Origin of the sequence: Christiangramia portivictoriae DSM 23547 (assembly GCF_000423045.1) — a bacterium.
Taxonomy (GTDB): domain Bacteria; phylum Bacteroidota; class Bacteroidia; order Flavobacteriales; family Flavobacteriaceae; genus Christiangramia; species Christiangramia portivictoriae.
Map to the genome: position 1 here is coordinate 173,014 of NZ_AUHF01000008.1, position 100,790 is coordinate 273,803.

A 100,790-nucleotide genomic window follows, 5' to 3' on the forward strand; every position below is an offset into this window, starting at 1 on the left:
TTGGAGTTACGATATCATCCCTTATGATAACTTGTTCAAATAAAGTGAGTAACTTGAAATGATAATATCCCCTAAGGAAATAGGCTTCTCCTAAAATTTGTTCCTTTTCACTATCGGAGATTTGATCTTCGGTCATTTCAGAAACATTTTTTATAACCTGATTCGAAAAGTTAATTCCTTTATAATTGGTACTCCAAAGTACATCCAGGAAAATATGTCCATTAGTATAATTGAAATTATAAATCGACATCCAGTGCGAATAATTCGTAGCATCAGGGCCAGGTAAAACATAATCTGAACGAAAATATTCCACCACAGAACGACCTTCTTGCCAGCCATCCCAGAAATTACTTCTGGCTTCTAATTCTGAATAAGCTGCCGTTAAACCAGATCTTGCATCTTCGGCATTACGCCAAAAATTTTCCGAAGTAAGCTGATCCGGGGGTTGCTTATCTAGATATTCATCATCAGAACATCCTATAGTCAGTAAAATACTTAATAGAAAAACGGATTTTATTATATATTTTTTCATTTTAATACTTCTTTAGAAACTAAGTTGAACTCCAGTTATTAGTGATTTATATTTTGGGTAAAGGTTTACATCGATCCCTCTGGAAAGTACACTTCCACCAACTTCTGGATCAAGGCCTGAATAATTCGTTACCGTAAAGAGGTTCTGACCTGTTATAAATATTCTTGCACGATCTACAAATGTCTTTTTGATCACATCTGGAGAAAAAGTATATCCTAGTTGTAAAGTTCTCAACCTTAGGTAATCTCCATCCTCTAGAAATCTAGTGGAAGCACGGTTATTGCGATTTGGATCATTTAAAACTGCTCGAGGCACCTCTGTATTAGTATTAGCCGGTGTCCATGCATCAAGGGCAGCTGTTCGATAATTTCTTCCGGTATCCAAACTTAAAAGCCTGAAATCATTTCCATTATAAATTTTATTTCCTCCTACACCCTGGAAGAATATGGTAAGATCAAAATTCTTGTATTCTCCAGTCAGGTTTAGACTATATTCATACTTTGGTATTGCGGTTCCTGCATATACTTCATCATCTTCATTTATCACCCCATCACCATTTTGATCTTTAAACCTTATATCGCCGGGCTCTGCGTTGGGTTGAATAAGATTTCCATTCACACTATGAGACTGTACTTCTTGCTCATTCTGGAAAATTCCATCTGCAACAGGGAGAAAAAAGGCTCCCGGTTCATAGCCAATCTTTGTCTGATTTACAAAATGGTCAGATCCGAATAATAAACCGATACCATACAATACCTGGTCTTCATTACTTAATTTAGTGACTTCACTATTAATAGTCGTAAAAGTTCCTCCGACAGAATATTTAAAATCATTATCCCTGTTGCGATAATTAGCTTCAAATTCAAATCCTTTATTTTCGAATGCGCCAACATTTACAATAGGATTGTTAATTCCTGCAGAAGGGGACACTTCTCTTGTTATTAATAAATCTTCGGTTTTACTATTATAATAGTTTATTGAACCTTGGAGTTTATTATCAAATATTCCAAAATCCAATCCGAAGTTAGCGGAAGTATTGGTTTCCCATTGTAAATCATCATTTTGGAGGTCGCGCGCTATACTACCTAAATATGAGTTCTGCGGATTACCATAAACGTAGCCCCCATCATTTTGACTTTTACCTTGTGATATCAATGCAACATAATCATAATAACCTAAGGCACTATCATTTCCCGCCTGTCCCCAACTATATCGAAATTTTAGAAAATTGAGCACTTCCTGATTTTCCATGAAGTTTTCTTCGGTAATTTTCCACCCTAAAGCAAAAGAGGGAAAAACACCATACTGGTTATTTTTTCCAAATTTGGAACTCCCATCACGTCTTAAACTAGCCTGAACGAGGTATTTCTCATCAAAAGCATAATTTATTCTTCCAAACTGGGAAACTAAAGCATATTCAGCGTTCGTTCCACTAGCTGAATAGGTGCCATCGCTAAACGCATCCAGCGTATCGAAATCGGGATCTAATATAGTAGCTGGCACCTTATTCCCGTCATCATCGATCTTATAACCCTCAGCCTGAGCATAGGTACTTTTAAATGGTTCCCTAATTCTTTGGTATCCTGCCAATAGTCCCACACTATGTTTACTTAAATCAAAGTTATACCTTAGTGTATATTCTTCATTTAATCTTCTGAATTCTGAATGGTATTCAGATAAAAAAGAAAATTCACGTTCAGCAATATCTTGCACATCTCTTACTCGAAATGGCTGGTGAAAATTGTATGTATAATTTTGGCGGTCAGCAAGGCTAAAACCTGCTCCAATATGGAAATTCTCAAATGCTTCAAAATCAAAATTTACATTACCAAAAAAATATTTCTGTTTAGTATAGGATTCTAAAAAATGATCTTCTCCTACTGGATTTCTGTGATCTGGAAGATCCCCTGATCTATATCCAAATCCTGATTCACGGTCTTCATCTAAAACCGGTATTAAAGGCGAAATAAAATAGGTCTCCCTGATAGAAAATTTATGTTCTTCCCTATAGGTTTCACTATAATTTAAATTCGTGGAAACATTTAATTTCCCTTTTTCTAAATTAATCTGAGAATTAACACCTTTCTTAGTGAATCCGGAACCAATTAATAAGCCCGTTTCCTCAGCGTAATTACCTCCAACACTATAATTTATATTTTTACTACCGCCACTAATTCTAATATTATGATTAGAAAGATATCCTGTCCTGTGGGTTTCATCAATCCAGTCTGTATCATATGTGGATGGATTTACCACATATTGTGGAAGTTCTGCGCCTGCATTCTCATACATTTGACGGTGAACGGCAATATATTCTTGAGCATTTAATAGCTCCATTTCTTCCCTAGGTGTATTTATACTTAAAGAAGATTCAATATCAATTCTAGGTTTTCCTTCCTCTCCTTTTTTGGTCGTAATGATTACAACCCCATTTGCTGCCCTGGTTCCATAAATTGCCCCAGAGGCTGCATCTTTAAGAATTTCGATACTTTCAATATTGTTGGTATTGATAAAATAAGGATCGGCCTGAACTCCGTCCACAATATAAAGAGGCTCATTGTTTCCGAAAGTTCCAATTCCACGAATCGAAATCTCAGGTGCAGATCCCGGACTTCCGGTTGAATTTGTAACTGTAACTCCCGAAACTCTACCTTGTAAAGCATCAAGTGGATTTGTAGTTATAACTTTATTAAGTTCTTCACTTTTAACTGAGCTAATCGCTCCAGTTACATCACTCCTTTTTTGAGTACCATACCCTACGACAACTACTTCATTTAGACTTTCAAGGTCATCTTCTAAAGTAACGTCAATTATTTGCTGATTCCCTACTTCAATAGTTTTCGTTTTAAATCCTATATATTGAAAGCTTAATTCTTCACCTTGGGAAACCTCAATGGAATATTTTCCATCAAAATCGGTTTGAGTTCCTCTATTTGTTCCCTTCACAGAAATATTTACTGATAGTAAAGGCATTCCTTTGGAATCTGTAACTGTTCCTGTTATTGTTGATTGTTCCGAAATCGTTTGCGTACCCGTATCATAAAAAATTTCTTTTTCTTTTAATAGAATTACATGTTCTTCTGTGAACTCATAGGTATAATCTACTAAGGATAGACAGCGATTTAATAAATCTTCTGCTGAAATAATACCAGCATTCAATCTAAGACTAGGCGCTTCATTGAAAAGGTTACTTGGGTAAATAAAAGTGTAATCTGTCTGCTCTTTAATTAGTTGAAAAGCATCTTCGACACTAATATTGGCAGACTTATCAATTTTTATTTTAGCATTCTGGGAAAACAGCTTATCAGAGTTAAATCCAAAGCTGCTAATGCAAAAGAATAAGATAAAGACTCTCATAATAAAGATTAATATTCCCTTCGGCAAAGGCAATAGTTTACCATTCAATTTAGTTTTCATAAATTTGTAGTTAGTTAATTACTTAATTAATTGGAATGAGGGTTTAGATTGTCCAGATATAAACCCCATTCCTTTTCATTCTTGGTATTGCATTACTTTGATTTTATTTCCATTTAATTCAAATCGTGCTCGTTTAGTATTTTCAATAATGTTCAGGATACTTTCAAGATTTTGGTCTTTCCTGAACCTGCCATTAAACTTCATTTCTTCTAATTCCTTTTCCTGAAAATCTGCACTTATATCATACCACCTTGATAAAACCGCAAAAATTCCTTTTAAAGATTCATCTTTAAATAAAAACATTCCGTCCTTCCAGGCTATATAATCATACACATCTACTTCCTTTATACCTTCTAAAGAATGGTCTTCAATAATCGATTGCTGGCCAGGGTTTAATGTGACAGTATTTTTACCATATAAAAGATTTACTTCCCCTTCAACCAACGTAGTCACAACTTTACCTTCATTATAATTCTCAATATTAAAGGAAGTACCTATTACCTCGATATTCTGATTCAAGTTTTTAACAACGAATTTCTTACCATTATTTTCTAGAGCTGGTGTGACCTGAAAATAGGCTTCACCATATACCAAAATTACTTCCCGCTTATCGCTTTGTTCAAAACTGGTAGGAAATTCAAGTTTGGATTTTGCATTTAATGTAACTTTAGTACCGTCACTCAATTCAACAGTAAATTGCTTTCCTGTAGGAACATTAATGGTATTAGTGCCATGGGCTTCCTGGGTTTTATTGATTTTAAGTTGATCTTTATTCGCCTGGTAATACTTGCCTGAAACAAAGGAATCTTTATTTCCAAAAGTTATTGAGTTCCCGTTCTGATCTTTAAAAATTATATCGTCTGATTTTTTTTCCTTCTTCTGAATTTCCACTACCTGATTTTCCTGGTCAAACGGACTACTCAGAAAAAAATAAAGTGGAAAACTCAACAAGCCAATAACCAGGATCGCTGCAACAGTATATTTCCAATAAGGAGTATTGCTTTTTACAATTTTGGATTCAAGCTTTTTCCAAGCAAAAGAAGTATTTACCTTAATCGCGGTATTTTTATGATTATAGTTGTTTAGTTTAAAATAATACTGACGATGCTCCTCTGAAGAAGAATACCAATCCTGAAATTGTTTTTCTTCCTCTGGAGTTAATCCCCTTTTAATTCTTTTTATTAATAAACTATACTCCATTATAAATTAGGTATGATGCCCCCTTTATATTAGAGACAAATTATTTTATGATTTGGGTGACAATTTTTAGATTTTTTTCTAAATCAGTTAAAAAAACAGAATATAGAAACGACTATGAGAGCTGATTCAATTTTAAATTTAGCACGTTTTAACTGGGTTTTTACGGTATTTACGGAGATCCCCATTTCTTCCGAAATTTCATTATAACTTAAGCCATACATTACTTTTAGCTTTAAGATTTCCTGCATTTTCGTTGGTAAATTTTCCAGGATCCCTTCAGCCTTCTTAACTAGTTCCAACATTTCTTTCTCATTAAAAACCTCTATTTGAAGTTCTTCTGTTAGGGATATTGAGATATCTATAAAATAATCTGAATCGGAGACCTTAATTTTTTTTAGATGATTTAAACTACGGTTCCTTACCATAGTAAATAAATACGCCTGAAGGGACTTTTCAATATTCAGGTTAGAGATATTTTCCCATAAGTAAATAAAGGATTCCTGAACCAAGTCTTCACTGGCCACCTGATCGAGTGTGAATTTATAAGAGTAAGATACTAAACGAGCATAGAAAGCCTCAAAAACTTTTTGAAAAGCTTTCCTATCCTTTTTCTTTAATCTCTCCAGAATAAGATTTAATTCCACTCGTTAGTAAGGTTTAAACAAAACAAGATATTTTAACCGAGCTACACAATATTTTGAATTGAAGTTTTAACATTTTGTTAATCTTATTTCATTTAAACACTGATTTATCAAATCTTGAAAAATTTTAAGCTATTTATTTGGCATTTACTAATTTTTTGTAATTTGCATGCGTCCACACATTCTCATTTTTCAAAACAAGATTTTATTTCCATTTAATTCATTTCTATTTAAGTAACCTTTTCTGAGTTTTTCAGATTAAAGCTTTTATAAAAATGAATAGATATCTATTGCTATGCTTTTACCTCTTTATTAGCACTTTTTTTATGGTTGCTCAAAAAAACCATAATCGTTCGGCTAAAAAAGAAATTTATAACTTATTAGACTACAGAGGAACCCCAGATTCTCCAGAAGATAAATCTTTTCTCATCTTCTCAGATAAAGGTTCGTGGTTTGGATTTTCTACACCTAGTGCTATTAATCAAGATGGCTTTTCAGGTCCTTTTATCATGTCACAGAATAATGGTACTTGGTTAAGTCCTTCATTAGTTAATATTCGTATAAAAAGTTTAATGGAAGCCAACCAGAAAACTTTAATTAGAAACTCATACGAAGGAAGACTTTCTGGATTAAATTTTAAGAAAGAAACTAAAAACTGGCAGATATCACATTCGATGTTTTTTGTTTCAGCAAAAACTGCTGTATTTAAATTTCAAATTAAAAATTTTGATGATAAACCAATTTCTATCCAGCCCGTTATAGAAGGGAAGATATTTGAAGCCGGTTTTAGTCTAGAACAAGAAAAAAAGCTAATTAAAGTAAAAAGTAAAACCAATAATTTTTACGGATTGCTTAACCTACCCACAGAAGTTAAGCTGTCTTCTATTGTTATTTCTGACACATCTTACTCTGCCGATCTAAATCCAATTGAAGTTGCCTCGGGAGCAACCCACGAATTCATTTATTCTTTCTCATTTGCGACTGAATTTGATAAAAATGAACTTGACTTAATAAATACTATCCAAGGCCATTTTTACCAGGAACACAAAAAAATCCAACAAGAAAAGCTTGCCTTAATAGGATCCATCCAAAACCTAATGCAAGATCAATGGAAGGATTCTACTTATTACCAATTAGCACAAAAATCCTTGCTTACCCTTCAAAACAATTGGCGAGCAGCCTCTGGCGGATTAAAATATGATGGATTTTTTCCTAGTTATCATTATAAATGGTTTTATGGCTTTTGGGCTTGGGATAGCTGGAAGCATGCAGTGGCGGTAGCCTATTACGATCCAGATCTAGCCAAATCTCAAGTGCTGGCAATGTATGATTACCAAACCGAAAACGGTTTTATACCAGATTGTGTATACCGTGATAATGTAATTGAAGAAAACAATTACCGTAACACTAAACCTCCACTTTCTGCCTGGGCCGCTTGGACCATTTTCAAACAGGATGGCGATAGAGATTTCATTAAAAAAATTTACCCGAAAATTAAAAAACAACATGAATGGTGGTATCTGTATCGTGATCATGATAAGGATGGAATTTGCGAATATGGATCTACAGATGGAACTTTAATCGCAGCAAAATGGGAGAGTGGTATGGACAATGCGGTGCGATTTGACGATACCAAACTATTGCCAAACTCCAAAAATGCCTTCTCTATGGATCAGGAAAGTGTGGACCTAAACTCTTTCTTGTATGCGGAAAAGCTTTATTTAAAGAAACTGGCAAAAATCCTGAAAATTAAAAAGGATGAAGACCTTTTTGAAAAACAGGCGGATATCTTAAGAGAACAAATTAACCACCAATTCTATAACGAGGAGGATGGCTGGTACTATGATACGTCCCTGGATGGTAATTCATTTATTAAAATAAAGGGTAGCGAAGGATGGATTCCACTTTGGGCAGGCATTGCTTCTAAATCTAAAGCCAATAATCTTTTGAAAATAATGATGGATAGCACACAATTCAATACATCCGTTCCTTTACAAACCTTGAATGCCAGTTCAGAAAAATTCGAGCCGGATGGAGGATATTGGCGCGGACCAACCTGGATAGATCAATCGTATTTCGGAATAAAAGGATTAAAAAAATATGGCTATGAGAGTGAAGCGAATGAATTGACCAGAAAATTAATACACAATGCTGAAGGGGTAACCAAAAATGGAAAGGCTATTCGCGAAAACTATAATCCAATATCCGGCAAAGGCCTTGAGGCCTACAATTTTAGCTGGTCTGCGGCACATTATTTACTTCTACTTTTAAATGAATAATTATGAATAATCTGAAGCTGGACTTTGACCAGGATACCATCAACGAAATTGCAAGAAAGCTTTATAATAAAACTGGAGTTGTGAAATCACTTCCAGGGGAGCTAGACCTTAATTTTTTATTTAAGACAGATTCTAGGGATTATATTCTCAAAATAGCTTCAACAGAAAAATGTGAAATCGAATTCCTGAATTTTCAGAATAATATTCTCAATCATTTAGAAGGTGGTGATCCTACCCTTTTGTTACCCGAAATAATTCTAGGCATCGATGGTAAACAAATAAATGAACTGAAAATCGAAGGAAACAATTACTATGTAAGGTTATTGACCTGGCTTCCCGGTGAACTTTGGAGTGATGTTAAAGTACATACCCCGGGACTCTTGAAGGATCTTGGAAAAAAAGCCGGTTATCTTACAGGCCTTTTAAATAATTTTGAAGATCCATTTCCAATAAAGAGAAAATTCGACTGGGATGTTTCACAAACTTCCTGGACTAAACCGCATCAAAACCTTTTTAAATCACAAAAGAAAATTTATATAGATCACTTTTACAAGGGCTTTAAATCTATTGAATCTCAATTAGCCAATTGTCGTAAAAGTATAGTACATAATGATATTAATGATAACAATATTATAATCCAACCCAACAACGAAAAGGTAATTGGTTTTATAGATTTTGGAGACGCTACTTATACTGCGACTATTAATGATCTTGCAATTTGTGTGACATATGCCATAATGCAAAAAGAGCAGCTGCTTGAAGCCGCTTTAGAAGTAATAAAAGGCTACCACACTTCCTTCCCCTTACAAGAAAATGAGTTAGAATTGCTTTACTGGCTGGTAGGTGCAAGATTGGTCATTAGCCTTACTAAATCTGAAATTAACGCTAAATCTGAACCTGAAAACAAATATCACCAGGTAAGTACTGCAGCTGCTTGGGAATTAATTGAAAATTGGTACCAAATAAAACCCTATCTGGCAGGTGAACTATTTAAAGACGCATGTGGCTATAGGACGAGTAAAAAATATTTACGATTTCAAAAATTCTGTAATTCAACAAATTTGGACCTTTCAGATCTTTTTGAGACTAAAAGAAGTACTTCATTTAAGTACTTGAATATAGATATTTCAACAGATTCAATTAGCAGTCTCCAAGATGCAAAGGATAAAAGAAAAATAGCTAAAAGACTTAAGGAGCACTGGAAAGAAAATGCTGAGAATATAATTTATGGAGGTTATAATGAGGTTCGACTTGAATTGATAAGAGAGGAAAATCGAGTTAAAACCTTAAGAGGTGACTTTTGGTCTAATTTATTACTAGGGGTGCAATTTTGGCACTTTAGAAAATTCAACGTGTGTGCAATAATTCCTGGGAAAATTGTAGAGCTGAATGAAACCAGGAAAATTTGCATAATAGAACATTCCTTTGGTAAGAATGGTAAATTTTATACCATTTACCGGAATCTTATGTTTGAACCTTCCTTAGTTACTCATGGGGAAATTGAGAAGGGAGATATTATTGGAAAGCATAAATCCAAAGAGAAAGAGGCATTTATACTTCAGCTAAGTCTTCATCATCCTAACGAAGTACATCCGATTACACATTGTTTAGACCGGGACAAAAGAGTATTTAATCAAATTTTTCCTGATCCCATGTTATTATTTGAAGAACATAATATACCGGAAAATGGGTTAAACTCGGAAACGCTGATTTCAGAACGTAAAACCTATTTAGGCAAAAGCCTTAGTCTAAGTTATGAAGAACCCTTAAAGATTGTTAGAGGAGATGGAGCCTATCTTATAGATGATAAGGGGCGCAAATATTTGGATATGGTTAATAATGTGGCTCATGTAGGGCACGAGCATCCAGAAATTGTAAAAGCGGGAAAAAAGCAAATGGAAATGCTCAATACTAATTCCCGTTATCTTCATGAGAATATTGTCACTTTTGCGAAAAAGCTTTTAGAAACTTTTCCCAAACAACTTTCGGTAGTTCATTTCGTAAATTCAGGGAGTGAAGCCAATGAGCTGGCCATTAGAATGGCAAAATCTTATACTGCCCAAAAAGATTTTATTGCTGTAGAAGTCGGGTATCATGGAAATACTAATGCCTGTATAGATATTAGCTCATATAAATTTGATGGCAAAGGAGGAAAAGGCGCACCTGAACATACCCAAATAGTTCCATTACCTGATTCATTCAGAGGAAAATACCGTGGGGAGCATACTGGTTCGCAATATGCTGCCCATATTAAAGAAGCTATTGAAAACATCCATGAAAAAAATAGAAAACCCGCAGCATTTATTTGTGAAAGTATCATTAGCTGTGGAGGGCAGATAGAGTTACCGAAAGGTTTTCTAAAATTAGGTTATAAATACACCCGTGATGCTGGAGGTGTATGTATTGCAGATGAAGTACAGGTAGGTTGCGGCAGATTAGGCACACATTTTTGGGGCTTTCAAGAACATAACGTAGTACCCGATATTGTAACCATAGGAAAGCCATTGGGCAACGGCCACCCCCTGGCAGCCGTGGTTTGTACCGCGGAAATCGCTAATGCATTTGCCAATGGAATGGAATATTTTAACACGTTTGGAGGGAATCCCGTTTCATGTGCAATAGGAAAAAAAGTACTTGAGGTAATTGAAAACGAGAACCTACAGCAAAATGCAAGCGAAATGGGAAGTTATCTGAAAGCACAACTGAAAGTACTTCAAAAACAATTCCCAATTATCGGTGATGTTAGGGGTAAAGGATTATTTCTTGGCTTTGAACTTAATGACAAGAAAAAGAATCCCCTACCCCATGCTGCCGACTCACTGGTCAACAGAATGAAGGAAAGAGGAGTATTAATGAGCACAGATGGACCAGATAATAATGTACTGAAATTGAAACCTCCTATAATAATAAACCGAGATCAGATAGACTACTTTCTCCATCATCTTAGTATCGTACTTCAAACAAGTAATTTAAATGCTTCTTAAATTTAATATACCTCCATTAATGAAAAATCAATTATATTTCTTTTTATCCATATTATTAATAGGAACAAACCTATTCGCTCAGGGTAAAAAACCATACGAAGATCATACAGTTTTTCAAATTAACAAACTTGATCCAAGAGCCGACTTTTTCGCCTTCGAAACCGAAGATTTAGCCAAAAAAAATGAAAAGGAACTTTCTAATAGATTTATTTCTCTGAACGGTGAATGGGATTTTAAGTGGGTAAAATCCTTAAATGACCGTCCTGAAAATTATTATAATCCTGAAGTTAATTCAGAAGGATGGGGTAAGATAAAGGTACCGGGGAATTGGGAAACTCAAGGTTACGGACATCCTATTTACCTGGACGAACGATATCCCTTTGATGAAACCTGGCCAGATATTCCTTACGAATATAATCCCGTTGGCACTTATCGAAAAACCATTGAAATTTCAGAAGATTTTATTGAAAACAATAGAGTTATCCTACATTTTGCCGCTGCAAAAGCCATTGAATTGTATTTGAATGGTGAATTCGTGGGGTATTCTGAAGGTTCAAAAACCCCTGCAGAATTTGATGTCACCCATTTTGTGAAAAATGGCAGAAACCTGCTTGCCTTGCAAATGGTTCGGTGGAGTGACGCCAGTTATTTGGAAAGTCAGGATATGCTTAGGATGAGCGGCATAGAACGGGAAGTTTACCTTTATAATACTCCTAAAGTCCATGTTCAGGATTTTGGAATTAAAGCAAATCTGGCAAACAATTTTGAGGATGGTGCTTTTGAGGGCAGCTTTTTCATCAAAAATTCTTCGAAAAAAAACCAAAAAGCAAAACTTTGGATAAAACTCAAAGATCCAAAAGGAGAAATTGTTTATTCAGCTTCGGAAGAAATCCTTGTTAGAAAAAATGATTCTGTAGAGAGAATTTTTTCAGAAGAAATTGAAAATATAGAAAAATGGTCGGCTGAAATTCCAAACCTATATACATTGGAAATTAGATTGCAACCAAACAAAAATGTTTCTCCTTCCTTTATATTAAAAAAGATTGGATTTCGATCCGTGGAAATAAAAGAAAACCAATTATTGGTAAACGGAAAGGCTATTTACATTAAAGGCGTGGACCGTCACGAAACCGATCCCTTCACCGGGCATGTGGTAAGCCGTGAAAGTATGGAAAAGGATATTCGCTTGATGAAACAAAATAACATTAATGCTGTACGGAGCAGCCACTACCCCAACGATCCTTATTGGTATGATCTTACCGATAAATACGGACTCTATGTAATAGATGAAGCCAATATAGAAAGTCATCCGCTGGCGATTGATGAAAAAACACAAATAGGAAACGAGGAAAATTGGATCCCAGCACATTTGGAGAGGACAAAAAGAATGTTCTACAGAGATAGGAACCATCCTTCTATTATCATCTGGTCATTGGGCAACGAGGCTGGCCACGGAAAGGTATTTGAGACAACCTATAAATGGTTGAAAGATCACGATTCCAGACCTGTTCAATATGAACCAGCAAAAACAGCGGATTATACTGACATCTACTGCCCAATGTATCCTTCACCGGAGCATTTGGAAGACTACGCTAAAAACAATCCTCAAAAACCGGCAATAATGATAGAATATGCCCATGCGATGGGAAATTCTGTAGGGAATTTACAGGATTACTGGGACCTCATTGAGAATTATGAAGTTCTACAGGGAGGATTTATCTGGGATTGGGTAGATCAAGCCCTGGAATATAAATATCCTGAAGGTAAACCTTATTTGGCGTACGGTTATGATTATCATCCCGATTTACCTACAGATGGAAATTTTTTAAATAACGGTTTAGTTGATCCTTATCGTAATCCACACCCTCATTTATCTGAAGTAAAAAAGGTTTACCAGCCGGTTGAATTTAAATTTGATAAAGCTTCTACTACAATAAAGGTTTTTAATAAAAATTTCTTTAAAACATTAAATGATGAAAAAATTACATGGAAACTTCTTGAAAATGGAAAAAGTATAGATTCAGGAAAGATTTCTATAAATAACCTTAAGCCTAGAACAAAGCAGGATTTTCAAATAAAATTCGATAAAACCTCTTCAAAAATTGAACTTATATTACAGGTATTCCTAAAAACAAGTTCAGACGAAGAACTATTACCGGCAAATCACCTATTGGCTTTTGAGGAATTTGTAATATCAGCATTTAAAGGATCAGGTTTCAAACTTGTAAACAACGATGGAGTAAATATTATTTCCCAATCAGACAACTTTATAATTAAAGGAAAAAATTTCCAACTGAATTTGGATAAAGTTTCCGGGGAAATCAAGGAATGGAAATATAATAATCAATTGATTACCAATGAGCCCATACAATTAAATTTTTGGCGTGCCCCAACAGATAATGACCTAGGAAACGGAATGGATAAATGGGCTAAAATATGGAAAACGGCTACGTATAATTACACTTCAAAACTAATTAAACAACCAGTGCTTAACGATAAAAGAGTTGCTTTTGAGGTGGCTTATGCGCTTCCTGAAAATATTGCGAAGGTAAATGTAGCTTACGAAGTAAATTCAGATGGTGATCTTAAAATCAACTATAAATTTGAACCGCTCAAAAAAGAGTTACCAAATATTCCAAGAATTGGAATGTATATGATTTTACCAAACGATTTTAAAGATTTAAGTTGGTATGGAAAAGGACCAGAAGAATCTTATTGGGATCGCAAAACGGGTCAACAAACCGGTATTTATTCAGGTAGAATTGAAGATCAATTTCATAGGTACCTAAGACCTCAGGAAACCGGAAACAAAACCGATGTTAGATGGATAAGGCTGGAATCTGAGAACCTTTCTCTTTCAGTATATGCGACGAACTCTTTATTAAATTCAAGTATATGGCCATTTAAAATGGCAGAAATTGATTTAGAAGAAAATGAAAAAGCCGCATCTGCTTCCGGACTAGTACCTGTAACTAAAAAACATGGAGCTGATATAAAATTGGGGGAAACTTTACAATGGAATATAGATTATTTGCAAATGGGTGTGGGAGGTGATACTTCCTGGGGGAGACTAGTTCATCCGGAGTATACTATTAAGCCGAATCCCTATTCATATAGTTTTATTATTCAACCAAACCTGAAATAATAAAAATACTCAATACGCATATTTGATGGGCTACAATTTTATTGATGTTTAGAATTATATTATTCTTTTTAAACTTTAATAGGAATTAGCCTTGCGATATTTAAAACAAAAATTAATTATGGGCCGACCATCGACAAAACCGAAAGATTTAAGGGACGGATATTACATTGAGGTTCGAAATAAAAATAAAAAAAATGGCGTCAAGATTAGAAGAGACACCAAAGAGCAACTCCAGCTGGTCATTGAAGAATATAAAAAAATAAAAGATGTGTTAATTCTAGGGAGATTCAAGAATGGAAAAATGATTGAAATCCCAGATCTCAAGCATCCAAAATAGAACTTTATAATACTTCTATACCGTTTTTATTTTTCCAAGCAGCTAAGAATTTAACTCCTTTCTATTGATTTTAATAGATAGGATGATAAATTAAAAAGCCCGGAAACATAGTGTTTACGGGCTTTTATAAGAATTTAATAAACGCTTATTGGAGAAATAGGATCTATTCTTCTATTACTTTGACATACATTAAGGATATATAATTATCCATATAAATTATAAGAAGTAGCTGAGAAAAAAAATTAAAGAAACAAAGGCGAATGCTCTTTAGCTTTAGATATAATTGACTAATTAAATGCATTATTACCACCATAAATAATTCACAGACGATTGGATTACAACGTTTTTTTGTAAGAAAAACTATCTAGGTTACTATTAAATTCCTTTGAAGGAAAAACTCAGGTTAAGAGCCTAAAAACAACCCGCTGATAACCAATTTATCTAATATAAAATAGTTCTCTCATTTTGAAACTGTGTACGAAATTGCGAAGGGGTGCTGTTTTTAACTTTTTTAAACTGCCGGTTAAAATTAGATAAATTCTGAAATCCTACATCGTAACCAATTTGTTCAATGTTCAAATCTTCCTTTATCAGTAAAACACAGGCATTTTCAATTCGTACCTCATTTAGAAACTGAACATACGTTTTCCCGGTCCTTTCCTTAAAATATCGGCTAAACTGGGATTTACTCAGATTTGCCTTTTCGGCTACATTTTCAACCAAAATATTCGTTGCATAGTTTGAAAAGGTATAATTGATCACTTTATTGAGACGATCATATCCTTTTTCATTCAAGGTTGGTGATAGGCCAGTAGCATTTAAGAATTCGTAATTTTCATCATTAAACTGACTCAATATTTTCAACAATTGAATCACTCTTCCCTCATTTGTTGCTGAGCGCATATCGAGCATCATTTGTTCCAGATTAAATTCAGAATTTCGACGTAGCTTTATTACTCTTTTTGCATTTAGCAATAGGTTTCGTATTTCCCTCAATTCAGGGACTTCAAAAAAAGATTCTCCAAAGCTATTATAACTAAAGAAAATTGAAAGACCTTTTATTCCAGGGGAATCGGATTCATAATATTTTGCTGAACTCTTTATTAAATGTGGTACATCCTGACCTATAAAATATAAATCTCCTTCTTCAAACTTGACAACATTCGTTCCTCCATAAAATAAACCGGTTCCCTTTTCAATAAGTGTAATCTGATATTCCGGGTGGTAATGCAGTTTACCATAAAAATACTTTCCGGCTTCTTCCTGGACACGGATCGCTTTATTCTCAGTTTTTGGTATTTTGAAATAAATAGGCTTCATACCCGAATATCAATCATTATAACCAAAAGGATCTTCTATACTTTTGGCTGGCTCGGTGAACCAAACCGGGCCATTTTCATCAATATAAACATGGTCTTCAAGACGAACGCCAAATTCATTTTCAACACAAATCATTGGCTCTATACTAAAACACATACTTTCTTTGAGCTTAATAGAATTATCTTTTACAATATACGGATGCTCATGGATCTCTATACCAATCCCATGCCCAACTCTATGCGGAAGTCCCGGCAATTGGTATTGCGGCCCTAAATTGTTTTTCTCTAAAAATTTCCTGGTTTGATCATCTATTATTCCACAGGCACTATTTTCCTGTATCGCTGAAAAAGCTGCAAATTGTGCATCTCTCTCTACCTGCCAGATCTTTCGCTGTTTGTCATTCGGTTTCCCAAAAAAATAGGTGCGTGTAATATCTGAAATATAGCCGTTAAATTCACAACCGGTATCCACTAGAACAATATCGTCCATTTCCAGATCCTTGGGATTCTTTACTCCGTGTGGAAAACTGGTATCTTTTCCAAAAAGAACAATGCAAAAGTAAGAGCCATTTTTAGCTCCCATTTTTTTATGTGCTTTATCTATAAAATCCACTACTTCTGCCGTAGAAATGCCAATTCTCAAAATACGGGCGGCAGCTTTTTGCACCTCCATGGTTATATTCATGGCATATTGGATATTCTTGATTTCAGCTTTAGATTTATACATTCGGCATTCCATGAATAGTTGTTCTGCCGAAAACTGTCTGGCATTCTGAATATGCCGGGTAAAACCATCACTTATCCTGAAAGCAGTTGTGTCGTCTATACCCAACCTAAATTCATTTTTTATAGCAATCTTTTCGGAAATTACCTCGAACACATTTTCATGTTCTTCCCAGGCTAAAATTTCACCTTGTACTCCCATAAAATCTTTAATAGTTCCGATCTCAAAATCTGGAACTATATATATCAGGGTTTCATCTGGAAGAAGCAGGGCGCCAACCAGACGTTCAGAAGGAGACCACCTGGTTCCTGTAAAATAATAAAGATTTGGCCCGGCATTAATATAAATCATGTCTACTGATTCTTTTTGCATCAGTTTGCAAAGTTTCTGTAGCCGTTCGTTGAAGCCATCCTGTGCAACAGGATTTGGCGCGCCAGGTATAGGTTTTAACTTATTAAGTTCCTTTTCTATTGTACTTCCGCCAATTCCGTTTTTCAACATATTGATATTTTAAATTTTTCGATCTGGGCTAAAAGGATTGATATCCATTGATAATTTTTTCTCTGAAATGATTTCCGAAACCAATTTGCCTGTGGCTGGCCCCAAACTCCAGCCCATCATGGCGTGTCCGGTAGCAAAAATCAGGTTTTTAACAGCCTTGCTCCTACCAATATAGGGTAAACCATCTGGAGAACATGGTCTCAATCCAGATTTAGCATTGCTTATATCCTCTTCATCAATTTTTAAACCTTTATAATATCCTTCCGCAGCATTTGCGATAGTTTCTACACGATTTTTTGAAATTCTTTCATTAAGTCCCGAAAGTTCCATAGTGCCGGCAAATCTTGTGAAACCGTTCATAGGGGTTACTGCTACCCTAGCCTCTATCAAAATAGTGGGAATACTGATTCCAGTGGATTTCTCTACATTAAAACTATATCCTTTTCCGGCTTCTAGTGAAAGTGGAATCTTTAACTTTTTTGCAAGTTTCGAAGTCCAGGTTCCCGCGGCAATAATTACCTCATCGGCCGGAATTTCTCTAAGACCAGTTTTTACAGTATTAATTCTACCACTATTTATTTTGAAATCCTCCACTTCCTCATTCAATATAAAATTCACCCCTTGCTTTTTTAGAAAAGCTTTCATATCCCTCATAAAATCATTAGGAGTCATATGCGCATCTGAGTCATAAAAATAAGCTCCGTTTACATTAAAATCTACATTCGGCTCCAACAATTTAAGTTCTTCTTTATTTAGGTGCTTCACCTTTAATCCCCGCTTTAAGGCTATTTCAGCTACTTCCCCTTCCTCATCGCCTGTTTCAGCCAGTTTATAACACATTAAAAGCCCCTTTTTATTAAATTCGAAATCAAAATCTGAAGATTCTTTCATTGCCTGATATAAATCCCTGCTCATAAGATTAATTTTCAAAATTGCAGGAATGGATTGATCTACTCTTTTCTGAGTCGCAGACCTTTTAAAAGACCAGGCCCATTTTATAAAATCCATATCCGATCTGGGTTTTACATAAAAAGGACTGTTTTTATTCAGCATCCATTTTAAACCTTTGGTGATTATCCCAGGAGAACTAAGCGGAATAAAATGGCTAGGGGTTATATAGCCGGCATTTATGAAACTGGCCCCCGAAGAAAAGTCATTGCGATCTATAATCGTCACCTCGTGGCCCTCCTTATACAGATAATAAGCGATATTTAGGCCGATTATACCTCCTCCAATAATTAGGCATTGTTTATTCATGATTAATACTTATTTCTTAGATTACCTGAAATCCGAAAGCATATGGATCTTTTTCGTCAATCGTAATAGTATTACGTCCGAAGACCTTTGCCCAACCCTTTATGCTCGGGATAATTGCGGGATGATTCCCTATGCTTGTTTCCTTCTCAATCTTTCCTGTAAATTTTGAACCTATAAAACTTTCATGAATAAAGTCTTCTCCGGCTTTTAATTTACCACGCATATATAATTGCGCCATTCTTGCTGAAGTTCCGGTTCCGCAGGGAGAGCGATCTATAGCTTTATCCCCGTAAAATACCGCGTTTCTACCATGGGATTTAGAGTCTATAACATTTCCCGTCCATAACAGGTGACTTACATTTCGTATGGTGTCATTCTCAGGATGAATAAAATGATCTGGATATTTCTCGTTGATTTTCTGTCTCAGATATTGACTGTAACGCACTATTTCAGAAGCGGAATAGTTCTGAAGTCCGTGATAGTTCTTATGGGGATCTACTATTGCATAGTAATTCCCTCCATAGGCGACGTCAAACTTTAATTCGCCCAATCCGGGGCAATTAATCGTTAGATCTTTAAAAGCTAAATAACTTTTTACATTCGTTAATTTTACCCAATCTACTTTATTCCCTGTTTGCTGATAATCAATCTCTACCAGACCGGCGGGTGCTTCCATCCTGATTTTACCAGGAACCTTTGGGCTAATGAGCCCTTCTTCTATGGCAATAGTAATGGTTCCAATGGTGCCATGCCCACACATGGGAAGACAGCCGCTAGTCTCGATAAAAAGAATGGCAAAATCGTTATCAGAATCATGAGGCGGATAAATCATACTACCACTCATCATATCATGACCGCGTGGTTCGAACATCAAACCTTTTCGAATCCAGTCATATTCCTTTATAAAATGCTGGCGTTTCTCACTCATATTTGATCCTTCTAAAAGAGGAATACCTGATTTTATAAGACGTACAGGATTTCCACAGGTGTGGGCATCTATACATTCAAAACTTTGATAGATCATCTAAATACTTATTTAATGAACTAAGGAAGTAATGCTTCTGGAAAGTCCTGAAAACTTATTGGTCTCAGCCATCTATTGATCGCTGAAATTCCTACGGAAGTAAACCTGCTATCGGTAGAGGCAGGATAAGGCCCACCATGTGTCATTGCCGGTGAAACTTCAACTCCAGTGGGCATACTATTGAAAATTATCCTACCTGCTTTATGCTGAATTAACTGTACCGTCTTTTTAAGATCACTAAATTCTTCTTCCTCAGCGATCAGACTGGCTGTAAGTTGCCCCTGTAAACTTTCTACCGCTTTATTTAATTCTTCCAGATTATCACATGTAACCAACATGGTGAACGGGCCAAATACCTCTTCCTGCAGTCTATTGTTTTCAAAGAAATTTTTAGCATTTATTTTTACGATAATTCCTGCTACCATATTTCCATCCTTATCTCCAGCTTCGCTTAATACAGTAATATTAGAATTAGATATAAAATCATTCTTTACCTTGATAAAAGCCTGTTTAATTCCTTGGTTTAACATACATTGCTCATCGATCTGGGAATTGGCCGACACCAGTTCTTTCTCAAAATCGGCTAGCTTATCATTTTCCACAGTAAAAATTATCCCCGGACTCGTACAAAATTGACCTGCTCCAAGATTAAAAGAGCCGGCAAGTTGCTGTGCAATCTCCTTACCTCTTTTCTCCATCGCTGCTGCACTAACTATTACAGGGTTTACACTACCCATTTCAGCAAATACCGGGATTGGCTCTTCCCTTTTTGCAGCAAGATCATACAAGGCACGTCCCGCTTTCAAACTTCCGGTAAAACCAACCCCTTTAATTTTGGGATGCTTTACCAAAAATGTCCCTACTTCTATGTTATTGCTATTTAAATGTGAAAAAACACCATCTGGCATTCCAGTTTTCTTCGCAGCTTGGATAATTGCTGAAGCTACCAGTTCTCCAGTAGCCGGGTGCGAAGGATGCCCCTTCACCACTACCGGACAACCCGCTGCTAATGCACTGGCTGTATCACCTCCAGCTGTGGAAAAAGCCAGTGGGAAATTGCTGGCACCAAAAACCGCTATTGGGCCAATTGGAATGCTAGTAAGAAGCAAGGCTGGTTTTGGCATTGGAATTCTTTTAGGATCTGCCTTATCTTCAAAACTGTTTTTCCAATTCTCATTTTTAATATAAGAAGCAAATGCGTTTAATTGTCCTATAGTCCTGCCCATTTCTCCTTTTGCCCTTGCTTCGGGTAAACCAGTTTCCCGGCAATAAGTTATAATCAATTCATCACCTAATTCTAAAATCTCGTGACCAATTGCTTCCAAAAATCCGGCTCTTTCTTCTACAGTTTTAGCTGAATATTCTAAGAAAGAAATTTGGGCTTTTTTAACCGCCTGATTTACCTCTTGATTTGTAGCAATATGAAATTTTTCATTTTTTTCTTCAGTTGCCGGATTAATTGATTCAAATACGGAAGTGTTTTCCGCAGAGAGCTCATAGCCCACATAATTTTTTCCTGTTAACATATCTTATAATTTCTATTAAACAGATAAATATTCTTCAACATTTGGCCGAGATGCCATGGCTGTATCTATGATATTCTGAACGTTTTCACGCTCTTTACCATTTAAAGATAAACGCGGTGCTCGCACGTTCTCGGTTCCAATTCCCGTGGCTACTTCAGCCATCTTAATATTCTGAACCAATTTTGCATTGATATCCAGCTCTAAAACTGGCAGAAACCAACGATATATTTTTAATGCTTCTTCAATCCTACCAGCTTTAACGAGATTATAAATAGCGACCGTTTCTTTTGGAAAGGCACATACCAATCCAGCCACCCAACCATCAGCTCCCATCACTAAACTTTCCAAGGCTATAGTATCTACCCCACTTAAAATCTTAAGCCTATCTCCAAATCGATTAATTATCCTGCTGATATTCGAAGTATCTCGTGTAGATTCTTTTACAGCCTGAATATTGTCTTGTTTGAGTAGTTCTTCGAACATATCAAGACTAACCTCGATTTTATAATCTACAGGATTATTGTAAACCATAATTGGAAGAGAGGTACTCTTAGCAGTTTCCTTGTAATATTCTACAGTTTCCCTATCATCTGCTAAATAGCGCATTGGGGGAAGCATCATTAGGCCTGAAGCTCCGTCTTGTTCAGCAGTTTCTGCAGCCTGGATGGCTCCTTTTGTAGATTGTTCAGCAATATTCATAATTACAGGAATGCGATCGCCAACAATTTCTTTTGTAAATCTGGTTAACTCCCGTTTTTCTTCAGCCAGTAGTGTACTTGCCTCGCCTAAGGTTCCACCGAGGATAATTCCATTTACCCCTGCATTCAGCTGGGCGTGAATGTTCTTTTTGAACATATCCAAGTCTAGATTATCATCTGCCGTAAATTTGGTGGTAACAGCGGGCATGACCCCTTTCCATGTAATTTCCATAATTCATTTTTAAGATTATATGCAAATATTCAAGCAATTAGCGGCATTTATCTCTTAAAAATACTTATATAATGGTACTATAATGCTGATAGTTGTTTGGATAAAATACTTTGTTATTCTTCGCCATCTTCTTTTAGTTCTAAAGTTTAAATTCGAGATCATTTCGATAGATACATTAAACCGCAAGAAACAAGTGACAATACTGATGTTTGTTGGATTAGGCTGGAATCCAAAATTATAATACAGCCATTAATACTAAAGTTTACTCTTAAATGCCAGTGTTTGGCCGATTAAAAAACACAAATTGATCCAAAAGAAAATGAAATTTCAGTTTCGGCGTCTGATCTTAGGCCAACTAATACTCGCAATTGAAGAATATAAAGTATCAAAGGAAGTGGTAGTTTTGGGTAAATCTGAAAATGGAAAGATGATAGAAATTCCAGACCTTTAACATTATAAACATTATTGCATGCCAAATGAAATCTCCATCTCCAAAAAACTGAAAGAGCGGGTTAAAGAACTTTCCTGTCTTTACGAGGTATCTTCTGCGATCCGTAAACATTCTGATTCAGTCTCGGAAACCCTAGAAGAAATTTGCAGCATCACAAAAAGGGCGTGGTTATTTCCAGAATATGCCATTGTTCAATTAGAATTTGAAGACTATAATATATTCACTTCTACCATTCCAGTAAATTCAGTTTTTCAACAAAGTAATATTCTACTCTTCAATGAGAGAAAAGGCTTTATAAAAGTTTATTATAACACCGATAAATTAAGCAATGCCCATTTTTTAGAAGAAGAACAGAAACTTTTAAATAAGATTGCAATCGAGATAAGTGAATTCTTTGAGCGTCGAGAAAATGTAAAAAAGGAAGAACTATTAAAAAGAAGTGCGGAACGAAATGACCGTCTATCAATATTAGGCGAAATTACTGCCGGAATAGCTCATGAACTCAATACTCCATTGGGAAATATTCTTGGTTTTGCCGAATTGATAGAATCCAATTCAAAAGAAAATCAAACTCAGAAGGACTCTGAAAAAATTATAAAAGCAGCGATATATTCCAGAGATATTGTAAAAAAACTGATGTTTTTCGCTTGCGAGATGCCTCAACATAAAGAAGTTATTCAAATAAAACCGATCATAGATCAGGCTTTAAAATTATTAACTCCTAATATAGAGAAAGCAAGAATCTCCTATAACTTCAAAATTGACAACCCGGTTCTAGAAGCACAAATAGATACTATCCAACTAACTCAGGTTTTATTCAATATTTTGATCAATGCAATCTATGTTTCACCCGTAGGCAGCATAATAAATATAGAAGTTTCAAGTTATTCCGATCATTTTATTTTAGAAATAAAGGATGAAGGGCCAGGAATCCCGGAAAACTTAAAATCGAAAATATTCCAACCTTTTTTTAGCACTAAACCTGTAGGCGAAGGTTCTGGACTTGGCTTGAGTGTAGTTCACGGAATAATTAAAAGTCATCGAGGGGAAATCATTACTTTTGACAATAAACCTAATGGGACGGTGTTTCAAATAAAACTACCCTTAAAGCTATAACTTATGGCACTAAAAAAAGCGAATATTCTCATTGTAGATGATGATTATGATATGCTAGAATTAGTGCAGCGCCAACTTCATGAGCAGAATTTTCACTCATACCAGGCAGCATCTGTAGTTGAAGCTATAGATATTTTAAAATTTAACGCAGTAGATCTTCTCATTACAGATTTACAAATGCCAGGAATTGGTGGCATGGAACTTATTAAATATGTAGAAGAACATTTTCCCAAGGTACCTAAATTGGTAATAACGGGTTATCCTTCTATAGACGGTGCTTTGAATTCGATTAAATCTGGCGCACTTGATTATTTAGTAAAGCCATTTACTAAAGAAGAACTTCTAAAGGCTGTTGAAAATTCACTTCCTAAGAGATCGCTAAGTTCTGAAAAGAATCCTTTGCCTATTAATAAACTCCATATATATGCTGGGATTGTAGGACAATCTAAAAAAATTGAACAATTAATTGATCTTATAGAACGAGTGAAAAATAACCGTGCTACTGTACTTATACAGGGGGAAAGTGGAACGGGAAAAGAATTGGTGGCTCGAGCTATACATTATAAGGGTTCATTTGCCGCTAATCCATTTATCGCGGTTAATTGTGGAGCTATTCCGGAAGAACTATTAGAATCTGAACTTTTCGGATATAAAAAAGGGGCCTTTACAGGAGCTAATGATAACCGACAAGGATTTTTTCAGGCCGCTGCTGGTGGCACTATCTTTCTAGATGAAATTGGTACCGCTCCCCTTTCGGTACAAACCAGATTATTAAGGGTGCTTCAGGAAAAAGAAGTACGACGTATTGGTGAGCAAAAAGCACAGAAGATTGAAGTCAGAGTTATTGCCGCTACTAACAGCGATCTTAAACAAATGATAAAAAAGGGTACTTTTAGGGAAGATCTCTATTACCGCCTGAATGTAATGCAAATTGAAACGCCTCCATTAAGAGATCATAAAATAGATATTCCTTTGCTTGCAAAAAATTTCCTAAAAAAATACGCTACAGAATATGCCAAACCTGGGACTGAAATTACAGAAAAAGCAATGGAAATACTTGAACGTCATAATTGGCCAGGAAATGTAAGAGAACTAGAAAATGTTATTCAAAGGGCGCTTATAATGAGTGAAAAAAGTATAGATATAAAACAACTTCCTGATTATCTCAAGTATCCTACCCCAAACTTCGAATCTAATTCAAAATCATTGCAGCAGGTTGAAAAAGAGCATATTTTAAAAATTATGGCTAGCGTAGATAACAACAAAACAAAAGCTGCAGAAATTCTTCAAATTGACAGGAAAACTCTCCGAAAAAAACTTAAATAAAGACCATACTCCAAACGGTACTTTTCTCCCCCACCGGGGCGTTTCTCCCCGCTTATAAAATTCGATTCCAAATATAATACACGCGTAACACCCTTACTACCTGGTTATTACAACTAAGGCTTTATTGTTTATTTATTCTGGGCATAGCATTTGACTTTCTGTATATGAGAAAATATAAATCTATGATAGAATGAATTTGACTAACGGAAAAATAAAGGCCAACATTCCACATAAAAAGCACTTAAAAGGATTACCCCAGGATATGCTTAAAGGGCTGTGCTTTAATTGCGACCATCGCAGAACCTGCACCTGGAAAGATAACAGGAAATTATTTTGTGAACACTTTCAATAATATATAATGATAAACACTAAAAAAGCCATTAAACAATCTATGTACGAGACCGTGATGCATCAGTTCAATAAAACGGCCGATATGATAGATTTGAATCCCAACATTAGAAAGATTTTGGGTATTACTAACAATGAAATTATCGTGCATTTTCCAGTAAAAATGGATAATGGAAAAGTAGAAGTTTTTACAGGTTACCGAGTGCAGCATAACAACGCATTAGGGCCCTACAAAGGAGGTTTACGTTACCACGATACCGTGGATATTGATGCCGCCAAGGCACTTGCGATGTGGATGACCTGGAAAACATCATTGGCTGGTCTTCCTTTTGGAGGTGCTAAAGGGGGCATCAAAATAGATCCTCGAAATTATTCAGATTCGGAATTAGAAAGGATCACTAGGCGTTTCACTTATGCATTAGGTGAAAATATTGGCCCAGAGCATGATATTCCGGCTCCAGATGTTAATACCAATCCACAAACCATGGCATGGATCGTAGATACTTATATGTCAACCATATCATCTTCAGAGCGATCGCATAATCAACATGTGGTAACGGGAAAGCCTGTTGGTGCAGGGGGATTAGAAGGTAGAGACCGTGCTACCGGATTTGGGGTTTATCTATCTATAAAATTATTGCTGGCAGCAGAAGAAAAGGATTTAAGTAATAAGAAATTTATAGTCCAGGGATTTGGTAATGTTGGGTATTGGGCTTCTCATTTTTTGACCAAAGATGGTGCTAAATTAATCGCTGTGCAGGATGCACACGCTACACTTTATAATGAAGGTGGAATAGATACACAAGCTCTAGCGCAACATTGTGAACCAAGGAAAGGATCAATAAAAGGGTTTCAAGGTGCAGATGAAATCGAATCTAATGAGTTCTTTGGATTGGACTGTGATATTTTAATTCCTGCAGCATTAGGAAACCAAATCACTGCTGAAAATGCTTTTAAAATAAAAGCTTCTATTCTGGCTGAAGGCGCTAATGGACCTACTGATAAGGAAGGAGAACAAATCTTGATAGAGAAAGGTGTAACCATTATACCAGACATTTTCTGCAATTCAGGCGGAGTAATTGGAAGTTATTTTGAATGGTTACAGAATAGAAATGGGGAGTTGTGGCAATTAGAAGAAGTGATGGCGAAAATTGAGAAAAAACTTACCGAGAATTTCCATAAGATTCATTCAGAAGTAAATAAACGCAATGTTGATTGGAGAACAGCTGCTTTTATTCTGGCCATATCTAGGGTAGAAACCGCTTATAAACAAAGAGGAATATTTCCATAGATAATGTTGAATTAAAGAAAAACTAAAATGAAATACGGAGAATTAATTGTTGATAAGAAAGAATATGAATTTCTAAAACAAATCATGTCCCTTGCCAAATATTATAAGGATAATTCCTATAAGGCTTCAATATATAAATTAAGTGAGGAATTAAAAGATGCGAGGATTATTTCTAATGCCAAAATGCCTATAGATGTGATTCGTCTAAATTCCCTGGTAACTATAGAAACACCTTTCGCAGTTGAGAGAACATACCAAATTGTTACGCCCGAAAAAGGAGACATCAGAAAAGATAAAATATCTGTCCTGGCTCCAATGGGGTTGGCACTATTTGGTTATGCACAAGGCGATAATATCACATGGACATTCCCACTAGGAGAAAGCCATATACATATTAAAAAAGTAAAACAAATTGAACCGGAATTAATGAAAGTGAATTATGGTAAACAGCATTCAGGAACATCATAATGAAGAAGAAATAGAAGTGATAAGACTTCAAAATGAAATTAATCAGTGGAAATCTGAATTAGATTTTATTGCGCAAGAAATTAATTTTTATCTAGAAATTCTTAATTCTTTGATAGTTAAAGAAACAAAAGCTTCTAAAACAGATGCTAATCATCTTTTAAATCAATTCAAAGACTTAAAAGTATCTAGTGGTATAATTAAACAAGCTTGTAAAACATTCCAACCCAAATTGGAAGAAAAAAAGGAATGCGAAGATATTCAATGCGACCACGCATTTTTAAACGAACATGTACTATTGCGTTTAAAAATTGAAAACCATTTAAATAAAGTTCGACGTATCAAACTTTCAGCATTTGAAGATTTAAGAAACACAATTTAAAAATACGTGATAAAAAGTTTGTATTAGTTTATCCAGATGGTTCGAAATAAATACTTCTCACTGATTTTCAAAGGGGTTAAATTTTCAAGCACATTTCGAGCTATCTGGTTTTTAAAGAAATATTATGGAGAATAATGCTTTTAAAAGTTTAGGGTTAGTCTTAATGGTAGTTATTTGTAGATCACTTTATCTCCACCGAGATTTTTATCTAACTATTTGGAATGAAAATAAACTTACAATTTTATTTATAGGATCAATTTTCACATTATTAATAATATTATTAATCCGATTCAACAAGCTTGAAAAAATAAAAGAAGAAAAATAATAATATCTACTAACAAGTGACTTCCCAAATTTTTACCCCAAAATCATTTTATTAGAACTTAAATAAGAAATAAATATAAGTATAGTAACAAATCGGTGTAAGCAGGATAGCTATTAAACGATATTTTTAATGAGTGTGTTTAGCAAAAGAATCCTAATAAGATCTCTATTTATTTGTGCCAATTTTAATGGTTTATTTTCTGAAATCTATAATCTTTTTCAAAGAACAAGAATCAGAACCTTCGTAAAACCAGAAAAGCAGAAAAAAAAATTATTTAATAATAAAACTAAACCTAAGACTCTTTTATGGTTAGACGATCGCCTAAACCCATTGGATAAGAGAATGGACTGGTTATCCTATAGCCCCATCGGGCGTAACGTTGATGCAGTCTGGGTGAAAAATAAATTTGAGTTCAAAAACTGGATACTAAAAAATGGATTACCCGACGCTATATGTTTTGATACCGACCTTGGTGATTCGGTAAACAATGGCTTAGCCTGTGCTAGGTGGCTAGTAACTTACTGCAAGGATCAAGGTTTAAAACCTCCAACCTGGAGTTCTCAGAGTACAGATCCTGATGAAAAGGCAAAAATCAAGAGATTCCTGAAACAAAGTTATCCGTTATCATAGATTTTAAATTAGAAGACATGATTCAAATTCTATATCTATCTGTTTATTATTTTGAATAAATCTTTGATGAATAATTATATTTTTAGCAATTGGTAAATTTATAGTAGTCCAGTTTATAGTAGACTTCACCTCTTTTTTCTTTAGCAAAACTAGCCTGTAAAATCCTGAAGACGGCATAAAGCCACTGCGTTTTATATACGTCTTTATCAGGATTTAACAGGCTTTTTAGTTATGCACGAAAAAAGAAAGGATTGAAGTCTAACTAATTTAAAACTGAATATTATGAATTACCTGAATCCACAAACACCAACATTAACTTCCTTTGAAATAATGATCCAGATAATGGACGATATTGAAAAGGCTGATCCCGAAAAAATTGATAAAGATGAATACCCTACCCTGAAAAAAAGATGTACCCGCGCTATTGAATTATCTATAAAAGAAACGTGTGAAAGGCTTGAATTAGGATTGAAATGTGAGGAAGATTTTGACTTCTCAGAGAGCCTGAAAAATAAATACAAGAAGAAATACGGTATTGTAGATTTTATAATTATTAATCCTAACGGTAGAAAAATTGCAATTGAACTTGACAGCCGAAATAAGCGACTTTCATACGCCAAACTGGAGGAATTAAGTGAGAGAGGCTATGATACCTTCTGGGTTCAACATAGATTTAATATTTTCAGTGCCCCTTACAAATCTTCTTATAAAGATGATAGTTACCTTAACCATTATAGAAAACATGGATATACAAATAAGAATGTATCTATCATCAAGCATATCTTTCACCCAACTACATTTGAAAAATGATGCTATAGATTATAGAAAGGCTTTCCTAGCCAATCATGCTTTTGCTTAAAAAACGATAGGGAAAACCTATTGAGCGAAGCGAAATCAATTAATTTGAGTCATTTAAAAACATTATCAAACGCCATATTGAAATAAAACTATAAACCTATATTACAATAATATAGTATTGCTTTAATGCCTCTTTATTGCTTTATAGTATTCCATTAAAATCACAATATTGTAAAAACATATTATCATTTTAAAGTAAAATCATGAAACAGAAAGAAGTTTATATCGGTCCCAGTCTCAATTTAGAAACTCAAAAGATGGTTGATATGTATTTTGCAATTAAAACCGTTAGTACGATTGAAGGTTTTATTTATTCAGAAGAAGAATTTCTGAATAGGTATAAAAACACCTATTCGTTTAATGAGTTCAGAAATGCAAAATTCTATGCAGTTTATGAAATTAATGATTGTAAAACTTGCCAAAACTCATTTCATATTATTGTTCGCAATAGGGAAGAACTCTACAAATTCCTACAGTCTGGTGATCTGCTATGTAATTGCTGTGAAATCTATCAATCTAATATTGCTAACAACTTTGGAATCAATTTTAGTTAATAATTCTAAGAAAATGTTGAGAAGTCATGCAAATCTTTTATAGAAGCATTGAAATTTTCCTTTAATTTTATGCTTTGCAATCTTTATTTAACAAAAAAATAATCTTATGGGAATTAAGCCAGGTCCAAAAAGGACTGCTAAATCAACCGGTAAACCGGACAGGCGTCAACGTGATAATAAAAAGACCCCGGGTAATACATCTTCTCTTAAACCGCATAAACATAGAAAAGGAGATTAAATATTGTTAAAAAAAAAGTATATCTGTATTCTATTTGTACAATGGAACTTTCGTTTTTCAGGGTCGCTATTTCAATCAGCAATCATAAAAAAGAAAAGAATAAGTTCTGATTTTTTATACCAAAACTCAAATAAACCTTATTGATAGAATTACTTTTTTGACTGTTTTAATACTCTTGACATGTTTCTTTCCAAAGGAATAACTTCCTTTAAAATACTTATTAGATAATGGATACTGGAAATCAAAAAAAAAAGAATTTTAAAATATTATCTATTGATGGTGGAGGAATTAAAGGCCTGTACTCTGCAACCATTCTACGAGAATTTGAATCTAAATTTAATTGTCATATATCGGATCATTTTGATATGATTTGTGGTACATCTACTGGTGGACTAATTGCTTTAGGGCTCTCCTTAAAAATTCCAGCAAGAGATTTAGTTGAATTTTATAAGAAAGAAGGACCAAAAATTTTTCCTGAATCAAAAAATTATAATTTTTTCGGAAAAAAAGTATCTCGTCGTTTTCTAAGTCAAATTATTGGTACAGGAAAATATTCTGACAAACCCCTGCGAAAGGCTCTCGAAAACATTTTTGGAGAACATACTATAGGAGATTCACATAATCTTCTATGCATACCTACTTATACTGTTACGGAAGCTAGGCCTTTTGTCTTTAAATATGACCATCCCGAAGGAGATTTAGATCGGGATAATGAATGTAAGATGGTAGACGTAGCATTGGCTACTTCTGCCGCACCAACATACTTCCCAATGGTCGATATCCCTCTGTACAACAATAAACAATTTGTAGACGGGGGAGTTTGGTCAAACAACCCAACTTTAACAGGTTTATTAGAGGCTCTGGATTATTTTGTAGGAGAAGGATTTGATAAAAAAAATTTACCTAAAAAATATGATTCTGTAAAAATACTATCACTAAGTAGTTTAACCTTAACAGATGGAAAACCTACTCGGATGAAACGAGAAAGATCATTTTATCATTGGGGAAATGACCTATTTGAGACTTCACTCACTGGACAAAGTTTTTTTACTGATTTCTTCATGTCGAAACTTCAGAAATTACCCGATTTAAATATTGAGTATAACAGAATTCCTAGTTTTAAAGTTAGCAGTCAACAAGAAAGCCTGGTACAATTAGATGTAGCCACTCCTGATGCGCTTGATCTCATGGAAGGAAAAGGAAAGGATCAAGCTGACATATATAAGAAAACAGAAGAAATAAAAGCCTATTTCGAAACAGAAAAATCATACAAAACAAAAGTAGATGGCCAATTGTAATAATTTATTTATTGAATTCAACAAAGAAATCCGACTCACCGATAAAAGAAGAAAGAAATTACGAAAACGTCGAAATGACCTGAGGAAACGTATTCAATCGGGTTATAATATCATCAAATCTTCTGGAGAAACCAGGCATGATATTACCTTTCAAAGTCAGGGTTCTTATGTTATGGATACAATTATTAATCCAGAAAATAAGGATTGTGAATATGACTTAGATGATGGACTATACTTTTTCGGACAATTATCAAAACATCAAAGACCTAAAGCTCAGACCTTTCATAATTGGGTAATCCGTGCAATCGAACAAGGAAAGTCCGATCGTAACTATGAAGAAATTAAAGATAAACCTCCTTGCGTTCGTGTACATTTCCGTAGTCCCGGAAATGACTTTAACTATCATGTTGATATTCCAATATATTACGCTCGGGAGATTCATAGACCGGAATTAGCACATCTAAATGAAGAGTGGCCGGAAAGTAATCCTGTAGCATTTATAATCTGGTTCGAAGAAAAAACTGAATCAGGATTTAAACAGGAATTTATTCTTGAGAGAGAAAAATTCTATGGTGAGTATAAAGATTGGTTGAATGATATTCGTAAAAAAGATCACCAATTGCGTCGTATTGTACGTTATCTTAAAGCTTGGGGAGATCATATTGATAATGATATGCCTCCCGGAATTGCTATGACTATTTTAGCAGGCAGAAATTACTGCCCTGCAGATCGAGATGATGAATCAATGACACTCACCCTTGAAGAAATCGCAAGGTTTCTTGAAAATAATGGGTTTCAGTGTCCAAGACCAACATCTCCGGTAGGTGAAGACCTTTTCGCCTCTTATAATCAAGAACAGAAAAACTTTTTTAAGGAACGACTTGATGCCTTTATAGAAAGCGCCAAAGAAGCAATGGCAGCTGAAAACCAAAAGGAAGCTTGTCGAAAGTGGAAAGAACACCTAGGAAAACGCTTCCCTTGCCAGCTGGCAAAAGATAAGATGGAAGGCTCAGATACCCAATCCAATCCGGTAATTATTAACAGTTCAAGAGATAAAAGTGCATGAACAACTACCAGGAAGCCATAGATGCTCTAAAAACAGCACTTAGAGGAATCAGATATCGAGTCCTGGAATCATATCATAAAAACAAATTTGATTTTGAACAGGATCTGGAATTATGGGAGGTAGCTTCCAAAATAATTTTTCCAGATGGTTCTATGAAGCCCGTTAAATTATGGGTGCAGTTTCCCAGTGAATATCCAGTAGTATTTCCAAGAGTCTTTGTTTCCAAGGTAGATTATCCAAAATTTGAATTTGGGCCTCACGTTGAATCTGATGGCAAAATATGTCTTTTTTCAAATCAGGCGCAACCAATTATGACTGAAACTGTTCGAGTGCTTAAAGAAGCCCTGAACAGGGCTCATACTATTTTGGAAGAAGCCCTCGAAGAAATTCCAACGTCAGCTTACGAGGAGGAATTTGAATCTTATTGGTCTCAGACCTACGGAAAAAAAGATCAGGTAGAATATAAATATCTTATTATAGCGGAAAAACCTTTAGGTAAATTTACTCAAGTTCTTTTGCTGGATAAAAACCCAATTAGCCTTAAGAAAGTTATTTATCAGGATGAGGCCCTGATAAAGCCTTTTAAGGAAATGCTTCAACGTCAGAATATCAAATATAATCAGTATCCCGTTTTTGTATTTGGGGAGCTACCTTTCTTCAGGAAGCCGCCTTTCCACTTAACAAATATTCAACTAAAGAAGAATCTAGAAAATTTTGATTCAGCGCTTTATAAAAATTTTATCAATTTTTATAATCAAAATCCAGACTCTCGATTTTTTATTTTTCAAAAGGTGATAAATGAAACTACACGTTACTTCGGCTGGCGTCATCAGCCTTTGCGAAAGGTTACGGGTTTCCAGGCAAAAACTGTAAATGAAAAATTTGAGTTTCTCCTTAAAGTGAAACCTACTCAGCACATTATAAGAATTTATCCACAAGTCTATTCTATCTCCCGATTAATGGACCGATCTGTTGGTCTCCCCATGACCGAGGCTCCATCTTATACTATTGCCGGACTGGGAAGTATAGGCTCACATTTAATTCATTTTTTGGATGGTCCTGGAATCCTATTTCATTTGATTGATACGGATTATTTAAGCCTAGAAAATACTGGTCGCCATCTATTAGGTTTTCAATACATTAATTGGAAAAAGACAGAAGCTTTAAAGGATTATCTCACCCTGCGACACCCCCTGCGATCTATAAAAGTAAAAACAGAATCCGTATTGGAAGTTTTAGAGAAGGATTCGAATTTTATCCAAAGAACTAATGCACTCTTTGTTTGTATTGGAGAATATAATAAGGAACAAACAATAGCCAAGGCACTTCAGTACAAAATTTTTTCAAGACCTACATTTCTCCTATGGGTTGAACCGTATGGCATTGCAGGCCATTGTATTTTTCTCCATCCAGAGAATCCCGATTATCAACGATATCACAATAATGGTAACTTCATTCATAGTTTAATTGAGGACTTGTCCCACGAGGCACTAGCCAAACAGGAAGCAGGATGTCAAAGTATTTATACCCCATATGCACCTAATTCGGTTCAATTCTTTTTAGGGGCTCTTGTACCACATATCACGAAAATTTTAAAAAATCCCGATGCTTATAAAACTCATGTTTTTTCTTGGATTGGAAATCTGGAAATCGCAAAAGAATTAGAAATTACTCTAAAAGCTGAAACAGCGAATTATTATTTTGGAGAAAAGAGAATTATTGAATGACAAAGCAAGTAAAGCTTGGTCCCTATACTCTTATTTTGAATAGAGAGACCTTGGAAATTTTTAAGAAATACCGCCAGCTCAAAAAAAGAGATAAAGAGGCAGGAGGAATTTTAATGGGTCAGGTAAGAGACCAGCATATTTATATAAATCGAGCCTCGCTCCCCTCTTCTTTCGATAAAGCTACACGGCACTCATTTCAGCGAAATAAAAAAATAGCCCAGCTATTAATAAATTATGAGTTCTGGAATAGTGGAAAAACTATCACATACCTAGGAGAATGGCATACTCATCCGGAACCAAAACCTGCACCTTCTCCTACAGATATTAAAATGATCTCTAGTCAGTTAAAAGAAAATGATTTGCAATACCCATATGTAATTCAGTGTATTATCGGTGTTGAACAAGTTTATCTCAAATTATTATCACCAGAAAACCAATACGAAAAAAATGTAAATTTTAATGATACTCCAAATTGTAATGATTAAGATCTATCAACAATCAAAAATCAATTCATAGGAGAAGATAGAATTTAGTTAGATTGCTACCATAAAAAAGCCTTAAATCGTTGTATGAAAGAACAAATTGATAAATTTTTAAAGTACGCATTAACCTTAGATGGTGACGAAAAGGGGGAAGCCCAAGTTTATTGTGATAGGTTTTTTCAAGCATTTGGTCATGACGGTTATAAGGAAGCAGGAGCTACTTTAGAATTTCGTGTGAAATCTAAAAACACCACAAATTTTGCAGATTTGCTTTGGAAAAACAAGGTGTTGATTGAAATGAAAAAAAAGGGTGCTCACTTACCAAGTCATAGAACTCAAATATTTGATTATTGGTGGAAGCTTAGACCTGATCAACCAAAGTATTCAATTCTCTGTAATTTCAAGGAGTTCATTATATACGACTTTTCTTTACAAGATGAACCCCTTGATCGCATTAAGCTTGAAGAACTTCCAGACCGTTATACAGCATTTAATTTTATGCTGCCAAAACCAGCTACACCAATATTTGAGAATAACCTTGAAGAAGCAACTCGGGAAACTGCTGACCTGGTAGCTAAAGTTTTTAATTCCTTATTAGAAAGAGGAGAAGATAGAAATTGTGCTCAACGTTTTATTTTACAATCCATTTTCACAATGTTTGCTGAGGATTATCAGCTTTTACCTAAAGATATATTTACTCAAATTCTCCTTGATTGCAAGAGTGGAAAAGGTAATTCTTATGATCTAATTTACTCATTATTTCAGCAGATGAATACTAAAGAACAGGCACGAGGTGGACGGTTCCGGGATGTGAAATATTTTAACGGAGGTCTGTTTGCCAATCCTGAATCAATGGAACTGACGGATGAAGAATTAGCTATGCTTTTTTCAGCCGCTTCTCAAAAGTGGAACAAAGTAAATCCAGCGATTTTTGGAACTATTTTTCAAAGTAGCATGGGCGAAAAGGCGCGCCATGCATTTTGGAGCACATTTTACAACTGAACTAGATATTCTCAAAATAGTTCACCCTACTATTATTCAACCATGGCGCGAAAAGATAGCGAAAGCTAAAACACTAAAAGATATGAAGCAACTCCGTAGAGAGTTAGCTGAATTTAAGGTTCTTGATCCCGCATGTGGTAGTGGAAATTTTCTATACGTTGCTTTTCGTGAATTGAAACGGATCGAAATGGAATTGCTCAATAGAATACATAAAGATTTTCCGAAAAGTGCAGCTGAAATCGGTACGCAGTCAATTGTTAGAATCAAACAGTTTCATGGTTTAGATTATAACAGGTTTGCTGTTGAATTAGCAAAAGTAACTCTAATGCTCGCTAAAGAAATAGCTATTAGAGAAACGAAAGATTGGGTGGACACAATGCAATTTGGGCTTGGATTTCAAATGGAGGAAACCTTGCCATTAGATAATATGGACGAAAATATAATATTTGCAGATGCACTGTTCATAGATTGGATAGATGCTAATGTAATAATTGGAAATCCGCCATTTCAATCCAATAAAAATATGCAGGATGAGTATGGAGGAGAATATGTAAACAAATTGCGTAGTGCTTATCAGGATATCCCCGGTCGTGCTGATTATTGTGTTTACTGGTTTTACAAAGCACATCATGTACTGAAAGATGGTGGATTTGCGGGATTGATAGGTACGAATACCATAAGACAAAACTATAGTAGGGAAGGTGGATTAGATTATATATGTAAGAACAATGGAGTAATCTTTAATGCTGTTTCTTCCCAGCCCTGGTCAGGTGATGCAGTAGTTTTTGTTTCTATTGCCAACTGGACTAAGGGACATTTTAACGGTAAGAAAAAACTTTACATCGAGGATAAATATGGCGAACAAATTGAACATGAGGTTTCAGAAATAAATAGTAGCCTCTCATTGAATGCTGACGTATCCGGAGCAAAGATTTTGGAGATTAACCGAAAACCAAAAAAGGTTTTTCAAGGACAAACCCATGGTCATGCAGGGTTTCTATTGGCAACTGAGGAGGCTAAAGAAATTTTAAAACAATCTGAAAATAATAATTCTGTTTTGAAACCTATTTTAATTGGAAGAGAACTTGTTTCTTCTAAAGGTAGTCAACCAAAACGATTTGTTATTGATTTTACAGGAATTGATATAATGGAGGCCGCTAGTTATACTGGACCTTTTAATAGAATCCAACAAACGGTTTTACCTGATAGAGAAAAAAAGGCAAATGACCAGGAAGAAAATAATAAGAAATTACTTGAAAAAAATCCAAAGGCTAAGGTTAATAAACATCATATCAATTTTTTGAAAAGCTGGTGGCAACTTTCTTACGGGAGAAAAGACATGAAATCCGAACTTTCTAAAATCAGTAGGTTTATAGCCTGTTCGAGAGTATCATCACGACCAATTTTTGAATTTATTTCTTCTAAAATTAACCCTAATGATTCAATTATGGTTTTTGCATATGAAGATGATTATACATTTGGTATAATTCAATCTTCTATTCATATAGCATGGTACCATGAAAAAGGAGCTACCCTAAAAGGAGACCCTAGTTATACTCCCAACACAATTTGGGACACCTTTCCCTTTCCACAAGATCCAAAACCTAAAGATGTTAAAAGAGTAGCTTTAGCTGGTAGAGAATTGAGAGAAAAGCGAAATGAAATAATGAATAAATATGATTACTCATTACGTGATATTTATCGACTTATTGAACAACCTGGAGCTAGCCCCCTAAAGGATTTGCATAAAAAACTGGACGATTCTGTTTTTGCTGCTTACGGATTTAGCAAACGAAAAACTTTACTTATTCAATTACTTGAACTTAATTTTGAAGTTGCAGATAAAATTAAAAGGGGTGAACATGTGGAAAGTCCAGGTTTACCAAAATGCATTAATAACAAGAAAGAATTTATTAGTCAGGACTGTGTAAAAATATTGGATTAATAAAACCAAAAAGTGAAGAATCATCTTAAAATGGATATATTCCTATTTTTTGGATTAAATCCAATTTTATTACATTTGAAGCATGAAATTATTGCTTCATTTAGCCATTCCCAGAATTTTCAGTTTTCCATTTATTGGTAGTATAACAGCCGGCTTTCCCTCACCTGCAGATGACCATCTGGATAAATCTATAGATCTCAATTCTGAAATAATTAAAGATCGAGATGTTACCTTTTTTGGAAGAGTCGAAGGTGATTCAATGATTGGTGCTGGTATAGAACACGGGGATCTTTTAGTCATAACTAAAGGGTTGGAGCCTAGGAATGGTAAAATAGCCGTATGTTTTATCGATGGGGAATTTACTGTAAAGCGCATCAAAATTGAAAAAGATGTCATCTGGTTAGTTGCTGAGAATCAGAAATACCAACCTATAAAGGTTACGGCAGAAAATGACTTCCTGATCTGGGGAATAGTTACCAACGTAATCAAGTATGTGTAATGTACGCACTGGTAGACTGCAATAATTTTTATGCCTCCTGTGAAAGGGTTTTCAATCCCTCTCTGGAAAATAAACCGGTGGTAGTTCTGTCCAATAATGATGGATGTGTCATTGCTCGAAGTAACGAAGCTAAAGCCTTGGATATACCCATGGGTGCTCCGGCATTTCAGATTGAAAAGCTATTTGAAAAGAATGGAGTATATGTTTTCAGTTCCAATTATGCTCTCTACGGAGATATGAGCAGAAGAGTAATGAATATACTTTCCAGGTTCACTCCAGATATTGAGATTTATTCTATCGACGAAGCATTTCTACTCCTGGAAGGATTTGAAGGACATTTTGATCTCAATTCTTACGGTAAAGAAATGATTAAAGCTGTTCGAAGTAAAACTGGTATTCCGATTAGTATCGGCATTGCACCCACAAAGGCCTTGGCAAAAGTTGCGAATAAGATTGCGAAAAAATTTGCAGATCGTACGGGTGGAGTTCATATCATCAATGACCCAATAAAAACCAGGAAAGCCCTTATGTGGACTAAGATTGGTGAGGTGTGGGGCATTGGGCGACAATACGAAAAGAGACTATTAGCTCTTAATATCAAAAATGCTCAGCAGTTTGTAGAATTACATGATGAATATGTCCGGAAAGAATTTTCAGTTGTCGGCCTGCGACTAAAAAGAGATCTAGCAGGACTAACCACTTTGTCGTTAGAAGCTACTCCGCTTAAAAAGAATATTGCAGTCACCAGGGCTTTTGAAAGTATGTACAGTGATTATGCAGAATTGAAAGAAAGAGTCTCTACATATGCTATAAAGATTGGAGAAAAACTCAGGAGGCAGGATAGCAATTATTCTCTACTACAGATATTCTTATTTACAAATCCATTCAGGAATGATCTTAAGCAGTATCGAGCAAGGATATCAGTATATACTCCTATTCCAACTAACTCAAGCATTACATTAGTCAAAACAGCTTTAACTGGTCTCCAGATGATCTACAAAGAAGGTTACCAGTATAAAAAGGCTGGTATTATTGCTATGAAACTCACTCCGGCAAAACAAAAACAGTTCAAATTATTCTCAGAAGAAAACCCAAAGCACGAACAATTAATGAAAGTGGTAGATCAGTTAAACTTCAGGGAAAATGGTAAAGTGAAATTTGGAGGTCAGGACCTTGGGCGAACCTGGAAGAACAAGCAAGAGAGATTATCTAACAGGTATAGTACAAGAATGCAAGAATTAATAATAATAAAAGTATAAACAAAAAAACACCCAATCCTTTATAGAATTGGGTGTGAATTTGGGTGTCAACTCCATAAGTTACTGATAATCAGTTGACATTGCGGAGAAAGAGGGATTCGAACCCCCGGAGGTGTGACCCTCAACAGTTTTCAAGACTGCCGCATTCGACCACTCTGCCATTTCTCCTGAGTGCCTCATCAGCTATTTGCTGAATGCGGGTGCAAATATAACAAGCTTTTTCAATTTAAAACAACATTTCTTTCAACTTTTTTATACTAATTTTTAGTGCTCTCATTATCAACACTTCCAAAAACAATTTTTTTTTAAACGATACCTGTATATCCAATTTTCTGTTGAAGTTTAAACCTTCCTGGTTCAGCCTAGTCTATTTAATAAGGGACATTCATATCCTTTGCAAGGAAACCGCTATATTGGCGGCATTAACGAAAAACTAATAAACAATATGAAAAAAATTTGGTTTCTGGCCATACCTGCAGTTCTGGCCGCATGTAGCGCTCATAACAAAAAGATCGAAAATGCAGACCCTATGGAATATGCAAACACGATCACTTCTGAAGAGCTCAAAGAACATCTCTACACCTTTGCCAGTGATGAATTTGAAGGTCGGGAGACAGGAGAACCTGGGCAGAAAATGGCTGCAGAATATCTTAAGAACGAATATAAAAGTCTAAACCTGCCTTCTCCAATTGGCGGTGATGACTATTACCAGGAAGTACCAGTAAGCTATTTTAGAAGAGGAAATGTAAAACCTACAGAAAATGTTGTTGCATTTTTAAAAGGTTCTGAAAAACCAGATGAAATCCTCGTCATTTCATCTCATTACGACCACGTTGGAATGGATGATGAAGGGAATATTTATAATGGTGCAGATGATGATGGTTCAGGTACTGTTGGGGTTCTTGAAATTGCTGAAGCTTTTGTAGAAGCCAGCAAAGATGGATTCACTCCAAAACGTTCCATTCTTTTCCTCAATGTAACCGGGGAAGAAAAAGGACTTGTTGGTTCTAAATTTTATACAGACGAACCAATTTTCCCTTTGGCTAATACCGTAGCCAACCTTAATATCGATATGATTGGAAGAATCGATCCAGATCATGAAGGAAAAGAAGACTACGTTTATCTAATTGGAAGCGATAAGCTAAGCACAGATCTTCATGAATTAAGCGAGAATGTGAACTCAAAATTTATGAACATAGATCTTGATTATAAGTATAACGACGAGAACGATCCCAATAGGTTCTATTACCGAAGTGACCACTATAATTTCGCGAAAAACAATATCCCGATCATTTTCTATTTTAACGGGACTCATGCCGATTATCACAAAATGACCGATACTCCAGATAAGATCGAATACGATCTGTTAGCCAAACGTGCGCAGCTGGTATTCCTAACTGCCTGGGAGATCGCAAATCGTGACGAAAGAATTGTGGTTGATAAACCAATCGAAATAGATTCAGAATAATTACTGCTGAAACTAAATGCAAAAAGCTCCTTTACAGGAGCTTTTTTTGTTTTGATCTCAACTCTCGAGATGGTATCTAGTTTTTGTTCTGAAGCAATGGAACAAATCTGAAGTTTCCGTATTCGGTTTTATCGAACTCCTTTGGAGATTTTCTAATGAACAAAGTCATGATCTGGGTATCCTTTCCCACGGGGATGACCAGGCGACCCCCAACTTTTAACTGGCTCAGCAGATCCATTGGAACCTCTGGTGCCCCGGCAGTCACGATGATCTTGTCATAGGGTGCATATTCCGGGATCCCCTTATACCCATCACCAAAACTCAGAAATTTAGGCCTGTATCCTATTTTGGACAAAAAGGTTCTTGTCTTTTTGTATAGTTCTCTTTGTCTTTCAATACTGTACACCTTTGCGCCAAGCAGGCAGAGAACTGCCGTTTGATAGCCGCTTCCCGTTCCTACTTCCAGCACTTTTTCACCTGGTTTTAATTGCAGCAGTTCAGATTGGAATGCTACCGTATAGGGTTGGGAGATCGTTTGATCTGCAGCTATTGGGAACGCTTTGTCCTGGTATGCATGATCTTCAAAACTGCTATCCATGAACAGGTGCCTGGGGATCTTGCCAATGGCCGCCAGCACTTTCTTATCGGTAATTCCTTTTTTCTCTACCGTTCTTACCAGCTGCTGTCTTTTTCCCTGATGTCTGTAAGTGTCTTTCAAGTCTGTTTTGCTTTGATACGGGTATAAAATTAGGCAAAGAAGCCGACTATTCCCAAGTAATTTGCACTCCCAATTTGGGCTGGAATTCTAAAGTATTTAATATCAAAATGCTATTTTTGTGAAAAATGCAAAAAATATGCTGAAAGCAGGGGTTCTGGGTGCTGGTCATCTAGGGAAAATTCATCTTAAATTATTACAGCAGTCAGAAAAATATGAACTTGTAGGCTTCTACGATGCGAATGCTGAAAATGCAAAAAAGATCTCAGAAGAATTTGGCTATACCATGTATGATAACCTGGATAAGCTTATCGCAGATGCCGATGTGATCGATGTGGTCACTCCTACCCTCGCCCATTTTGATGTGGCAAAAAAAGTCATCACTGCGGGCAAACATTTGTTTATTGAAAAGCCCATTACCAACACCTACGAAGAAGCTGAAGAACTGATCAAACTTGCTGATGAACACGGGGTTAAAGGACAGGTTGGTCATGTAGAAAGGTTTAACCCGGCATTTCAGGCAGTTAAAGATCGCATCGAAAATCCAATGTTTATTGAAGCGCATCGTTTGGCTGAATTCAATCCGCGAGGGACAGATGTTCCGGTGGTGCTCGACCTTATGATCCACGATATTGACGCGGTGATGAGCGTGGTAAAATCTGAAGTGGTAAAGATCAACGCCAGCGGAGTTTCAGTAATTAGTGACACACCAGATATCGCAAACGCGCGTATAGAATTCGAAAACGGGTGTGTCGCCAATCTTACCGCCAGCAGGATTTCAATGAAGAATATGAGAAAATCAAGATTTTTTCAGCGTGATGCCTATATTTCTGTGGATTTTCTGGAGAAAAAATGCGAGGTGGTAAAAATGAAAGATGTACCAGAAGATCCAGATGACTTTGCGATGATCCTTCAGAATGCCGAAGGTGTCAAAAAACAGATCTATTTTGATAATCCGGAGGTTTCAGCCAATAACGCCATACTCGAAGAACTGGAAAGTTTTGCTGAAGCGATCCATAACAATACCGAACCGGTAGTGACCATGCAACAGGCGGCAAATGCCCTTAAAGTTGCCAACCAGGTGATCGCCAATTTTAATTTGTAATCTAATGAACCGTTCAGGATATTTCCGAAGAGAAAGAAACCGGAACGTATAAAATCTATATTTCTATGAAAAATATTGCCGTAATAGGAGCAGGAACGATGGGGAACGGGATTGCCCATACTTTTGCTCAAAGCGACTATAAAGTACATTTAATCGATATTTCTGAAGACAGCCTGAAACGAGGAATGGATACTATTTCCAAAAACCTTGATCGTATGGTGTCCAAGGAAAAGATCACCGAGGATGAAAAAAACAAGACCTTATCTAACCTTACTACTTTTACCAGTATTGCTGAAGGAGTTAAAGGTGTGGACCTGGTGGTGGAAGCCGCTACAGAAAACACAGATCTTAAACTGAAGATTTTTAAGGATCTTGATGAAAATACTGATGCCAATACGATCCTGGCAACTAATACAAGTTCTATTTCGATCACGCAGATCGCCGCGGCAGTATCCAACCCGGAAAGAGTGATTGGAATGCATTTTATGAATCCTGTGCCAATCATGAAGCTGGTGGAGATCATTCGTGGATATAATACCAGTGACGAGATCACCCATACGATCATGGAACTTTCTAAGAAACTTCACAAGGTGCCGGTAGAAGTGAATGATTATCCGGGATTCGTAGCAAACAGGATCCTTATGCCCATGATCAACGAGGCGATCGAAACCCTGTACAACGGTGTTGCCGGAGTTTACGAGATCGATACCGTGATGAAGCTTGGAATGGCACACCCAATGGGGCCGTTGCAACTGGCAGACTTTATTGGGCTTGACGTTTGTCACTCTATCCTTGAGGTGATGTACGACGGCTTTAAAAATCCTAAATACGCACCATGCCCGCTGCTTACCAATATGGTTCGTGCTGGTAAGATTGGAGTGAAATCTGGTGAAGGTTTCTATGATTATTCTGAAAGCAGAAAAGCAGAACAAGTTTCGGAACAATTTAGCAGCTAGAACTTCTGATATAGTATGAAGGCTGTATTTCTGGTTTTACTGAAATACTTGCAGCCTGGAAATAGCATTTAGAAATTGACAAAAATACTACCTTTTAAAGCGGTTCGCCCGGCGAGAGAATTTGCCGGGCTTGTCGCATCCCGGTCTTATGAAGATTATGATGAGGAAGAACTGAAGGCTCAGCTGGAATTCAATCCGTATTCATTTCTGCATATCATCAATCCCGGATACAAATTTCAGCATGAAATTGGCGGGGAAAAGCGATTTGGAATGGTCAAGAACCGTTACCTGGAGTTTCGCGAGGACCGTACTTTCATACAGGATGAACTTCCCTCTTATTATATTTATAAGATTCATACCCGTGATGGCGATTGCTGCGGCATTATAGCAGCGGCAAGTGTTGAGGATTATGAGAATAACGTGATCAAAAGGCATGAAGACACCATTGCTCACCGGGAAGAATTATTCAAGGAATACCTTAAGGTGGTTGGCTTTAATACAGAGCCGGTTTTGCTTACTTATCCAGATGATCCTGTGATCAATGCATTGCTGGAAGAAAGGATGAAATCCAGGCCAGAATATGAATTTGCCACGGCCAATAAGGAGATTCACTCACTCTGGCTTATAGACGAGCCTGCCAATATTGAGAGGATCCAGCAACAGTTTGCGGCAATCGAACAATTATACATTGCAGATGGTCACCATCGTAGCGCATCCTCCTGGTTACTGGCCAAGGAAAGCAGGGAGCAAAATCCTGATCATACCGGCCAGGAAGCTTATAACTTCTTTATGAGTTACCTCATTTCTGAAAGTAACCTGAGAATTTTTGAATTCAGCCGACTCATCAAAGACCTGAATGGCCATACCAAAGAAGAATTTCTGATCCTGCTGGACGAATGGTTCAGAATAGAAAATCGCGGAATAGATATTTATAAACCTTCCAAAAAGCATCATTTTAATATGTACCTGGATGGCGAGTTCTATTCCTTATATCTTCGGAAGCATAATGCTGAATTTACAGATTCTTTAAGTGAACTGGATTCGTTTATTCTATACGAAAAGATACTGAAGCCTATTCTGGGAATTGAAGATCTTCGTTACGACAAACGAATCGCCTACATTCACGGTCGCAATGATCTAATCGAATTGAAAACAAGGGTAGACAGTGGTGAATTTGAAGTCGGATTTGGGATGTTACCTGCCGGTATCGAAGAAATCAAGCAAATTGCCGATGAAAATTTGACCATGCCGCCAAAAAGTACTTATATTGAGCCGAAATTGCGAAGTGGTCTTACTATTTATGAATTTTGACCTCAGCGCGATAACCAACCTGCCCTACCAGGGATCAAGTATCCTTAATTAAAGTTTTAGAGGATGAGTGTTTCAGAAAATATAAAAAAATACAGAAGTGAACTTCCTGAGAATGTGAAGCTGGTCGCTATTTCCAAGACCAAGCCTAACGAAGATCTTATGGAAGCTTACGAAGCCGGTCAACGAATCTTTGGAGAGAACAAGATCCAGGAAATGACCGATAAGTGGGAAGAACTTCCCAAAGACATAGAATGGCATATGGTGGGACACGTACAACGCAATAAAGTGAAGTACATGGCTCCGTATGTAGGCCTTATTCACGCTGTGGACAGCCTGAAATTACTAAAGGAGATCAATAAACGCGCTAAGCAAAATGATCGCACGATCAATTGTTTACTACAGATCAAAATTGCGGAGGAAGATTCAAAATTTGGCATTAGCAGGCAGGAAGCTCGTGAGATCCTGGAATCTGATGCTTATGCTGAAATGAAGCATGTGAATATCGTTGGATTGATGGGAATGGCAACCTTTACAGAAGACGAGCAACAGGTTCGGGAGGAATTCAAGCGCCTGCAGTCGGCTTTTGATGACTTTAGCCAGGATTTCCCTGAACTCAGGGAGATTTCCATGGGTATGAGTGGCGACTATAAGATTGCCGTGGAATGTGGCTCTACCATGGTGAGAATTGGCAGCAGTATTTTTGGAGAACGCAACTATAATTAAATTAGAGGAGAGAGTATTTGTACGCTATACTAGACATAGAGACAACCGGTGGGAAATACAATGAAGAAGGGATCACCGAAATTGCAATTTATAAGTTCGATGGCCTGAAGGTCGTAGATCAGTTCATTAGCCTGGTGAATCCGGAACAGCCTATACAGCCGTTTGTAGTTAATCTAACCGGGATCAATAATGAAATGCTTCGGAATGCTCCTAAGTTCTATGAAGTCGCTAAACGAATCGTAGAAATTACCAAAGACTGTATCCTGGTAGCGCATAATGCTAAGTTCGATTACCGGATTTTGAGAACCGAATTTAGACGACTCGGCTTCGAATACGAACGCCAGAGCCTTTGTACCGTGGAACTTTCCCAAAAACTAATTCCCGGTCAGCCTTCCTACAGCCTCGGTAAACTGGTAAGATCTTTAGGAATTCCTCTAAGCGATCGTCACAGGGCTTCAGGCGACGCGCAGGCGACGATCAAATTATTTAAAATGCTACTGGCAAAAGATGTCGAAAAAGACATCATGAAAGAGCTCGTTAGAAAAGAACCAAAGAAAAATCTAGATACCAAGCTAGTATTTATCCTGGAAGAGCTGCCTTCAGAAACCGGTGTTTATTACTTCCATAATGAGAATGGTGATATCATATATGTTGGAAAGTCGAGAAATATTAGAAAAAGAGTAAATCAGCATTTCACCAACGACAATCCAAAGTCACGTGAAATGCAGAAGAAAGTCGCTTCAGTATCCTATGAGCTCACGGGCAACGAGCTTATTGCATTATTGAAAGAGAACCAGGAAATCAAACAGATCAAACCAAAATATAACCGGGCGCTAAAAAGAGATATTTTTAGTCACGGCCTGTATCATACTGTAGACGAAAATGGTTATATCAATTTAAAGATCGCTAAGGCTACCAAATCTGGTAATCGAATCACCACCTTCAGTTCTTTAAGATCTGCCAGGAACTCCCTTACCAAATGGGTGGAAGAATATGAATTATGTGAACGATTGGCTGGTTTGCATGGAGGCGATGGGAATTGCTTCGCTTATACGATCAAAAGCTGTCATGGTGCCTGCGTGCAGGAGGAACACGCAGATGCCTATAATGAGCGTGTGCGTAAACTTATAGATCGCTATTCTTATGAAAATAAGGATATGCTGCTGGTAGGTCGTGGAAGAGAAGTTGACGAAAAAAGCGCTTTGTTGATCGAGGATGGCGAGTTTAAAGGCGTAGGTTACTTCAATCTAAATCACCAGATCAACAATCTCGATATCATCAGGTCCATCATTACACCCATGAATAATAACCGTGATGCTGAACATATTATCCAAAGCTTTTTACGAAAAAAGCATCAATTTAAAATCATCCAATTATCCATTCATGAGTAAATTTTTTACGCTGCTATTTTTATTATGTATCAGCTTATTACCTGCCCAGAATTCCAATTATGCTTCTGAAGAATTTGAAGTTTCAAGAGAAGACCTTTTAGCTAAAAATTACGCCCTGGACAGCACAGCCCATGCCGTTTATATATATGAATCTGGTTTTACTGAATTTGATCCAGATGAAGATTATGATGTGGTGACAGATTATAAGGCGAAGGTCAAGATCCTGGATAAGCAGGGAATTGATTATGCTACCGTTAAGGTAATCCTGGGAAAGAACAGCGATAATGACAAGGTCATGGAGGTAAAAGACCTGAAAGCTCACACCTTCAAATTAGTAAACGGTCGTATCGTAAAGAAAAAAATAGAAACCTTAGCCACCTTCCATAGTGAACACAAATTTTACGATGAGTTTTCCTTCACTTTTCCAGATGTAGAGCCGGGTGATGTGATTCAGTATTCCTATAAGCTTGTTTCGCCGTTTAACTTCAACTTTAAAACCTGGCAGTTTCAGGAGGATATTCCGAAGATGCATTCGCAATTCACGTCGAAGATCCCGGGTAATTATGAATATCACACCACGCTTACAGGAGGCATGAAACTTCTAAAACGCGAAGAGAAAGTGATCGAACATTGCATTAGCTTTGGCCTTACGTCTTCCATGGCTGGCTGCCTGGAAACTTTGTATGTGATGAAGGACATTCCTGCGTTTATCGAGGAAGACTACATGACCAGTGAAGATAATTACATTGCCAAGATCGAGTATGAATTAAAGCAGGTTACCAGAACCGATGGTTTTGAAAGAAAGTATACCTTAACCTGGGATGATGCCGACAAGGAAATTCGCACTTCCAGCAATTGGGGGAAACAGTGGAAAAAGGACAATGCTGTAAAGGATGTTCTGCCTGAGGCTATCCGAAGTATGCCAAATTCACTGGAAAAAGCAAAGAAGATCTATTATTTCGTTCAGGAGAATTACCAGTGGAGCGGTGAGTATGATATTCATGGTGATATGAACATCAAGGATATTATAGACAATCAATCTGGAAATGTTCTTGAGTTGAACAGCTTGCTACATAACTTATACGCTTCAGAAGGATTTCAAGTATCGCCTGTCCTGGCATCTACCCGAAGAAACGGTTTCGCTCCAAGAGTGCATCCTGCGATTTCAGAATATAATTATTTCTTCGTTCAGCTAAAACTAGATGGAAAAGAGTATAATCTCGATGCTACAGATGATCAACTAGACTTTGGCCGACTCCCTTTTCGTGCCTTGAATTCATTTGCAAGAAAAATCAATCTTGAAGGTTCCAGCGACTGGATGACTATCGAACCAGATGATTTCAGCAATTATGCTTTTAAAGATTCTATAAAAGTACACAAGGATGGTACGGCGTCAGGTACATCTAATCAGCATTTGAGTGGTTACCACGCTGTGAATTTCAGAAATAAGATCAGGGAAAATGGTGAGGAAAAGATTTTCCAGGATCTTTCTAAAGCTCAGCAGTTCACCAGGTCTACAGAGGTCGCGGTCGAAAACCTGGATGAGGTGGAAAACGGACTACAAATCGAATATACGCTTGAAAATGTAAGCCAGAAGATCAATGATCTTATCTATCTGAATCCGTTCAGTTTCCAGTTTTTCGAGAAGAATCCTTTTAACCTGGATGAGCGTACCTATCCTATCGATTTCGGATATAAGAATGCTTTTAGTTATTCTGCAGAAATTCATATTCCAGAAGGCTATTCAGTAAAAGAACTTCCGGAGCAAAAAGCTTTCAGATTGCCGCAAAAAGGCGGTGCTTTAATCTTTAATGCAGTGAAATTTTCTGAAAATGTGGTCATGATCCAGTGCAGAATGACCCTTTCTCAAACGCTGTACACGCCAGAATACTACGAAGGACTCAAAAAATTCTTTAATGAATTGATGACAGTTCAAAGTCAGTCGCTTATTGTACTCGAGGAAAATAGTTAAATTAGAACTCAAGAATTGTAGAATTTGAAGAATAAGGACAAACTTCCTGGCTGGAAACGCAAACTGCATGAGGTAATTTACGAGGCCGATACACCGGCGGGAAAAACCTTTGATGTGGCGATATTGCTGGTGATACTGATTAGTGTCGCCCTGGTAATGATGGAAAGCGTTTCCTGGATGCTGCAAAAATACGCGACCGAATTCTATATCGCAGAATGGGTGATCACGGTGATCTTTACCATTGAGTATGTGCTGCGTATTTTGACCATTAACAAACCAAAGCGCTATATTTTCAGTTTCTTCGGAATGGTGGACCTGTTGTCTACCTTACCCAGTTATATCGGGTTCCTTTTTGGAGGCGCCAACCTACTGTTTGCCATTAGAGCATTAAGGCTGTTACGGGTTTTCAGGGTGCTTAAAATTACCCGCTATGTTGGAGAATCTCAGAAACTAATCTCTGCGCTGAAGAATTCAAAAGCTAAAATACTTGTCTTTTTATTTGCGGTCCTGATCATTTGTATCATCGCCGGAACTTTGATGCATCTTGTTGAAGGCGAAAATGGAGGATTTGACAATATTCCACTTTCCATATACTGGTGTATCGTAACCCTTACTACCGTTGGTTTTGGAGACATTGCCCCGGTCACACCGGTGGGCAGATTGATCGCTTCCCTCATTATGATCACGGGTTATGGAATCATCGCCGTTCCAACGGGAATCGTGAGCGCAGAATACAGCAAGGCGACCGATGCTCCCAAGAATACTCAGGTCTGCCCTAATTGTAACGAAACTAAGCATCTGGATGACGCAGAGTACTGCCATAGCTGTGGATACGAATTAAATGACTAAAACACTTATCAATATTGCCGGTCCCACGGCCATTGGAAAAACCGCGCTTGCGATTCAGCTTGCGAAATTTTTCAATACTGAAATCATATCGGCAGATTCCCGGCAATTCTATAAGGAAATGTCTATTGGAACTGCTGTACCAGAAACGGAAGAACTGGCGGCGGCTCCACATCATTTTATTCAGCACAGATCAATCACTGAAGATTATAATGTGGGAGATTTTGAAAAAGAAGCGCTGGCGAAGCTCGATAAGCTTTTCACAAAGCATGATGTGGTGGTGATGGTAGGCGGCAGCGGACTGTATACAAAAGCGGTAGTAGAAGGCCTGGATAATTTCCCTGAAGTAGACCGCAACATTCGCACAGAACTGAATGAAGAGCTATTAAAAAACGGCCTGCAATCTCTTCAGCAAAAGTTGCAGCAACTGGATCCTGAATACTATGTCGTAGCCGATATTCAAAATCCACATCGTCTTATTCGCGCACTGGAGATATGTATTGGCACTGGGAAAGCCTTTTCAACTTTTCTGAAGAAGAAAAAGAATACCAGGAATTTTAAGACAATCTCTATTGGTCTTACTGCAGAAAGAGAGGAAATTTATGATCGCATCAACCGAAGGGTAGACATAATGCTCGAAAACGGACTGCTCGAAGAGGCTCGTGAATTATATCCTTACAGGAAGTACAATGCATTGAATACAGTTGGCTATAAAGAGCTCTTTGCCCACTTCGATGCGCAGTGGGATCTGGAAACTGCTGTTGCTGAGATCAAGAAAAATACCCGAAGGTTTGCCAAAAGACAATTAACCTGGTTCAGAAAAGATGAATCGATCACCTGGTTTGACCGCACTACAAATTTTGAATTGATTGCCGCACACCTGCAGGAAAAGATTAATTCTTAATTATAAATCGCTTAGTTTTTTCACCTTCGTTGGTGATCATCTTAACCACGTACACTGCTTCCTGCAGCGGCCCCGTACTAATAGCATATTCACTGGCGTTCTCTGGAAAATCCTTTCCAGTGATAAATCTTCCACGATGATCGAAAACCTCGATCCGGGAAATGCTTACATCAGCAGGTGTCGCCACTTTAAAATTCCCACGATTTGGATTAGGGTAAATAAAGATATATTCTGAACCTTCACCAGTGCCGTTACAAATTCTGATTTCAGCAAAAACCTGAACTTCTACAGAAGTTGTCGTGGAGTTTCCACTGGCATCTGTCGCGATCACATTGATCTCGTTCCATCCCAGATCCTTGCAACTAAAACTATCCTGGCTTAATTCAAAATTTATCGTTTCGTCACAATTATCTCTGAAATTTACGACCACTTCTTCCGCAGTAATAATAGCATTGCCGGAAAGATCCAGATCTATATCAATATTCTGAACTTCAAATTCTGGCTGGATACGATCCACCACCTCTACCCTAATTTCACAGGCTCCATCAGATTCTCCTGAATAGCTTAAAATGATCTGGTTTGTTCCAAGGTCATTACAGTCGAAAAACTCCTGGTCAAGGCTAAAACTAACGCCGGATGCATCTCCGGTATATAACTCGCTCACCGGAAGTTGAGCCGTACCATTTTCATCCAGCTCTAGTAGATAGTTCTCCACACACTGGAATTCTCCGGTATCCACAGGTAGAACATTGATTGTAGCTATTGTTTCAACTTCTGTAAAACCATCAAATACATAGTATCTAAAGGTATCTTCACCAACGAAATCGTCATTTGGAGTATAGACAAAAGAACCATCAGAATTGAATTCCAGGGTTCCATTAGTCACGTCTTCTACCAGCGTTGCCGTAAGTTCATCGCCATCGGCATCCATATCGTTGGCCAGAACTCCTTCTTCCACAGAAATATTTAAGGTGCTATTAACCGGAGTGGAATAGAAATCCTCATTGGCAACAGGTATGTCATTGCCTTCAGTATCAACAGCTAAGGTCAGCATAAAACTGCAAACGGCAGCATTGGCTGTGCTGGCGGAGTCAAAAACCAGAAAACTTACCTCGGTATCCTCCGAAATTAGCGTTCCTGGTTCCGGAACCTGAGTGATCTCTCCCAGTCCGCAATTATCACTAACCTCCAGTTCGTTTCTATAATCTGCTATTGGGATACTTTCCCCTTCAGAAATAACAATGGTTTTATCGGCAGGACAATTCACAACGGGTGGCGTGTTGTCTTTGAGTACCAGGTCGAAAGTACAGGAATCTGATTCTCCATTAAAACTTGCGGTTACGGTAATAACTGTTTGCTCTTCTATTTTAGTTCCCACCGGGATGGACTGGCTAAATGTGGCGTTGGCAGGTGAGTAATTGATCAGTTTGGAGAAATCAGGTACGAAATACTCACAATTTTCATCAGCCTTGATCACATTTTCATTCTGGGGACAATTGAGGGCAAATTCTTCGGGTTCTTCTTCCCTGGTTAGTCTGTAGATCACCTCGCATACTTCTTCATTTCCTGCAGGATCGGTTGCGGTAATACTCACCTCATAATCGCCGGGGTTGGCATATAAAGTTCCTTCCGGCGGATCCTGAATGATCTCCAGGTCTTCAAAATCTGCGCAATTATCTACAATGCTCAGACGGTCGGCTATCTGAGGTAGTACAAAATTTCCGTTCGCCGGGATTACCCGCTCCTGGATACCAGCCGGACAAATAATAAGAGGTGCGCCGCGATCGAGCACAGTAACCTCGACCGTACAACTCAACTCTTCACCTGTGGTAACATCTGTCGCTCGAATGGGCAGATCAAAAGTTCCAATATCCTCGCAGGTAAATTGCTGAACGTTTAGTTCAAAATCAAGATTGGAACTATCAGAGAGAATAAATTCTGAGGTTGGTATTTCTGTGACTGAAGAATTCTGAGCCTCTTCTCCAAGATTTATAGTTATAGATTCGATGCATTGAAAGCTCTCTGTTTGCCGAACCAGATCAACTGTAAAGGAACATTGGTCCACCACCGTATTGTTTGCTCGTAACTCAAATCTTACTTCAGTTTCACCAGCTGGAAAAAACTCACCAGACTCAGGACCTGCGGTTTGAAACAATTCTGCTTCTGAACAGTTGTCCTCAAATTTCGGTAGATCAAAAAATATAATCTTACCAGATTCTGAAACACTTAATAACTCCGTCATATTTTCCGGACATGAGGAGAACTGGGGCTGCTCCGTATTTTCTACTGTGATCGTGAAGTCACAGGAGACTGGCGGATTAATTCCGTCGGAAACCTGGTAAACGATTGTGGTAGTTCCTACCGGAAATATATCGCCAGAATTTAAACCTGAATCATCTGTCCGGGTAATTGTAAGATCATCATCTTCAGGATCGGTCACAGTTGGATCAGCAAATTCTACCAGGGCGCCACAAATTCCGCTGTCATTGGGAACAGATATATCAGCAGGACATGCTATTGAAGGTGCGTAATTAGGAGGAAGAATATTGACATTCAAAGTACAGTAACCCATATTACCGTTGGAATCAGTTGCCTCAAAAACTACATCAGTAGAACCAATTGGAAAATTACTCCCAGAAACCAGACTTCCCTCGGAAACCCTGGATTGTAAAACGCCATCACAATTATCACAGGCTGTAGGAGGCGAGAAATTTATTGATTTTGAATCATTCCCAGGTGACGCCTGAGCAGTGATATCTGGTACGCAGGTCAACTCTGGAGCTTCAGTATCCTGAACTATAATATCAAAGCTGCAGGTAACCGGATCGTTTGTTCCATCATCTGCCTGGAAAGTAATTGTAGTGGTTCCAACGGGAAATAAACTTCCGGAAACCAAGTCTGTATTTGCATCGATTCTTGTGACCTCAACATTTCCATCTTCATCGGAAGCCGTTGGAGTATCAAATCTTACTATGGCACCACATTCTCCGGGATCGTTGTTTTTTGTGATAGTCGTCGTTGAGCAATTGTTAAATTCTGGTGGTGATTTGGGAGCCAATACCCTAATCTGAAGTGTACAATATCCAGTATTATTAGCTTGATCGGTAGCTTCAAACACAATATTGGTAGTTCCAATTGGGAACCTGGATCCTGATGCCATACTACCGTCAGAAATACGAGTCGGTAATATGCCATCACAACCATCACGTGCGGGTGGTAATATAAAATTGACCACTGCTGAAGTTTCGCCTGGTTCCGCCTCCACTATTCTGGTTTGCTCACAGGTTAACACAGGAGCTTCAGTATCCTGAACTATAATATCGAAACTGCAGGTAACCGGATCGTTTGTTCCATCATCTGCCTGGAAAGTTATTGTTGTGGTTCCAACGGGAAATAAACTTCCGGAAACCAGATCTGTATTTGTATCTATCCTAGTGACCTCAACATTTCCATTTTCATCGGAAGCCGTTGGAGTTTCAAATCTTACTATGGCACCACATTCTTCAGGATCGTTGTTTTTAGTAATAGTCGTCGTTGAGCAATTGTCAAATTCTGGTGGTGTAACTTCATCTTCTGAAGGGTTTACAGTAATTGTAAAAGTACAGGTAGTTGTATTACCTGAATCGTCAGTCGCGGTAAATTCTATTTCGTGTTTACCTATGGAAAACTCACTTCCTGAATCCTGACCTTCCGTTTTTGCTATTCCTACATCACTATCACAATTATCTAATGCGGTAGCATCATCATAACTAACAATTGCAAAATCGTCACCTGTTTCAGCAATTACTACAATATCTTCAGGGCAATCAATTTCAGGCTTTTCCTGATCATACGATGGAGTGCGTTGATAAATTTCTAGTTTAGATGCCAAGGTTGCAAAACCTTCAATTCGAGAATCATTTAAAAACAATTTTCCACAGGTCTCATCCAAGGTCACATCTAAAGGAAACTGAATATGATCTTCGTTGGAATTAGCTGGAAAATCACTAATCGTAGAATTGTAGCTTAAATCCGGGTTATAAACTTGAATGTTAAAATCTCCAGAAGCTATTCCATTACTAATTTCAGATCGAAGGGATAGAGCTATAAAAAAATCTCCCTTTAATAATTTAAAAACGTCATTAAAATCAACCCTATCTGCATAATCTACAGCATATATAAATCCAGATTTATCTACGAACAAACTACCTGGCGATCCAATATTATTTAGTGTACGGATAAAATTCAAATCTTTATCGAAGACTAAAACCTCACCATTATTTTCAGCATTACTTATTAGTATATAATCATCTGTAGCAGCAACTCGATAAGGATTATTTAGGGGGTATTCATTTGTTCCTTTAAAGCTTCTAAAATCACCGTTAGCATAATAGATTTTAAGAAAATATTTTTCGTCAACATTATTATTGTCGCCTCTGTAAGAGTCAACGATATATAAGTTGTTGTCATCGTCAAATTCTAAACCTGTAGGCTCTAAGAATTCATTTTCTCCGGTTCCAAATAATCCACCAATTTTTTCTAGTTCATCTCCTTCAGTCGTAAACCTCTTTATAGATTTTGAGCCACTATCGGCAATATGTATAATATCATTGTTATCTATTGCAAGATCTAAAGGACCATTTAAATCCTCGCTTTCTGCGAGTTGATCCGCAATGATTAAATCGTATTTTTCAGCATAAGGATCATATTTGTAAACACCATTCCCAAAAGTCAGCACGTACACGTTCCCTTCTGAATCTGTATCCACTGAAATCACAATTCCACCTTCATTACCTAAACCACCAGATCCCAAGGAATAGTCGTCGAGCCATTTAAAATCTGGTTCTGTTTGCCCAAAACTATTAACGCTAAAAAATAAAATTAAGAATAAGCTAATGCAGACTTTTCGTAGAAAAGAAGTAGGAAAGTTGAGTATTTCTTCTGCATATTTCAATCCCGGGGCATTTTATGGAATGCCGTAAAGATACGTATTGTAAGAAAACCGCTCTTATTTTCATGTTAAGAATGCGGCAGCAGGTAAAATTTGATAGTAGGTGCAGCTAAATAATAGCCTCAAATTGTAGTTCACGAGAAATGATACCGCATCATAACGAGTGTTATGATGCAGCACCTCTCGGAAACTGAATGATTTTTTTATGCTTCGGTCTCTTCCTTGTTCTTGATCACAAGTCTAAAACCTTCACCGTGGATATTCAGAATTTCCACGTTCTCATCTTTCTTAAGATATTTTCTCAATTTGGCGATATACACATCCATACTTCTTGAAGTAAAGTAGTTATCGTCTCTCCATATTTTAGTTAAGGCTAACTCTCTAGGCATCAGATCATTTTCATGCAAAGCAAGTAGTCTTAATAATTCGTTTTCTTTTGGAGACAGCTTTTGTGGCTCTTCATCTCTAAAAGTCAGGAATCTAAGTTTTGAATTTAGGTGGAAACCACCAATCTCAAATTCGAATTGCTTAGAATCTGCCACGCTATCTGTAGCTTTACGCTGCATGATCGCCTTGATCTTCATTAAAAGAACTTCAGAATCAAAAGGTTTGTTCAGGTAATCATCTGCTCCTACCTTGTAACCCTTTAATACATCCTCTTTCATGGCTTTAGCCGTTAGAAAGATGATTGGCACTTCTTCGTTCTTTTCACGAATTTCCTTGGCCAGCGTGAAACCATCTTTGTAAGGCATCATCACATCAAGAATACAAAGATCGAAATCATCCTTTTTGAATTTTTCGAATCCTTCCATTCCATTTTTCGCGTGCGTCACCTCGTAATCGTTCATCGCCAGGTAATCTTTAAGGACTGTTCCAAAATTTGGATCATCCTCTACTAATAGAATTTTTTTGTTTTCAGTTTCCATATTTTATGATATTAGTGGTAATTTAATGATGAAGGTACTTCCCTTCCCTTTTTCGCTGTTCACTGTGATCTGTCCATGATGATCGTCTATGATCTGTCTGGCGTATGCCAAACCAAGTCCGTGACCTTTTACATTATGAATATCACCGGTATGTTCGCGATAAAATTTTTCAAATATTTTCTTTTGAACCAGTTTGGTCATTCCAATTCCCTGGTCTCTTATTTCACAATAGATATAGTTCTTAACGTTGGTGGTATAAATGTCAATTTTCGGTGCATCGTCAGAATATTTGATGGCGTTGTCTAGTATATTCACCACCACATTTGTAAAATGATCCTGGTTTGCCAGTACAGATGAACGCAAAGCCCCAAAATGGGTTTGTACATAACCACCACGGTCTTCAATGATCAATTCCACATGCGTGATTGCATCCAGAATAATGTCGTGCAACTGGTGTCTTTCCTTTTTAAGATCCAGTTCATTCTTTTCCAGTTTTGAAATTCGTAAAACATTTTCCACCTGGGCATGCATTCTTTTATTTTCATCCCTGATCATCTGCAAATACCTGTTCACTTTGGAACGATCTTCAATCACTTTCGGATTTTTGATCGCATCCAGCGCGAGGTTGATGGTCGCAATTGGAGTTTTGAACTCATGCGTCATGTTATTGATAAAGTCGGTCTTGATCTGGGAAATCTGCCTTTGCTTGATCAACTGGGATAACGCACTTGAATACGCGATCACAATGATTAGTGTAAAGATGATAGACAAACAGGCCATCAAAATTACCGATGAAAGCACTGCTTCTTTCCTGTTTGTAAGATTCACCAAAAGCTGATAACCGCTTCGACCTGCTGAGTCCACAAAAAGTGGCACGGCATAGGTCGCCGGGTGATCGAGACTAAAATTATCTGAATGAACGGTGGTTGCTATCGAATTATTAAAAACTCCAAATTCGAAAGCGGTTTTCAGGTTTCTTTCTGCCAGCTCCTCCTCCAGTAGCTCCCTGATCTTTTCTTCTGAAACGCGCTGATGAATAGGAATTCGCACGACAAGTTCTGAAATCGCAGATCTCACGATATCTTTTTCGACCTCTTCCATCCTGGAAAGTCTCTCGATATGCTCTATTCGCTGCCGGGCACTTAAATTTCCACCTTCAAGATTATTTTCCTGCACGATATCTGTCACCTTTTTATTGATCATTTTGGTGAACTTGATACTGTCTTCCGCAAATTGTAAAAAGCCTGAAGAAACCTTATAATCTTCTTCCAGAATGGTTTCTGAATTGAAATAAGTTTCGTTCCTGTTTTCGTCCCTGTTGGTGTAGAAATATTCGGTAAGCGTTCGATCGCTTAACGTGCTATTGATACTATCCGGATCCTTGAACTGAAAATAATAGCGCTCAAACTCTGCATTCTGAATCTCTTCGGAAACCTTTATCAGAGCCTGTTTCGCATTATAGGAAAACTGCTCTTCCCTGTCATCGATCGTACTTTTTATCCAATATCCCTGAACGAATATGATGCCTATTAAAGACAAGCTCATCAGCGCTACGAGAAGGACAAAAAGCTTCTTATTCATGCGGTCAAAAGTAATATTTTAACATTTAGAGCTTAAGCTGTTTAACCAAATGTTAACAGAACTTCCGTCAATTTTCGCGTGCTTTTAAGATTTGGTTATGGATATCGTGAACCTGCAGTTTGGTTTGGTGTAAATCCTCGTTTTCTATAATGAAATCAGCTAGTTCAGCTTTCTTTTCATCTGGCCATTGATGATCCATTCGAGCTTCGATTTCCTCTATACTACTATCGTCCCGTTGCTGAAGTCTTTCGATTTTTAACGTATGCGGAGCGGTGACCAGGATACTGAGATCACATTTCTTATAACCTCCTACTTCAAAAAGAATGGCTGCCTCGTAAATCACATATGCGGAAGACTGCCGCGAAACCCACGCTTCAAAATCTTTTGCCACCGCCGGGTGAATGATGGCATTAAGATCTGCAAGGAGTTGTTTGTCATTAAAGACCTTGTTCGCGATGTACTTCCTGTCGGGTTTGCTCGCACTATAACTCTTATCTCCCAATAACTTGCTTACCTTTTCTTTTATAGGCCTACTCTCTGCAAGAAGTCTCTTGCCTGCATCATCTGCAATATATATAGGAATGCCGAGCTCCTTAAAAAATCCAGCCACAGTCGTTTTACCACTTCCAATCCCCCCGGTGAGCCCTACTATTTTCATCGTTTGATCACAAATTGAATTCTACGTTCATTCAAGCGAAGATTATTGACCAACTTCGGTTTGCTTTTAATCTGAGCGATCATATAATCGTCACCCGGTTTTACACTTTTATAATCACAAACTACCGAGAAGTCTGCCGCCTCCACCTTATCAAATTCCTCCAGGTTTACCTGGTAGTATACTACTACAGATTTTGGGAAATAAGCCAGGTTCAGGTTGTCTGGAACGTTGATGACTTCTACCGGGATCTCGGCTTTACCTTCCGTAAATTTTTCGACATTCTGCCTGTAGCGTACACTGTTTTCATAAAAACTCAACGCTCCAAAGCCTGTAGTATCCAGTTTTACACTGCCGTCCAGGTCTTTATTAACATCTTCCAGTTTTTTCCTAAAGGTTGGGACCGATTCTAATTTTGAAATAAGCTCCTCGGGCCCGCTCACTTTCACCGAGTCTGGCACCAATACCAAATCTTCGTCTGCCGAGTATCCCACAGCATAACTAATCTCAATATTGGAATTGATCTTCAGCATTTTTTCTTTTTTGAACTGGAATGGGATCACGATTTCATCCTGAATGATCTTGGATTCTTCCAGGGTAACTTTTAATTGCTGTTCGATTTCCGCAATATGGTTCTCGATCGAGTAGATAAGATTTTTATCGCTTTCGGTAGCTTCGGAAAGATCTATATCCAGTTTCGGGTTAAAAATTTTATAGTAATAAATACTGAAGCCGTTATCCTGCAACTGGAGATCTACGTGATCGGGACGCTCTTCAGAAATACTTTTATCCAGTGGAATATTGAGATAATTCACCGGCACTTCGATCACCTGCGTATAGGTTTTTGAAAATTGCACCAGCACCCACACGATCGCAGAAAAGATGAGGAAAAAACCGAATGTCTTGATGCTTGATTTTTTAAATCTTCTTCTACTCCTGGTTGCCATGTTTTTTGAAAAATAATTGAGGAAATGCCACTTCCGGTTCCTGTTGCTGTATATTAATTCGATAATTCGAAACTAAAAAACCATATCCATACCCAGAGAACTGGATAATTACCGCTCTCACCGCCAATAACCCAATATATAGACTTTTATTGCGTATCGCGGCATCTACCGCTACAATTAGGAAATAAATAAGATAACAGGCTATAAATATACTAAAGCCCGCAAACAACAGAACAATCGATCCTATAAGGCCTAGCATGAACAAAGTCGGAAACCAGTAGGTGATTTTGGACGATCCAGGATGCCATTGGTTTAAAATAGGTCGCACCATTCCAAATTTCTTAACCTGAAGAAAGAACTTTTTCCAGTCGATACGCCTCTTATGGAAAACACGCGCATTCGGAATCAGGCAACTTCTCACTCCCAATTGCTTTAATCGCAAACTTAGATCGGGATCTTCACCGGGATGTATTCTTCCAAATCCATTAGTAAGCTCAAAGGCTTTTTCACTTAATCCCATATTAAAACTACGTGGCTGGAATTCATCGACAGCTTTTTTACCACCACGTATTCCACCGGTGGTAAAAAGTGAGGTCATGCTGTAATCTATAGCCTTCTGAATGTTGGAGAAAGAATGATGGGCGGCGTCTGGCCCGCCAAAACAATCATAATAACTGGCAGATAAAAAATTGTGAACTTCCTCCAGGTAATCTTCAGGCATCAGCACATCTGAATCCAGAATTAGATAATATGGAGCCCTGGCTTTTCTCATACCGTAATTTCTACTGTCTCCCGGACCTGAATTCATTTTAAAGTAATAACTAATCTCCAATCGATCCTGGAATTCAGCAACCACGGTTTCTGAAGATTTTGTAGAGCCATCTTCAACGATCACCACTTCAAAAGATACTGGTGCACGCATGTTCAGCATGCTCTGCAACAATTCCCTGATCTCATCAGGCCTGTTGAAAACAGGAATCACAAATGAATATTCTGGCTGCATGCTGATGGTTTGAAACAGAACTGCCGGAAGCCGAACAAATTGTCCAGGCTCCGGCAGTTGATATTTAGAATTTAATTATTCCTGATCTTTAACAAAAGTTTCCATTACTTCCTGGCTAACTCCCGTGTTCGAGAACCCACCATCGTGAAATAGATTTTGAAGAGTTACCTTTCTGGTTAAATCTGAGAATAAAGTCAACGTATAATCTGCACACTCTAAAGCAGTAGCATTTCCAAGCGGAGACATTTTTTCTGCAAAAGCAATAAAACCATCGAAGCCTTTAACTCCAGTTCCTGCTGTAGTTGGAGTTGGAGATTGTGAAATGGTGTTTACTCTCACTTTTTTGTCTTTTCCGAAGAAATAACCAAAACTGCGGGCAATAGACTCCAGATAAGCCTTGTTATCTGCCATATCATTATAATCAGGGAAAACACGTTGTGCCGCCATGTAACTTAGTGCCACGATACTTCCCCACTCATTCATCGCATCCTTTTTATACAGCACCTGCATGGTTTTATGAAACGAAACTGCAGAAACATCCCAGCCCTTAGTCGTAAAATCATAGTTCATATCTGTATAATGTTTTCCCTTACGCACATTTACAGACATCCCGATGGAATGAAGTACAAAATCGATCTTTCCTCCTAGGATTTCCATAGACTTCTCTACAAGGTTTTCAAGATCTTCTACCTTGGTAGCATCGGCAGGAATGATCTCAGAACCGGTTTTTTCAGCCAGTTGTTTGATACTTCCCATTCTCATGGCAATTGGAGCGTTTGTTAACACGAAAGTTCCACCTTCTTCGTGAACTCTTTCTGCTGTCTTCCAGGCAATTGAATTCTCATCCAATGCACCAAATATGATTCCTCGTTTACCTTTTAGCAGGTTATATGACATGTGATTTATTTTTTGTGGTTGTTAAGCCTGTAAATATAGCAAAGTTGAAAGAAATCCTTCACCTTTTGAGCCTGAGATGATCTGGTATTAATTCAGCAGCGCTTTTGCATGGGCACGTGCAGAATCACTTCCACCGGTCCCACCAAGCATCATTGCCAGTTCATCTATTCTTTGATCCTGTTCCAGCCTGATGATTTTGGTTTGCGTGGCTACCTCGTTATCTTCTTTAAATATCTTAAAATGGGAACTTCCTTTTCCAGCTATTTGTGGTAAATGAGTGATCGCGATCACCTGCATATTCACTCCCATCCTGGCCAGGATCTCTCCCATTTTATGAGCGATATCACCAGAGACGCCGGTATCAATTTCATCAAAAATGATGGTAGGCAGTTTACTTTGTGCTGCAAGGATACTTTTTACCGCCAGCATGATCCTGGACAGCTCACCACCCGATGCAGCTTTCCTGATCTCTTTAAAACTCCCACCTTTATTTGCGGCAAGAAACCATTCAAGCTTATCGCTGCCGTTGCTTAAAAAATCTGATGAGCTACTTAGTTCAATATTGAGTCTCGCATTCGGCATTCCCAGGTCCTTCAGGATTAGTTCAGTCTGCTCGATAAACGTTGGGATGATCTTTGAACGGTTCTTGTTCAGTTTTGCAGCGGTGGCAGATATCACAAGATGTTGCTTTTTGATGGCCTTTTCGGCTGCTTCCAAAGCTGCCTCAGCATTTTCTGTAACCGAAACTTTCTCCTGAAGATCCTCTCCTATTTGCAATAATTCTTCTACGCTTTCAGCATTGTGTTTTTTTTGCAGATTATAGATGATCTGCAACTTTTGATTTACCTTTTCCAGTTCCTCTGGATTCGCTTCCACCGCTTCAAGTGCATCTGCCATTTCTGCCTCCAGATCATCCAGCTCTATGATCGCGCTCTGTAATCTTTCAAAGAAATTATCATAAGTTTCGGAGAACTTGGCGATTCGGGATATATGAGATCGAGCCGACTTCAAAGTTTCCAAACTTCCTATTTCTTCCTGTTGTATGGCGCTTAAAGCGGCACTAAGGTTTTCGGTAAGTTCTTCCACATTGTTTAAAGATTCATATCTTTCTTCCAGGTCTTCCAGCATTCCTGCTTTAAGTCCGGCTTCCTGCAATTCATTCAGAAGAAACAGATTGTAATCATATTCTTTTGATGCCTGTGCCTGCTCCTCTTTAAGCTCTTCATATCGTTTCTGAAATTTCCGATACTCCTTTAATTCAGATTTATACTGAAGGATGAGCGCTTCATTTTTTGCTATGGTATCAATCACCTTGAATTGATACTCAGAATTTCCTAGACTCAAGGTTTCGTGCTGACTATGAATATCGATAAGAGACGTGCCAAGTTTCTGCAAAGAGGTGATCTTTACAGGCGTATCGTTGATAAAGGCCCTGGATTTCCCTGATGGTAAAATTTCACGTCGAATAATACTGCTCTGCTCGTAATCAAGGTCTTCCTTTTCAAAAAACTGCTGTAACGCATAATCTTTTATACTGAAATGACCTTCGATGACGCACTTCCTGTCTGTATTTCTAATACTGCTGAAGTCTGCGCGATCTCCCAGCAATAATCCCAGGGCACCAAGCATAATGGATTTTCCGGCGCCGGTTTCCCCGGTAATGATCGTAAAACCAGATTGAAGATCCATGGTAATATCTTCAATAAGCGCGTAATTCTTTATGGAAAGAGATGTAAGCAATATGGTTCAAATTTGTGCTAAATATACGAGAGAAAATACTCGTAGTCAACCAAAATTACTACTGAATATTTCGCCAGCTACGGGCATACCTGGCAGCGATGTTATTGAGTGTTTGTATAAGCTCATTCTTCGCAGGATAAGCAGGCCCTCCGCTATAAATCGAGGCAATCTCATCTGCCTTGGAGTCAAAAAAAGCACGAAGCAACAATGAATTGTTCCTGCGGTTGTTCATCACTTCCAGCTTATTTAAAGACCCGGCAATGGCCGTTTTTCCAGCCGGTACATCGGCATGCATCACATCGAGACCTAACCGGTGATAATCATATAATGCTTCCCTGTATTCGGCATACGTATTCGCCAGTAGATCTGCATTTAACCTGAAACGTGACCGCTGACCATCTGAACCTCGCCATCCCTGTGAATTTCCCTGTTGCGCCGTAGTAACGATCCTGTTGGCTTCCTCAAAAAATGCAGTCCCTCCTTCCGGAGCAAAAGTGTCTGCATCCAGTCCTAATATCGTATAAACATAAAAAGAGATTACAGATACAAGATTGTTCGTATAGGTATTCTGGCTATAATTTAGTGGCTGATATTCACGGTAACTAAAACTGAACTGTTCATCGTTAAAATTAAAGACCGGGGTGATCATGCTCGTCCCGTAAACAGGTCTGGAAGACTGGACCTGGATCGTGCCGTTAAAGCTCTCTCCCTCAAAACTGTTAATCGTAATGAACATACTACAATTAATACGTTCATGATCCTGCAGGCGCCTGTCTGTCCAGGTGGTCTGGTTGATAAATTCGTTCAGCGATCTTTCCAGGGTTTTAAATACAGAAAGGTTTGCCTGCCCGGTCTGTTCCGCATTTACCACTACTTCACAATTTAATTGCTGAGCGATCCCAGTTTGGGAAATAAAAGCGAACAATACGAGAAAGACAATTTTACGCATGGAACATTTTGATTACTTCAGTTATGATATCCTGGGCAACTTCAGTTTTGCTTTTAAGATCAAATTCCAGTTTGCTATCTGGATAAATGATCCTGATCTTGTTGGTATCTCCCTGAAAGCCTGCACCAGAATCCTTAAGTGAATTTAAGACAATAAAATCAAGATTCTTCTTTTCAAGCTTTTTTCGGGCATTTTCCTCTTCATTATTGGTTTCCAAAGCAAAACCTACGAGTTTCTGACTTGTTTTGATAGCTCCCAGGGAAGCCAGTATATCTTCGGTTTTGGTTAACTCCAGGGTTAAGGAGGAATCGTTTTTTTTGATCTTTTGATCTGCCACATATTTCGGCCGGTAATCGGCAACAGCAGCCGCAGCAATAAATACATCTGCGCTGCCAAAATGAGCGTGAGCGGCTTCATACATATCCCGGGTACTCGTCACTCTTTGTACTTCGATACTGGAATGTGAGATCTGGAGATGCGTTGGTCCTGAGATCAATATCACCCTCGCGCCAGCCTCTGCCGCCTTTAATGCGAGGGCAAAACCCATTTTACCACTGGAATGATTGCCAATGAAGCGAACCGGGTCTATAGCTTCATAAGTTGGACCGGCGGTGATCACAATCTTTTTATTCTGAAGCGGAAGTTCTTTAGATAAATGATCTTCGATAAATTGAATGATCTCTTCTGGCTCTGCCATTCTTCCTTTTCCAGAAAGTCCGCTGGCCAGCTCTCCGGTTCCTGCCGGAATCATGATGTTCCCGTAAGCCTGAAGTGTTTCGAAACTTTTGGTCGTAGATGGATGCTTATACATGTCAAGATCCATTGCCGGAGCAAAGAATACTTCACATTTCGCTGAAAGATAAGTGGCCAGCAGGATATTATCGCTGTTTCCAGAAGCCATTTTGGATAGCGTACTGGCGGTGGCAGGGGCCAAAAGCATGAAATCGGCCCAAAGGCCGAGTTCCACGTGATTGTTCCATTCTTCGTTCTCATTCTCATCGTTCGTAAATGAAGAATAAACTTCATTTTTTGAGAGTGTTGAAAGCGTAAGCGGAGTGATAAATTCTTTGGCAGCCTGAGTCATTACAACCCTGACCTCAGCACCAGACTTCACAAACAGTCGTACCAGTGAAGCAGTTTTATAGGCAGCAATACCTCCGGTAATGCCAAGTAAAACTTTTTTGCCTTGAAGTACAGACATATCTGCTAACCGATTCTATTCTTCGGTATCCTTGGTGTTTCTCCAGTAGATCTTGTCGTCAAGCCACTCCTGTATCGCAAGGGATTGTGGCTTAGGAAGTTTTTCATAGAATTTTGAAACCTCGATCTGCTCTTTGTTTTCAAAAATCTCGTCAAGAGAATCATTGTACGTAGCGAACTCATCAAGCTTTTCTAAAAGCTCTTTTTTGATTTCACCATTAATTTGTCCAGCTCTCTTCGCTACAATAGAAATCGCCTCGTAAATGTTTCCGGTAGGAGCATCTACTTCGTTTTTGTTGATCGTAGTCGTGTTGACCGGGGCATCAATTTTTTTAAAATCCATCATTCCTTTTTTAAAAATTCTCTAACCTTTTATCAATTTCCATCATGGAAGCCTCAGAGTCCTGAGCAAACTCTCCATCAGGATAATATTTATTATAGGAATTGTAAAATTCCCTGGCATTTTCAAGTCTTTCTTCCATCAATACTTCAAAACTATTGATCGCCAACTGGTACGCAGAGTCGTATCTATAGTAGTAAGCGGCCTCTCTGAATGGAGAGCCCGGATAGTCTGCAATGAAGTTATTGAAAGAAGCGATAGCCGCTTTGTAATACCTGGTTTTATGATACTGCTTCGCGATTTCATAAGCCTTTTTCTCCAGCTTTACTCGCAACTCCGTCGCATAATCGTTCGCTGAATCTACAAATTCACCTTCCGGGTACTTGTTCAGGTAAACCTGAAGTTCTTCGATCGCTTTTCTGGTGTCGGTTTGATCCAGGTTAAAGCGTGGTGAGCGATTATAATAGCTAACCGCAGCTTTGTACTCTGCCTCTTCTACCTTTTGACTGTTTGGATACAGCTGCACGAAACGTTCAAAGTTAAAGGGAGCATTGTAATAATCCCCTAACTGGTAGTATGTATCACCGAGAATATAAACCAGTCGTTCTCCCTGAGGTTTACCCCGGTATTCCGGCTCTATCTGTTCCAATAGCCGCAATGCTTTACGCAACTTTCCGTTATCATCTTCCTCTTTCCCCTGGGTATATAATTCCTCTGCTGCCGTATACTTAGGCGCAGTTTCCTCGTTTTTCAGCAAGGACTGATATTCACTGCAGGATACAGTGAGCAGCAAAAGACCTAGTGCGAGAATTCCTTTTTTCATGATACGTAAAAACATCTGGCAAAAATACATTTTTTGTTAGTATAAAAAAAACTTTCCTAAACTACTCAAATAACCCTGTTTATGGGCATTTATTGTATCAGGAAAGTCTTTTAAAATTTATTTTTGTTGGCCTGGCAGCTAGAAATTCTTGACAAAGGCTGAAATCTTTGCGTAAAGTGCGTCACTAGCTTTTACCAAAGGCAGTCTCAGGTTGTTCTGAACCAGTTCTCTTTTATGAAGCATTGCCTTGATCCCGGCAGGATTTCCTTCAGCAAAGATCATATCTATAGATGGCGCTATGCGATAGTGTAACTTATAAGCTGCCTCAACTTTCCCAGCTAAGCCCAGACGCACCATTTCTGAAAACTCTTTAGGCAAGCCCTGTCCAATTACCGAGATCACTCCTTTCCCGCCAGCCAGGGTCATAGGTAACGTAATCATATCATCTCCTGAAATGACGAGGAAATCTTCCGGCACCAGTGAAATTAACTTCATCGCCTGTACTATATCTCCGGCAGCCTCTTTCACTCCTATTACATTTTTAAAATCTCTGGCGATCCTGTTGATGGTTTCCGGCAGGATGTTACTCGCTGTTCTGCCAGGTACATTGTACAGAATAACTGGTAATGGTGAAGCTTCAGCCACTGCTTTGAAGTGCTGGTAAATTCCTTCCTGGGTTGGTTTATTGTAAAATGGAGATACTGAAAGTATCGCATCAAAACCTTCCACATCCTCGGTCATCAGCTCTTCTACCAGTCCGGCCGTATCATTGCTACCCATTCCCAGAACCAAAGGTAGTTTTCCCTGGTTAGCTTCCCTGATCACGGTCTTTACAAGTTCTTTCTCCTTTTTGCTAAGAGTTGCACTTTCTGCAGTGGTTCCCAGCACCACTAAATATTCGATGCCGTTCGCTATCTGGTCTTTTACCAATGCTGAAAGAGCGTTTGTATCTACACTTAGATCATCTTTAAAAGGAGTAACCAGTGCTACTCCGGTTCCAATAAAAGCTTCCATTCCTATTTATTTTTTATAATTCTATAATATCTTATCAATTCAGCCTCAAATAGAGAAGCATCATTTTCACTAATTTCTATATCCAGGATCGAAAATGGATCTGGAGAATTTCCTATCAATAATGCTGCCTGTGATTTGGATGCAACATAATATGCTAACAAAGCCTCTTCTCCAGCAATAACGATCGCTAAGCCAAACTTATGTTCTAAGAGTGTCGCGAGCTCTTTATTGCTCACAGAACCATCAATCCCAATATCTTTCAGACCAATTTGCAACATATTCTTCGCCGTTTCAACTGAAGCACTTCCGCAGATAATTATATGAAAATCCTGTTGCGGCACGCCCAGGTCAAGATACACCTCAGAGATGCTCCCGTAATCTTCCAAATGATCTTCAGCAATGACCAGTAATACCCGGTTTGAATTTGCAGAGCCGACCTGCCTGTTCTCCTTCAGTATACCGATAGCTTTTTTAAGCTGAACAGATTTGATTTTATTCGTGATCATTCCAAGGTTTCGGTCGGCAAATGTAAATAATTTCTATCAGCCTGCTATCTCTTCAGGTGGCTTCCGAAGTGAAGATTCCGCAGATTAAACAGCTTTGTTGAATTTGTGAAATTCCGGATCGGGACATCCCGCACACTGGAGCTGTTTCCGGATTTGAAAAAATCCTGGAAAAACAATTTCTTATGTATAAGATGCAATTCTAAAAATTACAAAACACTATTGCCCGCAAATTGAAGAGAGGCATACTATCCACCGGGCCCACCATGGCTAAAGGCTCCTGCATTAATGCACTTATAAGTGTTTTTATGTACCAACCTTGCCAGCTATTCTTGCTATATTTGAAAAGTAATTGTGACTGAAATGAAAAAACTTACCAAGATCTTTTTAGCTGCTACCATCGTGATGATTTCCTGTAAATCTGAATACAGGCAGCTGGAGCAGGTAGAGGGAAAAAGGATCGCTGTAGACAATAGTGTCCAGGAAGATCCTAAAATTGCTGAATTTATAGCGCCATACAAACAGCACCTGAATGAAACCCTTGATTCACCACTGAGCTACAATCCCAGTTTTCTCAGCAAAAGTGATGGAGACCTGAATACTGCCATTGGCAACCTTATGGCAGATGCCCTGATGGAACAAGTGAATCCAGTCTTTCAAAAAAATACCGGAAATAGCATCGACATGGTGCTGCTTAATCATGGTGGAATCCGGGCAGAAATCCCCGTGGGAAATGTGAGTACCAGGACGGCATACCAGATCATGCCTTTTGAAAATGAAGTAGTGATTGCTGAATTGAAAGGTGAGAAAATAATGGAAATGATGGATTACCTCAGTAAGGCAAAAACTGCGCACCCGGTGAGTGGCGTTCAGATCATTGCAGATGGAAGCTACCTTATAAAAAACTTTACGATCCAGGGACAGCAGGTTTCCAAAGACAGCACCTATTTTGTAGCGACCTCAGATTACCTGGTGGGCGGTGGTGATAACATGAAATTCTTTGCCAACCCTGTAAGTCTACAGTCCAGTGAATACAAGATCAGGAATGTGATGATAGACTATTTTAAAAAGACCGACACCATTAGAAGCGTGATCGATGATCGATATATAAGACAGTAATTATGAAGAGAAGAGATTTTATTCAAAATACGGCAGCCGCTACCGCAATGCTAAGCCTTGGCGGACTATCAGCTTTATCATTTAAACCTGAAAGACAACAGATCACGATCCTGCACACAAACGATGTACATAGTCATATTGAAGCTTTCGGTCCAGATGCGGGTAGAAATGCAAATCTGGGAGGAGTTGCCAGAAGAGCGAGCCTCGTGGAAAAAATTCGCCGGGAAAATCCTAATACCTTGTTACTGGATGCTGGAGATATTTTCCAGGGAACGCCTTATTTCAATTTCTATGGGGGCGAACTTGAATTCAAGCTCATGAGCATGCTTAAGTATGATGCAGCAACTCTGGGCAATCATGACTTCGATAATGGTATCGACGGACTCTTCGCCCAGCTGCCACACGCAAAATTTCCTTTCGTAATTTCAAATTACGACTTTAGTAATACTATTATGGATGGAAAAACCGATAAGTATCGCACTTTTGTAAAAGACGGTATCAAGATTGGTGTTTTTGGCGTTGGGATCGAATTGCAGGGACTGGTAAGCAAGAAACTTTATAAGGAAACGGAATATTTAGACCCTATTGAGATGGCTACCGATATGAGTCGTATTCTAAAGGAAGAAGAAAACTGCGATCTGGTGATTTGTTTGTCACACCTGGGATATAGCTATTCATCTCAAAAAACGGGCGATCTAAAACTGGCGAGAGCTACCGAAAATATTGATCTGATTATTGGAGGCCACACCCATACATTTCTTGACAAACCAACGGTGGAAACCAATAAGGCTGGAAACCCGGTGCTGGTAAACCAGGTTGGTTGCTATGGCGTCTACCTGGGCAGGGTTGATTTCTTCTTTCAAAATGGAAAAAAATTCTCTGCAGACGGTGCGAAAATTTCGGTTTAATTATTTTATCGGGAAATCGAAATACTGATAGGGAAAAGGTTCAGCATTCAGAGTATAATGCCACCATTCTTCAGAATAACTTCGGAAGCCATTTCGAAGCATGACTGTTCGCAACGTTTCCCTGTTCGATTTTTGTTCTGAAGTCACCGAAGCAGAACGATGATGAGAAATTTCTCCGAAAAAATCATAAGCTCCACCCATATCCAATTCCTCACAGGTTTCTACATTAACCAAGGTAAGATCTACAGTCCCACCCCTGGAATGTCCTGACTTTGAGGCAATATACCCCAGTTCAAAGAGCCTGCTTTTATCAATGTTTGGGTAAAATTCACGCTTAGCCAGCGTATCTGCCGGTTTTCGAGCCCAGACTACAAACTCATTAACAGCAGATTGTGGGCGATAACCATCGAAAACTTTCAGCATCAAATCCTGCTGAATAAGCTCTTTCTGCACGTTTTTCAAGGCTTCTGCCGCTTTTTTTGTGAGAACAATCTGTGCCGATTCATATCCGAGAACAGGTCTTCCTGTAAAATTATGATTTCCGGCATAGCGAACTTCTTCTATCACAAAAGGCAGTACGTTTTTGAGATACACAAAATCTTCAGGAATGGATTGTGCTTTCGAGATGAAACCAATTTGTAGACATACCAGTATTAAGAAAATTTTTCTCACAACTTTCTACTTATCCAGCATGGCCAGAAATTCGTCTTCGCTCAGCATTTGAGTTCCCAGTTTTTCTGCTTTGGCAAGTTTGCTAGGCCCCATGTTTTCACCGGCCACCAGGTAGTTCGTTTTGGAGGAGATCGAGCTGGATACCTTTCCTCCATTATCCTCGATCATTTTCTTAAGGTCGTTTCTTGAAACCTTGTTGAATACTCCAGAGATCACAAACGTGTTACCTTCCAGAATACTGGTTTGATTCGCCAGTTTCTCTGCGGATACTTCCATTTGAATTCCATATTGCCGGAGACGCTCCACGTTTTCTCTATTTTCAGTATTACTGAAGAAATCACCCACGCTCCAGGCGATACGTTCTCCAATTTCATCAATGTTCTCCAGCTCTTCTTTGCTGGCTGCCATCAAAGCTTCTACCGACTTGAAATGTTTGGCCAGTTTCCTGGCCACCGTTTCTCCAACGTATCTTATTCCTAATCCAAATAAAACCCTTTCAAAGGGGATCTCTCTAGATTTTTCGATCCCACTTATAAGATTTTCCGCAGATTTTTCAGCCATTCTTTCCAGAGGCAGAATATCATCTTTGGTCAACGTATAGAGATCTGCATAATTATGGATAAGTCCTGCCGTTACCAGCAAGGCAACGGTCTCACCACCAAGACCTTCTATATCCATTGCTTTTCTTGATATATAATGCTGAATCCTGCCAATGATCTGTGGAGGGCAGCCGTTGGTATTTGGGCAATAATGCTGAGCTTCCCCTTCGTTTCTTATAAGTTCTGTATCACACTCGGGGCAATGAGAAGCATAGGCCGTAGGACTGGAATCCGGGTCGCGCTTTGTAAAATCAACTCCCACAATTTTCGGAATGATCTCTCCTCCTTTCTCCACGTAAACAGTATCTTCTTCCCTGATATCCAGTTTTTCGATCTGGTCTGCATTATGCAGGGAAGCTCTCCTTACAACCGTCCCAGCAAGTTGCACCGGCTGTAGATTTGCCACAGGAGTGATCGCCCCCGTTCGTCCTACCTGGTACGTAATCTTATCCAGGATCGTTGATTCCTGTTCTGCCTTGAACTTATAGGCAATCGCCCAACGCGGAGATTTAGCGGTATGGCCCAACTCATCCTGTTGATGTAAATCGTTAACCTTGATCACCACGCCATCTGTCTCATAAGGCAGGTCATGACGATGCTTGTCCCAGTAATTGATATATTCAAAAACCTCTTCGATGGATGATTTTAATTCTGATTCTGCAGGAGCCTTAAAACCCCATTTTCGCGCCATTTCCAGACCTTCGAATTGAGTTTTGATATTTAGGTTAGCACCAACAATACTATAGAGCAAACATTCCAGCGGGCGACGAGCCACCTCAGCACTATCCTGCAATTTCAAACTTCCGGAAGCTGTATTTCTCGGGTTTGCATAAGGTTCTTCTCCGCCCTCCACTCTCTCTGCATTCATTTTCGCGAAACCTTCGTATGGCAGCACGATCTCTCCCCGGATATCGAAACGTTCCGGGAAATCACCTTTCAGTTTTAATGGAACCGAACGTATGGTGCGTACATTACTCGTAACCTCATCACCCTGAAATCCATCACCTCGAGTAACCGCCCGGAATAGCTGACCATTTTCGTAGGTTAAGCTTATAGAAGCACCATCATATTTAAGCTCGCAGACATAGGAAATATCACCATCCACACTCTTACGAATTCTTTTCTCCCAATCTTGCAGCTCTTCCTTTGAATAAGAATTTGACAGCGAATACATACGTTGATCATGTACGATGGTCCTGAAGTTCTTGGTAACCGCTCCACCTACACGCTGGGTAGGTGAATTTTCGTCGAACAGCTCAGGATTTTGATCCTCCAGCTCCTGCAATTCCTTGAGCTTCATATCAAAATCATAATCACTTATTTGCGGTTTATCCATTACATAATAATTGTAATTATGTTGTTGTAATTCCTCTCTTAAAGCCGCTATCTTCTTTTCCGCGTCCATATTTTATCTGTCTTATTCGGAAATATTTAAATTCTCCTTCTCGAATTTCAACTGAAAATTTCTTTTTTCATGTTCAAAATTCAGTACAAAATCTGAAGGATTTGCCTGGTCATTTGTTGGAAACCATTCTTTGTTTGCACTATTTACCACAATCAGTAAACCTGAATCTTCACCAATCGCGCAAAAATGTTCGTAGTCTCCATCATATTTATGAAGATCGACCTCTACATTCAATGGTTTGAAAATTTCTTTGATGTTTCTGGTCGCCAATCCTATTTCTGCGATTCCTATGACACTTTCAGCAGAAAATACACCAAGTTCGGGTTTTCTAAAATTCCTGCGAGAGATGAATTCCACAATATTGCGATCCTTATCATAGAAATAAACCGACTTCGCGTTCCAGTTACTGAAGTCGATGATATACTGGTCGTTATATTGTAGAACCGGGACAATCGTTTGCAACCAGTTCAATGCCTCCTGTTCCTGTTCATCGGGAATATGAAAAGCAAAATGTGTTGGTTCATACTGCTCCCTGTATTCGAATCTTAAGATTGAAAATCCGCATTGTATCTCGAAATGATCTTCTTCATAACAGATAATTTCCATTCCCAGTAAATCTTTGTAAAAGGAATACTGCCGAGGTATATCTGAAGTATACAGACAAAGTTTATGAATCTTCATATCAGGGCTGGTTTTTATTCATCCATTTGGGAACCGGCCTGGGCTTAAAGCCATGCATCTGGCTCAGCAATTCTTCAATGTTATCGGCCACAAGCAGGATCTCAAGATTATCTTCCTTTAGAAAACCTTTTTCTGTCATTGTTTTGAGCATCCTCAAAAGATCATCATAAAAACCGTTGATGTTAAGTAAACCAACAGGTTTTCGATGCAAACCAAGCTGAGCCCAGGTCACGATCTCGAACAGCTCTTCAAAAGTCCCAAAACCTCCGGGTAGCGTGATAAAAGCATCACTGAGTTCATTTATGCTTAGTTTGCGTTCGTGCATATCTGCAGTAGTGATAAGCCTGTCCAGCCCTTTGTGCACTACTTCTTTCGTCTTTAAAAACTCCGGAATAACCCCGGTGGCAAAACCACCATTTTGCATGATCCCTTCTGCAACCTGTCCCATGAGACCAAGCTTACTACCGCCATAAACCAGCCGGATATCTCGCCTGGCAAGCTCTTCACCCAGTTTAAAAGCTGTTTGAAAAATTTGAGGATCTACTCCATCGCTACTGGCACAGAAGACTGCCACGTTCTCTATAATGTTATAATGCTCCTTCATTCTTTTTAATTGCTCTAAGCATTCGATCGTTACCAAAAATATCCTTTTTTAAACCTGCTTCAAAACCAAATCTCCTTACGATTTCCAGAGTTTCTGCGCCCAGATACTGGTTAATCTCAAAATACAAACTTCCGCCAACTTTCAGGTTTTTAGCTGCCAGTTCGCTAATCTTGCGATGGAAAATAAGTGGGTCTTTATCATCCACATACAACGCCAGCGCAGGTTCATGATTAAGTACGTTTGCGTGCATCTCTTTTTTTTCCAGATTGCGCACATAGGGCGGGTTGGAAACTATCACGTCAAATTCCTGCTCCAGATCTTTCGTTTCCAGAATATCCTTCAGTTGAAAATTAACCCCTAAATTGTTAAATTTAGCATTGAATTCAGCAATTTTTAAAGCTTCTGCTGAAACGTCCCAGGAATGCACTTCCGCAGAACTTAAATTTTTTGCCAGGCTTATTGGGATACAGCCGCTGCCGGATCCAATATCCAGAATCCTGATGAGTTTTTCTTCGGAAGAAAAGTCCTCAAGAATCCATGATACCAGTTCTTCAGTCTCTGGCCTGGGAATCAGCACTTCTTTGCTTACTTTGAAAGTTAATCCAAAGAACTCTGATCTCTCCAAAATGTGTTGAATGGGTTCATGAATTTTTAGCCTGTCCAGGGCATCCTGAAATTGATTCCTCTGCTCTTCTAAAATTTCACACTCAGGTTCAAGTGCCAGTTCCAGCCTGGATTTTCCCAGGAATTGCTGCGTCAGCATAAAGTAGAAAGATTGCACTTCAGTATCCGGATAGAAATCTGAAAGTTCTTCAAAAAATACTTTTTTAAAATTCGCTAACTGCATTGGTGTTTCAGTTTTACAGATCTTTAAGCATATAAACCGTGCAGTTGTAGTGACCGGTATCCCCTACCGGCTCTTCTACCGTTTCAAATCCAGTACGATGATATAATTTCCGGGCATTTTCCATATAGGGAAGTGTTTCAATATAGCATTTCTCAAAAGATTGCTGTCGCCCAAAATCCAAACAGGTATTGATCATTTTCGTCCCAATTCCTCTGCCTCGCGCTTCGGGCAGAAAATACATCTTTTGGAGTTCGCATATTGGTTCTTCCGTTCCTCTCAAAGCTGCGATCCCGGCGCCGCCAATCACTTTACCGTTCTCCACTACCACGAAATATGCTTTGGACTCTCCTGCATACTCTGCAGTCATATCTTCCAAAGCTTTATCCTCGTAGGCCGTTCCAACTTTAGGAACTCCCATTTCCACCAAGACGCTTTGAATTAAATGTTTAACCTGCTGATTATCTTCGGCTTTGATTTCCCGAATTTTCCATGTATCCATTCTGCCTAATTAATTCTATTTTTGTGCTGTGAATATACACGAAAAATACATTAAACGCTGTATAGAACTGGCTGAAAACGGGCTTGGAAACACCTATCCCAATCCTCTGGTGGGCAGCGTCATTGTTCATGATAACAGGATCATTGGCGAAGGCTGGCATCAAAAAGCCGGCGAAGCTCATGCTGAAGTGAATGCGATCAATTCAGTTAAGGATCAACAGCTTTTAAAAGAAGCCACCATCTATGTTAGTTTGGAGCCTTGCAGCCATTTTGGAAAGACCCCTCCATGCAGTGATCTCATTATTGATAAAGGAATTCCCAGGGTAGTAATTGGCACGATGGACCCATTTGCAAAAGTCGCTGGCCGCGGAATTAAAAAATTACTGGAGGCTGGAAAAGAAGTTCAGGTTGGAATTCTTGAAGAGCAGTGTACCGCTTTGAACAGGCGTTTTTTCTCGTTTCACAGAAAGAAAAGACCTTATATCATTTTAAAATGGGCCCAGACCCGGGACCTTTTTCTTGCTCCAAAAACTAAAGGTACCAATAGACCGGTCTGGATTTCCAATCGCTATAGCAAACAGCTGGTTCATAAATGGCGCAGTGAAGAAGCTGGTATCCTGGTTGGAACGGGAACGGCCCTCGCAGATAATCCCCGACTGGATATTAGAAACTGGACTGGAAATGCACCCGTAAGGCTAGTGATCGACAGGGAAATTAAACTTTCCAAAGAGCTCGCGCTATTCGATCGTACAATCAAAACCATCGTTCTAAACAAACAATTGAACGATAAGGAACATTTAAATCTCCAATACCAGAAGATTGAATTTTCAGAAAATATTGCCGGAGAAATTTGCAGAATTTGCCATGAACAGGAAATCCAATCACTTATCATTGAGGGTGGCGAGAATATTTTACAGCAGTTCATATCTTCAAATCTCTGGGATGAGGCACGGGTATTTACAGGTGACAACCGCTTCGGTAATGGTGTTAAAGCGCCGGTTTTAGATTTACAACCTGTTTCTACTCGCCAAATTGAGACAGATCTTTTAGAAACTTTCAGAAATAAACATCATGATTAAGACCATCATAATTGATTTTGGAGATGTATTTATCAATCTAGATAAAACGGCCACTCAGCAAAATCTTAAACGAATGCAGATTGAAGATCTGCCGGAACATATCCATAGTCGCAACCGGGATTATGAACAGGGCTTTGTAACTTCAGATGAAATATCCAATATTTATCGTACTGAATTTCCGCAGCTACAACACACAGAATTCTTAAATTCCTGGAATTCGATTTTGCTTGACTTCCCAAAATATAGACTTGAATTTCTTCAGAAATTGAAAAACAAGGAAGATTACCAACTCATCCTGCTAAGCAACACCAACCAGAATCATATAGAAAACATACAATCCAGAGTTCCATTCTACGAGGATTTTAAAAGCTGTTTTGATGCGTTTTACCTCTCTCATGAGATAGGAATGCGTAAACCGGATGTGGAGATATTCGAATTTATCCTTAGACAGCATGAACTTCGTGCAGAGGAGTGTTTATTTATAGATGATACGCCAGAGAATACCAAAGCGGCGGCATCACTGGGAATGCATGTATGGACACTGGAACCTACACGCGAAGACGTGATTGACCTATTCACCGCTAAAAAAGAGTTATTTTGATCTACCTGCTTCTAAGTGTTCTCTCTTCAACCATCATTTTTATAGTATTTCGGCTTTATAAAAAGTATGAAGTCAATACACTTCAGGCGATCGTGATCAATTATTTTATCGCCTGTACGGTAGGATATTTTGGATTTATCAACGGCTCTGAGATCAGCACCGTTCCTTCTGAAAAGTGGTTCCCCGGAGCCTTAATGCTTGGGGTCTTATTTATTACCGTTTTCAACCTTGCAGCTATCACGACCCAGAAAAGCGGACTCTCAGTCGTTGCGGTTGCCACTAAAATGTCGGTCGCCATACCAGTATTCTGCGGAATTTTTCTTTATAATGAAAGCACCGGCATCCTGAAGATCGCCGGGATCTTACTTGCCCTGGTGGCAGTTTACCTTACCTCTATCAAAACAAAGGATGGCATTAGTATCAAATGGCAGAATCTAATTTTTCCATTGCTGGTCTTTCTTGGTAGCGGAATCATTGATACCAGTTTAAAATATCTTGAAACCAGTTATGTCTCGAAAACTGATGTAGGCCTCTTTAGTTCAACCATCTTTGCGACGGCTGGATTTCTGGGTGTTCTGGTCATGCTATACCAGGCTATACGCGGCCAGCTAAAACTTCAGCTCAAAAATCTATTGGGAGGCATAGCACTCGGAGTCCCGAATTATTTTTCAATTTACTTTCTGGTGCTGGCGCTACGCAGTGAAGGTTATGAAAGCTCCACCATATTTACGATGAACCATGTAAGTATTGTCGCTCTTTCCACCATTGTAGGTATCGTCCTGTTCAAGGAACGATTGATCAGGAAAAACTGGATAGGACTTATCCTGGCGATCATTAGCATCATTCTTGTAGCCAACTCTGCCATATGAAGGATACGTATCAAACTATTACTAAAGCCTCGCCGGAAGTTCTATTCAAGGATCGGAATTCTAAATTTTACGGGTATGCCTTTCCCATCAAAACTGAAGAAGATGCGGCAACACACCTGGAAGAATTACGTGCAGCCCATCACAAAGCAAGACACTGGTGCTATGCCTGGCAAACCGGAAAGGCAGAGGAAGATCACCATTATCGCGCGAACGATGATGGTGAGCCATCCAACTCGGCGGGAATGCCCATTTATGGCCAGATTCAAAGTTTTGATGTCACCAATATTCTTATTGTGGTGGTAAGATACTTTGGCGGTGTAAAGCTGGGGGTTGGCGGACTCATCAACGCTTATAAGACTACGGCACAAATGGCACTGGAATCTTCAAACATCATCAAGCGAACCATCGATGAGATTTTTGTCATCAAGTTCGACTATCCTGAAATGAATAAGGTCATGCAGGTGATTAAAAAAAACAACCTGAATGTTATTGATCAAAAACTGGAACTGGATTGTAAAATTTATATAGCCGTTAGAAAAAGTGACGTGGAGAGTATTTTTTCAAAGTTCGATAATACTTATAAAGTTGAAATTTCAGGTCTTGAAGATCAATAACCAAGTGCCTCCAACATGTATTTTGGACACCTAACCGGCTTTCTGGATTTTGCATCCATAAATACCAGTACAGTGTAGCCTGAGGTAACCAAATTTCCCTGTTCATTATACAGAGAATAGTCAAAGATGATTTTAACATTTGGCTGCTCGCGAAGGCGTGTTTTTATCCTGATTTTTTCATCGAAAGTAACCGGTTTGTGATATTTTAAATTTAATTCGAATACCGGCAACATTATCCCTTCCTCTTCCATACTTTTGTAGGAGATACCAAGTGTGTCAAGCCAGTTAAGTCTAGCAATTTCAAGGTATTGCGGATAAATGCTATGATGTACCACACCCATTTGATCGGTTTCGGCATATCGTACTTTAACAAAAGTTTCGTGTGATTTCATGTGATTTTTGTCGCCTTTCCCAGAAAGGTTTTTTATATTCAGGCTCAGAATCAAGTATGCGATATTTTTTCTTAAAATTCAACCCTAAATTGGTTTTTTTATTAGATAATTTGTTCACATATTTGCTCTGCTCAAGTTGGAGATCTGTATCCTTCAAAAGCCACTTTAGAACTTTCTAGTAACCAAAAATAACGTCTAACTAATAATGTCAAAAACTGCGCAATCGGTTTGGAATAACTGTCTGTCTTTTATTCAGGATAACATTACCCCTCAAGCTTACAAAACCTGGTTTGAACCTATCCAAGCAGTGAAACTAACAGATTGTGCCCTGAGCATCCAGGTGCCATCCAAATTTTTCTATGAATGGCTGGAAGAACATTATGTGAAGTTATTAAAGGTATCCCTTACCCGTGAATTGGGAGATAAAGCTAAGTTGGTCTATGTGATCAAAATGGAGAACACTTACGGTAACAAACTTCCCTTTACAGAGAAGATCCCAAGTACCCAGAGATCGCAAATGGCTTCTCAGGAAGTTGATGTCCCTGTAAAGAATAAAAGCCCGGAACTTAAAAATCCTTTTATAATTCCTGGAATTCGTAATGTGAAGATCGAGTCACAGTTGAATCCTAATTATAACTTTGATAATTTCCTGGAAGGCGAATCGAACAGACTTGCGCGTTCCGCCGGACTCGCTGTGGCAAACAAACCAGGAGGAACTTCCTTTAATCCGCTATTGATTTTTGGCGGGGTGGGACTTGGAAAAACACATCTGGCTCATGCCATAGGTGTCGAGATAAAGGATAAATATCCTGAAAAGACGGTTTTATATATTTCTGCGGAAAAATTCACTCAACAGTACATCGAGTCGGTTAAAAAGAATAATCGTAATGACTTTATTCATTTTTACCAGATCATTGATGTCCTGGTAGTTGATGATATTCAGTTATTATCGGGAAAAGCGGGTACACAGGATGTTTTCTTTCATATTTTCAATCACCTGCACCAGAATGGAAAACAGGTTATTTTAACCAGTGATAAGGCGCCTGTAGACATGCAGGATATTGAACAGCGCCTCTTGTCAAGATTTAAATGGGGATTATCTGCTGAACTTCAGAACCCGGATTTTGAGACTCGGGTTTCTATCATCAAAAACAAACTATATCGAGATGGTGTGGAGATGCCTGAAGATATCGTAGAATTCCTGGCAAATAACATAAAAACCAATATCAGGGAGCTGGAAGGCGCTATCATTTCCTTAATCGCACACTCCTCTTTTAACAAGAAAGATATTACTCTGGAACTCGCTAAAAAGATTGTGGATAACTATGTGAAGAATACCAAGCGAGAGGTTTCCATAGACTATATTCAGAAGGTTGTAAGCGACTACTTTCAAATGGATGTGGATACCTTACAATCCAAAACCAGAAAACGTCATATCGTACAGGCCAGACAGCTCGCGATGTTCTTCGCGAAGAAGTTTACCAAAGCTTCCCTGGCAAGTATTGGATCTCAAATTGGAAGCAGGGATCATGCTACCGTATTGCATGCCTGCAAAACCGTGGATAACCTTGCTGCGACAGACAAACAATTCAAAAAATTCGTTGAGGACCTCAACAAAAAGCTGACTCTATAAATTTCAAATTTTATGAAAACCAGGGTATTAATGGTGTGTCTAGGAAATATCTGTAGATCGCCGCTGGCCGAGGGTATTCTTAAATCCAAAGTTGATCCTGAGAAGGTCTTCGTAGACTCCGCAGGAACCGGTGACTGGCACGTAGATTCGGAACCAGACCGAAGATCCATCGCGATAGCGAGTAAAAATGGTCTTGATATTTCTCAGCAAAGAGGACGGCAATTCAGCAAAAAAGATTTTCAGGATTTCGATCACATTTATGTGATGGATAATTCTAATTTCAGGGATGTGATCGCTATGGCAGAAACCGATGAGCAACGCCAGAAGGTTCACTTGATCCTTGAGGAAATATTTCCTTCAGAAAATGTAGATGTTCCAGACCCATACCATGGTGGTGACCAGGGTTTTGAAAATGTATATATGATGCTGAATGAGGCGACAGATGAATTGAAAAGAAAAATTGAATCTGGAGAATTATGAGTTCCAAGACTCCAACAACAGGTAGATTGTATCTCATCCCTGTAGGCCTTGGCAATTCAGATGCACAAAAGGTCTTTCCCGGAATCAATGCTGAAGTCATCTCGAACATTGATGACTTTATCGTAGAAAATGAAAAGACAGCAAGACGATTTATAAAAGAATTACTTCCCGAAAAATCGCAACCTGCACTTAGGCTTTCCGCATTGAATAAGTTCACTGAAGCTTCTCAAATACCAACATTTCTGGACGCCGCAAAGTCTGGCAAGGATATGGGACTAATGAGTGAAGCCGGATGCCCCGGTGTGGCAGATCCAGGTGCCGAGATTGTAAGACTGGCCCATGAAGCCAACATACAGGTGGTTCCTATGGTTGGTCCAAGCTCCATCCTATTAGCGATGATGGCGAGCGGAATGAATGGCCAGAGCTTTACTTTTCATGGCTATCTTCCTATAGATAAAAAAGAAAGGAAAAATGAGCTTAAAAATTTGGAAAGAATTTCAGCTGAAAGGAACCAGGCTCAGATATTTATCGAAACTCCGTACAGAAACAACAAGTTTCTCGAAGATCTTATCCAAATATTGCAGCCAACTACAAGGATTTGTGTCGCCTGTGATCTTACCTTAAGTACCGAATTTATTAAAACAGCAACTGCGGCCGATTGGAAAAATATAAAAGCCGACCTCCATAAGAGACCGGCTATTTTTATAATTCAAAAGGATCTATAGTCTAAGATTCGTCCAGAGCATCAAAATTCACTCTGGCGTTTTTAGTAGTGTTTATAAAAGAAGTATCGTACCCGCCAAAACGCTTCATATAAGTCTTAATTGTAGTTCCAAAGGCATCACTGAAGGCCTGTGCTCCCCAACTGCGTAAATATTTCTTTACACTTCCAGGTCCCGCTAAATGTGCAGCAGCAAGAATACCAGATTCAGTTACGATAACCCCATTTATATTCTTACCCACAAATCGTTTGATATCACGCTGAAGTATCCATTTGTTCCTGGACGCATTCGCATAAAAAGCGGCTTCCTGCAAGGCTGGTGAATTGAGAAAACCTACGGTATCGTAAACTCCAACCAATTCCAAGGTACCTTTTCCAAACTGGTACTTACCCAAATATCCGAATTCATTAATAGATTTGTAATTTCCCCGGGACTCTTTGAATGCCAGCGCCTCTTTAAAACCAACGTATGATTTACCAAGAAAAGGTGAAGTGGTTGAAAGTTGAAATTCAGGTTCGATTTCATCGCGTACGTCTGGAACAGTGTAATCAAGTTCCAGATTGTAAGTTGAGTAATCTTCTAAATCAAGATTTGCAGCTTTTTTCGTTGAAAAACTAAAAAAAATAGAGCCTGCTGCAAGAGGCAAGATTGAAAATTTTGCAATTTTCTTTCTCATTACATGTGTTTTTGAGAAGTTAATGGCGGTTCAGATTTCTGAGTTACACCCTCCTCATATTCGCGGCGCAAATGTACGACATTTTTTAAAAAACTGACTTACAGCATGTTAAAGATATTATAAACTATCTACAACATTAACCTTAGTATAACTTCCTGTCATTTAATAAGTTACAAAATTCACAAAATATGGTCATTATCTTTTTATTCCCTGCCGGTTGATCCAGCGAACGTATTCCTGCTTATTTCGGTTATGCTGAGCAAGATTTTTAGCGAATTTATGGTATCCAAAGTTCTCTACATTTGCCACAAAGTAGAAGTATTCATGATCTTCATAGTTTAAGACGGCATTGATCGACGAAATGTCGGGCATCCAGATGGGGCCCGGTGGCAATGTGGAGTACCTGTAAGTATTGTATGGTGAATCTATTTCCAGGTCTTTGTAGAGTACCCGTTTAATAATCGTATCGAAATTCTGAGTTTTTCTTTTGATCGCATAAATGACGGTGGGATCTGCATCTAGTTTCCAGCCATTCTTAAACCTGTTCATATATACCCCGGCTACTCTGGGTCGTTCATCGACTTTAGCTGTCTCTTTCTGAACGATGGATGCAATGGTGATTACTTCAGATGGTGTCAGGCCAATCTCTTCAGCCTTTGCAAGTTTTTCAGTGGTCCAGAAGCGGTCATATTCTTTTTTCATACGCTGCTGAAATTCTTCCGCAGAAGTATTCCAGTAAAACTCATACTGGTTTGGAATATACATTCCTAGGGCAGTATTCTCATCGAAGTCATTTTCAGCAAGAAATTCTTTATCATTAAAAGCCTTCAGCAACTCGATGCTATCTGCTTCGATTTGTTGCGATATGCGTCCTGCCAGGTCCTCCAGACGCTCCTGGTTGTTGAAAATTACTCGTACCGGATTATTACCTACTCTTAACCTGTTTACAAGGTCATTATTATTCATCCCCTTTTCAATAGTATATCTTCCCGGTCTAACTTTGGAAGCGTAGCCTTTTTTCTCTGCGACAAGCTTAAAGGATTGTTCGTCTTTCAGGTAAGGTTTCAATGTATCCAGAACCGACTGGAAAGTGGCTCCCGTCGGGATGTATACTACTCTCTCTGAGTTATCCAGTTCAATATTTGAAGTGAAGATACTATTGTATATATAGTAACTAAAAATACCTGCGCCAATCAAACCCAGAATTGCAACCGCAAGAATTATCTTTTTAATGTACATCGTTGATCAATTGGTAGAGTAATTCATCTTTATATTCCCCATTGTGCAGGCTCCATTCCTTTTTCAAGCCTACTTTTCGAAAACCATTCTTCTCGAAAACTTTTTTACTGTCCTCATTTCCTTCAGTCACATTGGCATATACCTGGTGTAGTCCCAGATGCGTAAAACAAAAGTCACATAGCAGGGCAAGACTTTCTCTTCCATAACCTTTCTTACGATCTTTTGGATCTGCGATTAAAATGCCGATTGCCGCTCGCTGATGCTGAATATCAAGATCAAAAACATCAATTAGCCCTACTGCTCTTCCACGTTTGGTACTAATTACCAGCCGTAACTGTTTGATGTCGTAAATATCACGATGAGCATTCTCTATATACTGTCGAATTAAAAACTTTGAATACGGAGTTTGAGTCGCGCTTACTTCCCAGAATGCTTCGTTGTTCTCGATCTCATGAACAAAATCCAGATCTTCAGGCTCCAATGCTCTCAGAAATATTTTTTTCCCTTGTAGCGTTAACATACGATATTACCTTTAAAAACCTGAACCGCCGGCCCGATTAACCAAATATTTTCAAATCCTCTAGCTGTTTTCACAAAGCTCACCTTTAAAGAACCTCCCGGGGTCTCAATCTGAACCTCCCTGCTTTTGATCCTGCCCGTCTCATACGCTGCAATTGCCACTGCGGTTACACCAGTTCCACAGGAGAAGGTTTCATCCTCAACACCGCGTTCATAGGTTCGAACCTTCAGTAGCTCATCGTCCATTTGCTGAACAAAATTTACGTTGGTTCCGTTGTTGCCTTTGTACATTTCAGAATAGCGAATTTCTGCGCCATTTGTCTTTACATCTTCAGAAGCTATATTATTTACAAACAACACATGATGAGGTGAACCAGTATCCAGATAACTAAATTCTTCCTGCAGTTTGATATTAGTGACATTCTGCATTTTTAAACTTACTATGTCATTGTTGATGGTAGCTTCATGCGGGCCATCGATTGCTGTAAAGCGAGCGGTTTGCTGAACGATTCCCAGGAAATTTGCGAAGGCGACTAAACAACGTCCACCGTTCCCACACATACTACTGGGATTTCCATCTGCATTAAAATACACCATTTTAAAGTCATCATCAGCGATATCGGGTTTTTCAAGAAGGATGAGTCCGTCACCTCCAATTCCAAACCGTCTGTCACACAAACGTTGGATCAATTTGGTATTATTTTTGGATACTTTATGATCGCGGTTATCGATCATGACAAAATCGTTTCCAGTGCCCTGATATTTATAGAATTCTAGATTCATTTCTTCGTTTTCAAGAGGCGCGAATATACGATTTTGAACAGAAACCATAGCCTGTTAAATGGTCGTTAAAAGTCGCAACTTGAATACTAAGTTGGAAAAATTATAGGTTAAATCATCAAATAACATCCGAAAATGAGAAAAACAGCAAATTTAATTCTGGCCTCTGCCCTTGGTGGCGCAATGACCCTGGGAAGTTATAAGTTATTTGTGGAAGATCAAGTTTCTACAACACACGTAGAGGATACTACTGTAGCAGAAAATTTTCTTCCGGTCAGCAACACACCTAACTACGGTACGAATGTAGATTTTACAGATGCTGCGGAAAAGACCATACATGCCGTGGTACACGTAAAAAATGTGGCCGTTTTTAAGGGAGGCCCAAGAAGTATTTGGGAATACAATCCTTACGGCACTGAAGGTGGTCGCGCCCTACAGGGTGCTGGATCAGGGGTGATTATAACTCCTGATGGCTATATTGTGACCAACAACCATGTTATCAAAGGAGCCAGCGAAATAGAAGTCACCTTAAATAATAACAAGACATATACGGCTGAAGTCATTGGTAGCGATCCAACCTTTGACATAGCCCTCATTAAAGTTGAACCGGAAGAAGAGCTGGATTACATTCCTTTCGGGAATTCTGATAATGCTGAAATTGGTGAATGGGTACTGGCAGTTGGAAATCCATTTAATTTAAAATCGACCGTCACTGCCGGAATTGTTAGTGCAAAAGCGAGAGATCTTAACGTTTATGACAGCTCACCACAGTCCTTTATACAAACAGATGCGGCCATCAATCCTGGAAACAGCGGTGGAGCCCTTGTAAATATTAATGGTGAATTAATTGGAATCAATACTGCGATCACCTCTCCCAGCGGCAGTTACATAGGGTATGCGTTTGCCGTCCCCTCTAACAATGCCAGAAAAATAGTAGAAGATATTATGGAGTATGGAGATGTTCAAAAAGGGATTCTTGGTATTCGAGGAGGAACTATTAATGAACAGATCTCCAATGATCGCAACCTGAATATTTCTCAAGGCGTGATTGTTGGCGCAGTGACACCTGGTAGCGGTGCAGAAAAATCTGGAATCCAGGAGTTCGACGTGATCAGGAAGATAGACAATATCACGATTGCCAAATTTTCAGATCTTACCGGTTACATCAATTCCAAGAGACCTGGAGATATCGTCAAGGTACAATTATTAAGAGACGGTGAAACCAGGACTGTGGATATCGAGCTTACCAAGCTTGAAACATTTTCCATTCCAACGCTAGGATTTGAAGTTGCAAATACAACCAAAGAAGAGCTGAAAAAATACAATGCACCCAATGGCGTTCGAATTAGCAGAATGCTAACAAACGATTTACCATCTTCAGAATTGATTGGCGGAATCATTTCTGAAATCAATAATAAGAAGGTAAATTCCATTGGAGATGTGGAACAGATCATGGAAAACAGGATAAAGTCCAATCCTATCGTGGTGACATATCACAATAGTAAAGGCGAAAAACAGCGTATGATCTGGAGATAACTCATATTAGAATCTAATAAAAAAGCACTTCAAAATTGAAGGGCTTTTTTTATATCAAAAACCTTTACGAAAACGTTTGAAATATATACTTTTGCCGGAAAATATAACATCACAACACAAAATGGACTTTAATAAAGTTTACGAAAAAGAACTTTCATTCCAGGCAGATCGTCGCAAAGCTACGGTTGAATTCATCAACATCGTTAGCGACCTTTGGTATGACAAATCGATCGAACTCGTTTTATTCAGAAATCAGCTAATCAACAAAAATGTAAGCGATATTCTGGACCTTCATGAATATGCAGGGGAATTTGTAGGCAAACCTATATCTATATTCGATTCAGTAGAAATTGCGAAGGCTATCCAGGGTTTGAACTTGCCACCTGCAAAACTGGATATTGGAAAACTTACTTACGAATATCATCTTGATGGTCAAACTCACAATAATGCGATGGCCTTTGTGAATAGTAAGCTGAGTGATGCGAAATTAAATGAGATCTTAACTCCTAAAGATGTCGTGCTTTATGGCTTCGGAAGAATTGGTAGACTGGTAGCTCGTGAATTAATGACCAGAACCGGAAAAGGAAATCAGCTCAGACTTCGGGCGATCGTGACCAGAGGTAAAGTGGATCAAAGTGTTTTGGAGAAACGTGCTTCGTTATTGAAGAGTGACTCTGTTCATGGACCCTTTAGTGGAACTGTAAATGTGGACGTTGAAAATTCAGCATTGATCATTAACGGAACTACCGTTCATATGATTTCAGCAAACCAACCTGAAGATATCGATTATACCAGGTACGGAATTGACCATGCTCTGGTGATCGACAATACTGGTGCTTTTAGAGATAAGGAAGCTCTTGCCAGACATTTAAGTTCTAAAGGAGCTGCCAAAGTTCTTCTAACTGCTCCAGGAAAAGGAATTCCAAATATTGTACATGGTGTAAACCAGAAGGAACATGATCCAGATCAGGTTGATATTTTCTCCGCTGCATCCTGTACCACCAATGCCATCACCCCTGTTCTAAAAGCAGTTCAGGATTCTTTTGGAGTAGTTCATGGTCACCTTGAAACCATTCATGCATATACGAATGACCAGAATCTCGTGGATAACATGCATAGCAAATATCGTCGTGGAAGAGCTGCGGGGCTAAATATGGTGATTACTGAAACTGGAGCAGGAAAAGCAGTTTCTAAAGCATTGCCTGTTTTTGAAGGAAAACTGACTTCAAATGCGATTAGAGTACCTGTGCCGAATGGTTCACTTGCGATCCTGAATCTTGAGGTTGAGAAGCAAACCAGCCTCGAGGAAGTTAATTCTATTCTGAAAAAATACGCTCTGGAAGGCGAACTTGTTGAGCAGATACAGTATTCTGTAGATAATGAGCTGGTATCTTCAGATATTATTGGTTCTTCTGCGCCAGCTATCTATGATAGCAACGCTACTATTGTCTCTGCAGATGGAAAAAATGTGATCTTATATATATGGTATGATAACGAATATGGCTACAGCCACCAGGTTATCAGGCTGGCTAAGTATATTGCTAAAGTTAGAAGATTCACCTATTACTAGATTCTTCAAATTTTTAAACAATTTGACCCTGCCATTGGCAGGGTTTTTTTATTTTTGCGGCGGTTTAAATCAAATAATAAACTGACTCAAAAGAATTTAAAAGCACAAATAGGCGAATTTCTGTCCGAAAATCTGAAATATACTAACTCTATTTTTCGCCCGTTGAAGTGTATTAACCCAAACAATTTCAATTACCAAAAAGATGAGTAACAAAATTTACATTGTAGCTGCTTTTGTTATTGCTAGTGTATTTCAGATGAATGCCCAGACAGACAGCCTTCAAACAGACACCCCAATTCAGGATGAGTTTACCAGCCTGATCAAGGAATCCAATAATTACCAGGGTTATAAGGTAGTGGATTATGATAAACTTATAGAACTTAGAAATACCACCAGAAGTTATATTACCGAACTAAAAGAAGAGATCGTTGTTCAAAAGAATACGGTAGATCAACAAAACGATGAAATCCAGCAGTTAAAAGCAGATTTGGATTCTACACAACAGGAATTGCAAAGAGTTACTGAAGAGAAGGATGCTTTAATGTTTTTAGGAATGCCATTTTCAAAAGGTGGCTACAAAGCTATGATGTGGGGAATCGTGGGAGCATTGGTAGTAATTCTTCTTATCATATTCTTTAGATATAAAAGTTCACACGCGGCCACCAAAGATGCTCAGCAGAAGCTAGATGAAACTGAAAAGGAATTCGACACTTACAGAAGTAAAGCCCTGGAAAAGGAACAGCGCCTTGGTAGAATGCTGCAGGACGAAAGAAATAAGTCCAATAACCCGAACACCTAAAAAACATTCCGATTTTCAGAAATGCGTATTGATATCATCACCGTCGTACCAGATATTTTAAAAAGTCCATTCGAGGCTTCTATACTGGAGCGAGCAATTAAGAAAGGTCTCGTAGAAATCCATATTCATAATTTGAGAGATTATGTTAGTGATAATTATAAGCAAATTGATGATTATCAATTTGGCGGTGGTGCAGGAATGGTGATGATGATCGAACCAATTGACAAATGCATTTCAAAACTCAAATCTGAGCGTGATTACCAAGAAGTGATCTATATGACTCCAGACGGTGAAAGATTGGAGCAGAAAACGGCAAACAGTTTATCGCTTCATGAAAATCTTATCATTTTATGCGGCCACTATAAAGGAGTTGATCAACGGGTAAGAGATCATTTTATCACGAAGGAACTAAGTATTGGCGATTACGTATTGTCTGGTGGAGAATTAGGTGCGGCGGTTTTATGTGATTCGATCATACGATTGATTCCAGGTGTGCTGGGTAATGAAACTTCTGCATTGACAGATTCTTTTCAGGATGACCTGCTCGCTCCTCCGGTTTATACCAGGCCTGCAGAGTACAAGGGCTGGAAAGTTCCCGAGATCCTTACCAGCGGAAATTTTCCGAAGATAGAAGCATGGCGTGAAGACCAGGCTTATAAACGCACAAAAGCACTGCGACCTGATCTTTTGAAGGAAGATTAATTTTTTCAAATTCAGGCTTGTAGAATAATATTATTTAATTAATTTTGCACTCATTCTAAAATAACCTCTGGCGAGAAACGTGCATGTTGTTTTTGAAGTTACTTTAAACAATAAGAAATGGAATCGTTAGTAAAATTTGTTCAGGACGAATTCGTAACAAAAAAAGATCTACCTGAATTTTCAGCAGGAGATACAATCACTGTTTATTACGAAATTACAGAGGGTCAGAAAACAAGAACACAGTTCTTTAGAGGTGTTGTTATCCAGTTGAGAGGAACAGGATCATCTCAAACGTTCACAATTAGAAAGATGAGTGGAACTGTTGGTGTGGAAAGAATTTTCCCAATCAACCTTCCGGCGATTCAGAAAATCGAGATCAACAAGAAAGGTAAAGTTAGAAGAGCTAGAATTTTCTACTTTAGAGAACTTACTGGTAAGAAAGCTCGTATCAAAGAAGCTATCAGAAGATAATTCTTTCTTTTGCAGATATTTGAAAGCCCCGGTTCTTCCGGGGCTTTTTTTTGTTTAATATCTCACATTTAATCCTAATCAGGAATGTTAATTTGCTATCGGATAACTAGCAGTTAAGAGCTCATTACGTGGTATTATTAACTCTTTTAGAATTCGGCTGCTAATTTAACAATTAACGTTTTATTAACTGCAGTTTTACACCTACTTTCCAAAAAAATTAAAACAAAACGTAATTATGAAAAGAACAATTACCAGTGTATGGAAGTTAATGGGCTTGATGTTATTTGCCGGTGCCACCCTCGTTTCTTGTGACAAGGATCAAGATGGATTTGAAGAAGCTGAAGTTGTTTCTGCTGAACTTGCTGAACCTTCTTTCACAAATTACCTGGTCATTAGTAAAGAAGATGAAGCCTCCAAAAAAGCTGCACTAAATTTTCTGAAGAATGCCGAGAACATTAGTATTGTTAGAACGCTTCCTGAAATTGGGATGACGGTTATCAATACTAAAGATGCTTCTCTTTTGACAAAAGCAAGAGAACAAAATCTTACAGTAATCCCAGATTATGAAATTAAATGGATTCCAACTGCAAATGCTACTGAAGCTAGTTTAGCAAAGGGTGAATACTTTTATGAAGTAGGATACATGTGGGGAATAGACGCTGTTAGCGCACCAGCCGCATGGGATCTTGGTTTTACTGGAAAAGGCGCAAGCGTTTATGTGCTGGATTCAGGAATTGATCCAGATCATTTTGATCTCGCTCCCAACGTAAATACTGACCTTTCAATTTCTTTTATTGCTAATGAAAGTTATGTTGTGAGTGACGATATAGGATTTAACCATGGAACGCATGTTGCTGGAACTATTGCAGCTGCAGATACTGATTATGGTATCATTGGTGTCGCTCCGGAAGCTGAACTGGTAGCTGTAAAAGTTTTAAGCGAAAGAACTGGTAGCGGACCATTTAGTTCGATCAATGCCGGGCTTAAATACGCTGGAGATATGGGAGCAGATGTTGTAAATATGAGTCTGGGTGCTACTTTCAGAAAAAATGGATGGCTAACTGATGCAGATGGAAATGATTATCATATACCTGCAGTATATATTCGTGACATTATTGCTGCACAACAAAGAGCTGTGAACTATGCAGTTTCTAGAGGAACTACTGTAATTGCTTCAGCGGGTAACGACGGGCAGAATTATGATGGTCTTAGTTCATACATCAAATTACCTGGCGGTCTAAACAACGTGGTAACTGTTAGTGCTACTGCACCTCAAGCGTATTATCCAGGTCTTCCAAATCAAAACTTTGATATTCCTTCCAGCTATACCACTCATGGTAGATCTTTAGTTGACGTTGCTGCTCCAGGTGGGGATTTTGATGGACCTAGCTATGGTCTTGATGGAATTCTAAGTGCTGGTAATAACAATGGTTTTTATTTTAGCTCTGGTACCAGTATGGCTGCTCCGCACGTTTCTGGCGTTGCTGCTTTGATTATTGCGAAGAATGGAAAAATGTCACCAAAAGAAGTTCAGCGACAACTTGAAAATTCTGCTGACAAGGTTGATGGTAATGGAAAAAGTGTATTCCTGGGACAGGGAAGAGTTAATGCTCTACGCGCAGTAACAGAATAATTGATTCTACTTACAAAAAAGCCCCGGTTCTTCCGGGGCTTTTTTTATGGATAATACTTTTACAATCAAAAAGTTAAAGTCTTTTCAGAATAGATTTAAATTAGTTAACTTTAGGAAAGAGATTTGAAATGACAAAAGGATTTTTAAATCTTGCAGGAAGTAGGTAATAATGTACTTCCAGAATTTGAAATTTTCTATATAACATGAATGTTTTGTTCACCAAAACCAGTTTGAAAGATTTCAACTTCGGTCATACCTTCTTCTGGAAGTTATGATTTTCCTGAAACAATGTTGATTCGATTGAGTTTTAGCTTGGTTTAAAAATGGATCAATTGTAGTTTCTGAAGCCATTTCATTTTAATTATAAGATGAAATGGCTTTTTTTGTGCTCCAAATTAAGATTCCTTAACAGCTCATCAACTATTGACTTCTAGGAAAAAAGAGCGAAAATCTGTATATTGCGCGTATGACGATGCCCTGGAATGTTCCAGGGTTTTCTTTGAACTTATTGCAATCAAAAACAAAATAAATGTCTCAGAAAGAAAAAATTATTTATACCAAAACCGATGAAGCTCCAATGTTGGCAACTTACTCTTTCCTGCCAATCGTTGAAGCGTTTACCAAAGCAGCAGGCGTAAGTCTCGAAACTCGTGACATCTCCCTAGCTGGAAGAATATTATCTCAATTTCCAGATTTTCTGAAGGAAGATCAAAAGGTAGCTGATGATCTTGCAGAACTTGGGGAACTGGCAAAAAAGCCGGAGGCTAATATTATCAAGCTTCCTAATATCAGTGCCTCAGTTCCTCAATTGAAAAATGCCATTTCAGAACTGCAATCCAAAGGTTTTGCTATTCCAGACTACCCGGATGAGGCAAATAGTACTGAAGAAAAGGATATCAAAGCCAGATATGATAAAGTAAAAGGTAGTGCGGTAAATCCAGTACTAAGAGAAGGAAATTCCGACAGACGTGCTCCCAAAGCCGTTAAAAATTTTGCTAAGAAGAATCCGCACCGCATGGGCGAATGGAGTTCAGACTCTAAAACTCACGTGGCAACTATGAGTGAAGGTGATTTTAGATCCAATGAACGCTCTGTTACCTTATCCAAGGATGATACGCTTAAAATCGAATTTACATCTGAAGATGGAACGCAAAAAACTCTGAAAGAGGGATTAAAAGTCTTGAATGGTGAAGTGATCGATGCTACCAAAATGAGTAAAAAAGCTCTGCTGGAGTTTCTTCGTGAGCAGGTGAAAGACGCGAAGGAAAAAGGTGTGCTTTTTTCGCTTCACATGAAAGCTACCATGATGAAAGTGTCTGACCCTATTATTTTTGGTCATGCGGTCAAAGTTTTCTTTGAGGATGTATTCGACAAGTATGGAGCTGAACTTGAGAAAGCTGGTGCAGATGTTACCAGTGGATTGGGAGATGTTCTTCAGGCTGTTGAAAACCTTCCTAAAGAAAAGCAGGAAGAGATCAACGCAGCAATCGCTAAAGATCTAAAAGATGGTCCGGATATCGCCATGGTAAATTCAGATGAAGGGATTACCAATCTTCACGTTCCTAGTGATGTGATCATTGATGCATCCATGCCAGCCATGATAAGAACAAGCGGCCAGATGTGGAATAAGGAAGGTAAAACTCAGGACACCAAAGCAGTGATACCAGATAGTTCATATGCCGGACTGTACCAGGCTACTATAGATTTCTGCAAGGAACATGGTGCTTTTGATCCTACGACCATGGGAACCGTTCCCAATGTTGGTTTAATGGCTCAGAAAGCCGAAGAGTATGGATCTCACGACAAAACTTTCGAGATTTCAGGTAAGGGTAGCGTAAAAGTTATCAATGCTGCGGGAGAAACTATTCTTGAGCATGATGTTGAAGAAGGTGATATCTGGAGAATGTGCCAGGTTAAGGACGCTCCGGTTCAGGACTGGATCAAACTTGCCATTTCAAGAGCTAGAGCAACCGGAATGCCAGCAGTTTTCTGGTTAGATGAAAACAGAGCGCATGATGCTGAACTTATCAAGAAAGTAAATACATATCTTCCAAACCACGACACTGATGGTTTAGAGATCAAAATCATGGCGCCTACTGAAGCTACTAAATATACACTTGAGAGAGTTAAAGCTGGAAAGGACACAATATCGGTTACTGGAAATGTACTTCGAGATTATTTAACCGACCTCTTCCCTATTCTGGAACTTGGAACCAGTGCGAAAATGCTTTCTATAGTGCCTTTAATGAATGGTGGCGGACTTTTTGAAACCGGTGCCGGTGGATCTGCTCCAAAACACGTTCAGCAATTTGTAAAAGAAGGTCACCTGCGCTGGGATTCTCTTGGAGAGTTTCTAGCGCTTGCGGTTTCTCTGGAGCATCTTGGTGAAAAATACAATAACTCGAAAGCCTTAACTCTTGCTGAAGCACTGGATGATGCGACAGAGAGATTCCTTAATGAGGGTAGATCTCCGTCTCGTAAGGTGAATGAGCTTGATAACCGTGGAAGTCACTTTTACCTTGCTTTATACTGGGCAGAAGCACTCTCTACGCAAACCAGCAATAAAGACCTGAATGTTTACTTCGGAAAAGTTGCAGGTATGATGAAAGAGCATAAAGATCAAATCCTCAAAGACCTTATCGATGCACAGGGACAGCCTGTAGATATTGGAGGTTATTATGAACCAAATGAGGAAATGACCAAGAAAGCAATGCGTCCAAGTGATAAACTAAATGAGATCCTGGCGACTGAAGTATAAGAAACCAGATCTTAATTTTTAAGCCTCGTCATAGACGGGGCTTTTTTATTTCATTTTGATAATCTGAGCCCGATCCATAAATTGTTCCTGCAAACGCTCCATTTTGGGCTCCATGCTTTCTCCAAAAACCAGGTACTGGCATTTCGATATGCTCAAAGGAATTCTAAGAATATGGTTTAAATGACCACCGCGTGAAATAAATTCAGCATCTTCAATAACAAACATTTTAAGTTGCCCAAGGTGTATCCCTGTCATGGAAAACAATTTGCTTAATCTCTGAGGAGTGGCGATCACAATATCTACTCCGTAATAGATCGCATCTTTTTGATCATCAATATTCTGTTCATCGTATGCTGAATAAACTCTAAGATCTGTCTCAGAAGTAAAATCTCTGAACTTTTCTTCCAGAGCCAAAGCAGCCTCCTTGTCTTTTACAAAAATCAAAGCTCTGGGTGAATCTTCAAAGGCTTCCGCATTTAGTTGCTGAATGACACTAATAATAAGCGCCGTGGTTTTACCGCTGTTCCTTGGTGCGATCAAATAAAGATCTGCACCACTTTTTATTTTGGGTAATGCCTTTTTCTGAAAAGCGTTGGCAGATTCAAAACCCATTTCCTCTAAAGTAGATTTAAGGACAGGCTTGAGTTTTTTAAAAGACATACAATAATATTTTATAAGTTCAGGATCTGTATATAACAATGACAAATTTCGACATTTTGATCAGATAGTCAGTCAAGAATGTAAAAAGCTTTGATCTACTACAGCAATCCATTTAATCTTTCGTTAAAGCTTCCCGGAAATTAGAAAAGGCTAGCCACTTTACTGAAATTTGCATAATGCAGAAAATTTCAGAAGAGCGAAACAAAAAGCAGGAGTATATCATCCTCCTCGTTTTAGGTACTCTTATCGCGCTAGGACCTTTTTCTATCGATGCTTATCTTCCTGGTTTCGAAAGTATAGCTGAGGATTTTGATACTACGATCAGCCAGATTGGGTTAACTCTTACCAGTTATTTTATTGGGATCTCCCTGGGGCAGTTGGCCTATGGTCCTATTATGGACAAATTTGGCAGAAAAAGACCATTGCTTATTGGCCTGGCTATTTATTTTCTTGCGGCTTTGAGCTGTATGTACTCCCCAAATTTAACCTGGCTCATTGTATCCCGTTTCTTTCTGGCCCTGGGAGCAGCTGGTGGAATGGTGGCGGCCAAAGCCATAGTTCGGGATGTTTTCCCGGTGAATGAAGTGGCCGGTGCGATCTCTGTACTTATGTTGATCATGGGTGGAGCGCCAATTATCGCACCTACTGTAGGTAGTTTCATCATAGACGCGATGGGTTGGGAAATGATCTTCCTGTTCCTGGCTGTCTTTAGTGCTTTGATGATCCTGAGCGTTACTAAACTGCTTCCGGAGAGTAAGACACCCGATAAAAAAGTGAATCTTAGACCCAAACAGGTGGCGATTAATTATTTTCAGATCCTTACCCACCATAAATTCTGGAGTTTTTCGATGGCTGGAAGTTTTGCCATTGGAGCCATGTTCGCATATATTTCAGGAGCGCCTAAATTATTCATGGAAAATTTTGATCTTACACAAAAGGAATTTGGAATCCTGTTTGGTATCAATGCGGCAGGTCTTATCCTTGGAAGCCAGATCAACCGACTATTCCTCAAAAAATATACTCCTTTCCAGATTACAATATTTAATAGTGTGATCCTTTTAGTACTCTCTGCGTTATTTCTATTGAATACGCTTGCAGGATTTGGATTGATGATCACAGCCATTTTGCTTTTTTTAATGCTATTCTTACTGGGGTTCCAAAATCCAAATACCACAGCATTATCTTTAGAACCCTTTGAGGCCAAGGCCGGCAGAGCTTCAGCACTTATAGGCAGTCTAAAAATGATTCTTGGCGCACTTACATCTTTCGCCATCAGTCAGTTTCATACAAGCAGCACAGTACCTCTGGCCATTATTCTCCTGGTATGTTTCGCCATTAGTTTTGCGCTCTTATTTCAATTTTCAAACCGGGAGAAAAAGGCGTTAAAGTTCAGTGAAGTATAATTTTTTGATTTCCATGGTATAGTCTATTTTTATTGAAAAATTGAAATTGCGACTTTTAAGTTTTCTACTCCTGGTCATTCTGCCAGTCATGACCAATGCACAGGAATACACTCTTAGCGGCAGGGTTATCGATAACAGCAGTAATGAGACCCTTATTGGGGTTAATCTTATCTTTCCAGACCTGTCAACCGGCGTGGTGACGAATGATTATGGCTATTATTCCATCAAACTACCACCTGGAAAGCACAGGGTCATTCTTACTTACATTGGTTACGCGAATGCTGAGGAAGAGGTGAACATTTCAGAAAACATGCAACAAAACTTCCAACTTTCAGAAGCATCTGAAAGCCTGGACGAGGTAGTCATTACAAGCGACATTGAAGCCCTGAACATCAAAAAGCCGGAGATGAGTGTCAACCGACTCTCCATTGGAACCATTAAAAAGATTCCTGTTGTGTTTGGAGAGGTTGATGTGGTAAGAAGCCTTTTGCTATTACCAGGAGTTTCCAATGCGGGCGAGGGCTCATCTGGTTTCAACGTTCGTGGAGGCGCAGTAGATCAAAATCTTATATTACTGGACGAGGCAACAATTTATAATTCCTCACATCTTTTCGGACTTTTTTCTGTGTTCAATCCTGATGCTATCAAGGATTTAAAATTATACAAAGGCGGTATTCCTGCGGAATATGGTGGCCGGGTTTCTTCGGTTTTGGATATATATCAACGAGATGGAAATAGCCGCGAATTCAAAATGCAGGGAGGAATAGGTGCAATTTCCAGTAGGCTTCTGGCCGAAGGTCCTATAGTTAAAGATAAAGGAAGTTTTCTGGTGGGTGCTAGAAGTTCCTACGCTCATCTATTTCTAAAATTGACCGATAATGATAATTCAGCTTATTTCTATGACCTGAATACTAAACTGAGTTATGAGCTCGATGAAAGCAACAAGCTGCTTTTGAGCGGATATTTTGGCAGGGATGTATTCAATATTAGTCAGAATTTTGAAAATACTTACGGGAACGCCGTATTGAACCTGAGATGGAACCATGTTTTTTCAGATAACATTTTCACGAATCTTTCTGCCATATACAGCGATTATTATTACGGACTCAACCTGAATTTTGTTGGATTTAACTGGGACAGTGGCATAAGAAATCTTAATCTCAAATATGACTTCAACCATTACATTTCAGAAGATTTCGCCTTGAAATATGGTATACACAACACCTATTATAAGTTCAATCCCGGTGAAATAGCACCTATTGATGAATCTTCGGGAATAAATTATTTCAAGCTGAATGACAGGTATGCTCTTGAAAATGCCCTCTATATTTCTGCTGAACATAAATTTTCAGAGAAACTTTCCGCAGAATATGGAGCTCGGCTGAGTAACTTTTTCAGGCTGGGCCAGGACGATTTTAATACATACGTAAATGATGAACCAGTTGCGTACAATCCCAGAAACGGTGTGTACAGTGAAGCCGATATTTTGGAGAGTAGAAATGTTTCCCGTGGTAAATCACTGGAAAGTTTTACCAACCTTGAACCAAGACTGGCCATAGCCTATAACTTTGCTGAAGATCAATCTCTCAAAGTTTCTTACAACCGTATGGCCCAATATTTACATTTAATTTCCAATACCAGCAGCCCTACTCCACTGGATGTATGGACGCCGAGTGGTCCTTATATAAAACCACAGCTACTAGACCAATATGCTATTGGATATTTCAGAAATTTTGAGAATGGAGACTACAGCCTGGAAGTTGAAAGTTTTTACAAAGACATTCGTAATCGCATAGACTATATTGATGGAGCGAATCTTATTGCCAACAATGCAATAGAGCGAGTAGTTCTTAATGGTGAAGCGCGAGCTTATGGTCTGGAGTTATTACTGCGAAAGAACGAAGGTCGATTTACCGGATGGCTGGCTTATACCCTATCCAGATCTGAGCAGAGAACACCGGGTAGAAATTCACAGGAATCGGGAATTAACAATGGTAACTGGTATAAAACTAACTTTGATAAGCCGCACGACCTAACAATCACGGCTAGTTATGATCTAAACGAGAACTGGGATCTGAATGCCAATTTCATTTACCAGACCGGACTGGCTACAACCTTTCCCACTGCTCAGTATGAATATGAGGGCGTTAATATTCCGGTATATGGAGTGCGAAATGAAGATAGACTTCCGTCATATCATCGCTTGGACCTTTCTGCGACCTACTATCCTAAGAAAAACAGGGGTCGAAAACTGCAAAGCTCATGGAACTTCGGAATTTACAATGCGTACAATCGACAGAACGCATATTCTATTTCATTTCGTGAAAATATGGATACAGGAAGAAACGAAGCAGTAAGACTCACGCTCTTTGGTATCATACCGTCGGTAACCTATAATTTTAAATTTTAGAAATGAGAATTTGTAAGTCATTTTTGATCATTTTTATTGTTCTGGGATTTATCTCGTGTGAGGAAGTCGTTGATATCGATTTGGAGAATTCGGAGCCTCGGTTGGTGGTGGAAGCGTCTATCCTCTGGATCAAAGGAACTAACGGCAATCGTCAGGAAATCAGATTAAGTACAACAAGTCCTTTCTATGAAGAAGAAATTCAGCCAGTCACAAATGCTTCTATAATTATTACTTCTGAAGATGGGGATAGTTATGTTTTTATACATGAACAGGACGGCATTTATACTAACGAGGAATTCCAACCTGTACTTGACCTGGAATACGAATTGGAACTTGTTCATGACAACCAGGTGTATTCTGCTACGGAAAGTTTTGAGTCGGTTGCTGGCATAGATTACATCGAACAATTGAATGGAGGAGGTTTTGCCGGCGATGAGATTGAACTCAAAGCTTTTTATACCGATCCTGCAGAAGAAGAGAACTACTACCTCTTTAAGTTTACAGACGAGAATGTATTCCTAGAGCTGTATGAAGATGAGTTCACGAATGGGAACCAGATCTTCGGATATTTTTCGAATGAAGATATCGAACAGGGAGATGTGGTAGGAATACAGATGCAAGGTATTAGCAGAGAGTATTATGATTATCTGTTTATATTAAGATCACAGATAGGAACGAACCAGGGAGGTCCTTTTGAAACTATGCCCGCGGTGGTAAAAGGAAACATTATCAATGAAACCAATTTGGACAACTTTCCATTGGGATATTTCAGGCTTTCTGAAGTAGATTCGAGGACTTATACAGTTGAATAATGAAAAATACAGACAGAAAAACCTTATCTAAGGGAATAAAGTATTTAGCCGGTTCTTTACCACTGGTCATGATAGGACCTTCGGTGTTATATAATGCTTTTCATAATCAGGACCACCCCTGGTATATTCCAGTGCTGGTCTTTGGCATTATCGCGACCTTTGCAGCGATCTTTTTAATGTTTAAGGGTATTATGACGATGGTAAATTCCTTCTTCGGAAAACGCTAGGTTCAATTATCAAGATGCTTTGAGGAGTCTAAGACTATTTTAGTTAAAAAACACACTAAGCAGAAATTCGCTATGGGCAACGAAGCCTGAAATATTCACCATTTAGAGTAGTTTGGGATTTAGATTGAAATATAATTTAGGTAATACATTATATCAATTCCTCAGGATCATGAATTCTACAAGAGTATAGAACTACAGTTAGGTATCCAACTTGGCTGAAATCTTATTGTAATTCCTGGAACAACTATAATATTTATCGATTCATCATCGTAACTTGTTCTTACCAGCATATACCCCCTTCTACATACTTGCCAATGAGTTTAATCATGGCCGATAGAGAATACTCGTGACGAGTAGAGCCGCGCTATAAACAGACTGAAATCACGGCTAAGGTAATAGTTGAGAAAAGAATTCAGATTGAAAACCTTCTCAATTATTATAGTGATAACTATTATCACTTAAACGGATTCAGATGGGAGAATGTTTCAAAGCTATGAAATAAGAATCGTAGTACTTGATGGAAGGGAATCATGACTTTACAATCATGGTTTGCTTCACATTATTGCATAAAAAAACCCTTCATCGGTTTGATGAAGGGTTTCTAAGAAGAAGGCGGCGACATACTCTCCCACAATACAGCAGTACCATCTGCGCTAACGGGCTTAACTACTCTGTTCGGGATGGGAAGAGGTGAGCCCCGTTGCTATAGCCACCTTAAAAGGTAAGTTATAAGCCTCGAGCTTAAAACTGTTCTAATTGCTTAGAACTAATATCGTTGACATGATTAAAGAAACAAAAAAGTTACAAGTACCTGTACTACTCTTATAAAATAAGCATTTGGCGGCTCTGAGGTTTTGCGGCCTCAGAGCCATCGCGCATCAAGCTTTACGGATTA

General features: G+C 38.5%; 86 protein-coding genes, 1 tRNA gene and 1 rRNA gene (1 of these 88 running past the window's edge). 49 read left to right on the plus strand and 39 right to left on the minus strand.

Going from position 1 to position 100,790, the window contains the following annotated elements; genetic code table 11:
* The 4 genes from G529_RS0107425 to G529_RS0107440 all read right to left on the minus strand — a co-directional run.
* A protein-coding gene (locus G529_RS0107425) for a RagB/SusD family nutrient uptake outer membrane protein (protein ID WP_026914936.1) crosses the window boundary here: on the minus strand, positions 1–532 show its 5' portion. Its footprint begins 1,016 nt before the window's first position; the window shows 532 of its 1,548 coding nt (coding positions 1–532); it begins with the start codon at positions 530–532; its stop codon lies off the left edge, out of view.
* 12 nt (positions 533–544) lie between these two features.
* Positions 545–3,949, minus strand: a complete 3,405-nt coding sequence (locus G529_RS0107430; protein ID WP_051201382.1) for a SusC/RagA family TonB-linked outer membrane protein — start codon at positions 3,947–3,949, stop codon at positions 545–547.
* 75 nt (positions 3,950–4,024) lie between these two features.
* Positions 4,025–5,149 carry a FecR family protein gene (locus tag G529_RS16150; RefSeq protein WP_051201383.1) on the minus strand — a complete coding sequence of 375 codons (1,125 nt, stop codon included), beginning with the start codon at positions 5,147–5,149 and terminating at the stop codon, positions 4,025–4,027.
* An 83-nt stretch (positions 5,150–5,232) separates the two neighbouring features.
* Positions 5,233–5,793 carry an RNA polymerase sigma factor gene (locus tag G529_RS0107440; protein ID WP_026914938.1) on the minus strand — a complete coding sequence of 187 codons (561 nt, stop codon included), beginning with the start codon at positions 5,791–5,793 and terminating at the stop codon, positions 5,233–5,235.
* A 272-nt stretch (positions 5,794–6,065) separates the two neighbouring features.
* Between G529_RS0107440 and G529_RS0107445 the strand changes: the two genes are divergently transcribed.
* The 4 genes from G529_RS0107445 (at position 6,066) to G529_RS0107460 (ending at position 14,535) form a co-directional block, all read left to right on the plus strand.
* Positions 6,066–8,069, plus strand: coding sequence for an MGH1-like glycoside hydrolase domain-containing protein (locus tag G529_RS0107445; protein ID WP_084509760.1), 2,004 nt, complete (start codon positions 6,066–6,068; stop codon positions 8,067–8,069).
* A 2-nt stretch (positions 8,070–8,071) separates the two neighbouring features.
* A complete protein-coding gene (locus G529_RS15620; RefSeq protein ID WP_051201384.1) occupies positions 8,072–11,053 on the plus strand; it encodes an aminotransferase class III-fold pyridoxal phosphate-dependent enzyme in 2,982 nt (993 codons plus the stop codon).
* Between the two features lie 19 nt (positions 11,054–11,072).
* Positions 11,073–14,198: a beta-galactosidase, LacZ type gene (gene lacZ, locus G529_RS0107455; RefSeq protein WP_035695812.1), complete on the plus strand. Its 3,126-nt coding sequence runs from the start codon at positions 11,073–11,075 to the stop codon at positions 14,196–14,198.
* 91 nt (positions 14,199–14,289) lie between these two features.
* The gene (locus G529_RS0107460; protein WP_340139881.1) at positions 14,290–14,535 is read left to right on the plus strand and encodes a hypothetical protein; all 246 of its coding nucleotides are present in this window, start codon (positions 14,290–14,292) and stop codon (positions 14,533–14,535) included.
* 441 nt (positions 14,536–14,976) lie between these two features.
* Here the strand turns inward: G529_RS0107460 and G529_RS0107465 are convergent, their stop codons facing one another.
* Genes G529_RS0107465 through G529_RS0107490 form a run of 6 tightly spaced genes read right to left on the minus strand, consistent with a single transcriptional unit; the run spans position 14,977 to position 21,816 of the window.
* Positions 14,977–15,855, minus strand: a complete 879-nt coding sequence (locus tag G529_RS0107465) for an AraC family transcriptional regulator (RefSeq protein ID WP_026914942.1) — start codon at positions 15,853–15,855, stop codon at positions 14,977–14,979.
* Positions 15,856–15,864: 9 nt separating this feature from the next.
* Positions 15,865–17,079: a M24 family metallopeptidase gene (locus tag G529_RS0107470; protein WP_035695774.1), complete on the minus strand. Its 1,215-nt coding sequence runs from the start codon at positions 17,077–17,079 to the stop codon at positions 15,865–15,867.
* A 9-nt stretch (positions 17,080–17,088) separates the two neighbouring features.
* A complete protein-coding gene (locus tag G529_RS0107475; RefSeq protein WP_026914944.1) occupies positions 17,089–18,336 on the minus strand; it encodes an NAD(P)/FAD-dependent oxidoreductase in 1,248 nt (415 codons plus the stop codon).
* Between the two features lie 16 nt (positions 18,337–18,352).
* Positions 18,353–19,360, minus strand: coding sequence for a 4-hydroxyproline epimerase (locus G529_RS0107480; protein ID WP_026914945.1), 1,008 nt, complete (start codon positions 19,358–19,360; stop codon positions 18,353–18,355).
* Positions 19,361–19,380: 20 nt separating this feature from the next.
* Entirely contained in the window at positions 19,381–20,886 is a 1,506-nt protein-coding gene (locus G529_RS0107485; RefSeq protein WP_026914946.1) for an aldehyde dehydrogenase (NADP(+)), read from the minus strand.
* Between the two features lie 15 nt (positions 20,887–20,901).
* Complete coding sequence (locus tag G529_RS0107490) at positions 20,902–21,816, minus strand: dihydrodipicolinate synthase family protein (RefSeq protein ID WP_026914947.1); 915 nt, start codon at positions 21,814–21,816, stop codon at positions 20,902–20,904.
* Between the two features lie 469 nt (positions 21,817–22,285).
* Here G529_RS0107490 and G529_RS0107505 point away from each other — a divergent pair, with 469 nt between their 5' ends.
* The 16 genes from G529_RS0107505 (at position 22,286) to G529_RS0107585 (ending at position 39,078) form a co-directional block, all read left to right on the plus strand.
* On the plus strand, positions 22,286–23,383 hold the full coding sequence (locus G529_RS0107505; protein WP_026914948.1) for a sensor histidine kinase: 1,098 nt from the start codon (positions 22,286–22,288) through the stop codon (positions 23,381–23,383).
* A gap of 3 nt (positions 23,384–23,386) precedes the next feature.
* On the plus strand, positions 23,387–24,709 hold the full coding sequence (locus G529_RS0107510; RefSeq protein WP_026914949.1) for a sigma-54-dependent transcriptional regulator: 1,323 nt from the start codon (positions 23,387–23,389) through the stop codon (positions 24,707–24,709).
* A gap of 358 nt (positions 24,710–25,067) precedes the next feature.
* The gene (locus G529_RS0107515; RefSeq protein ID WP_026914950.1) at positions 25,068–26,348 is read left to right on the plus strand and encodes a Glu/Leu/Phe/Val family dehydrogenase; all 1,281 of its coding nucleotides are present in this window, start codon (positions 25,068–25,070) and stop codon (positions 26,346–26,348) included.
* A 27-nt stretch (positions 26,349–26,375) separates the two neighbouring features.
* The gene (locus G529_RS0107520; RefSeq protein WP_026914951.1) at positions 26,376–26,816 is read left to right on the plus strand and encodes a GreA/GreB family elongation factor; all 441 of its coding nucleotides are present in this window, start codon (positions 26,376–26,378) and stop codon (positions 26,814–26,816) included.
* Positions 26,788–27,195 carry a hypothetical protein gene (locus tag G529_RS0107525; RefSeq protein WP_026914952.1) on the plus strand — a complete coding sequence of 136 codons (408 nt, stop codon included), beginning with the start codon at positions 26,788–26,790 and terminating at the stop codon, positions 27,193–27,195. Before G529_RS0107520 ends, G529_RS0107525 begins: the two co-directional genes overlap by 29 nt.
* Positions 27,196–27,649: 454 nt before the next feature.
* Positions 27,650–28,150, plus strand: a complete 501-nt coding sequence (locus G529_RS16805; RefSeq protein ID WP_051201385.1) for a cyclic-phosphate processing receiver domain-containing protein — start codon at positions 27,650–27,652, stop codon at positions 28,148–28,150.
* 282 nt (positions 28,151–28,432) lie between these two features.
* Positions 28,433–28,960, plus strand: a complete 528-nt coding sequence (locus G529_RS0107540; protein ID WP_026914955.1) for a hypothetical protein — start codon at positions 28,433–28,435, stop codon at positions 28,958–28,960.
* 251 nt (positions 28,961–29,211) lie between these two features.
* The gene (locus tag G529_RS0107545; RefSeq protein ID WP_026914956.1) at positions 29,212–29,562 is read left to right on the plus strand and encodes a hypothetical protein; all 351 of its coding nucleotides are present in this window, start codon (positions 29,212–29,214) and stop codon (positions 29,560–29,562) included.
* Positions 29,563–30,027: 465 nt separating this feature from the next.
* Entirely contained in the window at positions 30,028–31,098 is a 1,071-nt protein-coding gene (locus G529_RS0107555; protein WP_026914957.1) for a CBASS cGAMP-activated phospholipase, read from the plus strand.
* Positions 31,085–32,164 carry a CBASS cGAMP synthase gene (locus G529_RS16160; RefSeq protein WP_051201386.1) on the plus strand — a complete coding sequence of 360 codons (1,080 nt, stop codon included), beginning with the start codon at positions 31,085–31,087 and terminating at the stop codon, positions 32,162–32,164. Before G529_RS0107555 ends, G529_RS16160 begins: the two co-directional genes overlap by 14 nt.
* On the plus strand, positions 32,161–33,891 hold the full coding sequence (locus G529_RS0107565; protein WP_026914958.1) for an E2/UBC family protein: 1,731 nt from the start codon (positions 32,161–32,163) through the stop codon (positions 33,889–33,891). The genes G529_RS16160 and G529_RS0107565 overlap by 4 nt, the downstream gene beginning before the upstream one ends.
* The gene (locus tag G529_RS16165) at positions 33,888–34,376 is read left to right on the plus strand and encodes a Mov34/MPN/PAD-1 family protein (protein ID WP_051201387.1); all 489 of its coding nucleotides are present in this window, start codon (positions 33,888–33,890) and stop codon (positions 34,374–34,376) included. Before G529_RS0107565 ends, G529_RS16165 begins: the two co-directional genes overlap by 4 nt.
* Positions 34,377–34,460: 84 nt before the next feature.
* Complete coding sequence (locus G529_RS16660; protein WP_211220657.1) at positions 34,461–35,375, plus strand: type IIL restriction-modification enzyme MmeI; 915 nt, start codon at positions 34,461–34,463, stop codon at positions 35,373–35,375.
* Positions 35,305–37,320 carry a DNA methyltransferase gene (locus tag G529_RS15635; protein ID WP_211220658.1) on the plus strand — a complete coding sequence of 672 codons (2,016 nt, stop codon included), beginning with the start codon at positions 35,305–35,307 and terminating at the stop codon, positions 37,318–37,320. Before G529_RS16660 ends, G529_RS15635 begins: the two co-directional genes overlap by 71 nt.
* Positions 37,321–37,402: 82 nt before the next feature.
* Positions 37,403–37,819, plus strand: coding sequence for a LexA family protein (locus tag G529_RS0107580; RefSeq protein WP_026914959.1), 417 nt, complete (start codon positions 37,403–37,405; stop codon positions 37,817–37,819).
* On the plus strand, positions 37,819–39,078 hold the full coding sequence (locus G529_RS0107585) for a Y-family DNA polymerase (protein WP_026914960.1): 1,260 nt from the start codon (positions 37,819–37,821) through the stop codon (positions 39,076–39,078). Before G529_RS0107580 ends, G529_RS0107585 begins: the two co-directional genes overlap by 1 nt.
* Positions 39,079–39,161: 83 nt before the next feature.
* On the opposite strand, the gene G529_RS0107590 is transcribed toward G529_RS0107585, so the two are convergent.
* Positions 39,162–39,246: transfer RNA gene (locus tag G529_RS0107590), tRNA-Ser, on the minus strand.
* A gap of 277 nt (positions 39,247–39,523) precedes the next feature.
* Between G529_RS0107590 and G529_RS0107595 the strand changes: the two genes are divergently transcribed.
* Positions 39,524–40,546, plus strand: coding sequence for a M28 family metallopeptidase (locus tag G529_RS0107595; protein ID WP_026914961.1), 1,023 nt, complete (start codon positions 39,524–39,526; stop codon positions 40,544–40,546).
* 76 nt (positions 40,547–40,622) lie between these two features.
* Here the strand turns inward: G529_RS0107595 and G529_RS0107600 are convergent, their stop codons facing one another.
* The gene (locus G529_RS0107600; protein WP_026914962.1) at positions 40,623–41,264 is read right to left on the minus strand and encodes a protein-L-isoaspartate(D-aspartate) O-methyltransferase; all 642 of its coding nucleotides are present in this window, start codon (positions 41,262–41,264) and stop codon (positions 40,623–40,625) included.
* 136 nt (positions 41,265–41,400) lie between these two features.
* On the opposite strand from G529_RS0107600, the gene G529_RS0107605 reads away from it, so the two are divergent.
* From G529_RS0107605 to miaA, 8 genes are all read left to right on the plus strand, one after another.
* A complete protein-coding gene (locus tag G529_RS0107605; RefSeq protein ID WP_026914963.1) occupies positions 41,401–42,366 on the plus strand; it encodes a Gfo/Idh/MocA family protein in 966 nt (321 codons plus the stop codon).
* Positions 42,367–42,431: 65 nt separating this feature from the next.
* The gene (locus G529_RS0107610) at positions 42,432–43,322 is read left to right on the plus strand and encodes a 3-hydroxyacyl-CoA dehydrogenase family protein (protein WP_026914964.1); all 891 of its coding nucleotides are present in this window, start codon (positions 42,432–42,434) and stop codon (positions 43,320–43,322) included.
* A gap of 75 nt (positions 43,323–43,397) precedes the next feature.
* Positions 43,398–44,633, plus strand: coding sequence for a DUF1015 domain-containing protein (locus G529_RS0107615; protein WP_026914965.1), 1,236 nt, complete (start codon positions 43,398–43,400; stop codon positions 44,631–44,633).
* A 63-nt stretch (positions 44,634–44,696) separates the two neighbouring features.
* A complete protein-coding gene (locus G529_RS0107620) occupies positions 44,697–45,356 on the plus strand; it encodes a YggS family pyridoxal phosphate-dependent enzyme (protein ID WP_026914966.1) in 660 nt (219 codons plus the stop codon).
* Positions 45,357–45,373: 17 nt separating this feature from the next.
* On the plus strand, positions 45,374–46,747 hold the full coding sequence (locus G529_RS0107625) for an exonuclease domain-containing protein (protein ID WP_026914967.1): 1,374 nt from the start codon (positions 45,374–45,376) through the stop codon (positions 46,745–46,747).
* Positions 46,740–48,719: a DUF3857 domain-containing protein gene (locus G529_RS0107630; RefSeq protein WP_035695778.1), complete on the plus strand. Its 1,980-nt coding sequence runs from the start codon at positions 46,740–46,742 to the stop codon at positions 48,717–48,719. The genes G529_RS0107625 and G529_RS0107630 overlap by 8 nt, the downstream gene beginning before the upstream one ends.
* Before the next feature lie 24 nt (positions 48,720–48,743).
* Complete coding sequence (locus G529_RS0107635; protein WP_026914969.1) at positions 48,744–49,568, plus strand: ion transporter; 825 nt, start codon at positions 48,744–48,746, stop codon at positions 49,566–49,568.
* Positions 49,561–50,469, plus strand: a complete 909-nt coding sequence (gene miaA, locus G529_RS0107640; protein WP_026914970.1) for a tRNA (adenosine(37)-N6)-dimethylallyltransferase MiaA — start codon at positions 49,561–49,563, stop codon at positions 50,467–50,469. Before G529_RS0107635 ends, miaA begins: the two co-directional genes overlap by 8 nt.
* On the opposite strand, the gene G529_RS0107645 is transcribed toward miaA, so the two are convergent.
* From G529_RS0107645 to G529_RS0107710, 14 genes are all read right to left on the minus strand, one after another.
* Positions 50,459–55,402 (minus strand): HYR domain-containing protein, encoded by a 4,944-nt coding sequence (locus G529_RS0107645; RefSeq protein ID WP_026914971.1) that lies wholly within the window; start codon positions 55,400–55,402, stop codon positions 50,459–50,461. The two genes, miaA and G529_RS0107645, sit on opposite strands and share 11 nt — an antisense overlap.
* A 200-nt stretch (positions 55,403–55,602) precedes the next feature.
* Entirely contained in the window at positions 55,603–56,325 is a 723-nt protein-coding gene (locus G529_RS0107650) for a response regulator transcription factor (protein WP_026914972.1), read from the minus strand.
* Between the two features lie 3 nt (positions 56,326–56,328).
* Complete coding sequence (locus G529_RS0107655; RefSeq protein WP_026914973.1) at positions 56,329–57,906, minus strand: sensor histidine kinase; 1,578 nt, start codon at positions 57,904–57,906, stop codon at positions 56,329–56,331.
* A 67-nt stretch (positions 57,907–57,973) separates the two neighbouring features.
* A complete protein-coding gene (coaE, locus tag G529_RS0107660) occupies positions 57,974–58,564 on the minus strand; it encodes a dephospho-CoA kinase (protein WP_026914974.1) in 591 nt (196 codons plus the stop codon).
* The gene (locus tag G529_RS0107665) at positions 58,561–59,508 is read right to left on the minus strand and encodes a YbbR-like domain-containing protein (protein WP_026914975.1); all 948 of its coding nucleotides are present in this window, start codon (positions 59,506–59,508) and stop codon (positions 58,561–58,563) included. The genes coaE and G529_RS0107665 overlap by 4 nt, the downstream gene beginning before the upstream one ends.
* A complete protein-coding gene (locus G529_RS0107670) occupies positions 59,492–60,511 on the minus strand; it encodes a glycosyltransferase family 2 protein (protein WP_026914976.1) in 1,020 nt (339 codons plus the stop codon). The genes G529_RS0107665 and G529_RS0107670 overlap by 17 nt, the downstream gene beginning before the upstream one ends.
* Positions 60,512–60,586: 75 nt before the next feature.
* On the minus strand, positions 60,587–61,408 hold the full coding sequence (locus tag G529_RS0107675; protein ID WP_026914977.1) for an enoyl-ACP reductase FabI: 822 nt from the start codon (positions 61,406–61,408) through the stop codon (positions 60,587–60,589).
* Positions 61,409–61,495: 87 nt separating this feature from the next.
* Positions 61,496–63,148, minus strand: coding sequence for a DNA repair protein RecN (gene recN, locus G529_RS0107680; RefSeq protein ID WP_026914978.1), 1,653 nt, complete (start codon positions 63,146–63,148; stop codon positions 61,496–61,498).
* A gap of 58 nt (positions 63,149–63,206) precedes the next feature.
* Positions 63,207–64,097 (minus strand): type IX secretion system protein PorD, encoded by an 891-nt coding sequence (gene porD, locus G529_RS0107685; protein WP_026914979.1) that lies wholly within the window; start codon positions 64,095–64,097, stop codon positions 63,207–63,209.
* A complete protein-coding gene (gene coaBC, locus G529_RS0107690) occupies positions 64,090–65,298 on the minus strand; it encodes a bifunctional phosphopantothenoylcysteine decarboxylase/phosphopantothenate--cysteine ligase CoaBC (RefSeq protein WP_026914980.1) in 1,209 nt (402 codons plus the stop codon). Before coaBC ends, porD begins: the two co-directional genes overlap by 8 nt.
* A 15-nt stretch (positions 65,299–65,313) precedes the next feature.
* A complete protein-coding gene (locus G529_RS0107695) occupies positions 65,314–65,640 on the minus strand; it encodes a DNA-directed RNA polymerase subunit omega (RefSeq protein ID WP_026914981.1) in 327 nt (108 codons plus the stop codon).
* Positions 65,641–65,650: 10 nt separating this feature from the next.
* Positions 65,651–66,460, minus strand: a complete 810-nt coding sequence (locus G529_RS0107700; RefSeq protein WP_035695780.1) for an outer membrane protein assembly factor BamD — start codon at positions 66,458–66,460, stop codon at positions 65,651–65,653.
* A gap of 138 nt (positions 66,461–66,598) precedes the next feature.
* Positions 66,599–67,474, minus strand: a complete 876-nt coding sequence (gene dapA, locus G529_RS0107705; RefSeq protein WP_026914983.1) for a 4-hydroxy-tetrahydrodipicolinate synthase — start codon at positions 67,472–67,474, stop codon at positions 66,599–66,601.
* A 2-nt stretch (positions 67,475–67,476) separates the two neighbouring features.
* Positions 67,477–67,980 (minus strand): DUF6913 domain-containing protein, encoded by a 504-nt coding sequence (locus G529_RS0107710; RefSeq protein WP_026914984.1) that lies wholly within the window; start codon positions 67,978–67,980, stop codon positions 67,477–67,479.
* A gap of 360 nt (positions 67,981–68,340) precedes the next feature.
* Between G529_RS0107710 and G529_RS0107715 the strand changes: the two genes are divergently transcribed.
* Both G529_RS0107715 and G529_RS0107720 read left to right on the plus strand, forming a co-directional pair.
* Positions 68,341–69,096, plus strand: a complete 756-nt coding sequence (locus G529_RS0107715; protein ID WP_026914985.1) for a 5'-nucleotidase C-terminal domain-containing protein — start codon at positions 68,341–68,343, stop codon at positions 69,094–69,096.
* Between the two features lie 2 nt (positions 69,097–69,098).
* Positions 69,099–70,004, plus strand: coding sequence for a metallophosphoesterase (locus G529_RS0107720; RefSeq protein WP_026914986.1), 906 nt, complete (start codon positions 69,099–69,101; stop codon positions 70,002–70,004).
* Here G529_RS0107720 and G529_RS0107725 read toward each other — a convergent pair whose 3' ends face one another.
* Genes G529_RS0107725 through G529_RS0107750 form a run of 6 tightly spaced genes read right to left on the minus strand, consistent with a single transcriptional unit; the run spans position 70,005 to position 75,311 of the window.
* Entirely contained in the window at positions 70,005–70,676 is a 672-nt protein-coding gene (locus G529_RS0107725) for a M15 family metallopeptidase (RefSeq protein ID WP_051201389.1), read from the minus strand.
* A gap of 6 nt (positions 70,677–70,682) precedes the next feature.
* Positions 70,683–72,680, minus strand: a complete 1,998-nt coding sequence (ligA, locus tag G529_RS0107730) for an NAD-dependent DNA ligase LigA (RefSeq protein WP_026914988.1) — start codon at positions 72,678–72,680, stop codon at positions 70,683–70,685.
* Positions 72,681–72,692: 12 nt separating this feature from the next.
* Positions 72,693–73,361: a VOC family protein gene (locus tag G529_RS0107735; protein ID WP_026914989.1), complete on the minus strand. Its 669-nt coding sequence runs from the start codon at positions 73,359–73,361 to the stop codon at positions 72,693–72,695.
* A 1-nt stretch (position 73,362) separates the two neighbouring features.
* Complete coding sequence (locus tag G529_RS0107740; RefSeq protein ID WP_035695783.1) at positions 73,363–73,965, minus strand: LOG family protein; 603 nt, start codon at positions 73,963–73,965, stop codon at positions 73,363–73,365.
* Positions 73,949–74,812, minus strand: a complete 864-nt coding sequence (gene prmC, locus G529_RS0107745; RefSeq protein WP_026914991.1) for a peptide chain release factor N(5)-glutamine methyltransferase — start codon at positions 74,810–74,812, stop codon at positions 73,949–73,951. Before prmC ends, G529_RS0107740 begins: the two co-directional genes overlap by 17 nt.
* Before the next feature lie 13 nt (positions 74,813–74,825).
* Complete coding sequence (locus G529_RS0107750) at positions 74,826–75,311, minus strand: GNAT family N-acetyltransferase (RefSeq protein WP_026914992.1); 486 nt, start codon at positions 75,309–75,311, stop codon at positions 74,826–74,828.
* Positions 75,312–75,339: 28 nt separating this feature from the next.
* Here G529_RS0107750 and ribD point away from each other — a divergent pair, with 28 nt between their 5' ends.
* The 4 genes from ribD to G529_RS0107770 are packed head-to-tail and all read left to right on the plus strand — an operon-like array spanning position 75,340 to position 78,473.
* Positions 75,340–76,389 (plus strand): bifunctional diaminohydroxyphosphoribosylaminopyrimidine deaminase/5-amino-6-(5-phosphoribosylamino)uracil reductase RibD, encoded by a 1,050-nt coding sequence (ribD, locus tag G529_RS0107755; RefSeq protein WP_026914993.1) that lies wholly within the window; start codon positions 75,340–75,342, stop codon positions 76,387–76,389.
* Positions 76,382–76,990 (plus strand): HAD family hydrolase, encoded by a 609-nt coding sequence (locus G529_RS0107760; RefSeq protein ID WP_026914994.1) that lies wholly within the window; start codon positions 76,382–76,384, stop codon positions 76,988–76,990. Before ribD ends, G529_RS0107760 begins: the two co-directional genes overlap by 8 nt.
* Complete coding sequence (locus G529_RS0107765) at positions 76,987–77,859, plus strand: EamA family transporter (protein WP_026914995.1); 873 nt, start codon at positions 76,987–76,989, stop codon at positions 77,857–77,859. The genes G529_RS0107760 and G529_RS0107765 overlap by 4 nt, the downstream gene beginning before the upstream one ends.
* The gene (locus G529_RS0107770; protein ID WP_026914996.1) at positions 77,856–78,473 is read left to right on the plus strand and encodes an IMPACT family protein; all 618 of its coding nucleotides are present in this window, start codon (positions 77,856–77,858) and stop codon (positions 78,471–78,473) included. The genes G529_RS0107765 and G529_RS0107770 overlap by 4 nt, the downstream gene beginning before the upstream one ends.
* Here the strand turns inward: G529_RS0107770 and G529_RS0107775 are convergent.
* On the minus strand, positions 78,467–78,865 hold the full coding sequence (locus G529_RS0107775) for an acyl-CoA thioesterase (protein ID WP_026914997.1): 399 nt from the start codon (positions 78,863–78,865) through the stop codon (positions 78,467–78,469). The genes G529_RS0107770 and G529_RS0107775 overlap by 7 nt on opposite strands.
* A gap of 205 nt (positions 78,866–79,070) precedes the next feature.
* On the opposite strand from G529_RS0107775, the gene dnaA reads away from it, so the two are divergent.
* From dnaA to G529_RS0107790, 3 genes are read left to right on the plus strand one after another with little or no spacing between them, the layout of a single operon-like run.
* Positions 79,071–80,498 carry a chromosomal replication initiator protein DnaA gene (gene dnaA / locus G529_RS0107780; RefSeq protein ID WP_026914998.1) on the plus strand — a complete coding sequence of 476 codons (1,428 nt, stop codon included), beginning with the start codon at positions 79,071–79,073 and terminating at the stop codon, positions 80,496–80,498.
* 12 nt (positions 80,499–80,510) lie between these two features.
* Positions 80,511–80,978: a low molecular weight protein-tyrosine-phosphatase gene (locus tag G529_RS0107785; protein ID WP_026914999.1), complete on the plus strand. Its 468-nt coding sequence runs from the start codon at positions 80,511–80,513 to the stop codon at positions 80,976–80,978.
* On the plus strand, positions 80,975–81,703 hold the full coding sequence (locus tag G529_RS0107790; protein WP_026915000.1) for an SAM-dependent methyltransferase: 729 nt from the start codon (positions 80,975–80,977) through the stop codon (positions 81,701–81,703). The genes G529_RS0107785 and G529_RS0107790 overlap by 4 nt, the downstream gene beginning before the upstream one ends.
* A 1-nt stretch (position 81,704) precedes the next feature.
* On the opposite strand, the gene G529_RS0107795 is transcribed toward G529_RS0107790, so the two are convergent.
* The 4 genes from G529_RS0107795 to dapF all read right to left on the minus strand — a co-directional run bounded on the left by G529_RS0107795 (position 81,705) and on the right by dapF (position 84,917).
* A complete protein-coding gene (locus G529_RS0107795; RefSeq protein WP_026915001.1) occupies positions 81,705–82,376 on the minus strand; it encodes a hypothetical protein in 672 nt (223 codons plus the stop codon).
* A gap of 195 nt (positions 82,377–82,571) precedes the next feature.
* Complete coding sequence (mltG, locus tag G529_RS0107800) at positions 82,572–83,615, minus strand: endolytic transglycosylase MltG (RefSeq protein ID WP_026915002.1); 1,044 nt, start codon at positions 83,613–83,615, stop codon at positions 82,572–82,574.
* Complete coding sequence (locus tag G529_RS0107805) at positions 83,605–84,135, minus strand: GNAT family N-acetyltransferase (protein ID WP_026915003.1); 531 nt, start codon at positions 84,133–84,135, stop codon at positions 83,605–83,607. Before G529_RS0107805 ends, mltG begins: the two co-directional genes overlap by 11 nt.
* A complete protein-coding gene (dapF, locus tag G529_RS0107810) occupies positions 84,129–84,917 on the minus strand; it encodes a diaminopimelate epimerase (RefSeq protein ID WP_026915004.1) in 789 nt (262 codons plus the stop codon). Before dapF ends, G529_RS0107805 begins: the two co-directional genes overlap by 7 nt.
* A gap of 132 nt (positions 84,918–85,049) precedes the next feature.
* On the opposite strand from dapF, the gene G529_RS0107815 reads away from it, so the two are divergent.
* The 7 genes from G529_RS0107815 (at position 85,050) to G529_RS0107845 (ending at position 94,383) form a co-directional block, all read left to right on the plus strand.
* Positions 85,050–86,450 carry a trypsin-like peptidase domain-containing protein gene (locus G529_RS0107815; protein WP_026915005.1) on the plus strand — a complete coding sequence of 467 codons (1,401 nt, stop codon included), beginning with the start codon at positions 85,050–85,052 and terminating at the stop codon, positions 86,448–86,450.
* A gap of 121 nt (positions 86,451–86,571) precedes the next feature.
* Complete coding sequence (locus tag G529_RS0107820) at positions 86,572–88,020, plus strand: glyceraldehyde-3-phosphate dehydrogenase (RefSeq protein WP_026915006.1); 1,449 nt, start codon at positions 86,572–86,574, stop codon at positions 88,018–88,020.
* A 202-nt stretch (positions 88,021–88,222) separates the two neighbouring features.
* Positions 88,223–88,819 carry a hypothetical protein gene (locus tag G529_RS0107825; protein WP_035695787.1) on the plus strand — a complete coding sequence of 199 codons (597 nt, stop codon included), beginning with the start codon at positions 88,223–88,225 and terminating at the stop codon, positions 88,817–88,819.
* Between the two features lie 21 nt (positions 88,820–88,840).
* A complete protein-coding gene (gene trmD, locus G529_RS0107830; protein ID WP_026915008.1) occupies positions 88,841–89,521 on the plus strand; it encodes a tRNA (guanosine(37)-N1)-methyltransferase TrmD in 681 nt (226 codons plus the stop codon).
* A gap of 117 nt (positions 89,522–89,638) precedes the next feature.
* Positions 89,639–89,992, plus strand: coding sequence for a 50S ribosomal protein L19 (rplS, locus tag G529_RS0107835; protein ID WP_026915009.1), 354 nt, complete (start codon positions 89,639–89,641; stop codon positions 89,990–89,992).
* Positions 89,993–90,227: 235 nt separating this feature from the next.
* Entirely contained in the window at positions 90,228–91,625 is a 1,398-nt protein-coding gene (locus G529_RS0107840; protein WP_026915010.1) for a S8 family peptidase, read from the plus strand.
* 529 nt (positions 91,626–92,154) lie between these two features.
* Complete coding sequence (locus tag G529_RS0107845) at positions 92,155–94,383, plus strand: NADP-dependent isocitrate dehydrogenase (protein WP_026915011.1); 2,229 nt, start codon at positions 92,155–92,157, stop codon at positions 94,381–94,383.
* Positions 94,384–94,428: 45 nt separating this feature from the next.
* On the opposite strand, the gene G529_RS0107850 is transcribed toward G529_RS0107845, so the two are convergent.
* Positions 94,429–95,043, minus strand: coding sequence for a DEAD/DEAH box helicase (locus G529_RS0107850; protein ID WP_026915012.1), 615 nt, complete (start codon positions 95,041–95,043; stop codon positions 94,429–94,431).
* Positions 95,044–95,219: 176 nt separating this feature from the next.
* Between G529_RS0107850 and G529_RS0107855 the strand changes: the two genes are divergently transcribed.
* From G529_RS0107855 to G529_RS0107870, 4 genes are all read left to right on the plus strand, one after another.
* Positions 95,220–96,446 (plus strand): multidrug effflux MFS transporter, encoded by a 1,227-nt coding sequence (locus tag G529_RS0107855; RefSeq protein ID WP_026915013.1) that lies wholly within the window; start codon positions 95,220–95,222, stop codon positions 96,444–96,446.
* 88 nt (positions 96,447–96,534) lie between these two features.
* Positions 96,535–98,856, plus strand: a complete 2,322-nt coding sequence (locus G529_RS0107860) for a TonB-dependent receptor (protein ID WP_051201390.1) — start codon at positions 96,535–96,537, stop codon at positions 98,854–98,856.
* 2 nt (positions 98,857–98,858) lie between these two features.
* The gene (locus G529_RS0107865; RefSeq protein ID WP_026915015.1) at positions 98,859–99,668 is read left to right on the plus strand and encodes a DUF4249 domain-containing protein; all 810 of its coding nucleotides are present in this window, start codon (positions 98,859–98,861) and stop codon (positions 99,666–99,668) included.
* Positions 99,668–99,895 carry a DUF6095 family protein gene (locus G529_RS0107870; RefSeq protein ID WP_026915016.1) on the plus strand — a complete coding sequence of 76 codons (228 nt, stop codon included), beginning with the start codon at positions 99,668–99,670 and terminating at the stop codon, positions 99,893–99,895. The genes G529_RS0107865 and G529_RS0107870 overlap by 1 nt, the downstream gene beginning before the upstream one ends.
* A 607-nt stretch (positions 99,896–100,502) precedes the next feature.
* Here G529_RS0107870 and rrf read toward each other — a convergent pair.
* A 5S ribosomal RNA gene (gene rrf, locus G529_RS0107875) occupies positions 100,503–100,612 on the minus strand.
* Positions 100,613–100,790: the final 178 nt, after the last annotated feature.

Coding starts and splice junctions, on each gene's coding strand:
- porD (WP_026914979.1), bottom strand. CDS start 64,097: ATGCGTAAAATTGTCTTTCTCGTATTGTTCGCTTTTATTTCCCAAACT.
- coaE (WP_026914974.1), bottom strand. CDS start 58,564: ATGAAAATAGTAGGGCTCACCGGGGGGATTGGAAGTGGTAAAACGACT.
- dapF (WP_026915004.1), bottom strand. CDS start 84,917: ATGAATCTAGAATTCTATAAATATCAGGGCACTGGAAACGATTTTGTC.
- G529_RS0107870 (WP_026915016.1), top strand. CDS start 99,668: ATGAAAAATACAGACAGAAAAACCTTATCTAAGGGAATAAAGTATTTA.
- G529_RS0107845 (WP_026915011.1), top strand. CDS start 92,155: ATGTCTCAGAAAGAAAAAATTATTTATACCAAAACCGATGAAGCTCCA.
- G529_RS0107805 (WP_026915003.1), bottom strand. CDS start 84,135: ATGTTAACGCTACAAGGGAAAAAAATATTTCTGAGAGCATTGGAGCCT.
- G529_RS0107515 (WP_026914950.1), top strand. CDS start 25,068: ATGATAAACACTAAAAAAGCCATTAAACAATCTATGTACGAGACCGTG.
- G529_RS0107775 (WP_026914997.1), bottom strand. CDS start 78,865: ATGAAATCACACGAAACTTTTGTTAAAGTACGATATGCCGAAACCGAT.
- G529_RS0107580 (WP_026914959.1), top strand. CDS start 37,403: ATGAAATTATTGCTTCATTTAGCCATTCCCAGAATTTTCAGTTTTCCA.
- G529_RS0107595 (WP_026914961.1), top strand. CDS start 39,524: ATGAAAAAAATTTGGTTTCTGGCCATACCTGCAGTTCTGGCCGCATGT.
- G529_RS0107840 (WP_026915010.1), top strand. CDS start 90,228: ATGAAAAGAACAATTACCAGTGTATGGAAGTTAATGGGCTTGATGTTA.
- G529_RS0107760 (WP_026914994.1), top strand. CDS start 76,382: ATGATTAAGACCATCATAATTGATTTTGGAGATGTATTTATCAATCTA.
- rplS (WP_026915009.1), top strand. CDS start 89,639: ATGGAATCGTTAGTAAAATTTGTTCAGGACGAATTCGTAACAAAAAAA.
- G529_RS0107825 (WP_035695787.1), top strand. CDS start 88,223: ATGAGTAACAAAATTTACATTGTAGCTGCTTTTGTTATTGCTAGTGTA.
- G529_RS0107540 (WP_026914955.1), top strand. CDS start 28,433: ATGAATTACCTGAATCCACAAACACCAACATTAACTTCCTTTGAAATA.
- G529_RS16160 (WP_051201386.1), top strand. CDS start 31,085: ATGGCCAATTGTAATAATTTATTTATTGAATTCAACAAAGAAATCCGA.
- G529_RS0107655 (WP_026914973.1), bottom strand. CDS start 57,906: ATGAATAAGAAGCTTTTTGTCCTTCTCGTAGCGCTGATGAGCTTGTCT.
- G529_RS0107665 (WP_026914975.1), bottom strand. CDS start 59,508: ATGGCAACCAGGAGTAGAAGAAGATTTAAAAAATCAAGCATCAAGACA.
- G529_RS0107820 (WP_026915006.1), top strand. CDS start 86,572: ATGGACTTTAATAAAGTTTACGAAAAAGAACTTTCATTCCAGGCAGAT.
- G529_RS0107465 (WP_026914942.1), bottom strand. CDS start 15,855: ATGAAGCCTATTTATTTCAAAATACCAAAAACTGAGAATAAAGCGATC.
- G529_RS0107445 (WP_084509760.1), top strand. CDS start 6,066: ATGAATAGATATCTATTGCTATGCTTTTACCTCTTTATTAGCACTTTT.
- G529_RS0107555 (WP_026914957.1), top strand. CDS start 30,028: ATGGATACTGGAAATCAAAAAAAAAAGAATTTTAAAATATTATCTATT.
- dnaA (WP_026914998.1), top strand. CDS start 79,071: ATGTCAAAAACTGCGCAATCGGTTTGGAATAACTGTCTGTCTTTTATT.
- G529_RS0107620 (WP_026914966.1), top strand. CDS start 44,697: ATGAGTGTTTCAGAAAATATAAAAAAATACAGAAGTGAACTTCCTGAG.
- G529_RS0107715 (WP_026914985.1), top strand. CDS start 68,341: ATGAAAAAACTTACCAAGATCTTTTTAGCTGCTACCATCGTGATGATT.
- G529_RS0107740 (WP_035695783.1), bottom strand. CDS start 73,965: ATGAAGGAGCATTATAACATTATAGAGAACGTGGCAGTCTTCTGTGCC.
- G529_RS0107695 (WP_026914981.1), bottom strand. CDS start 65,640: ATGGATTTTAAAAAAATTGATGCCCCGGTCAACACGACTACGATCAAC.
- G529_RS0107710 (WP_026914984.1), bottom strand. CDS start 67,980: ATGATCACGAATAAAATCAAATCTGTTCAGCTTAAAAAAGCTATCGGT.
- G529_RS0107850 (WP_026915012.1), bottom strand. CDS start 95,043: ATGTCTTTTAAAAAACTCAAGCCTGTCCTTAAATCTACTTTAGAGGAA.
- G529_RS0107650 (WP_026914972.1), bottom strand. CDS start 56,325: ATGGAAACTGAAAACAAAAAAATTCTATTAGTAGAGGATGATCCAAAT.
- G529_RS16805 (WP_051201385.1), top strand. CDS start 27,650: ATGAGTGTGTTTAGCAAAAGAATCCTAATAAGATCTCTATTTATTTGT.
- G529_RS0107670 (WP_026914976.1), bottom strand. CDS start 60,511: ATGCAGCCAGAATATTCATTTGTGATTCCTGTTTTCAACAGGCCTGAT.
- G529_RS0107470 (WP_035695774.1), bottom strand. CDS start 17,079: ATGTTGAAAAACGGAATTGGCGGAAGTACAATAGAAAAGGAACTTAAT.
- G529_RS0107675 (WP_026914977.1), bottom strand. CDS start 61,408: ATGTCATATAACCTGCTAAAAGGTAAACGAGGAATCATATTTGGTGCA.
- G529_RS0107505 (WP_026914948.1), top strand. CDS start 22,286: ATGCCAAATGAAATCTCCATCTCCAAAAAACTGAAAGAGCGGGTTAAA.
- G529_RS0107700 (WP_035695780.1), bottom strand. CDS start 66,460: ATGAAAAAAGGAATTCTCGCACTAGGTCTTTTGCTGCTCACTGTATCC.
- G529_RS0107545 (WP_026914956.1), top strand. CDS start 29,212: ATGAAACAGAAAGAAGTTTATATCGGTCCCAGTCTCAATTTAGAAACT.
- G529_RS0107750 (WP_026914992.1), bottom strand. CDS start 75,311: ATGGATACATGGAAAATTCGGGAAATCAAAGCCGAAGATAATCAGCAG.
- trmD (WP_026915008.1), top strand. CDS start 88,841: ATGCGTATTGATATCATCACCGTCGTACCAGATATTTTAAAAAGTCCA.
- G529_RS16165 (WP_051201387.1), top strand. CDS start 33,888: ATGACAAAGCAAGTAAAGCTTGGTCCCTATACTCTTATTTTGAATAGA.
- G529_RS15620 (WP_051201384.1), top strand. CDS start 8,072: ATGAATAATCTGAAGCTGGACTTTGACCAGGATACCATCAACGAAATT.
- G529_RS0107790 (WP_026915000.1), top strand. CDS start 80,975: ATGAGTTCCAAGACTCCAACAACAGGTAGATTGTATCTCATCCCTGTA.
- G529_RS0107490 (WP_026914947.1), bottom strand. CDS start 21,816: ATGGAAATTACATGGAAAGGGGTCATGCCCGCTGTTACCACCAAATTT.
- G529_RS16150 (WP_051201383.1), bottom strand. CDS start 5,149: ATGGAGTATAGTTTATTAATAAAAAGAATTAAAAGGGGATTAACTCCA.
- mltG (WP_026915002.1), bottom strand. CDS start 83,615: ATGTACATTAAAAAGATAATTCTTGCGGTTGCAATTCTGGGTTTGATT.
- G529_RS16660 (WP_211220657.1), top strand. CDS start 34,461: ATGAAAGAACAAATTGATAAATTTTTAAAGTACGCATTAACCTTAGAT.
- G529_RS0107785 (WP_026914999.1), top strand. CDS start 80,511: ATGAAAACCAGGGTATTAATGGTGTGTCTAGGAAATATCTGTAGATCG.
- G529_RS0107525 (WP_026914952.1), top strand. CDS start 26,788: ATGGTAAACAGCATTCAGGAACATCATAATGAAGAAGAAATAGAAGTG.
- G529_RS0107480 (WP_026914945.1), bottom strand. CDS start 19,360: ATGATCTATCAAAGTTTTGAATGTATAGATGCCCACACCTGTGGAAAT.
- coaBC (WP_026914980.1), bottom strand. CDS start 65,298: ATGTCTGTACTTCAAGGCAAAAAAGTTTTACTTGGCATTACCGGAGGT.
- lacZ (WP_035695812.1), top strand. CDS start 11,073: ATGAAAAATCAATTATATTTCTTTTTATCCATATTATTAATAGGAACA.
- G529_RS0107430 (WP_051201382.1), bottom strand. CDS start 3,949: ATGAAAACTAAATTGAATGGTAAACTATTGCCTTTGCCGAAGGGAATA.
- G529_RS0107630 (WP_035695778.1), top strand. CDS start 46,740: ATGAGTAAATTTTTTACGCTGCTATTTTTATTATGTATCAGCTTATTA.
- dapA (WP_026914983.1), bottom strand. CDS start 67,474: ATGGAAGCTTTTATTGGAACCGGAGTAGCACTGGTTACTCCTTTTAAA.
- miaA (WP_026914970.1), top strand. CDS start 49,561: ATGACTAAAACACTTATCAATATTGCCGGTCCCACGGCCATTGGAAAA.
- G529_RS0107815 (WP_026915005.1), top strand. CDS start 85,050: ATGAGAAAAACAGCAAATTTAATTCTGGCCTCTGCCCTTGGTGGCGCA.
- G529_RS0107510 (WP_026914949.1), top strand. CDS start 23,387: ATGGCACTAAAAAAAGCGAATATTCTCATTGTAGATGATGATTATGAT.
- G529_RS0107565 (WP_026914958.1), top strand. CDS start 32,161: ATGAACAACTACCAGGAAGCCATAGATGCTCTAAAAACAGCACTTAGA.
- G529_RS0107520 (WP_026914951.1), top strand. CDS start 26,376: ATGAAATACGGAGAATTAATTGTTGATAAGAAAGAATATGAATTTCTA.
- G529_RS0107795 (WP_026915001.1), bottom strand. CDS start 82,376: ATGAGAAAGAAAATTGCAAAATTTTCAATCTTGCCTCTTGCAGCAGGC.
- G529_RS0107770 (WP_026914996.1), top strand. CDS start 77,856: ATGAAGGATACGTATCAAACTATTACTAAAGCCTCGCCGGAAGTTCTA.
- G529_RS0107860 (WP_051201390.1), top strand. CDS start 96,535: ATGACCAATGCACAGGAATACACTCTTAGCGGCAGGGTTATCGATAAC.
- G529_RS0107865 (WP_026915015.1), top strand. CDS start 98,859: ATGAGAATTTGTAAGTCATTTTTGATCATTTTTATTGTTCTGGGATTT.
- ligA (WP_026914988.1), bottom strand. CDS start 72,680: ATGGACGCGGAAAAGAAGATAGCGGCTTTAAGAGAGGAATTACAACAA.
- prmC (WP_026914991.1), bottom strand. CDS start 74,812: ATGCAGTTAGCGAATTTTAAAAAAGTATTTTTTGAAGAACTTTCAGAT.
- G529_RS0107485 (WP_026914946.1), bottom strand. CDS start 20,886: ATGTTAACAGGAAAAAATTATGTGGGCTATGAGCTCTCTGCGGAAAAC.
- G529_RS0107720 (WP_026914986.1), top strand. CDS start 69,099: ATGAAGAGAAGAGATTTTATTCAAAATACGGCAGCCGCTACCGCAATG.
- G529_RS0107585 (WP_026914960.1), top strand. CDS start 37,819: ATGTACGCACTGGTAGACTGCAATAATTTTTATGCCTCCTGTGAAAGG.
- G529_RS0107605 (WP_026914963.1), top strand. CDS start 41,401: ATGCTGAAAGCAGGGGTTCTGGGTGCTGGTCATCTAGGGAAAATTCAT.
- G529_RS0107735 (WP_026914989.1), bottom strand. CDS start 73,361: ATGAAGATTCATAAACTTTGTCTGTATACTTCAGATATACCTCGGCAG.
- G529_RS0107855 (WP_026915013.1), top strand. CDS start 95,220: ATGCAGAAAATTTCAGAAGAGCGAAACAAAAAGCAGGAGTATATCATC.
- G529_RS0107475 (WP_026914944.1), bottom strand. CDS start 18,336: ATGAATAAACAATGCCTAATTATTGGAGGAGGTATAATCGGCCTAAAT.
- G529_RS0107610 (WP_026914964.1), top strand. CDS start 42,432: ATGAAAAATATTGCCGTAATAGGAGCAGGAACGATGGGGAACGGGATT.